This is a genomic window from Cellulomonas sp. P2_F12 (genome assembly GCF_056403775.1).
In genome coordinates this window covers 1-109,456 of the sequence record NZ_JBFUEV010000012.1, presented here as the reverse complement: position 1 = coordinate 109,456, position 109,456 = coordinate 1, and the positions used below count along the sequence as shown (strand labels likewise).

The 109,456-nt window shown below is 72.8% G+C and carries 117 protein-coding genes, 2 tRNA genes, 2 pseudogenes and 2 riboswitches; of the genes and pseudogenes, 76 read left to right on the top strand and 45 right to left on the bottom strand.

Translation table 11 applies throughout. The annotated features are described in order from the left end of the window. Nucleotides 1–133 precede the first annotated feature (133 nt). The 21 genes from rplN (at nt 134) to AC1DWH_RS19355 (ending at nt 13,006) form a co-directional block, all read left to right on the top strand. Nucleotides 134–502: a 50S ribosomal protein L14 gene (gene rplN / locus AC1DWH_RS19455; protein WP_034625870.1), complete on the top strand. Its 369-nt coding sequence runs from the start codon at nt 134–136 to the stop codon at nt 500–502. Nucleotides 503–504: 2 nt separating this feature from the next. Further along, entirely contained in the window at nt 505–846 is a 342-nt protein-coding gene (gene rplX, locus AC1DWH_RS19450) for a 50S ribosomal protein L24 (protein ID WP_055912166.1), read from the top strand. After that, complete coding sequence (gene rplE, locus AC1DWH_RS19445; protein WP_456826469.1) at nt 846–1,418, top strand: 50S ribosomal protein L5; 573 nt, start codon at nt 846–848, stop codon at nt 1,416–1,418. Before rplX ends, rplE begins: the two co-directional genes overlap by 1 nt. Nucleotides 1,419–1,420: 2 nt before the next feature. After that, on the top strand, nt 1,421–1,606 hold the full coding sequence (locus tag AC1DWH_RS19440) for a type Z 30S ribosomal protein S14 (protein ID WP_028045055.1): 186 nt from the start codon (nt 1,421–1,423) through the stop codon (nt 1,604–1,606). A 75-nt stretch (nt 1,607–1,681) separates the two neighbouring features. Continuing rightward, nucleotides 1,682–2,080, top strand: coding sequence for a 30S ribosomal protein S8 (rpsH, locus tag AC1DWH_RS19435; RefSeq protein WP_208212220.1), 399 nt, complete (start codon nt 1,682–1,684; stop codon nt 2,078–2,080). Nucleotides 2,081–2,104: 24 nt separating this feature from the next. Further along, the gene (gene rplF / locus AC1DWH_RS19430; protein ID WP_456844734.1) at nt 2,105–2,644 is read left to right on the top strand and encodes a 50S ribosomal protein L6; all 540 of its coding nucleotides are present in this window, start codon (nt 2,105–2,107) and stop codon (nt 2,642–2,644) included. Nucleotides 2,645–2,646: 2 nt separating this feature from the next. Then, a complete protein-coding gene (rplR, locus tag AC1DWH_RS19425) occupies nt 2,647–3,018 on the top strand; it encodes a 50S ribosomal protein L18 (protein ID WP_146927928.1) in 372 nt (123 codons plus the stop codon). Between the two features lie 37 nt (nt 3,019–3,055). Beyond that, the gene (gene rpsE, locus AC1DWH_RS19420; RefSeq protein ID WP_456826467.1) at nt 3,056–3,727 is read left to right on the top strand and encodes a 30S ribosomal protein S5; all 672 of its coding nucleotides are present in this window, start codon (nt 3,056–3,058) and stop codon (nt 3,725–3,727) included. Beyond that, entirely contained in the window at nt 3,727–3,909 is a 183-nt protein-coding gene (rpmD, locus tag AC1DWH_RS19415) for a 50S ribosomal protein L30 (RefSeq protein ID WP_028045050.1), read from the top strand. Before rpsE ends, rpmD begins: the two co-directional genes overlap by 1 nt. Before the next feature lie 2 nt (nt 3,910–3,911). Next, nucleotides 3,912–4,643, top strand: coding sequence for a 50S ribosomal protein L15 (rplO, locus tag AC1DWH_RS19410; protein WP_456844733.1), 732 nt, complete (start codon nt 3,912–3,914; stop codon nt 4,641–4,643). 161 nt (nt 4,644–4,804) lie between these two features. Beyond that, nucleotides 4,805–6,100: a preprotein translocase subunit SecY gene (secY, locus tag AC1DWH_RS19405; RefSeq protein WP_456844732.1), complete on the top strand. Its 1,296-nt coding sequence runs from the start codon at nt 4,805–4,807 to the stop codon at nt 6,098–6,100. Beyond that, nucleotides 6,097–6,678 (top strand): adenylate kinase, encoded by a 582-nt coding sequence (locus AC1DWH_RS19400; protein ID WP_456844731.1) that lies wholly within the window; start codon nt 6,097–6,099, stop codon nt 6,676–6,678. The genes secY and AC1DWH_RS19400 overlap by 4 nt, the downstream gene beginning before the upstream one ends. Nucleotides 6,679–6,680: 2 nt before the next feature. Further along, a complete protein-coding gene (gene map, locus AC1DWH_RS19395; RefSeq protein WP_477095054.1) occupies nt 6,681–7,523 on the top strand; it encodes a type I methionyl aminopeptidase in 843 nt (280 codons plus the stop codon). 248 nt (nt 7,524–7,771) lie between these two features. Continuing rightward, complete coding sequence (locus tag AC1DWH_RS19390) at nt 7,772–8,692, top strand: LPXTG cell wall anchor domain-containing protein (protein WP_477095053.1); 921 nt, start codon at nt 7,772–7,774, stop codon at nt 8,690–8,692. Nucleotides 8,693–8,955: 263 nt separating this feature from the next. Further along, nucleotides 8,956–9,177, top strand: a complete 222-nt coding sequence (gene infA, locus AC1DWH_RS19385) for a translation initiation factor IF-1 (RefSeq protein ID WP_013770189.1) — start codon at nt 8,956–8,958, stop codon at nt 9,175–9,177. A gap of 58 nt (nt 9,178–9,235) precedes the next feature. Beyond that, nucleotides 9,236–9,349 (top strand): 50S ribosomal protein L36, encoded by a 114-nt coding sequence (gene rpmJ, locus AC1DWH_RS19380; protein WP_013117849.1) that lies wholly within the window; start codon nt 9,236–9,238, stop codon nt 9,347–9,349. Nucleotides 9,350–9,534: 185 nt separating this feature from the next. Beyond that, nucleotides 9,535–9,915 carry a 30S ribosomal protein S13 gene (gene rpsM, locus AC1DWH_RS19375; RefSeq protein ID WP_456826461.1) on the top strand — a complete coding sequence of 127 codons (381 nt, stop codon included), beginning with the start codon at nt 9,535–9,537 and terminating at the stop codon, nt 9,913–9,915. A 60-nt stretch (nt 9,916–9,975) separates the two neighbouring features. Further along, nucleotides 9,976–10,377: a 30S ribosomal protein S11 gene (rpsK, locus tag AC1DWH_RS19370; RefSeq protein WP_055912186.1), complete on the top strand. Its 402-nt coding sequence runs from the start codon at nt 9,976–9,978 to the stop codon at nt 10,375–10,377. A gap of 146 nt (nt 10,378–10,523) precedes the next feature. Continuing rightward, nucleotides 10,524–11,537 carry a DNA-directed RNA polymerase subunit alpha gene (locus AC1DWH_RS19365; RefSeq protein ID WP_456844728.1) on the top strand — a complete coding sequence of 338 codons (1,014 nt, stop codon included), beginning with the start codon at nt 10,524–10,526 and terminating at the stop codon, nt 11,535–11,537. Nucleotides 11,538–11,611: 74 nt separating this feature from the next. After that, a complete protein-coding gene (gene rplQ, locus AC1DWH_RS19360) occupies nt 11,612–12,157 on the top strand; it encodes a 50S ribosomal protein L17 (RefSeq protein WP_456844727.1) in 546 nt (181 codons plus the stop codon). A 117-nt stretch (nt 12,158–12,274) separates the two neighbouring features. Beyond that, nucleotides 12,275–13,006, top strand: coding sequence for an alpha/beta fold hydrolase (locus AC1DWH_RS19355; protein ID WP_477095052.1), 732 nt, complete (start codon nt 12,275–12,277; stop codon nt 13,004–13,006). An 18-nt stretch (nt 13,007–13,024) separates the two neighbouring features. Here the strand turns inward: AC1DWH_RS19355 and AC1DWH_RS19350 are convergent, their stop codons facing one another. After that, complete coding sequence (locus tag AC1DWH_RS19350; RefSeq protein ID WP_477095051.1) at nt 13,025–13,792, bottom strand: ROK family protein; 768 nt, start codon at nt 13,790–13,792, stop codon at nt 13,025–13,027. Between the two features lie 74 nt (nt 13,793–13,866). On the opposite strand from AC1DWH_RS19350, the gene AC1DWH_RS19345 reads away from it, so the two are divergent. Further along, nucleotides 13,867–14,772 (top strand): tRNA pseudouridine synthase A, encoded by a 906-nt coding sequence (locus AC1DWH_RS19345; protein WP_477095050.1) that lies wholly within the window; start codon nt 13,867–13,869, stop codon nt 14,770–14,772. A 51-nt stretch (nt 14,773–14,823) separates the two neighbouring features. On the opposite strand, the gene AC1DWH_RS19340 is transcribed toward AC1DWH_RS19345, so the two are convergent. After that, nucleotides 14,824–15,267: a DUF5709 domain-containing protein gene (locus AC1DWH_RS19340; protein ID WP_456844723.1), complete on the bottom strand. Its 444-nt coding sequence runs from the start codon at nt 15,265–15,267 to the stop codon at nt 14,824–14,826. Nucleotides 15,268–15,366: 99 nt separating this feature from the next. Between AC1DWH_RS19340 and AC1DWH_RS19335 the strand changes: the two genes are divergently transcribed. Next, nucleotides 15,367–17,049 (top strand): ABC-F family ATP-binding cassette domain-containing protein, encoded by a 1,683-nt coding sequence (locus tag AC1DWH_RS19335; RefSeq protein ID WP_456844722.1) that lies wholly within the window; start codon nt 15,367–15,369, stop codon nt 17,047–17,049. Here the strand turns inward: AC1DWH_RS19335 and AC1DWH_RS19330 are convergent. After that, complete coding sequence (locus AC1DWH_RS19330; RefSeq protein WP_456844721.1) at nt 17,046–17,642, bottom strand: LysE/ArgO family amino acid transporter; 597 nt, start codon at nt 17,640–17,642, stop codon at nt 17,046–17,048. The genes AC1DWH_RS19335 and AC1DWH_RS19330 overlap by 4 nt on opposite strands. 71 nt (nt 17,643–17,713) lie before the next feature. On the opposite strand from AC1DWH_RS19330, the gene AC1DWH_RS19325 reads away from it, so the two are divergent. The 7 genes from AC1DWH_RS19325 to AC1DWH_RS19295 all read left to right on the top strand — a co-directional run bounded on the left by AC1DWH_RS19325 (nt 17,714) and on the right by AC1DWH_RS19295 (nt 23,597). Continuing rightward, the gene (locus AC1DWH_RS19325; protein ID WP_477095049.1) at nt 17,714–18,655 is read left to right on the top strand and encodes a LysR family transcriptional regulator ArgP; all 942 of its coding nucleotides are present in this window, start codon (nt 17,714–17,716) and stop codon (nt 18,653–18,655) included. 235 nt (nt 18,656–18,890) lie between these two features. Continuing rightward, complete coding sequence (rplM, locus tag AC1DWH_RS19320) at nt 18,891–19,340, top strand: 50S ribosomal protein L13 (protein WP_370504642.1); 450 nt, start codon at nt 18,891–18,893, stop codon at nt 19,338–19,340. Nucleotides 19,341–19,378: 38 nt separating this feature from the next. Further along, nucleotides 19,379–19,867 carry a 30S ribosomal protein S9 gene (gene rpsI, locus AC1DWH_RS19315; protein WP_477095048.1) on the top strand — a complete coding sequence of 163 codons (489 nt, stop codon included), beginning with the start codon at nt 19,379–19,381 and terminating at the stop codon, nt 19,865–19,867. Nucleotides 19,868–19,991: 124 nt separating this feature from the next. Further along, nucleotides 19,992–21,341 (top strand): phosphoglucosamine mutase, encoded by a 1,350-nt coding sequence (glmM, locus tag AC1DWH_RS19310; RefSeq protein ID WP_477095047.1) that lies wholly within the window; start codon nt 19,992–19,994, stop codon nt 21,339–21,341. 29 nt (nt 21,342–21,370) lie between these two features. Further along, nucleotides 21,371–22,006, top strand: coding sequence for a peptide deformylase (locus tag AC1DWH_RS19305; protein ID WP_477095064.1), 636 nt, complete (start codon nt 21,371–21,373; stop codon nt 22,004–22,006). 158 nt (nt 22,007–22,164) lie between these two features. Further along, nucleotides 22,165–22,863: a DedA family protein gene (locus AC1DWH_RS19300; RefSeq protein WP_477095046.1), complete on the top strand. Its 699-nt coding sequence runs from the start codon at nt 22,165–22,167 to the stop codon at nt 22,861–22,863. 137 nt (nt 22,864–23,000) lie between these two features. Then, entirely contained in the window at nt 23,001–23,597 is a 597-nt protein-coding gene (locus tag AC1DWH_RS19295; protein WP_477095045.1) for a hypothetical protein, read from the top strand. A 20-nt stretch (nt 23,598–23,617) separates the two neighbouring features. Here AC1DWH_RS19295 and coaA read toward each other — a convergent pair whose 3' ends face one another. Then, nucleotides 23,618–24,568 (bottom strand): type I pantothenate kinase, encoded by a 951-nt coding sequence (coaA, locus tag AC1DWH_RS19290; RefSeq protein ID WP_456847257.1) that lies wholly within the window; start codon nt 24,566–24,568, stop codon nt 23,618–23,620. Nucleotides 24,569–24,631: 63 nt separating this feature from the next. Between coaA and glmS the strand changes: the two genes are divergently transcribed. After that, the gene (gene glmS / locus AC1DWH_RS19285) at nt 24,632–26,488 is read left to right on the top strand and encodes a glutamine--fructose-6-phosphate transaminase (isomerizing) (RefSeq protein ID WP_477095044.1); all 1,857 of its coding nucleotides are present in this window, start codon (nt 24,632–24,634) and stop codon (nt 26,486–26,488) included. Then, the gene (locus AC1DWH_RS19280) at nt 26,485–26,838 is read left to right on the top strand and encodes a holo-ACP synthase (RefSeq protein ID WP_456847255.1); all 354 of its coding nucleotides are present in this window, start codon (nt 26,485–26,487) and stop codon (nt 26,836–26,838) included. The genes glmS and AC1DWH_RS19280 overlap by 4 nt, the downstream gene beginning before the upstream one ends. 4 nt (nt 26,839–26,842) lie before the next feature. On the opposite strand, the gene AC1DWH_RS19275 is transcribed toward AC1DWH_RS19280, so the two are convergent. Continuing rightward, entirely contained in the window at nt 26,843–27,829 is a 987-nt protein-coding gene (locus AC1DWH_RS19275; RefSeq protein WP_456847254.1) for an LLM class F420-dependent oxidoreductase, read from the bottom strand. A 98-nt stretch (nt 27,830–27,927) separates the two neighbouring features. Between AC1DWH_RS19275 and AC1DWH_RS19270 the strand changes: the two genes are divergently transcribed. The 7 genes from AC1DWH_RS19270 to AC1DWH_RS19240 are packed head-to-tail and all read left to right on the top strand — an operon-like array spanning nt 27,928 to nt 33,773. Next, nucleotides 27,928–29,406, top strand: a complete 1,479-nt coding sequence (locus AC1DWH_RS19270; RefSeq protein ID WP_477095043.1) for an NAD(P)H-hydrate epimerase — start codon at nt 27,928–27,930, stop codon at nt 29,404–29,406. Then, nucleotides 29,403–30,014 carry a nucleoside/nucleotide kinase family protein gene (locus AC1DWH_RS19265; protein WP_456845892.1) on the top strand — a complete coding sequence of 204 codons (612 nt, stop codon included), beginning with the start codon at nt 29,403–29,405 and terminating at the stop codon, nt 30,012–30,014. Before AC1DWH_RS19270 ends, AC1DWH_RS19265 begins: the two co-directional genes overlap by 4 nt. A 23-nt stretch (nt 30,015–30,037) precedes the next feature. Then, nucleotides 30,038–31,201: an alanine racemase gene (gene alr, locus AC1DWH_RS19260; RefSeq protein ID WP_477095042.1), complete on the top strand. Its 1,164-nt coding sequence runs from the start codon at nt 30,038–30,040 to the stop codon at nt 31,199–31,201. Next, nucleotides 31,198–31,728, top strand: a complete 531-nt coding sequence (gene tsaE / locus AC1DWH_RS19255; RefSeq protein WP_477095041.1) for a tRNA (adenosine(37)-N6)-threonylcarbamoyltransferase complex ATPase subunit type 1 TsaE — start codon at nt 31,198–31,200, stop codon at nt 31,726–31,728. Before alr ends, tsaE begins: the two co-directional genes overlap by 4 nt. 4 nt (nt 31,729–31,732) lie before the next feature. Next, nucleotides 31,733–32,485 carry a tRNA (adenosine(37)-N6)-threonylcarbamoyltransferase complex dimerization subunit type 1 TsaB gene (gene tsaB / locus AC1DWH_RS19250; RefSeq protein ID WP_477095040.1) on the top strand — a complete coding sequence of 251 codons (753 nt, stop codon included), beginning with the start codon at nt 31,733–31,735 and terminating at the stop codon, nt 32,483–32,485. Beyond that, nucleotides 32,482–32,955 (top strand): ribosomal protein S18-alanine N-acetyltransferase, encoded by a 474-nt coding sequence (rimI, locus tag AC1DWH_RS19245; protein WP_477095039.1) that lies wholly within the window; start codon nt 32,482–32,484, stop codon nt 32,953–32,955. The genes tsaB and rimI overlap by 4 nt, the downstream gene beginning before the upstream one ends. Then, nucleotides 32,952–33,773 carry a sulfurtransferase gene (locus AC1DWH_RS19240; protein ID WP_477095038.1) on the top strand — a complete coding sequence of 274 codons (822 nt, stop codon included), beginning with the start codon at nt 32,952–32,954 and terminating at the stop codon, nt 33,771–33,773. The genes rimI and AC1DWH_RS19240 overlap by 4 nt, the downstream gene beginning before the upstream one ends. 54 nt (nt 33,774–33,827) lie before the next feature. Here the strand turns inward: AC1DWH_RS19240 and AC1DWH_RS19235 are convergent, their stop codons facing one another. Continuing rightward, nucleotides 33,828–34,469, bottom strand: coding sequence for a malonic semialdehyde reductase (locus tag AC1DWH_RS19235; RefSeq protein ID WP_477095037.1), 642 nt, complete (start codon nt 34,467–34,469; stop codon nt 33,828–33,830). A gap of 87 nt (nt 34,470–34,556) precedes the next feature. Between AC1DWH_RS19235 and tsaD the strand changes: the two genes are divergently transcribed. Continuing rightward, on the top strand, nt 34,557–35,597 hold the full coding sequence (gene tsaD / locus AC1DWH_RS19230; protein ID WP_477095036.1) for a tRNA (adenosine(37)-N6)-threonylcarbamoyltransferase complex transferase subunit TsaD: 1,041 nt from the start codon (nt 34,557–34,559) through the stop codon (nt 35,595–35,597). 56 nt (nt 35,598–35,653) lie between these two features. Here tsaD and AC1DWH_RS19225 read toward each other — a convergent pair whose 3' ends face one another. Further along, nucleotides 35,654–36,802: a glutamate--cysteine ligase gene (locus AC1DWH_RS19225; RefSeq protein ID WP_477095035.1), complete on the bottom strand. Its 1,149-nt coding sequence runs from the start codon at nt 36,800–36,802 to the stop codon at nt 35,654–35,656. Further along, nucleotides 36,802–37,983 (bottom strand): class I SAM-dependent methyltransferase, encoded by a 1,182-nt coding sequence (locus AC1DWH_RS19220; RefSeq protein WP_477095034.1) that lies wholly within the window; start codon nt 37,981–37,983, stop codon nt 36,802–36,804. The genes AC1DWH_RS19225 and AC1DWH_RS19220 overlap by 1 nt, the downstream gene beginning before the upstream one ends. Nucleotides 37,984–38,201: 218 nt before the next feature. Between AC1DWH_RS19220 and groES the strand changes: the two genes are divergently transcribed. Continuing rightward, nucleotides 38,202–38,498: a co-chaperone GroES gene (gene groES, locus AC1DWH_RS19215; protein WP_456845902.1), complete on the top strand. Its 297-nt coding sequence runs from the start codon at nt 38,202–38,204 to the stop codon at nt 38,496–38,498. A 102-nt stretch (nt 38,499–38,600) separates the two neighbouring features. Here the strand turns inward: groES and AC1DWH_RS19210 are convergent, their stop codons facing one another. Both AC1DWH_RS19210 and AC1DWH_RS19205 read right to left on the bottom strand, forming a co-directional pair. After that, complete coding sequence (locus tag AC1DWH_RS19210; protein WP_477095033.1) at nt 38,601–38,993, bottom strand: hypothetical protein; 393 nt, start codon at nt 38,991–38,993, stop codon at nt 38,601–38,603. Between the two features lie 114 nt (nt 38,994–39,107). Beyond that, nucleotides 39,108–39,404 (bottom strand): WhiB family transcriptional regulator, encoded by a 297-nt coding sequence (locus AC1DWH_RS19205; protein ID WP_456845904.1) that lies wholly within the window; start codon nt 39,402–39,404, stop codon nt 39,108–39,110. A gap of 248 nt (nt 39,405–39,652) precedes the next feature. Between AC1DWH_RS19205 and AC1DWH_RS19200 the strand changes: the two genes are divergently transcribed. From AC1DWH_RS19200 to AC1DWH_RS19165, 8 genes and pseudogenes are all read left to right on the top strand, one after another. Continuing rightward, entirely contained in the window at nt 39,653–40,567 is a 915-nt protein-coding gene (locus AC1DWH_RS19200) for a MerR family transcriptional regulator (RefSeq protein ID WP_477095032.1), read from the top strand. Between the two features lie 221 nt (nt 40,568–40,788). After that, nucleotides 40,789–41,460 carry a helix-turn-helix transcriptional regulator gene (locus tag AC1DWH_RS19195; protein ID WP_456845906.1) on the top strand — a complete coding sequence of 224 codons (672 nt, stop codon included), beginning with the start codon at nt 40,789–40,791 and terminating at the stop codon, nt 41,458–41,460. 23 nt (nt 41,461–41,483) lie between these two features. Further along, entirely contained in the window at nt 41,484–42,995 is a 1,512-nt protein-coding gene (gene guaB / locus AC1DWH_RS19190) for an IMP dehydrogenase (protein ID WP_456845907.1), read from the top strand. A 6-nt stretch (nt 42,996–43,001) separates the two neighbouring features. After that, nucleotides 43,002–43,730, top strand: coding sequence for a class I SAM-dependent methyltransferase (locus AC1DWH_RS19185; protein WP_477095031.1), 729 nt, complete (start codon nt 43,002–43,004; stop codon nt 43,728–43,730). 393 nt (nt 43,731–44,123) lie between these two features. Continuing rightward, the gene (locus AC1DWH_RS19180; protein WP_477095030.1) at nt 44,124–45,551 is read left to right on the top strand and encodes an HNH endonuclease signature motif containing protein; all 1,428 of its coding nucleotides are present in this window, start codon (nt 44,124–44,126) and stop codon (nt 45,549–45,551) included. A gap of 86 nt (nt 45,552–45,637) precedes the next feature. Next, nucleotides 45,638–47,101: a Si-specific NAD(P)(+) transhydrogenase gene (sthA, locus tag AC1DWH_RS19175; RefSeq protein WP_456846300.1), complete on the top strand. Its 1,464-nt coding sequence runs from the start codon at nt 45,638–45,640 to the stop codon at nt 47,099–47,101. Nucleotides 47,102–47,118: 17 nt separating this feature from the next. After that, nucleotides 47,119–47,268 (top strand): annotated as a pseudogene (locus AC1DWH_RS19170) (DUF2510 domain-containing protein); the annotation flags it as partial. A 252-nt stretch (nt 47,269–47,520) separates the two neighbouring features. Beyond that, nucleotides 47,521–47,994 carry a hypothetical protein gene (locus tag AC1DWH_RS19165; RefSeq protein WP_477095065.1) on the top strand — a complete coding sequence of 158 codons (474 nt, stop codon included), beginning with the start codon at nt 47,521–47,523 and terminating at the stop codon, nt 47,992–47,994. A gap of 17 nt (nt 47,995–48,011) precedes the next feature. On the opposite strand, the gene AC1DWH_RS19160 is transcribed toward AC1DWH_RS19165, so the two are convergent. Further along, nucleotides 48,012–48,839 (bottom strand): inositol monophosphatase family protein, encoded by an 828-nt coding sequence (locus tag AC1DWH_RS19160; RefSeq protein WP_477095029.1) that lies wholly within the window; start codon nt 48,837–48,839, stop codon nt 48,012–48,014. A gap of 48 nt (nt 48,840–48,887) precedes the next feature. Continuing rightward, entirely contained in the window at nt 48,888–49,253 is a 366-nt protein-coding gene (locus AC1DWH_RS19155) for a VOC family protein (protein ID WP_456846298.1), read from the bottom strand. A 168-nt stretch (nt 49,254–49,421) separates the two neighbouring features. On the opposite strand from AC1DWH_RS19155, the gene AC1DWH_RS19150 reads away from it, so the two are divergent. Further along, a tRNA-Ser gene (locus AC1DWH_RS19150) sits at nt 49,422–49,506 on the top strand. Nucleotides 49,507–49,853: 347 nt separating this feature from the next. Here the strand turns inward: AC1DWH_RS19150 and AC1DWH_RS19145 are convergent. Next, complete coding sequence (locus AC1DWH_RS19145; RefSeq protein ID WP_477095028.1) at nt 49,854–50,108, bottom strand: hypothetical protein; 255 nt, start codon at nt 50,106–50,108, stop codon at nt 49,854–49,856. Nucleotides 50,109–50,333: 225 nt separating this feature from the next. Between AC1DWH_RS19145 and AC1DWH_RS19140 the strand changes: the two genes are divergently transcribed. Beyond that, the gene (locus AC1DWH_RS19140; RefSeq protein ID WP_477095027.1) at nt 50,334–50,762 is read left to right on the top strand and encodes a ScoMcrA-related endonuclease; all 429 of its coding nucleotides are present in this window, start codon (nt 50,334–50,336) and stop codon (nt 50,760–50,762) included. Between the two features lie 18 nt (nt 50,763–50,780). Here AC1DWH_RS19140 and AC1DWH_RS19135 read toward each other — a convergent pair whose 3' ends face one another. Together AC1DWH_RS19135 and AC1DWH_RS19130 are read right to left on the bottom strand one after the other, a co-directional pair. Further along, entirely contained in the window at nt 50,781–51,986 is a 1,206-nt protein-coding gene (locus AC1DWH_RS19135; protein ID WP_477095026.1) for a BaiN/RdsA family NAD(P)/FAD-dependent oxidoreductase, read from the bottom strand. A 31-nt stretch (nt 51,987–52,017) separates the two neighbouring features. Beyond that, nucleotides 52,018–53,433 (bottom strand): DUF2252 domain-containing protein, encoded by a 1,416-nt coding sequence (locus AC1DWH_RS19130; RefSeq protein ID WP_477095025.1) that lies wholly within the window; start codon nt 53,431–53,433, stop codon nt 52,018–52,020. Nucleotides 53,434–53,555: 122 nt separating this feature from the next. On the opposite strand from AC1DWH_RS19130, the gene AC1DWH_RS19125 reads away from it, so the two are divergent. Beyond that, nucleotides 53,556–53,771, top strand: coding sequence for a hypothetical protein (locus AC1DWH_RS19125; protein WP_477095024.1), 216 nt, complete (start codon nt 53,556–53,558; stop codon nt 53,769–53,771). Between the two features lie 111 nt (nt 53,772–53,882). On the opposite strand, the gene AC1DWH_RS19120 is transcribed toward AC1DWH_RS19125, so the two are convergent. Both AC1DWH_RS19120 and AC1DWH_RS19115 read right to left on the bottom strand, forming a co-directional pair. Next, nucleotides 53,883–54,740: a lysostaphin resistance A-like protein gene (locus tag AC1DWH_RS19120; RefSeq protein ID WP_477095023.1), complete on the bottom strand. Its 858-nt coding sequence runs from the start codon at nt 54,738–54,740 to the stop codon at nt 53,883–53,885. A gap of 118 nt (nt 54,741–54,858) precedes the next feature. Further along, nucleotides 54,859–55,875 (bottom strand): AraC family transcriptional regulator, encoded by a 1,017-nt coding sequence (locus AC1DWH_RS19115; protein WP_477095022.1) that lies wholly within the window; start codon nt 55,873–55,875, stop codon nt 54,859–54,861. Between the two features lie 45 nt (nt 55,876–55,920). Here AC1DWH_RS19115 and AC1DWH_RS19110 point away from each other — a divergent pair, with 45 nt between their 5' ends. Together AC1DWH_RS19110 and AC1DWH_RS19105 are read left to right on the top strand one after the other, a co-directional pair. Next, nucleotides 55,921–56,172, top strand: a complete 252-nt coding sequence (locus AC1DWH_RS19110; protein WP_456846288.1) for a DUF4242 domain-containing protein — start codon at nt 55,921–55,923, stop codon at nt 56,170–56,172. A 112-nt stretch (nt 56,173–56,284) separates the two neighbouring features. After that, nucleotides 56,285–56,917 (top strand): hypothetical protein, encoded by a 633-nt coding sequence (locus AC1DWH_RS19105; protein WP_477095021.1) that lies wholly within the window; start codon nt 56,285–56,287, stop codon nt 56,915–56,917. A gap of 19 nt (nt 56,918–56,936) precedes the next feature. Here the strand turns inward: AC1DWH_RS19105 and AC1DWH_RS19100 are convergent, their stop codons facing one another. The 4 genes from AC1DWH_RS19100 to AC1DWH_RS19085 all read right to left on the bottom strand — a co-directional run bounded on the left by AC1DWH_RS19100 (nt 56,937) and on the right by AC1DWH_RS19085 (nt 61,211). Then, the gene (locus AC1DWH_RS19100; protein ID WP_477095020.1) at nt 56,937–58,058 is read right to left on the bottom strand and encodes a hypothetical protein; all 1,122 of its coding nucleotides are present in this window, start codon (nt 58,056–58,058) and stop codon (nt 56,937–56,939) included. A 91-nt stretch (nt 58,059–58,149) separates the two neighbouring features. After that, a complete protein-coding gene (locus AC1DWH_RS19095) occupies nt 58,150–59,184 on the bottom strand; it encodes a hypothetical protein (RefSeq protein WP_477095019.1) in 1,035 nt (344 codons plus the stop codon). Nucleotides 59,185–59,255: 71 nt separating this feature from the next. Continuing rightward, nucleotides 59,256–59,564, bottom strand: coding sequence for a hypothetical protein (locus AC1DWH_RS19090; protein ID WP_477095018.1), 309 nt, complete (start codon nt 59,562–59,564; stop codon nt 59,256–59,258). A 126-nt stretch (nt 59,565–59,690) separates the two neighbouring features. After that, nucleotides 59,691–61,211 carry an ATP-dependent DNA ligase gene (locus AC1DWH_RS19085; RefSeq protein WP_477095017.1) on the bottom strand — a complete coding sequence of 507 codons (1,521 nt, stop codon included), beginning with the start codon at nt 61,209–61,211 and terminating at the stop codon, nt 59,691–59,693. Nucleotides 61,212–61,259: 48 nt separating this feature from the next. Here AC1DWH_RS19085 and AC1DWH_RS19080 point away from each other — a divergent pair, with 48 nt between their 5' ends. The 3 genes from AC1DWH_RS19080 to AC1DWH_RS19070 all read left to right on the top strand — a co-directional run bounded on the left by AC1DWH_RS19080 (nt 61,260) and on the right by AC1DWH_RS19070 (nt 63,682). After that, a complete protein-coding gene (locus tag AC1DWH_RS19080) occupies nt 61,260–61,697 on the top strand; it encodes a hypothetical protein (protein ID WP_477095016.1) in 438 nt (145 codons plus the stop codon). Nucleotides 61,698–61,871: 174 nt separating this feature from the next. After that, nucleotides 61,872–63,101, top strand: coding sequence for an MFS transporter (locus tag AC1DWH_RS19075; protein ID WP_477095015.1), 1,230 nt, complete (start codon nt 61,872–61,874; stop codon nt 63,099–63,101). A 14-nt stretch (nt 63,102–63,115) separates the two neighbouring features. Further along, nucleotides 63,116–63,682 (top strand): TetR/AcrR family transcriptional regulator, encoded by a 567-nt coding sequence (locus AC1DWH_RS19070; RefSeq protein WP_477095014.1) that lies wholly within the window; start codon nt 63,116–63,118, stop codon nt 63,680–63,682. 9 nt (nt 63,683–63,691) lie between these two features. Here AC1DWH_RS19070 and AC1DWH_RS19065 read toward each other — a convergent pair whose 3' ends face one another. Further along, the gene (locus tag AC1DWH_RS19065) at nt 63,692–64,099 is read right to left on the bottom strand and encodes a YchJ family protein (RefSeq protein WP_456845111.1); all 408 of its coding nucleotides are present in this window, start codon (nt 64,097–64,099) and stop codon (nt 63,692–63,694) included. A gap of 301 nt (nt 64,100–64,400) precedes the next feature. Between AC1DWH_RS19065 and AC1DWH_RS19060 the strand changes: the two genes are divergently transcribed. After that, nucleotides 64,401–64,604, top strand: a complete 204-nt coding sequence (locus tag AC1DWH_RS19060; RefSeq protein ID WP_028049733.1) for a cold-shock protein — start codon at nt 64,401–64,403, stop codon at nt 64,602–64,604. 136 nt (nt 64,605–64,740) lie between these two features. Then, on the top strand, nt 64,741–65,820 hold the full coding sequence (locus AC1DWH_RS19055; protein ID WP_477095013.1) for a fatty acid desaturase family protein: 1,080 nt from the start codon (nt 64,741–64,743) through the stop codon (nt 65,818–65,820). Between the two features lie 74 nt (nt 65,821–65,894). On the opposite strand, the gene AC1DWH_RS19050 is transcribed toward AC1DWH_RS19055, so the two are convergent. The 6 genes from AC1DWH_RS19050 to kdpA form a co-directional block, all read right to left on the bottom strand. Beyond that, entirely contained in the window at nt 65,895–68,549 is a 2,655-nt protein-coding gene (locus tag AC1DWH_RS19050) for a rhamnogalacturonan lyase (RefSeq protein ID WP_477095012.1), read from the bottom strand. A 536-nt stretch (nt 68,550–69,085) separates the two neighbouring features. Next, entirely contained in the window at nt 69,086–69,775 is a 690-nt protein-coding gene (locus AC1DWH_RS19045; protein ID WP_456845114.1) for a response regulator, read from the bottom strand. Then, entirely contained in the window at nt 69,772–72,501 is a 2,730-nt protein-coding gene (locus AC1DWH_RS19040) for a DUF4118 domain-containing protein (protein WP_477095011.1), read from the bottom strand. Before AC1DWH_RS19040 ends, AC1DWH_RS19045 begins: the two co-directional genes overlap by 4 nt. Next, the gene (kdpC, locus tag AC1DWH_RS19035; protein WP_477095010.1) at nt 72,498–73,154 is read right to left on the bottom strand and encodes a potassium-transporting ATPase subunit KdpC; all 657 of its coding nucleotides are present in this window, start codon (nt 73,152–73,154) and stop codon (nt 72,498–72,500) included. The genes AC1DWH_RS19040 and kdpC overlap by 4 nt, the downstream gene beginning before the upstream one ends. Then, complete coding sequence (gene kdpB, locus AC1DWH_RS19030) at nt 73,154–75,250, bottom strand: potassium-transporting ATPase subunit KdpB (RefSeq protein WP_477095009.1); 2,097 nt, start codon at nt 75,248–75,250, stop codon at nt 73,154–73,156. The genes kdpC and kdpB overlap by 1 nt, the downstream gene beginning before the upstream one ends. Then, nucleotides 75,247–76,911: a potassium-transporting ATPase subunit KdpA gene (gene kdpA, locus AC1DWH_RS19025; protein WP_477095008.1), complete on the bottom strand. Its 1,665-nt coding sequence runs from the start codon at nt 76,909–76,911 to the stop codon at nt 75,247–75,249. The genes kdpB and kdpA overlap by 4 nt, the downstream gene beginning before the upstream one ends. Before the next feature lie 340 nt (nt 76,912–77,251). Between kdpA and AC1DWH_RS19020 the strand changes: the two genes are divergently transcribed. The 3 genes from AC1DWH_RS19020 (at nt 77,252) to AC1DWH_RS19010 (ending at nt 79,596) form a co-directional block, all read left to right on the top strand. Beyond that, nucleotides 77,252–77,548, top strand: a complete 297-nt coding sequence (locus tag AC1DWH_RS19020; RefSeq protein WP_456845119.1) for a type II toxin-antitoxin system VapB family antitoxin — start codon at nt 77,252–77,254, stop codon at nt 77,546–77,548. After that, nucleotides 77,545–78,186, top strand: a complete 642-nt coding sequence (locus tag AC1DWH_RS19015) for a LytR C-terminal domain-containing protein (protein WP_456845120.1) — start codon at nt 77,545–77,547, stop codon at nt 78,184–78,186. Before AC1DWH_RS19020 ends, AC1DWH_RS19015 begins: the two co-directional genes overlap by 4 nt. Nucleotides 78,187–78,345: 159 nt before the next feature. After that, nucleotides 78,346–79,596, top strand: coding sequence for a glycosyltransferase 87 family protein (locus AC1DWH_RS19010; RefSeq protein ID WP_477095007.1), 1,251 nt, complete (start codon nt 78,346–78,348; stop codon nt 79,594–79,596). On the opposite strand, the gene AC1DWH_RS19005 is transcribed toward AC1DWH_RS19010, so the two are convergent. Then, nucleotides 79,593–80,540, bottom strand: coding sequence for an LLM class F420-dependent oxidoreductase (locus AC1DWH_RS19005; RefSeq protein WP_477095006.1), 948 nt, complete (start codon nt 80,538–80,540; stop codon nt 79,593–79,595). The two genes, AC1DWH_RS19010 and AC1DWH_RS19005, sit on opposite strands and share 4 nt — an antisense overlap. Before the next feature lie 146 nt (nt 80,541–80,686). Here AC1DWH_RS19005 and AC1DWH_RS19000 point away from each other — a divergent pair, with 146 nt between their 5' ends. Together AC1DWH_RS19000 and AC1DWH_RS18995 are read left to right on the top strand one after the other, a co-directional pair. After that, nucleotides 80,687–81,238, top strand: coding sequence for a DUF1684 domain-containing protein (locus AC1DWH_RS19000; RefSeq protein WP_477095063.1), 552 nt, complete (start codon nt 80,687–80,689; stop codon nt 81,236–81,238). Continuing rightward, nucleotides 81,235–82,056 (top strand): hypothetical protein, encoded by an 822-nt coding sequence (locus AC1DWH_RS18995; protein WP_477095005.1) that lies wholly within the window; start codon nt 81,235–81,237, stop codon nt 82,054–82,056. The genes AC1DWH_RS19000 and AC1DWH_RS18995 overlap by 4 nt, the downstream gene beginning before the upstream one ends. A gap of 3 nt (nt 82,057–82,059) precedes the next feature. Here AC1DWH_RS18995 and AC1DWH_RS18990 read toward each other — a convergent pair whose 3' ends face one another. The 5 genes from AC1DWH_RS18990 to AC1DWH_RS18970 all read right to left on the bottom strand — a co-directional run bounded on the left by AC1DWH_RS18990 (nt 82,060) and on the right by AC1DWH_RS18970 (nt 87,422). Next, nucleotides 82,060–82,992 carry an Fpg/Nei family DNA glycosylase gene (locus AC1DWH_RS18990; RefSeq protein WP_477095004.1) on the bottom strand — a complete coding sequence of 311 codons (933 nt, stop codon included), beginning with the start codon at nt 82,990–82,992 and terminating at the stop codon, nt 82,060–82,062. A 10-nt stretch (nt 82,993–83,002) separates the two neighbouring features. Then, complete coding sequence (locus AC1DWH_RS18985; protein ID WP_477095003.1) at nt 83,003–84,889, bottom strand: AAA family ATPase; 1,887 nt, start codon at nt 84,887–84,889, stop codon at nt 83,003–83,005. Nucleotides 84,890–85,014: 125 nt separating this feature from the next. Continuing rightward, the gene (locus AC1DWH_RS18980) at nt 85,015–85,812 is read right to left on the bottom strand and encodes a tyrosine-protein phosphatase (RefSeq protein ID WP_477095002.1); all 798 of its coding nucleotides are present in this window, start codon (nt 85,810–85,812) and stop codon (nt 85,015–85,017) included. Between the two features lie 13 nt (nt 85,813–85,825). Then, nucleotides 85,826–87,007 carry an RNA polymerase sigma factor gene (locus AC1DWH_RS18975; protein ID WP_477095062.1) on the bottom strand — a complete coding sequence of 394 codons (1,182 nt, stop codon included), beginning with the start codon at nt 87,005–87,007 and terminating at the stop codon, nt 85,826–85,828. Between the two features lie 28 nt (nt 87,008–87,035). Next, nucleotides 87,036–87,422 carry a YciI family protein gene (locus AC1DWH_RS18970; RefSeq protein ID WP_456847013.1) on the bottom strand — a complete coding sequence of 129 codons (387 nt, stop codon included), beginning with the start codon at nt 87,420–87,422 and terminating at the stop codon, nt 87,036–87,038. 164 nt (nt 87,423–87,586) lie between these two features. Then, nucleotides 87,587–87,695, top strand: a riboswitch (SAM riboswitch). A gap of 16 nt (nt 87,696–87,711) precedes the next feature. Here AC1DWH_RS18970 and AC1DWH_RS18965 point away from each other — a divergent pair. Then, on the top strand, nt 87,712–88,239 hold the full coding sequence (locus AC1DWH_RS18965; RefSeq protein ID WP_477095001.1) for an NADPH-dependent FMN reductase: 528 nt from the start codon (nt 87,712–87,714) through the stop codon (nt 88,237–88,239). Continuing rightward, on the top strand, nt 88,236–88,781 hold the full coding sequence (locus AC1DWH_RS18960; protein WP_456847007.1) for a flavin reductase family protein: 546 nt from the start codon (nt 88,236–88,238) through the stop codon (nt 88,779–88,781). Before AC1DWH_RS18965 ends, AC1DWH_RS18960 begins: the two co-directional genes overlap by 4 nt. A 338-nt stretch (nt 88,782–89,119) precedes the next feature. Here AC1DWH_RS18960 and AC1DWH_RS18955 read toward each other — a convergent pair whose 3' ends face one another. From AC1DWH_RS18955 to AC1DWH_RS18925, 7 genes are all read right to left on the bottom strand, one after another. Beyond that, on the bottom strand, nt 89,120–90,316 hold the full coding sequence (locus AC1DWH_RS18955) for an LLM class flavin-dependent oxidoreductase (protein WP_477095000.1): 1,197 nt from the start codon (nt 90,314–90,316) through the stop codon (nt 89,120–89,122). After that, the gene (locus AC1DWH_RS18950; protein ID WP_477094999.1) at nt 90,313–91,422 is read right to left on the bottom strand and encodes an FAD-dependent oxidoreductase; all 1,110 of its coding nucleotides are present in this window, start codon (nt 91,420–91,422) and stop codon (nt 90,313–90,315) included. Before AC1DWH_RS18950 ends, AC1DWH_RS18955 begins: the two co-directional genes overlap by 4 nt. A 111-nt stretch (nt 91,423–91,533) precedes the next feature. Further along, nucleotides 91,534–92,502, bottom strand: coding sequence for an ABC transporter substrate-binding protein (locus AC1DWH_RS18945; protein ID WP_477094998.1), 969 nt, complete (start codon nt 92,500–92,502; stop codon nt 91,534–91,536). Nucleotides 92,503–92,610: 108 nt separating this feature from the next. Then, entirely contained in the window at nt 92,611–93,378 is a 768-nt protein-coding gene (locus AC1DWH_RS18940) for an amino acid ABC transporter ATP-binding protein (RefSeq protein ID WP_456847292.1), read from the bottom strand. Next, nucleotides 93,378–94,430, bottom strand: a complete 1,053-nt coding sequence (locus tag AC1DWH_RS18935; protein ID WP_477094997.1) for an amino acid ABC transporter permease — start codon at nt 94,428–94,430, stop codon at nt 93,378–93,380. Before AC1DWH_RS18935 ends, AC1DWH_RS18940 begins: the two co-directional genes overlap by 1 nt. A gap of 2 nt (nt 94,431–94,432) precedes the next feature. Then, entirely contained in the window at nt 94,433–95,038 is a 606-nt protein-coding gene (locus tag AC1DWH_RS18930) for a GNAT family N-acetyltransferase (protein ID WP_477094996.1), read from the bottom strand. Between the two features lies 1 nt (nt 95,039). After that, entirely contained in the window at nt 95,040–96,137 is a 1,098-nt protein-coding gene (locus tag AC1DWH_RS18925) for an LLM class flavin-dependent oxidoreductase (RefSeq protein ID WP_477094995.1), read from the bottom strand. Between the two features lie 210 nt (nt 96,138–96,347). Then, nucleotides 96,348–96,465, bottom strand: a riboswitch (SAM riboswitch). A gap of 151 nt (nt 96,466–96,616) precedes the next feature. Between AC1DWH_RS18925 and AC1DWH_RS18920 the strand changes: the two genes are divergently transcribed. The 6 genes from AC1DWH_RS18920 to AC1DWH_RS18895 all read left to right on the top strand — a co-directional run bounded on the left by AC1DWH_RS18920 (nt 96,617) and on the right by AC1DWH_RS18895 (nt 102,567). Then, nucleotides 96,617–97,501 (top strand): L,D-transpeptidase, encoded by an 885-nt coding sequence (locus tag AC1DWH_RS18920; RefSeq protein WP_477094994.1) that lies wholly within the window; start codon nt 96,617–96,619, stop codon nt 97,499–97,501. A gap of 45 nt (nt 97,502–97,546) precedes the next feature. After that, a complete protein-coding gene (locus AC1DWH_RS18915; RefSeq protein ID WP_456845381.1) occupies nt 97,547–98,221 on the top strand; it encodes a phosphatase PAP2 family protein in 675 nt (224 codons plus the stop codon). After that, nucleotides 98,221–98,952: a phosphatase PAP2 family protein gene (locus AC1DWH_RS18910; protein WP_477094993.1), complete on the top strand. Its 732-nt coding sequence runs from the start codon at nt 98,221–98,223 to the stop codon at nt 98,950–98,952. The genes AC1DWH_RS18915 and AC1DWH_RS18910 overlap by 1 nt, the downstream gene beginning before the upstream one ends. A gap of 23 nt (nt 98,953–98,975) precedes the next feature. Continuing rightward, entirely contained in the window at nt 98,976–99,593 is a 618-nt protein-coding gene (locus AC1DWH_RS18905; RefSeq protein WP_477094992.1) for an FMN-binding negative transcriptional regulator, read from the top strand. A gap of 164 nt (nt 99,594–99,757) precedes the next feature. Then, complete coding sequence (locus tag AC1DWH_RS18900) at nt 99,758–101,596, top strand: zinc dependent phospholipase C family protein (RefSeq protein WP_477094991.1); 1,839 nt, start codon at nt 99,758–99,760, stop codon at nt 101,594–101,596. A gap of 29 nt (nt 101,597–101,625) precedes the next feature. Then, on the top strand, nt 101,626–102,567 hold the full coding sequence (locus AC1DWH_RS18895) for a hypothetical protein (RefSeq protein ID WP_477094990.1): 942 nt from the start codon (nt 101,626–101,628) through the stop codon (nt 102,565–102,567). Between the two features lie 105 nt (nt 102,568–102,672). Here the strand turns inward: AC1DWH_RS18895 and AC1DWH_RS18890 are convergent, their stop codons facing one another. Both AC1DWH_RS18890 and AC1DWH_RS18885 read right to left on the bottom strand, forming a co-directional pair. Then, a complete protein-coding gene (locus AC1DWH_RS18890) occupies nt 102,673–102,906 on the bottom strand; it encodes a hypothetical protein (protein ID WP_477094989.1) in 234 nt (77 codons plus the stop codon). Between the two features lie 123 nt (nt 102,907–103,029). Continuing rightward, a tRNA-Ser gene (locus AC1DWH_RS18885) sits at nt 103,030–103,119 on the bottom strand. Nucleotides 103,120–103,207: 88 nt separating this feature from the next. Here AC1DWH_RS18885 and AC1DWH_RS18880 point away from each other — a divergent pair. Then, complete coding sequence (locus tag AC1DWH_RS18880) at nt 103,208–104,035, top strand: NAD-dependent protein deacetylase (protein WP_477095061.1); 828 nt, start codon at nt 103,208–103,210, stop codon at nt 104,033–104,035. A gap of 1 nt (nt 104,036) precedes the next feature. On the opposite strand, the gene tadA is transcribed toward AC1DWH_RS18880, so the two are convergent. After that, nucleotides 104,037–104,516 carry a tRNA adenosine(34) deaminase TadA gene (tadA, locus tag AC1DWH_RS18875; protein ID WP_456845366.1) on the bottom strand — a complete coding sequence of 160 codons (480 nt, stop codon included), beginning with the start codon at nt 104,514–104,516 and terminating at the stop codon, nt 104,037–104,039. 41 nt (nt 104,517–104,557) lie between these two features. Between tadA and upp the strand changes: the two genes are divergently transcribed. The 3 genes from upp to AC1DWH_RS18860 all read left to right on the top strand — a co-directional run bounded on the left by upp (nt 104,558) and on the right by AC1DWH_RS18860 (nt 106,408). Then, the gene (upp, locus tag AC1DWH_RS18870) at nt 104,558–105,193 is read left to right on the top strand and encodes a uracil phosphoribosyltransferase (RefSeq protein ID WP_456845365.1); all 636 of its coding nucleotides are present in this window, start codon (nt 104,558–104,560) and stop codon (nt 105,191–105,193) included. A 203-nt stretch (nt 105,194–105,396) separates the two neighbouring features. Further along, nucleotides 105,397–105,663, top strand: coding sequence for a hypothetical protein (locus AC1DWH_RS18865; protein ID WP_456845364.1), 267 nt, complete (start codon nt 105,397–105,399; stop codon nt 105,661–105,663). 94 nt (nt 105,664–105,757) lie between these two features. Beyond that, nucleotides 105,758–106,408 (top strand): NAD(P)-binding oxidoreductase, encoded by a 651-nt coding sequence (locus AC1DWH_RS18860; RefSeq protein ID WP_477094988.1) that lies wholly within the window; start codon nt 105,758–105,760, stop codon nt 106,406–106,408. A gap of 13 nt (nt 106,409–106,421) precedes the next feature. Here AC1DWH_RS18860 and AC1DWH_RS18855 read toward each other — a convergent pair. Continuing rightward, nucleotides 106,422–109,456, bottom strand: a pseudogene (locus tag AC1DWH_RS18855) (hypothetical protein); the annotation flags it as partial.

The following is a 109,456-nucleotide window of genomic DNA, read 5'->3' as shown; positions in this document are numbered from 1 at the left end:
CCCAGTTGCCCACGGGCGCCGGGTGCCGCTCGCAAGACGACACCCGGCGCAACGTGTGCATCACGGCAACTACCCGTTCGGCCAGGCTCGGCTCGACCCGAACCGAGAACCCGCCAGACGACAGGAGCAGGTAATGATCCAGCAGGAGTCGCGACTTCGTGTCGCCGACAACACTGGTGCGAAGGAGATCCTTTGCATCCGTGTGCTCGGCGGCTCCGGCCGTCGCTACGCAGGCATCGGTGACGTCATCGTCGCCACCGTCAAGGACGCCATCCCCGGCGGCAACGTCAAGAAGGGCGACGTCGTCAAGGCTGTCATCGTGCGCACCCGCAAGGAGCGCCGCCGTCCGGACGGTTCTTACATCAAGTTCGACGAGAACGCCGCAGTGATCCTCAAGAACGACGGGGAGCCCCGTGGCACGCGCATCTTCGGCCCGGTGGGCCGCGAGCTGCGCGACAAGAAGTTCATGAAGATCATCTCGCTGGCGCCGGAGGTGCTCTGACCATGGCCAAGATCAAGAAGGGCGACCTCGTCGTCGTCATCTCCGGCCGCGACAAGGGACAGCAGGGCCGTGTGCTCGAGGTCCTCGTCGAGTCGCAGCGTCTCGTCGTCGAGGGTGTCCAGCGCGTCACCAAGCACGTCAAGGCCGGCCAGACCCAGCGCGGCACGCGCACCGGCGGCATCGAGACCATCGAGGCGCCCATCCACATCAGCAACGTGATGCTCGTGGACCCGGAGACCAAGAAGGGCACCCGGGTCGGCTACCGCACCGAGCAGGTCGAGCGCGACGGCCGTACCCGCACCGTTCGGGTCCGCGTCGCCAAGCGCTCCGGTAAGGACATCTGATGACCGAGACGACTCTCACGGCTCCGGCGCTCCCGCGCCTGAAGTCCAAGTACAACGACGAGATCCGCACCGCTCTGTTCGAGCAGTTCGGTCACGAGAACATCAACCAGGTCGCGCGCCTGGTGAAGGTCGTCGTGAACATGGGCGTCGGCGAGGCCGCCAAGGACTCCAAGCTCATCGAGGGCGCGATCCGCGACCTGACCCAGATCACGGGCCAGAAGCCGCAGGTCACCAAGGCTCGCAAGTCGATCGCCCAGTTCAAGCTGCGCGAGGGTATGCCCATCGGCGCCCACGTCACGCTGCGTGGCGACCGTGCCTGGGAGTTCCTGGACCGCCTGCTCTCCACGGCGCTGCCGCGCATCCGTGACTTCCGTGGCCTCTCGCCGCAGCAGTTCGACGGTCACGGCAACTACACCTTCGGCCTCGTGGAGCAGTCCGTGTTCCACGAGATCGACCAGGACAAGATCGACCGGGTCCGCGGGATGGACATCACGGTCGTCACGACGGCCGACACCGACGACGAGGGTCGCGCTTTCCTCAAGCTCCTCGGCTTCCCGTTCAAGGAGATCTGACCATGGCGAAGACTGCCCTCAAGAACAAGGCTGCTGCCAAGCCGAAGTTCGCGGTGCGTGGCTACACGCGCTGCCAGCGTTGCGGCCGGCCCCACTCGGTGTACCGCAAGTTCGGCCTGTGCCGGATCTGCGTGCGCGAGATGGCCCACCGTGGCGAGCTCCCCGGCGTCACCAAGAGCAGCTGGTAACCCAAGCAACACGAACGTCGGTAGGTCCAGCCCCCACAAGGGCGGGATACCCCGGCGAGGAAGGGCTCAAGCCCCATGACCATGACCGACCCCATCGCAGACCTGCTCACGCGGCTGCGTAACGCGAACTCGGCTCACCACGACACCGTGCTGATCCCGTTCTCGAAGCTGAAGTCGCACATCGCGGAGATCCTCCAGGCGGAGGGCTACATCGCGGGCTGGAAGGTTGAGGACGCCGTCGTCGGCAAGAACCTCATCATCGAGCTCAAGTACGGCCCCAACCGCGAGCGTGCGCTCGCCGGCGTCAAGCGCGTGTCCAAGCCGGGCCTGCGCGTCTACGCCAAGTCCACCAACCTGCCCAAGGTGCTCGGCGGCCTCGGCGTGGCGATCCTGTCCACGTCCTCCGGTCTCCTCACCGACAAGCAGGCCGCCAAGAAGGGCGTGGGTGGGGAAGTCCTCGCCTACGTCTGGTAAGTCCGAGACGGAAAGGAGCTAGCCATGTCCCGAATCGGCAGAGTCCCCGTCCCGGTCCCCACCGGCGTGGATGTCGACATCAACGGTGCCGTCGTGACGGTCAAGGGCCCCAAGGGCACCCTGACGCACACGGTCGCCGCCCCCATCGAGGTTGCGCGCGACGAGGCAGGTGCCCTCGTGGTCACCCGCCCCGACGACGAGCGTGCCTCGCGTTCGCTGCACGGCCTCACCCGCACGCTCCTGGCGAACCTCGTCATCGGTGTGACGGACGGCTACGTCAAGAAGCTCGAGATCGTCGGTACCGGTTACCGCGTGACGGCGAAGGGCGAGGACCTCGAGTTCGCGCTCGGCTTCAGCCACCCCGTCACGGTGAACCCGCCGGCAGGCATCACGTTCGTCGTCGAGGCACCCACGCGCTTCTCGGTGCAGGGCATCGACAAGCAGCAGGTCGGCGAGGTCGCCGCGAACATCCGCAAGATCCGCAAGCCCGAGCCGTACAAGGGCAAGGGCGTCCGGTACGCGGGCGAGAACGTGCGCCGCAAGGTCGGAAAGGCCGGTAAGTAACCATGGCTCTCAAGATCCTCGGCAAGGGCAAGCGTGTTGCCCGCCAGCGTCGTCACCTGCGCCTTCGCAAGAAGGTCGCCGGCTCGGCCGCGCGTCCCCGTCTCGTCGTGACCCGGTCCGCCCGGCACATCACGGCGCAGGTCGTGGACGACGGCATCGGCCAGACCCTCGTGTCCGCGTCGACCCTCGAGGCCGACCTGCGTGGCTCGAACGACGACAAGACTGCCAAGGCCCGCAAGGTCGGCGAGCTCATCGCCGAGCGTGCGAAGGCTGCCGGCCTGGACGCCGTGGTCTTCGACCGCGGCGGCAACAAGTACCACGGCCGTGTCGCCGCGGTGGCTGACGGCGCCCGCGAGGGTGGGCTGAAGCTGTGACGACCACGACCTTCCAGACGAAGAAGAGGACAATCTGATGGCTGCTCCTCAGCGCAGCAACACCGGCGCGCCTGCGGGCGGCGCCGGGGCCGGCGGCGGCGGTGACCGTCGCGACGGCGGTCGTGGCCGTGACGGCGGTGGCGGTCGCGGACGCGACGCCGCAGAGAAGAGCGCGTTCCTCGAGCGCGTCGTGACGATCAACCGCGTGGCCAAGGTCGTCAAGGGCGGCCGCCGCTTCAGCTTCACCGCGCTCGTCGTGGTCGGCGACGGCGACGGCACCGTGGGTGTCGGCTACGGGAAGGCCAAGGAGGTGCCCGCGGCGATCGCCAAGGGCGTCGAGGAGGCCAAGAAGAACTTCTTCAAGGTCCCGCGCATCCAGGGCACCATCCCGCACCCCATCCAGGGTGAGGCCGCTGCCGGTGTCGTCTTCCTGCGTCCGGCCTCGCCGGGTACCGGCGTGATCGCCGGTGGCCCGGTGCGCGCCGTGCTCGAGTGCGCCGGCATCCACGACGTCCTGAGCAAGTCGCTCGGCTCGTCGAACGCGATCAACATCGTGCACGCCACGGTCGCGGCCCTCAAGGGTCTCGAGCGTCCCGAGGCCGTGGCCGCGCGCCGCGGGCTCCCGGTCGAGCACGTCGTCCCGGCCGCCCTCCTCCGTGCCCAGGCCGCCGGCCTGGCCGCAGCGGCGGGCTCGAAGGCAGGTGCGTGATGGCTCGACTCAAGGTGACCCAGACGCGTTCTGGCATCGGCGGTAAGCAGAACCAGCGCGACACCCTGCGCACCCTGGGCCTCAAGCGGATCGGCGACGTCGTCGTCAAGGAGGACCGTCCTGAGATCCGCGGCATGGTCAAGACGGTGACGCACCTTGTCGCGGTCGAAGAGGTGGAGTGACCATGGCTGACGAGAACGAGAAGGGCACCGACGAGGTGACGGCCCCCAAGAAGGCCGCCGCCAAGAAGGCTCCCGCGAAGAAGGCCGCCGACACGGAGTCCGCTCCGAAGGCGACCAAGGCGAAGGCTGCGTCGGCGAAGGCCGACAAGGCTGAGGCGACGACCGAGGCTGCACCGAAGGCGAAGGCCCCCAAGGCCGAGCCGAAGGCCGCGCCCAAGGCTGCTGCGCCGAAGAAGACGGTCTCCGCCGCGGCGGCGAAGGCGGCCGAGGCCGCTGCGCAGCCCGGCAACGGCGGCACGCTCAAGGTGCACCACCTCCGTCCGGCCCCGGGCGCCAAGACCGCCAAGACCCGCGTGGGTCGTGGCGAGGCGTCCAAGGGCAAGACGGCCGGTCGTGGCACCAAGGGCACCAAGGCCCGCTACCAGGTGCCGACGCGCTTCGAGGGTGGGCAGATGCCTCTGCACATGCGCCTCCCGAAGCTGCGCGGCTTCAAGAACCCGTTCCGCGTCGAGTACCAGGTGGTCAACCTGGACAAGCTCTCGGCGCTGTACCCGAACGGTGGCGACGTGACGGTCGCCGACCTCGTGGCGAAGGGCGCGGTCCGCAAGGGCCAGCCCGTCAAGGTGCTCGGCACCGGCGAGCTCACGGTCAAGGTCTCCGTCGCGGTCGACGCCTACTCGGCGTCCGCGAAGGACGCGATCGTGGCTGCCGGCGGAAGCGTCGCGCAGGACTGATCGAAGGTCGGGACCGGTGGGGTCAGAGTTCCCCACCGGTCCCGTTCCCATATGTTCTTCAGCATCAGTTAGGGTGCCCCGGTGCTTGCGACGTAACGCAGGCGGCACGGCCGGAATGACCCGGTCGTACGAGACGCGGCTCCGGCCGCTCAGGAGGACAGGTGCTCAGCGCATTCGTGCGGGCGTTCCGAACGCCCGACCTGCGGCGCAAGCTGCTCTTCACCATCGGGATCATGGTGATCTTCCGCATCGGCTCTTTCCTGCCGACGCCGGGGGTGTCCTACCCGAACGTGCAGACGTGTATCGAGCAGTCGCAGGGGAATGACCTGCTCGGGCTCGTGAACCTGTTCAGCGGCGGCGCACTGCTCAAGCTGTCGGTGTTCTCGCTCGGGATCATGCCGTACATCACGGCGAGCATCATCATCCAGCTGCTCCGTGTGGTCATCCCTCGTTTCGAGGAGCTGCACAAGGAGGGCCAGTCCGGCACCGCGAAGCTCACGCAGTACACGCGGTACCTGACGATCGCCCTCGCGGTCCTCCAGTCGACGACGATCATCACGGTCGCGCGCAGCGGTCAGCTGTTCAGCGGCTGCACCGTCGACGTCATCCCGAACGACACCTGGTCGACCCTCCTGATCATGGTCATCACCATGACGGCGGGCACCGGCCTGATCATGTGGCTCGGCGAGCTCATCACCGAGCGCGGCGTCGGCAACGGCATGTCGCTCCTCATCTTCACGTCGATCGCCGCGAGCTTCCCGACCGCCCTGTGGTCGATCGCCGGTGGCGACAACGGCGTCACCAAGTTCGTCATCGTCCTGGCCGTCATCGTCCTGGTCGTCGCGCTGGTCGTGTTCGTCGAGCAGTCGCAGCGACGGGTACCCGTGCAGTACGCCAAGCGGATGGTCGGTCGCCGCATGTACGGCGGGTCGAGCACCTACATCCCGATCAAGATCAACATGGCCGGCGTCATCCCGATCATCTTCGCGTCGTCGCTGCTCGCCGTCCCAGGGCTCCTGGCCCAGTTCGGCGACCCGGCCGCCGGGTGGGTGCAGTGGGTCAGCCGGTACCTGGCCTCGCCCAGCGCGCCGCTGCACCTGCTGCTGTACGTCGCCATGATCATCTTCTTCTGCTACTTCTACACGGCGATCACGTTCAACCCGGACGAGGTCGCGGACAACATGAAGAAGTACGGCGGCTTCATCCCGGGCATCCGCGCCGGACGTCCGACGGCCGAGTACCTCGACTACGTGATCTCCCGCATCACGGCGCCGGGCTCGCTGTACCTGGCGTTCGTCGCGCTCATCCCGACCGTCGCGTTCATCCTGCTCGGCGTCGGCACGAACATCCCGTTCGGTGGCTCGTCGATCCTCATCGTGGTCGGCGTCGGCCTCGAGACGGTCAAGCAGATCGAGTCGCAGCTGCAGCAGCGGCACTACGAGGGGTTCCTGCGATGAGCGCCCGTCTCGTGCTGCTCGGTCCTCCCGGGGCCGGCAAGGGGACCCAGGCCGCCCGGCTGGCCGAGCGGCTCGGCGTGCCGGCCATCTCGACCGGCGACATCTTCCGCGCCAACATCAAGGGCGGCACGCCGCTCGGCAAGACGGTGCAGGAGTACACGTCGCGCGGTGCGCTGGTGCCGGACTCCGTCACCAACGACATGGTGCGCGACCGCCTCGCCCAGGACGACGTCGTCGAGGGGTTCCTTCTCGACGGGTACCCCCGCAACGTCGCCCAGGTCGCCGAGCTCGACGCGATCCTCGCGGACGCCGGGCTGACGATCGACCTCGCGGTCGAGATCACCGCGGACCCCGAGGTCGTCGTGGCCCGTCTGCTCAAGCGCGCCGAGATCGAGGGCCGCGAGGACGACACCGAGGATGTGGTCCGTCACCGGCTCGACGTCTACGCGCAGGAGACCGCGCCGATCTCGCACGTGTACGCGGACCGTGGCCTGCTCGCGCAGGTGGACGGCATCGGCGGCGTCGACGAGGTCACCGACCGCCTCGTCGCGGCGATCGGCGCCCTGAGCGCCGGCTGACCGTGTTCGGTCGCGAGCGGATCGAGTACAAGACGCCCGAGCAGGTGCTGCTCATGCGGCGTGCGGGCCTCGTCGTCGCCGACGCCCTGGCGGCCGTGCGCGCGCGGACGGTCGTCGGGGTCAGCACGGCCGAGCTGGACGGCGTCGCCGCAGCGGTCATCGCCGAGGCCGGCGCGCTGCCGTCGTTCCTCGGGTACGAGGGGTACCCCGCGCGGATCTGCGTCTCCGTTAACGACGAGGTCGTGCACGGCATCCCCGGCCCGCGCGTGCTCGAGCCCGGCGACGTGGTGTCGATCGACTGCGGCGCGATCGTCGACGGCTGGCACGGCGACTCCGCGATCACCGTCGTCCTCGACGGCGCGGACCCCCAGGACGTGGAGCTCGCCGCGACGACGGAGCGCGCCATGTGGGCCGGGATCGCTGCTCTCGCCGGCGCCGAGCGGCTCGGAGCCGTGGGCGAGGCGGTCGAGGACGTCGTGGACGCCGCGGAGGCTGCCGGGCTCAACGGCGGCGTGCGGTACGGCCTGGTCGAGGACTACGTGGGGCACGGCATCGGCACCGCGATGCACCAGCCTCCCGACGTGCCGAACTTCCGGCGACGCGACCGTGGGCCGCGGGTCCGCCCGGGTCTGTGCGTGGCCGTCGAGCCGATGGTGGTCCGCGGGGAGCGGTCCACCCAGGTGCTCGAGGACGACTGGACCGTCGTGACGGACGACGGCTCCCGGGCGTCCCACTGGGAGCACACGGTGGCGATCCTCGAGGACGGCATCTGGGTGCTCACCGCCGTCGACGGCGGTGCCGCGAAGCTCGCGGAGCTCGGCGTGACTGTCTCGCCGCTCGCCTGACCCTGCGCAGTTACTCACCAGTACGTCCATCCAGGTGAACCTGCGTCCAGTTGTCCACAAATCGGCCCTGAACTGCCGAAACGGACACGCGATGACCGGTTTGTCGGATACGGTCCTGCCCGGCGGTGAACGATCCGCCACGGGCGCCCCGGGGCCCGCGCGGGACGATCCGCGCGGTGGAGGGCGGGTGCCCACCTCCGGCAGGCACGTGGTCAGCGCGCGCCTGCACCCGACGTGATGGGTGGCTCATGCAGCGCAGTGTTCGTCCCTCCCTGTTCTCCTCCCTCGGCCGCCGCCCCGCGCGGCTGGTGGGTGCCGCCGGCCTCGCGGCCGTGCTCCTCGCGCTCGGCGCGGGCCCGGCGCACGCGCAGGACGGCCGCGGCCCGCACCGCCCGCATACGGACCGGTCGACCACCGGCGCGTACGTGTACCTCAAGAAGGACGCGGCCGCGCCGGCGTCGTGGGAGAACTCGACCCAGCAGTACCTGGTGGCGACGTGGCCCGGAGCCTCGTACCGGGACCTGACCCTCGACGAGATCCGCGCGGCGCTCCCCGCGAGCTCGACGCTCTGCGGCGCCGGCTGGGCCGTCCAGGAGGACCAGGCGCACGGCGACGCGACGGTGTTCACCGGGAACCCGGCGCCGTCCTACCCCCAGGACTACATCGGCTGGGGCCCGATCTTCGACGCGCGGCACTGGGAGCTGGCCGACATGGTGACCGTGCCGGCGTGCGGCGCGGTGGCACCGACCGCCCCGGCGACGCCGGCACCCAAGCCGACCGCCAAGCCGACGCCGAAGCCGACCGCCACGCCGACGCCGAAGCCCACGCCGTCGGCGTCCGTGCCGTGCCCGCCGACGGCCACCCCCACCCCGACGGGGACCCCGACTCCCGCCCCGACGGTCACCGCCGAACCGGTCCCGGCACCCAGCGCGACGCCCACCGCCGAGGTCGGCGCGGCCCCCGCCCCGAGCCCGGTGCGGACGGTCGAGGTGGAGTCGACGCCGACCCCCAGCGAGTCGTTCTACTCCCAGGTGCTCGCCGCAGGGGAGGAGCCTCAGGCCGCGCTGGCGTCGACCGGCTCGTCCGCGGGTCCCGCGCTGCTGGCGGGGGCGATCCTGGTGCTGGCCGGGTCCGCGCTCGTCCTGCTGCGCCGGCACCGCGCGAGCTGACGTCGGGGTCGGTCGGCACCGGGAACGGCGTCCCCGGTGCCGACCGGGGCCGCCGGGTGCGGCGGTGTGGCACACGGCACTCGGTCCGAGGCCGGGGCGGTTTCGTCCCTTGGCCCCGATGGCGTAAGATCGTCCGTTGGGTGTGCGCCCGGTTCTCGTGGCGCGCTGTTCCCACGCAGTCCCCACCACGCTGATGTCGCCCTCTCCTGGGCGGGGTCGGCCGATGTGGGCTGATCCAACAGGACCGACAGTTAGCGGAGGATATGGCGAAGAAGGACGGTGTCATCGAGATCGAGGGCAGCGTCGTGGAGGCTCTGCCGAACGCGATGTTCCGCGTGGAGCTCACCAACGGCCACAAGGTGCTCGCCCACATCTCGGGCAAGATGCGACAGCACTACATCCGGATCCTCCCCGAGGACCGGGTCGTTGTTGAGTTGAGCCCGTACGACCTGTCCCGTGGCCGGATCGTCTACCGCTACAAGTAACAGCCACTCGAACACGCCGTCAGCCCATGAGGGCGCAACGGCGGCGGAGGAACACGCGATGAAGGTCAAGCCCAGCGTCAAGAAGATCTGCGACAAGTGCAAGGTGATCCGCCGGCACGGTCGCGTCCAGGTGATCTGCGAGAACCTGCGCCACAAGCAGCGCCAGGGCTGATGCCCTGACGCCGGTCCGCTCGGACCAGCAGCTCGACCAGCACCATCGGTCCCCCCGGGGACCAGCAAGCGCACAGCCACTCCGGCGATCACTCGCCGGTGCACCCTCGGTCGGAGGCCGAGGCCCGCAGCACGCGGGAGGGCAGTGCGGCAGACCTCCGATGCAGTTCAGGAGCCACCAGGCACATGGCACGTCTTATCGGCGTCGACCTCCCCCGCGAGAAGCGGCTCGAGATCGCGCTCACCTACATCTACGGGGTCGGCCGCACCCGCGCCCAGGCAACTCTGGCCGCGACCGGCATCAGCCCGGACATCCGCGTGAAGGACCTCGGCGACGCCGAGCTCGTCGCGCTCCGTGACTACCTCGAGGGCAGCTACAAGCTCGAGGGTGACCTTCGCCGTGAGGTCGCTGCGGACATCCGCCGCAAGGTCGAGATCGGCTGCTACGAGGGCCTGCGTCACCGCCGTGGCCTTCCGGTGCGCGGACAGCGCACCAAGACCAACGCGCGTACCCGCAAGGGCCCCAAGCGCACCGTGGCCGGCAAGAAGAAGGCCGGGCGCAAGTAGCCCTCCGCCCCGGGCGCCGCGCGCCAGGGCAAGCCGATCAGACCTCGAGAGAAGAAGAGAATGCCTCCCAAGACCCGTTCCGCCGTGCGCAAGCCGCGCCGCAAGGAGAAGAAGAACGTCTCCCACGGCCAGGCGCACATCAAGAGCACGTTCAACAACACGATCATCTCCATCACCGACCCGACCGGCGCCGTCATCGCGTCGGCCTCGTCGGGCCAGGTGGGCTTCAAGGGCTCGCGCAAGTCGACCCCCTTCGCGGCGCAGCTCGCCGCCGAGGCGGCCGCTCGTCGCGCCCAGGAGCACGGCATGAAGAAGGTCGACGTCTTCGTCAAGGGCCCCGGCTCCGGCCGTGAGACCGCGATCCGCTCGCTCCAGGCGACCGGCCTCGAGGTCGGCTCGATCCAGGACGTGACGCCCCAGGCGCACAACGGCTGCCGTCCGCCGAAGCGCCGCCGCGTCTGACCGTCGGTTCCACCGGGTCGGTGCGTCGTCGCGAGGCGCGCACCGACCCGGACAGACTTGACGCCGACCAGGTGGACCGAGACCAGGCCGGCCAGTAGTACTGCGCAGCGTCATATGGCGGACGCCCGCTGAGAGGAAACAACACCGTGCTGATTGCACAGCGCCCCACCCTGACCGAAGAGGTCATCTCGGAGAACCGGTCGCGGTTCTCCATCGAGCCGCTGGAGCCGGGCTTCGGCTACACGCTCGGCAACTCGCTCCGCCGGACGCTGCTGTCCTCCATCCCCGGTGCCGCCGTCACGTCCATCCGGATCGACGGCGTGCTGCACGAGTTCTCCACCGTGCCGGGCGTCAAGGAGGACGTCACCGAGATCATCCTCAACATCAAGCAGCTGGTCGTCTCCTCGGAGAACGACGAGCCCGTCGTGATGTACCTGCGCAAGCAGGGTGCGGGTGAGGTCAGCGCCGCGGACATCGTGCCGCCCGCCGGCGTCGAGGTCCACAACCCCGACCTGCACCTGGCCACGCTGAACGACAAGGGCAAGCTCGAGATCGAGCTGACCGTCGAGCGCGGCCGTGGGTACGTGTCGGCGAACCAGAACAAGTCGTTCGACGCCGAGATCGGCCGCATCCCGGTCGACTCGATCTACTCGCCCGTCCTCAAGGTGACCTACAAGGTCGAGGCGACGCGTGTCGAGCAGCGCACGGACTTCGACAAGCTGGTCGTCGACGTCGAGACCAAGTCGGCGATCGGCCCGCGCGACGCGCTGGCCTCCGCCGGCAAGACGCTGGTCGAGCTCTTCGGGCTCGCCCGTGAGCTCAACGTCGAGGCCGAGGGCATCGAGATCGGCCCGTCGCCGACCGACGCTGCGCTCGCCGCGGACCTCGCTCTGCCGATCGAGGACCTGCAGCTCACGATCCGCTCCTACAACTGCCTCAAGCGTGAGGGCATCCACTCCGTGGGTGAGCTCGTCGCACGCTCCGAGGCCGACCTCCTGGACATCCGCAACTTCGGTGCGAAGTCCATCACGGAGGTCAAGGAGAAGCTCGCGGAGCTGGGCCTGACGCTCAAGGACAGCCCGCTCGACTTCGACCCGTCCGCCGCCGGCGCCTACTACGGCGACGACGAGGGCGACTTCGTCGAGGACGAGCAGTACTGACGCCGGGGAAGTAGACGGGCCGCTGCACAGCGGCCCGTCCGCAGCCCATCACTGGAACTCAAGGAGTAAAAACCATGCCTACGCCCACCAAGGGTCCCCGGCTCGGTGGCGGACCGGCGCACGAGCGGCTGATCCTCGCGAACCTCGCGACGGCGCTGTTCGAGCACAAGCGGATCACGACGACCGAGACCAAGGCCAAGCGCCTGCGTCCGCTCGCCGAGCGCCTCATCACGTTCGCCAAGCGCGGTGACCTGCACGCCCGCCGCCGCGTGATGACCGTCGTCAAGGACAAGTCCGTCGTGCACGTGCTGTTCACCGAGATCGCTCCGGCCGTCGCCGACCGTCAGGGTGGCTACACGCGCATCACCAAGATCGGCCCCCGCAAGGGCGACAACGCCCCGATGGCCGTCATCGAGCTCGTGCTCGAGCCGCTCTCCCCGAAGCAGGCCGTCGTGAAGGAGGCCACCAAGGCCGCCGCGAAGGCTGCGCCGAAGGCGAAGAAGGCCGACAAGGTCGAGGACAAGCCCGTCGAGGACGCTCCCGTCGAGGAGACCGTCGTCGAGGACGCGCCTGTCGAGGACGCCCCTGTCGAGACCGAGGGCGACGCCGACAAGGCGTGACCTGACAGCTGCACCGAGAAGGCCCGGGACCGGATGGTCCCGGGCCTTCTTGCGTCTCCGGCCGGGTCGTACCGGCCGCTGCGGCGGGGTGATCGTGCCGCACCTAGAGTCGGACGCATGACCCTTCCCGTCGTGCTCGTGCACGGGCTGCGGACGTCCCGCACGATGTGGCGGGCGCAGCTCGAGGCGCTGGAGCGCGTGGGGCGGCGCGCGGTCGCCGTGGACCTGCCGGGGCACGGCACCCGGATCGCGGAGCCGTTCACGCTGGACGCGGCGGTGGACACGGTCGCCGAGGCGATCGACGGGGTCGGCGGGGAGGCGTTCGTCGTCGGGCTCTCGCTCGGCGGGTACGTCGGGATCCGGCACGCGTCCAGGTGGCCGGGGCAGGTCGCCGGGCTGCTGGCTGCCTCGTGCTCCACCCGGCCGCACCGGCTCCTCCTCGGCGGCTGGTCCGTCGGCGCCCACGGGATCGCCCGGCTGCCGGACCGGGGCGCGCGCCTGAACCAGTTCTTCGTCGACCTCGCCCTGCCGCCCGAGGGCGCGCGCGACGTCGGGGCCGGCGGGTTCGCGCTGGACGCCACCCACCAGGTCCTGCGGGAGATGACCGTCGCGACCCCGCTGGCGGACCTCGCGCGGATCGAGGCGCCGGTGTGGCTGGTCAACGGCGCGTTCGACCACTTCCGCGGCGAGGAGCGACGCTTCCTGGCGGCGTGCCGTGACGGGCGGCTGGTCGTCGTGCCCCGAGCCACCCACCTGGTCAGCCTGGTGCAGCCGGCGCGGTTCTCCCGGGTGATGCTGGAGGCGCTCGACGAGGTCGACGCCCGGTCGGCGGTGCCGCAGCCACGCTGACGGGCACGGAGCGGGCCGTCAGACCCCGAGCGACCACGCGCGGACGCCGCCGACGATGCCCGCCTGGTTGGGGACCACGACGACGTCGTCGCCGAGCCGGGCCAGCGTGGCCGGGGTGACCTGCCGGGCGTTCCCGCCGCCGAGGTAGAGCCGGTCCCAGAGGAACACGGGCCGGAAGCCCTCGACCACGCGCCGCACGCGTCGGGACCACAGCCCGTCGCCGAGCCGGGCGCGCTCGACCTGCCCGATGTACGCGTCGTAGGTCGTTCCCCAGCGGACGGGTGCTTGGGACAGCTCGAGGTGCGGCGCGAGCACCCCGCCGTCGAACAGGGCGGTGCCGAGCCCGGTGCCGAGGGTGAGCACCAGCTCGATGCCGGTCCCCGAGATCACGCCGGCGCCGTGCACCTCGGCGTCGTTGAGCACGAGGGTCGGCAGGCCCAGCCTCGCCTCGACGGCGGCCCGGATGTCGCACCCGGACCAGGCGGCGAGCAGCTCGGGATCGACCGATGACCGCGGGCCGGAGCGGGTGACGTAGTGGGGGGTCGCGACGACGACGCCGTGCCGGAGCATCCCGGGCATGCCGACCGTGGCGCGCTGGGCCGGGGGCAGGCCCGCGGCGATGTCCGCGATGGTCGCGACGAGGCGCTCGGGCGGGAGCGGGTACGGCGTCGGCACCCGGACCGCGGGGGCGTGCAGGGTGCCGGCCGCGTCGAGCACGGACGCCTTGATGCCGCCCCCACCGCAGTCGACGGCGAGCGTGAACGGGTCGGAGCCGGTGCTGGGCACGGGCCCACGCTAGCGAGCGGCACGGGGGACGGCGTGCGGAACGGGCGCGCCGGGGCCGACTACCGTGTGGACCCGTGAGCGAGAGCGTGGAGGAGCCCGCCGTCCGGCTGCGGCTCGACCTGGCGTACGACGGCACCGACTTCGCCGGCTGGGCCCTCCAGCCGGGCCTCAGGACCGTCCAGGGGGTGCTGGAGGGGGCGCTGGGCACGGTGCTGCGGACCGTCGGGCCGCCGAGGGTCACGGTGGCGGGTCGCACCGACTCGGGCGTGCACGCGCGGGGCCAGGTGGCCCACGTGGACGTCCCAGCGCGGTTGCTGGCGGCGTCGCGCGGCCGGACCGAGCGCCCGGTCGAGGAGGCCCTGCTCGGACGGCTCGGGGGCCTGCTGCCGACCGACCTGGTGCTGCACGCGGTCACGCGCGCGCCCGACGGGTTCGACGCGCGGTTCTCGGCCCTGCGCCGGCGGTACACGTACCGCATCTGCGACGACGCGGCCCGCCGCGACCCGCTCTCGCGCGCGCACGTCCTGTGGCACCGCCGCGAGCTCGACGTGGACGCGATGGCCGCCGCGGCCCGCCCGTTGGTCGGCCGCCACGACTTCGCCTCGTACTGCAAGCCGCGCGAGGGTGCCACGACGATCCGGACGCTCGAGGCGTTCGCGTGGTCGAGGCCCGTTGACGGCCCGGACGCGGGTCTGGTGGTCGCGACCGTCCAGGCGGACGCGTTCTGCCACTCGATGGTGCGCTCGCTCGTGGGCGCGAGCCTGGCCGTCGGAGAGGGCCGGGCCGGATCGGGCTGGCCGGCGGAGCTGCTGGCGCGGCGTCGTCGCGACGCCGGGGTGCACGTCGTGGCCGCGCGCGGGCTCACCCTGGAGGAGGTGGGCTACCCGTCGGACGACCAGCTGGCCGCCCGGGCGGCGCAGACGCGCGCACGCAGGGCGGCCGAGGACCTGCAGCACGCCGGCGGCGGCTGCTGCGGCTGACGCTCGGTCCTCGAGTTCGTCGGACGGACTGACCTTCCGCTGCGCTCCAGGTCAGTCCTCGTCGACGTCGTCGCGGTAGCGGCGGTCGTCGACGTACTCCTCCTCGATGAGGTGCACGGCGGCCTCCTCGGCGCTCGCGGCGCCCCCCGAGATCCCGGCGTCGATGGCGAAACCGTCGGTCCCGCCCGCCTCGACGGCGTCGTCGTCCTCGATCAGCCGACCGGCGCGGAACTCCTCGCGCTCGGGTCGGGGCCGGGCCTCCCAGACCTCGGGCTCCTCCTGGCCGATCCGCTGGTCGATTGTCTCGCGGTGCGCCTCTTCCCACGCGGTCTCGCCGTAGTGGTTCGAGCGGGGCCGGGTGGGCACCGTGTAGCCCTCGTCGAGCAGGTCCTCGACGCCGCGGTCGAGCAGCGTGTCCGCGCTGGACAGCTGGTCGGTGTCGCCCTCGCTGTCGAGCTCGGGGTCGGGGCTGGTGCCGGTGGTGTCGTCCGTCATGCCTCCGACCTTCGCACCGAGCGCGCGCCGACGCCAGGGGTGGGCGGCCCCACACGCAATGCGATGGGCCACACGTGTGGCACCAGGGAGGATGGGGGCATGGGTCATCTCGACATCGGCGGCATCGGGTACGTGCTCTCGGACGGGCGACCCCTCCTCGACGACATCACGTTCCGCGTCGGTGACGGCGCCCGCGTCGCGCTCGTCGGCCCCAACGGCGCCGGCAAGACCACGCTGCTGCGGATCGTGGCCGGCGACGAGCAGCCGCACTCCGGCTCGGTCGGCCGCAGCGGCGGGCTCGGGATCATGCGGCAGGACATCGGGCGGATCAACGACGACCGGTCGATCCGGGACCTGCTGGCATCGCTGGCCTCGCCGGCCGTGCGGGACGCCGCCGTGGAGCTCGCGGCGGCCGAGCTGGCGATCATGGAGGTCGACGACGAGCCCGCGCAGATGCGGTACGCGCAGGCGCTCGTCGACTGGGCCGACGTGGGGGGCTACGAGGCCGAGGCGGGCTGGGACCGGGTCACCGACGCCGTCCTGTCCATCCCGTTCGAGCAGGCTCAGCACCGCGAGGTGCGCACGCTGTCCGGCGGCGAGCAGAAGCGGCTGGTGCTCGAGGCGCTGCTGCGCGGGCCGGACGAGGTCCTGCTGCTGGACGAGCCCGACAACGCCCTCGACGTGCCGACCAAGCGCTGGCTCGAGGACAAGCTGCGGGCGTCGAACAAGACCGTCCTCTTCGTCAGCCACGACCGAGAGATGCTCGCCCGGGTGGCGACGCAGGTGGCGACGCTGGAGCCGGGCGTCATGGGCGCGGCGGTGTGGGTGCACGGCGGCGGGTTCGCCACGTACCACCAGGCGCGCGAGGACCGGCGCTCGCGGCTGGAGGAGCTGCTGCGTCGCTGGGACGAGGAGCACGCGAAGCTCAAGGAGCTGGTGCTCACGCTCAAGACGAAGGCGGCGTTCAACGACGGCCTGGCGTCGCGCTACTCGGCGGCACAGACCCGTCTGCGCAAGTTCGAGGAGGCCGGTCCGCCGACACTGCTGGCGCGCGAGCAGAACGTCCGCGTCCGGCTGCGCGGCGGCCGCACGGCCAAGCGGGCTGTCGTCGCGACGGGCCTGGAGCTCACCGGGCTGATGAAGCCGTTCGACCTCGAGGTCTGGTTCGGCGAGCGCGTCGCGGTGCTCGGCTCGAACGGCTCAGGCAAGTCGCACTTCCTGCGGCTGCTGGCGGCAGGCGGGAGCGACCCCGGTCCCGAGCACCTGCCCGCCGACGACCTTCCCGTCGCGCCCGTGAAGCACACCGGCAGGGTCGTGCTCGGCCCCCGCGTGCGGCCGGGCTGGTTCGCGCAGAACCACGGGCACCCCGAGCTGGTCGGGCGGACGCTGCTCGAGATCCTGCACCGGGGGGAGGGCCACCGCGCCGGGCTCGGTCGCGAGCAGGCCAGCAAGGCGCTGGACCGGTACGAGCTGGTCGCCGCCGCGGAGCAGCGGTACGAGACGCTCTCGGGCGGTCAGCAGGCGCGCCTGCAGATCCTTCTGCTCGAGCTCGGGGGAGCGACCCTGCTGCTGCTGGACGAGCCGACCGACAATCTGGACCTGCACTCGGCCGAGGCGCTGGAGACGGGCCTGGCCGCGTTCGAGGGGACGGTCCTCGCGGTGACGCACGACCGCTGGTTCACGCGGACCTTCGACCGGTTCCTCGTGTTCGGCGCGGACGGCGAGGTGGTGGAGACGCCCGAGCCCGTGTGGGACGCCGCCCGCGTCGACCGGGCCCGCTAGAGCACCAGCGCCACGGCGAGCGTCGCCATCACCACGGCGATGACCAGGTCGAGGACCTGCCAGGCGCGCGGCCTGGCGAACACGGGCCGCAGGTAGGCCGCGCCGAAGCCCAGCGCGGTGAACCAGGTGATGCTCGCGGCGACCGCGCCCGCGCCGAACACCCATGCCCCGGGGTCGTGCTGGTGGGCCAGCGAGCCCAGCAGCACGACCGTGTCCAGGTAGACGTGCGGGTTGAGGAACGTCAGGGCCAGGCACGTGGACAGGACGGCGCCGAGCGCCGCCGGCCCCTCGGTCGCGGGGTCGAGGCGGGACGGGTGCCGCGCGCGCAGCGCCGCCCCGACGGCGAGCACCAGCAGGAACGCTGCGCCGGCGTACTTGGTGACCGTCAGGACCGCGGGGTGCGACGTGACGAGCGCGCCCAGGCCCGCGATGCCCGCGGCGACGAGCAGCGCGTCCGCCGCGGCGCAGATGGCCACGACCGGCAGCACGTGCTCGCGCCGGATCCCCTGCCGCAGCACGAAGGCGTTCTGCGCGCCGATGGCGACGATCAGCGACAGGGCGGTGAGAAAGCCCGAGAGGGCGACGGCAGGCACGGGGACGACCGTAGGCGGACGGCATCCTGAAGACCAGTTCATGCTTCTGATGAACCATTAGGATCCTTCATGTGGCATTCGACGCGGACCAGCTGAGCGCCCTCGCGGCCGTGGTGCACGAGGGCAGCTTCGACGCGGCCGCCCAGCGCCTGCACGTGACGCCGTCGGCCGTGAGCCAGCGGATCAAGGCGCTCGAGCAGCAGGTCGGGCGGGTCCTGGTGCTGCGCACGCGCCCGTGCCGGCCGACCGAGGACGGCGAGGTCCTGGTCCGGCTGGCGGGCCAGGTGGAGCTGCTCGGGCGGGACGCGCTGGGGCAGCTGGTCCCGGCGCCCGGGGGCGCGCGGAACGCCCGCGCGGCGGGTGCGACGAGGCGGCTGCCCGTCGCCGTGAACGACGACTCGATGTCCACGTGGTTCCCCGCGGCCGTGGCCGACCTGCCTACGGACGTGCTGCTCGACCTGCGGCGCGAGGACCAGGATCTGTCCGCTGACCTGCTGCGGGACGGCACCGTGATGGCGGCGGTGACGGCCGACCCGCGCGCCGTGCAGGGGTGCCGGGTCCGTCGGCTCGGTGCCATGCGCTACCTGGCCGTGGCGGCTCCAGCCCAACGCGACCGCTGGTTCGCCGACGGGCTCGGCGCCGAGGCGTTCGCCGCCGCGCCCCTGCTCGCGTTCAACCGCGAGGACGGCCTGCAGGAACGGTTCGTCGCCTCGGTCGTCGGCCGCCGGACCGTGACCCCCCTGGTCCACTTCGTGCCGTCGCAGGCGGCGTTCGTGGGACTCGTCGAGGCGGGGCTCGGGTGGGGGATGGTGCCCGAGGCGGCCGCCGCGGAGCGCATCGCCGCGGGGGCGCTGGTCGAGGTCCGGGCCGGGAAGCACCTCGACGTGCCGCTCTACTGGCAGCACTGGGCGCTGCGCACGCCCACGCTCGACGACCTCACCGAGCGGGTCGTGCGTGCGGCGTCGGCGGCCCTGCGACCGGTCGCCAGGCACGGGCCGCCCGGATCCGCCTGACCCCGGAGTTCCGCGTTTTGACCCCTCGGCAAGGCGGCGGCTACTCTGGTGAGTCGTTGTGCGTCCCCGTTCCGGCGGCTGCTAGTGCCCTCTCAGCACTCAGCACCGAGCCAGAACGGCAGGGCTGGTGCGTTCCCGCTCGCCGCCCGGAAGCCGACGAAAGCATTCATCGGCGGACCCGCACCCTGCGAGGTCTGCCGCGACAAGATTCGCAACGAAACGAAGGCTGACGACCGTGCGTACGTACACCCCGAAGCCCGGCGACGTCGAGCGGAACTGGTACGTCATCGACGCGACCGATGTCGTCCTGGGCCGCTTGGCCACTCATGTGGCCACGTTGCTGCGCGGCAAGCACAAGGCGACCTTTGCTCCCCACGTCGACGGCGGTGACTTCGTCATCGTCATCAACGCGGAGAAGATCGCTCTGACCGGCAACAAGCGCGAGAACAAGCTCGCGTACCGTCACTCGGGTTACCCGGGTGGCCTGCGCGCCGTGGCCTACTCCGATCTTCTGGAGAAGCACCCCGAGCGCGCGATCGAGAAGGCAGTGCGCGGCATGCTCCCCAAGAGCTCGCTCGCGCGCCAGCAGCTCACCAAGCTCAAGGTCTACGCCGGTGCCGAGCACCCGCACGCGGCGCAGCAGCCGAAGCCCTTCGAGATCACCCAGGTCTCTCAGCAGGCGTGAGCCGGCTGAGCGCAGAGAACAAGGACGCGAGGACACCAGTGGCAGAGACCACGGTCGACATCGACCTCGAGGGCGATGACACCCCCACCAGCTACACCTCCGAGACGGTTGCCCCCACCGGGCGCGGTCTGAGCAACGTGGCCCCGGCCAACGCGCTCGGTCGCCGCAAGGAGGCCATCGCGCGCGTGCGCCTGGTCCCCGGCTCCGGGCAGTGGAAGGTCAACGGGCGCACGCTCGAGGACTACTTCCCCAACAAGGTGCACCAGCAGCTCGTCAACTCCCCGTTCAAGCTGGTCGACGTCGAGGGTCGCTTCGACGTCGTCGCCCGCATCACCGGTGGTGGCGTGAGCGGCCAGGCCGGCGCGCTGCGCCTGGGCATCGCCCGTGCGCTGAACGCGATCGACGAGGAGCACAACCGCCCGGCCCTGAAGAAGGCCGGCTTCCTGACCCGCGACGCCCGCGTCGTGGAGCGCAAGAAGGCCGGTCTCAAGAAGGCCCGCAAGGCTCCGCAGTACTCGAAGCGCTGATCTTCGCGCCTCGGCCCGATGGCCCCGCCGGTCTCACGACCAGCGGGGCCATCGGCATGTCTGCGACCATCAGCAAGGACGTGCGAGGGCTCTGCGGGGCGCCTCAGGACGAAGGAGTCTGACCATGGGCCGACTGTTCGGGACCGACGGCGTGCGTGGGCTCGCCAACCGGGACGTGACCGCCGAGCTGGCGCTCGACCTCTCCGTCGCGGCGGCGCACGTGCTGGGCTCGCTCGGCCAGTTCGAGGGGCACCGTCCGCGCGCGATCGTCGGCCGTGACTCGCGGGCGTCGGGGGAGTTCCTCGCCGCCGCCGTGTCCGCGGGGCTCGCGTCGGCCGGCGTCGACGTCAACAACGTCGGCGTGCTGCCCACGCCCGCGGTCGCCTTCCTGACCGCCGAGCTCGGCGTCGACATCGGCGTCGTGCTCTCCGCGTCGCACAACCCGATGCCGGACAACGGCATCAAGTTCCTGGCCCGGGGCGGCCACAAGCTCGACGACGAGCTCGAGGCGGCCATCGAGGCGCGCATGGGCGAGCACTGGGAGCGACCGCTGGGCGGGGCCGTCGGCCGCATCCGCGTGGACACGGGCCGCGCCGGTGAGCAGTACATCGAGCACCTGATCAGCACGATCGACGTCCCGCTGACCGGCCTGCGCATCGCGGTCGACTGCGCGAACGGCGCGGCCAGCGAGGTCGGTCCCGCCGCGCTGCGGGCCGCGGGTGCCGACGTCGTCGTCATCAACGCCTCGCCCGACGGGCGCAACATCAACGAGAAGTGCGGGTCGACGCACCCCGAGCAGCTGCAGGCCGCGGTCGTCGCCTCGGAGGCGGACCTCGGCGTCGCGTTCGACGGGGACGCGGACCGCTGCCTCGCCGTCGACGCGACCGGTGCGCTGGTGGACGGCGACCAGATCATGGGCGTCCTCGCCATCGCGATGCGCGAGCAGGGCGACCTGGTCGACGACACCCTGGTGACCACCGTGATGAGCAACCTCGGCCTGAAGATCGCCATGACAGAGGCTGGGATCGCAACGATCGACACGGCCGTGGGTGACCGGTACGTGCTCGAGGCCATGCGCGCCGGGGGCTACTCGCTGGGAGGCGAGCAGTCGGGCCACATCATCATGGCCGCGCACGCGACCACGGGCGACGGGGTCCTGACGGCCCTGCAGCTCGCAGCGCGCGTGGCGGCGACGGGCACGTCGATCGCCACGCTGGCCGGCGTGGTCAAGCGGCTGCCGCAGACGCTGCTCAACGTGCCCGGCGTGGACCGGCTCCGGACCGGCACCGACGGGCCCCTGCTCGACGCCGTCCGCGTCGCCGAGGCCGCGCTGGGCGACACCGGTCGCGTGCTGCTGCGGCCGTCCGGCACCGAGGACCTGGTCCGCGTCATGGTCGAGGCGGGCACGCAGACCGAGGCGGACCGCGTGGCCAAGCAGCTGGCCGACGTCGTCTCCGAGCGGCTGGCCCTCTAGTGCCGTCGGGGCCGCAGTGGGACCAGGCGCTGCGCGACGTCGCGCTGTGGATCATCGAGGCCGGGACGCGGTCGCCCGAGGGCGTCGCGCCCATCGTCCAGGCCGGGCACCCGGCGCTGCGCGCGGTGGCCACGCCGTACGAGGCGCAGCTCTCGGACGAGGAGCTGGCCGCGCTGCTCGAGGTGATGCACCGGACCATGCGTGCCGCGCCCGGCGTGGGGCTCGCCGCGCCGCAGCTCGGGCTCCCGGTGGCGCTCGCCGTGCTCGAGGATCCCGGCTCGGTGTCCGAGGACCACGCCGACGTGCGGGAGCGGGAGCCGCTGCCGTTCCGGGTGCTGGTCAACCCGACGTACACGGCGGTGGACGCGGAGCACGTCTCGTTCTACGAGGGCTGCCTGAGCGTCGTCGGCTACCAGGCGGTGGTGGCCCGCGCGCGGCGGGTGCACCTGGTGGCGCAGGACGAGCACGGCGCCGCGGTCGACGAGGTGGTCGGCGGCTGGGCCGCCCGGATCGTCCAGCACGAGACGGACCACCTCGGCGGGACGCTGTACCTCGATCGGGCGGAGCTGCGCTCGCTGGCGGCCTCCGACGAGTTCGGCGCCCGGTGGGCGGCGGAGCCCAGCCCGACCGCAGCGGCCCGGGCGCTGGGCTTCCCGCTCGGCTGAGCGAGGGAACCGGGGTCCGACCCCGGGATGATTCGGGGCTGCCCCAGGGATGAACCGGGGGTCACCCCTATGTCGCCGTGTGGGCACCGCGACTTACCTTGGGACACGACAGCGGGCCGAACTGCGGCCGGCACAGGACGAGAGCTGGAGGACGACCCGTGGTGGAGCACTGGGCGCTCGCCCTCGCAGGTTCCCCGTGGATCTTCGTCGTCCTCTACGTCTTCGCCACCGTCGACGGCTTCTTCCCGCCGATCCCCAGCGAGTCGGTCGTCATCGCCCTCTCGGCCCTCGCGATGTCGACGGGCGCGCCCAACCTCGCGCTGATCGTCCTCGTGGCCGCCGCGGGCGCGTGGACCGGCGACCAGATCGCGTACCAGATCGGCACCAAGGTGAAGGTGCGCCAGCTGCGGCTGCTCAGGTCCGCGCGGGGTCAGGCCGCCATCGACTGGGCCGAGAACGCGCTCGCGAACCGTGGTGCCGCGTTCATCATCGCCGCGCGCTACATCCCGATCGGCCGCGTGGCCGTGAACATGACCGCCGGCGCGGTCCACTACAGCCGCCGGCGCTTCATGGGACTGACGGCGATCGCGGCGATCACCTGGGGCTGCTACTCGACGCTCATCGGCGTCGGCGCCGGTGCCTGGCTCGGCTCGCACACGATCGCGGCCGTCGCGGTCGGCGTCGTGGGCGGCCTCGCGATCGGCGTGTGCGTCGACTGGATCCTGCGCCACCTCACGCGTCGACGCACCGCGCAGCCGCCCGCGCAGCCGCTGCGGCTGGCCGACGGGACGGACGCCCCTCGCCCCGAGACGGTCCCCCCGGTCACAGGACGCTCACGATCCGACCCCGCTGCCTAACGATCCGGTCTCACCCGGTCATTTCCCCCATGACTGTGCTTACTCTCTGATTGCGCCGACGTCGCGGTCGGCGCTCCCGTGCTCGTCCACACCCCCGGGGGTGTCCGTCGGCATGGGCGGATGCGACAGGGGGCGAGATGGGCAGGCGTGCGCGGTGGGCCGCCGGCCTCGTGCTGCCCGTCGCCCTGCTGGTCGGCCTCGCGGCCTGCAGCACCCCCGAGCCCGCGCAGGACGCGGCGCCCACCGCCGTCCTCGCCGCCACCGCCGACTGCCTCTCGCAGCAGGTGCTCGCCGACCTGGACCTGGTCTCGGCCGACGAGTCACAGTCGCCCGGCACCCCGCACGCCGACGCCCCCGAGGCCGGGCGCGTGCCCGACGACTTCCTGCCCGTCAGCGTCGTGGTGTGCACGCCCGGCGGCACGCTGCACGACTCGTCGGGCACGTGGGTCGCGCTGACCGCCAGCCGGCGCGAGGGCGACCTGGATCCGCTGGTCGCCGCCCTGCGCCGGCCGTCCGCGCAGCGGGGTGGCACGTGCAGCAGCGCGTCGGTCGTCGCGCCGGCGCTGTGGCTCGTCGACGCACTCGGCCGCGCGATCCGGCCCGTGTGGCCCACCGACCGGTGCGGAGGCCCGCAGGAGTCCGTCTCGACCGCCCTCGACGCGCTCGAGGAGACCGACAGCGAGCAGTACCCGGTCCGCCTGCTGGCGCCCGCGGAAGCGACCGCAACGCCCTGAGCGCTGGCCGGCCCTGAGCCCTACAGCTTGCGGAGCCGGACCCGTTCGACGGAGTGGTCCCGGCCCTTGGTGAGCACGAGGGTGGCCCGGCTGCGCGTCGGCAGGATGTTCTGCACGAGGTTCGGCTCGTTGATCGAGTCCCAGATCCGTTCCGCGCGCTCCACGGCCTCGTCGTCGGTGAGCGCCGCGAAGCGGTGGAAGAACGACTCCGGGCGCGCGAAGGCCGTCTCGCGCAGCGCGAGGAAGCGGTCGACGTACCACCGGCGCACGTCGCTGGTCCGCGCGTCGACGTAGATGGAGAAGTCGAAGAAGTCGCTGACGGCGAGGTTCGACGTCCCCTCGGCCGTCGGGCGGGCCGGCTGGAGCACGTTGAGGCCCTCGACGATGAGGACGTCCGGTCGGTTCACCACGACCTCGCGGCCCGGCAGGATGTCGTAGGTCAGGTGGTCGTACACCGGGACGCGGACCTCGGGGCGACCGGCCTTGACCTTGGACACGAAGCGCAGCAGCGCGCGCCGGTCGTAGGACTCGGGGAAGCCCTTGCGCTCCATCAGCCCGCGGCGCTCGAGCTCGGCGTTGGGGTAGAGGAAGCCGTCGGTGGTGACCAGCTGGACGCGCGGCGTGGCGGGCCAGCGGGCGAGCAGCTCGCGCAGCAGGCGGGCGGTGGTGGACTTGCCGACCGCCACGGAGCCGGCCACCCCGATGACGAACGGGGTGCCGCCGACGTCCTCGCGCAGGAACGTGCTCGACGCCGCGTGCAGCCCCCGGGTGGCCTCGATGTGGAGGTCGAGCAGCCGGGAGATCGGGCGGTAGATGGCGTCGACCTCCGCGAGGTCGATCGGGTCCCCGAGGCCGGCCAAGCGCTCGACGTCGGCGTCGGTGAGCGGGAGCGGGGTGGAGGCGGAGAGCCGCGTCCAGGCGTCGCGATCCAGGTCGACGTAGGGCGTGGCCGGGGTCAGCGACGGTGGCACGTGGTCGATTGTGCCCGAGGTCGGGCGCAGGGGCCGTCCACGCCCCCCGGTAGACTCCCCGCCATGTGTGGAATCGTCGGTTACGTCGGTAGCCAGGTAGCCAGCGATCGCCCCCTGGACGTGGTGCTGGAGGGCCTGCGGCGGCTGGAGTACCGCGGTTACGACTCGGCGGGCGTCGCGCTGGTCAGCCCGGAGGGCCGGCTGGCCACCGCCAAGAAGGCCGGCAAGCTGGCCAACCTGGTCGAGGAGCTGGACCTGCGCCCGCTGCCGGAGTCGACGGCGGCGATCGGGCACACCCGCTGGGCCACCCACGGCGGACCCACCGACGTCAACGCCCACCCGCACGTCGCCGGAAAGCTCGCGGTGATCCACAACGGCATCGTCGAGAACTTCGCCGGTCTCAAGTCCGAGCTGGTGTCCGAGGGTGTCGAGTTCCTCTCGGAGACCGACACCGAGGTGGCCGCCCAGCTCATCGCGCGGGCGTACGAGGGCACGGGCGACCTGACGGCGGCGATGACCGCGGTGGCGCGCACGCTGCACGGGACCTTCACGCTGCTGGCCGTGCACGAGGACGCCCCCGACACGGTCGTCGGCGCCCGGCACGACTCGCCGCTGGTCGTCGGCATCGGCGAGGGCGAGAACTTCCTGGGGTCGGACGTCGCGGCGTTCATCTCGCACACGCGCGAGGCGCTCGAGCTCGGCCAGGACCAGGTGGTGACCATCACGCCGGACGCCGTCACGGTCACGGACTTCGACGGGCAGCCCGCCCAGGCGCGCCGGTACACGGTCGACTGGGACGCCGCCGCCGCCGAGAAGGGCGGGTTCGCGTCGTTCATGGACAAGGAGATCCACGACCAGCCGCAGGCCGTCGCGGACACCCTGCTGGGCCGGACCGACGCCCGCGGGCGCCTCGTGCTCGACGAGGTCCGGATCGACGAGTCGGTGCTGCGGGCCGTCGACAAGATCGTCGTCGTCGCCTGCGGGACCGCCGCCTACGCGGGGCACGTGGCCAAGTACGCGATCGAGCACTGGTGCCGCATCCCCGTCGAGGTCGAGCTGGCGCACGAGTTCCGGTACCGCGACCCGGTGGTGAACGAGCGGACCCTGGTGGTCGCGGTGTCCCAGTCCGGCGAGACGATGGACACGCTCATGGCGGTCCGGCACGCGCGCGAGCAGGGCGCCAAGGTGCTGGCCCTGGTGAACACGCACGGCTCGACCATCCCGCGCGAGGCCGACGCCGTGCTCTACACGCACGCCGGCCCGGAGATCGCCGTCGCGTCCACCAAGGCGTTCCTGGCGCAGATCACCGCCGCCTACCTGCTCGGGCTCTACCTGGCGCAGCTGCGCGGCAACAAGTACGCCGACGAGGTCGCCGCGATCCTCACGGAGCTGCGGGCCATGCCCGACAAGATCCAGCAGGTGCTCGACCGGTCCGACCGGGTGCGCGAGACCGCGCGGTCGATGGTGGACACGAAGTCCGTCCTGTTCCTGGGACGGCACGTCGGGTTCCCGGTGGCGATGGAGGGTGCGCTCAAGCTCAAGGAGCTCGCCTACATCCACGCCGAGGGGTTCGCCGCCGGTGAGCTCAAGCACGGCCCGATCGCGCTGATCGAGGAGGGGCAGCCGGTGTTCGTCGTCGTCCCCTCGCCGCGCGGGCGGGACTCGCTGCACTCGAAGGTGGTCTCGAACATCCAGGAGATCCGCGCCCGTGGCGCCCGGACCCTCGTGATCGCGGAGGACGGCGACGTCGACGTGCTGCCGTACGCCGACGAGGTGTTCTACGTGCCCCGGTCGCCCACGCTGCTGGCCCCGCTGCTGGCCGTGGTGCCCCTGCAGGTGTTCGCGTGCGAGCTGGCCACCGCGAAGGGGCTCGACGTGGACCAGCCGCGCAACCTGGCCAAGTCCGTCACGGTCGAGTGATCGTCGGGGTGGGCATCGACGTCGTCGACGTCGCCCGGTTCGTCGAGACGCTGCACCGGGTACCCGCGCTGCGCGAGCGGCTGTTCACCCCGGAGGAGCGGGCGATGCCGGAGACGTCGCTGGCGGCCCGGTTCGCCGCCAAGGAGGCCATCGCCAAGGCGCTGGGGGCTCCGGGTGGCATGAGCTGGCAGGACGCGACGGTCCGCCGGGTGCTCGGGGCGCAGCCGGTCGTGGAGGTCGTCGGGACCGTCGCCGCCGTGGCCGAGGCGCTCGGCGTGGACCGGTTCCACCTGTCGATATCCCACGACGCCGGCATCGCGTCGGCCGTGGTGATCGCCGAGCGCGACTGACGCCTCAGCGCAGCGCGGGGACCACCTCGTTCTCGAAGAGCTCGATGCCCGAGCGGTCGTAGGCGGCCTCGGCGAAGTACGTGATCGCGTAGGTCATGCCCAGCTTCTCGAGAGCCTGCAGCTTCTCGACGATCTGCTCCGGCGTGCCGACGAGCGGGCCGTTGCGGAAGTTCTCCGCCTCCTGGGCGGCCTTGGCGGGCACCGTGTTGCTGTAGTGCTCCTCGATCCAGGCGATCCGGTCGTCGACCTCGGCCTCGGTCGACCCGATGACCACGTTGTAGTTCGACGACCGGGTGATCTCCTCGAACGGCCGGCCGATGGCGTCGCAGTGGCCGCGCAGGATCTGCGACTTGTGCGCGAAGCCCTCCGGGGAGCCGTCGAAGTTGGTGTACGACGCGTGCTCGGCCGCGATGCGCAGGGTCTTCTTCTCGCCGCCTCCGGCGATCCACAGCGGCGGCCCGTCGACCTGCAGGGGGAGCGGGGACAGCTGCGCGCCCGAGACCTTGTAGTGCTCGCCGTCGAGGGTCGCGGTGCCGTTGGTCCACATCTGCTTGAAGATCTGCACGCCCTCGTCGAGCATCGCGATCCGGGTGCCGGCCGACGGGAAGCCGTACCCGTAGGCGAGCCACTCGTGCTCGTACCAGCCGGCGCCGATGCCCATCTCGACGCGGCCGCCCGAGATGATGTCCGCCGTCGTCGCGACCTTGGCCAGGTAGGCGGGGTTGCGGTAGGCCATGCAGGTGCACATCTGGCCGAGGCGGACGCGGCTGGTCGACGCCGCGAACGCGCTGATCAGGCTCCATGCCTCGTGGGTGGCCTCGCCGTTGGGCTCGGGCACCGCGTGGAAGTGGTCGTAGACCCAGATGGAGTCGTAGGCGTCGCCCTCGTCGGCGTGCGTGGCCAGCCCGTTCATGGTCTGCCAGTGCTCGCGCGGGTCGATGCCGGTGAGGTCCTGCCGCCAGCCCTGAGGGATGAAGAGTCCGAAGCGCATGACCGGCACGTTACCTGCGCCGCGGCCGTGCTGCCGGACGTCGGTCGAATCGATCCGGCCGGTTCGAGGGTGGGCATGCGCCCCGGCGACCCACCAGGATGGGACGCGTGCAGCAGACCTGGACCTCAGCGCAGGTGAGAGCTGCCGAGCAGCCGTTGCTGGCCGCCGGTGAGCCGCTCATGGACCGTGCGGCGTTCGCGCTGCACGTGCACGTGGCCGCCTCTCTCGTCGGCCTGCGCGGTCGGGTGGCCGGGGCGCGCGTCGTGGTGCTGGCCGGCTCGGGCAACAACGGGGGCGACGCCCTGTACGCCGGCGCGCTGCTGGCCCGCCGCGGGGTGCAGGTGCTCGCCGTCCTGACGTCGGCACGGGCGCACGAGGGGGGCCTGGCCGCGCTGCGGGCCTCCGGCGGCCGGGCGGAGCCCGTGGGTGGCGGCTCGGCGGCGCTCGCGGCCGGCGCGGACCTGGTGCTCGACGGGCTGCTGGGCATCGGCGCCGACGGGTCGGGTCTGCGTGGTCCGGCGGCGGAGCTGGTCGCGGGGCTGCTCGCGCTCGGACGGCCGTACGTCGTGGCGGTCGATGTCCCCTCGGGGCTCGGCGTCGACGACGGCCGGGTCGACGGGGTGGTGCTCGACGCCGACCTCACGGTGACGTTCGGAGCGCTCAAGCCCGGCCTGCTGCTGGCGCCGCGGACCGCCGGCCGGGTCGAGCTGGTCGAGCTCGGGCTCGAGCCGGACGGAGCGCCCGGCGTCGTCCGCCTCGAGCCGTCCGACGTCCGCGACCTGTGGCCGGTGCCCGCTCCGGACGCGCACAAGTACACCCGGGGCGTCGTCGGTGTGGTCGCCGGGTCGCGGGCCTATCAAGGGGCGGCCGTGCTGACCACCAGCGCCGCCGTGCGGGCCGGCGTCGGCATGGTCCGGTACCTCGGGGACGTCGGCGACGTGGTCGCGGCGGCGCACCCGGAGGTCGTCGTCGGCAACGGCCGGGTGCAGGCGTGGGTGTTCGGGCCGGGGGTCTCGCCGGACGACGCGGGGCAGCGGCGGCGCATCGGGTACGCGTTCGAGCATGTGCTGTCGCGCGGGGAGGCCGCCGTGGTCGATGCCGGCGCGCTCGAGCTGCTGCCCCCGCACATCGGCCCGCACGCGGTGATCACCCCGCACGCGGGCGAGCTCGCCCGGCTGCTGAGTGCGCGCGGCGACCAGGTCGAGCGGCCGCAGGTCGAGGCGGAGCCGCTGCGCTGGGCCCGGCGCGCGCACGAGCTCACCGGGGCGACCGTGCTGCTCAAGGGGCCGGTGACGGTGGTCGCGGGCGCGCAGGGCGCCGCGTACGCACAGTCCGACGCCCCCGCCTGGCTGTCGACGGCGGGGGCCGGGGACGTGCTCGCCGGCCTGCTCGGGGCGCTGCTGGCGGGCCGTGTCGACGCCGTCCACGACGACCCGTCGCTGGCGGCCGCGCTCGCGGCCACCGCGGCGCTCGTGCACGGTCGCGCCGCGCACCGGGCAAACCCAGGAGGTCCGATCGGCGCGCGCGACGTCGCCGACGCGCTGCCCGGCGCGATCGCGGAGCTGCTCGACGCATGACGCTGCCGCCCGACCTCGTCGCGCGGGTCGAGGCCCTCGCGCGCGGCCCCCGCCGGATCCTCGGGATCGCCGGTGCCCCCGGGGCCGGCAAGTCGACCGTCGCCGCGCAGGTCGTCGCCGTCGCCGGGCCGCGGGCCGTCGTCGTGCCGATGGACGGGTTCCATCTCGCGCAGACCGAGCTGGAGCGGATCGGGCGCGCGGACCGCAAGGGTGCCCCCGACACGTTCGACGCCGACGGGTTCGTCGCGCTGCTGACCCGCCTCCGGCAGCCCGAGCGGACCGTGTACGCCCCCGAGTACCGCCGCGACCTGCGCAATCCTGTGGCCGGAGCGATCGCCGTGCCGCCCGAGGTGACGCTCGTCGTGGTCGAGGGGAACTACCTGCTGCTCGACGACGACGGCTTCGGCCCGGTGGCCGGCCTGCTCGACGAGTCGTGGTTCCTCGCGCCCGACGACGGTGTGCGCCTGGACCGGCTGGTCGCGCGGCACGAGGCGTTCGGCAAGTCGCCGGAGGCCGCCCGCGCGTGGTCGCACGGTCCCGACGAGAACAACGCCCGGCTCGTCGCCGCGACCGCCGACCGGGCCGACGTCGTCGTGCGGATCGGGTGACCGACGGTGCGAGACTTGGCGCCGTGAGCTCGTACCCCGCGCGTGCCGTCGTCGACCTCGCGGCCGTCCGCGCCAACGTCCGGTCGCTCGCCGCGCACGCCCCGACCGCGCAGGTGCTCGCCGTGGTGAAGGCCGACGGCTACGGGCACGGGCTGGTGCCGACGGCGTCGGCCGCGGTCGCCGGCGGTGCCACCTGGCTCGGCACGGCGCAGGTCGAGGAGGCCCTGGCGCTGCGGCGCGCCGGGATCGTCGGACCCCGCGTCCTGACGTGGCTCTACGCGCCCGGCGCGCCCCTGCGCGAGGCGGTCGACGCCGACATCGACGTCTCGGTGTCGGCGCCGTGGGCACTCGAGGAGCTCGCCGCGGCAGCGCGCGCCACCGGCCGGCCCGCCCGGGCCCACCTCAAGGTCGACACGGGTCTGGGGCGCAACGGGCTGACGCCCGACGACCTCGCGTCGATCCTGCCGGAGGTCCTGCGCCTGCACGCCGAGGGCGCCGTGCAGGTGGTCGGGCTGTGGAGCCACCTGGCCTTCGCCGACGAGCCGGAGCACCCCACCGTGAAGCTCCAGGCCGAGGTGTTCGCCGACGCGCTGCGCACGGTCGAGGGCGCCGGGATCTCGCTCGAGGTCCGGCACCTGGCCAACTCCGCGGCCACGCTGACCGCCCCCGCCATGCACTACGACCTGGTGCGGCCCGGGATCGCCGTCTACGGGTTGTCCCCGGTGCCGCAGCTCGGGGGGCCGGGCGACTTCGGGCTGGTGCCGGCCATGACGCTCGAGGCGTCGCTGGCGAACGTCAAGGCGGTGCCCGGCGGGCACGGCGTCTCCTACGCGCACCAGTACGTCACGCCGCACGACACCGTGCTCGGCCTGGTGCCGCTCGGGTACTCCGACGGGATCCCGCGCCACGCGTCCGGCACCCAGGAACGCCCCGGCGGGCCCGTGCGCGTGGGCGGTCGCACGCTCGGCGTGGCCGGCCGCGTGTGCATGGACCAGGTCGTCCTGGACCTCGGGCCCGGCGCGCTCGAGCAGGCCGGCGACCGGGTCGAGCTGTTCGGCACCGGGCTCGACGGCGGACCGACCGCGCAGGACTGGGCGGACGTCGCCGGGACCATCTCCTACGAGATCGTCACGCGCATCGGGTCGCGGGTGCCTCGGGTGCACGTGGACACGGAGGTCGACCGATGATCGTCACCGTCACGCTCCCCGACGCCGACGCCACGCGCGCGTACGGCCGGGCGCTCGCGGACGTCCTGCGGGCCGGCGACCTCGTGGTGCTCACGGGCGACCTCGGGGCGGGCAAGACGACCCTCACGCAGGGGATCGGCGCGGGACTCCGCGTCCGGGGGCAGGTGGCGTCGCCGACGTTCATCATCGCGCGCGAGCACCCGCCCCTCGTGCGCGAGGACGGCCGCCGCGGACCCACGCTCGTGCACGTGGACGCCTATCGGCTGGGTTCGCTCGACGAGGTCGACGCGCTCGACCTCGACGCGAGCCTCGACGAGTCCGTCACCGTGGTCGAGTGGGGCGAGGGCTGGGTCGAGTCGCTGGCGCAGGACCGCCTCGAGGTCACGCTGCAGCGGCCGCGCGGGGGAGCCCTCGGCGACGACGACCTGGACGACGCCGCCGCGGGCGAGCGTGTGGTCACCGTGCGGGCCGTGGGCGCACGCTGGGCGGACGTCGCGTTGCCCGATGCCGACCCGGTGGCAGGCTGAGACCGTGCCCGTCCTCGCCCTCGACACCTCCGCCGCCGTCGCCGTGGCCCTCACCGACGACGCCGGCGTGATCCTCGCGCAGCGCTCGGACGAGCAGCAGCGCCACCACGCGGAGCTGCTCACGCCGATGATCGCCGCCGTCCTGGCCGACGCCGGCGTCGACCGCCGGGACCTGTCGTCCGTGGTCGTCGGCACCGGTCCCGCACCGTTCACCGGGCTGCGCGTCGGGCTGGTCACCGCGCGGACGCTGGCCCTGGCGCTCGGCATCCCCGTGCTGGGCGTGCCCAGCCTCGATGCCGTCGCGGCGCGTGCGTCGCGCGTGCTGCCCGCCGGCACCGACGTCCTCGTCGCCACCGATGCGCGGCGCCGGGAGGTGTACTGGGCCCTGTACCGTCTGGTCGACGAGGGGCGGATCGAGGTGCTGGCCGGACCCGAGGTCGCCGCGGCGGCCGACGTCGCCGCGGATCCGCGCAGCTCGGGGGCACCCGTGATCGGCCGCGGCGGGCTGTTGTACGCCGACGTGCTCGCCCCACGTACAGAGGTGCAGGACCCCGGCGCCGGGTTCCTGGTCGTGCCGCCGGCCACGGAGGTCGCCCCCGACCTGGCAGCGGCCGGCCTGCTCGACCCCGACCCCGCCGAGCTCGCCCGGCTCGCGCTGACCCGCTCCGCGGCGGGCGCCGTGCTGGACACCGAGCCGCTCTACCTGCGCCGGCCCGACGCGGTCCCCCAGGCCGCGCGCAAGCGCGTGCTCGGATGACCCAGCAGCCCGACGACGTGCTCGTCCGTGCCCTGGGCCCGGCGGACCTGCCCGACCTCGAGCGTATGGAGATCGAGCTGTTCGGGGCGGCCGCCTGGTCGCCGGAGAGCCTCGCCTCGGAGATCAGCGGCGACGGGCGCTGGTACGTCGGCGTGGTGGTCGGCGGCACGCTGGCGGGGTACGCGGGCCTGTGGTTCGACGGGTTCGACGCCCAGGTGATGACCATCGGCACCGACGAGCGGTTCCAGGGCCGCGGGCTCGGGCGCCGGATGCTCGAGAACCTGCTCGACCGCGCCCGCACGCTGGGCGCCGCCGTGGTGCTGCTCGAGGTGCGGGTGGACAACGACCCGGCCATCCACCTGTACGAGAGCGTGGGGTTCGAGAAGCTGGGCATGCGCCGGGCGTACTACCAGCCGGGCAACATCGACGCGTGGACCATGCGACTGGACCTGCGAGGGGGCAACGGGTGACCAGAGAGACCGTGATAGTCGACGCCGAGGCGCTGGCGGCCGCGCTGGCGAGCGGTGAGCCGCCCGTCCTCCTCGACGTCCGCTGGGCGCTGGGACAGGCGGACGGGCACGAGCGGTACCTCGCCGGGCACCTGCCCGGGGCCGTGTTCGTCGACCTCGACACCGAGCTCGCCGCGCCCGCGACGCCGCAGGACGGCCGGCACCCGCTGCCGGACCTGGCGGAGCTCGAGGCGTCGGCCCGCCGCTGGGGCGTGTCGGGGGACCGGCCGGTGGTCGCGTACGACGCCGTCGGCGGCATGTCCGCGGCGCGGGTCTGGTGGCTGCTGCGGTGGGCCGGGCTCACCGACGTCCGGCTCCTCGACGGCGGCCTGGCGGCGTGGGAGGCGGCCGGGTTCCCCCTCGAGGCCGGGTCGGTGACGCCGGAACCGGGCGACGTGGTGCTGGTGCCGGGGGCGCTGCCGACGATCGACACGGACGAGGCGGCCGGCTGGACCGGGGCGTTGCTCGACGCCCGCGCGGCCGAGCGGTTCACCGGCGACGTCGAACCCGTCGACCCGCGCGCAGGGCACATCCCGGGCGCGCTCTCGGTTCCCACGGCAGGGAACGTCGGCGCCGACGGCACCTTCCTGGCGGACGAGGAGCTTCGGGCGCGGTTCGCGGGGATCGAGCGGCCGGTCGCCGTGTACTGCGGGTCCGGGGTGACCGCCGCGCACGAGATCGCGGCGCTCGCGTCGGTCGGCATCGAGGCGGCGCTGTACCCGGGCTCGTGGTCGCAGTGGTCGAACGACCCGTCGCGCCCGGCGGCCGTCGGCCGGTAGCGGGCACGCGAACGGCCGTGCCCCTCGAGGGGCACGGCCGTCGGCAGTGGTGCGTCAGACGCTGAGCGATGCCTGCGTGTAGTTCAGGCGCTCGGCGCGGGCGCGGTGCGTGCCGGTGCCCTCGACGTGCCCGATGTTGACGACGAAGAGCGACTTCCAGCCGTTCCCGGCGAAGAACTCCTGGTCGATGCCCTCGGCGTCCATGCCGCCCATCGGGGCGGCGGCCAGGCCCGCGGCGCGCAGGCCGACGATGAGGTAGCCGGCCTGGATCAGGGCGTTGGTGCGGGCCATGGTCTCGCGCTGCTCGGGCTGGCCCTCGAGCGCGCCGGCCAGGGCGGTCATGTGCGGCGCGAGCGTCGGGATGTGGGCGTGGAAGCCGGTGTCGGCCGCGAGCACGAGCGACACGGGGGCGGCCAGGACGCGGTCGCGGTTGCCCTCGGCCATGTGCGCGGCGAGGCGCTGGCGGGCCTCCGGCGTGCGCACGACGAGCAGGCGCAGCGGGATGATGTTGAGGGCCGTCGGGCCCCACTTGACCAGGTCGTAGACGGCGGCGATCTGCTCGTCGCTGACCTCGTCGGGGGTGAACGCGGCGGCGGTGCGCGCCTCGCGGAACAGAAGGTCGGCGACGTCGTCGGCAACAGCCAGGCCGGGCGTCGGGAAGTCGAGGCCATCCAGGACGGTCGTGTCAGTGGTCATGTCTTGTTGAAGCGTCAACTATCCAGGGTTGTTCCGGGCAGCGGGGTGGCGGTGGTCACAGTCCGCGGCCCACCTATCCTGGTGGGCATGGCAGACCCTCTCGTGCTCGGGATCGAGACCTCTTGCGACGAGACGGGCGTCGCCCTCGTGCGCGGCTTCGACCTGCTGGTCGACACGGTCGCCAGCTCGGTCGACGAGCACGCGCGGTTCGGCGGGATCATCCCGGAGATCGCGTCGCGGGCGCACCTCGAGGCCATGGTGCCGACGATCGAGCGGGCGCTGGCCACCGCCGACGTCTCGCTCGGCGAGGTCGACGCGATCGCGGTCACCGCCGGCCCGGGGCTCGTCGGCCCCCTGACGGTGGGCGCGTCGGCGGCGAAGGCCCTCGCCCTCGCGCTCGACAAGCCGCTCTACGGCGTCAACCACGTGATCGGCCACGCGGTCGTCGACGAGCTGGTCGACGGCGCGTTCCCCGAGCGGGTCATGGCGCTGGTGGTCTCGGGCGGCCACTCGTCCCTGCTGCTCATCGACGACACGGTGAACATCACCGAGCTCGGCTCGACGCTGGACGACGCGGCGGGCGAGGCGTTCGACAAGGTCGGCCGGCTGCTCGGGCTCCCGTACCCCGGCGGCCCGCACATCGATCGGCTCGCGCGCGAGGGCGACCCCACCGCGATCCGCTTCCCGCGGGGCCTGACCGCAGCCAAGGACCAGGCCGCGCACGCCGCCGACTTCTCGTTCTCCGGCCTCAAGACGGCCGTCGCCCGGTGGGTCGAGGCCCGGCAGGACGCCGGCCTGGAGGTGCCGCTGCCCGACGTCGCCGCATCGTTCGCGGAGGCCGTGGCCGACGTGCTGACCGCGAAGACGATCGCCGCCTGCCGCGCCCACGGCGTCGAGACCCTGGTGGTCGGCGGCGGCTTCTCCGCGAACTCGCAGCTGCGGGACATGGCCGCGAAGCGCTGCGCCGAGGCCGGGATCGAGCTCCGCATCCCCCCGATCCGCTACTGCACCGACAACGGGGCCATGATCGCGGCTCTCGGCTCCGCGGTCGTGCGCCGCGGCCTCCCGCCGTCGTCGCTCGACCTGCCGGTCGACTCGTCGATGCCGCTGACGACCGTGCTGGTCTGAGGACTGCTCGGTCGGGCGGGGCGACCACGACGGTCTAGCGGGGCGACCACGACGGTCTAGAGGGGTCGCCCGGCCTTCATCTCGGCGACGAGCGAGCGGACGACGGCGTCGAGCTCGCCCGCATGCCGCCGGGCGACCGCGCGCTGGCGCTGGTAGGACGCGCCCCGGCGCAGGATCACGCGCACCTGCTCGAGCTCGGCGGCGCAGCCCAGCCGCTCGGCGACCGGGGCCAGGTCGACCAGCCAGCGGCCGACGGCGTCGGTGACCAGCTCCTCGTCGCCGGCCGCGTTCGTGATGATGATCGCGTCCATGCCGTAGCGGGCCGAGCGCCACTTGTTCTCCTGCGCGAACCACGGCGGCAGCGTGGGCAGCGTCTCGCCGCGGTCGAGCATGGTCGAGAAGTGCTCGACGAAGCAGTGCGTGAGCGCCGAGATCGCCGCGACCTCGAGAAGGTTGGAGGCGCCGTCGGCGATCCGCATCTCCAGGGTGCCGAACCGGGGAGACGGACGGACGTCCCAGCGGACCTCGTCGAACTGGTCGATCACGCCGGTGTGCAGCATGTCGCCCACGTACTGCTCGAGCTGCGACCACTCCTCGAAGCCGAACGGCAGCCCGGCGGTCGGCAGCTGCTGGAAGAGGAGCGCGCGGTTGGACGCGTAGCCCGTGTCCTTGCCGCCCCAGAACGGGGACGACGCCGACAACGACTGGATGTGCGCGAACACCGTGAGCATCGCCCTCGAGATCGGCAGGACCTTGTCGCGGTCCTCGATGCCGACGTGCACGTGCACGCCGTAGATGAGCATCTGCCGGCCCCACCACTGCGTGCGGTCGATGAGGGTGGCATACCGCTGCTTGTCGGTGACCTTCTGCTGCGCCCAGTGCGCGAACGGGTGCGTGGCGCCGCCCATGAGCTCGATGCGCAGGGGAGAGGCGACCGCGCTCACCTCGTCGAGGGCGCGCTGGAGGTCGGCGGTCGCCTCGGCGATGGTCCGGCTCTTGTTCGACCGGATCTCCACGGTGTTGAGCAGCAGCTCCTGGGTGATCAGCGGGTGCTCGGACCCGTCCGCGGGTCGGACCGCCGCCAGCACCGCCTCGGCGGCCTGGCGCAGGTCGCCGGAGTCGGCGTCGACCAGCCCGACCTCCCACTCGATCCCGACGGTCGAGCGCTCGGACTGCGCGAACGGCAGCGGCACCGGGGCGGCCATCAGGCGGGCTCCACCACGAGCACCTGCTGGCTGCCGGCGACGCGCGTGAGGATGATCGTGCCCGTCGCGGTGCCCCGCAGGTCGAGCTGGCGGCGCAGCTGCTCGGGCACCACGGCGGTGCCGCGCTTCTTGATGGTGAGCTTTCCCACGTCGCGACCTCGCAGGTAGGTCCGGAGCCGCTTGAGGCCGAACGGCATGGTGTCGAGCACCCGGTACGCGGTCGCGGCCGGCACCGGCACCAGCGCGTCCGACGTCACGTACGCGATGGTGGGGTCGACGAGCCGGCCGCGCACCTGGGCCGCGATCTCGCCGACCAGCCCCGCGCGGATCACGGCGCCGTCGGGCTCGTAGAGGTAGCCGCCCACGGGCCCGGTCGGCGGCCGCTCGTCGGAGGTCTGCTCCACCACGTGCGCCTCGCCCGCGCGCAGGACCAGCGCGGAGCGGCCCGGCCCCTCCGGGGCGAGCGGACCGAACCAGAGCCCGACCTCGACCACGTCGCCGTCGACCGAGACCCACTGCGCGTGGGCGTCGCCGGGCAGAGCCGTGTGGGGGATGCCCGGGCCGAGCTTGAGCCCGAGCGCGGGCACCCGCTCGCGGACGGCGAGGACCGCGTCGAGCGACGGCTCGTACGCGGCCGGGTCGAACACCCGGCTGCCCGAGGAGGTCCGGCGTGCGGGGTCCGCGTAGACCCCGTCGACACCCTCGGCCTCGAGGTCCAGCGCGAGCCCGTCGCCGTGCCGCACGTGCGCGTCGGGGAAGTGCCGCAGGTTCACGGTCGCGATCGCGGCGGTCGCCTCGTCCACGTCGGTGGCCAGCACGCTCAGACCGATGCCGGCGAAGGCCATGGCGTCCGCGCCGATGCCGCTGGTGAGGTCCGCGACCAGGGTGCTGCCCGCGTCCCGGTACCGGCGGGCGTGGTGGGCGGCGACGGAGAGGCGCGTGGCCTGCTCGAGGCCGGCCGCGGTGAAGAGCATGCCGTCCGCGAACGTGCCGAACTTGGCGGCGGCCTTGGCGCGCAGGCGCGACTGGGTGAGAGCGGCGGCGACGAGCGCGGGGTCGATGCCCTCGTCGCGCAGGCGCTCGGACAGGGCCATCGTGCGGGACTCGTCGTACGGCGGCAGCGCCGACAGCAGGGCCCAGCCCGCGGGGCTGAGCAGCTGGGCGATGCCGTCGCGGTCCATGCCCGCGATCCTCGCACGCAGCGACCCTCCCGGGGGGTGATCCGGACGGCTTGCTGGCACTCGCCTTGACCGAGTGCTAACCGGTTCCTAGAGTGAGTGGCTGGCACTCTCCCGGTGAGTGTGCCAGCTGTGCTCCAGGCCGCGGCACCCGCGACGACGTGGCCCGACAGCGCGCACGAACCTCAGAGAACTACTCACATGCGAAGGGGAGGTCCGCTGTGTCGGTCTCCATCAAGCCCCTCGAGGACCGGATCGTCGTCAAGACGCTCGAGGCAGAGACGACGACCGCTTCCGGTCTCGTCATCCCGGACAGCGCCAAGGAGAAGCCCCAGGAGGGCGAGGTCCTGGCGGTCGGTCCCGGCCGTGTCGACGACAACGGCAACCGGATCCCGCTCGACGTCGCCGTCGGCGACAAGGTCATCTACTCGAAGTACGGCGGCACCGAGGTCAAGTACTCGGGCGAGGAGTTCCTCATCCTCTCGGCCCGCGACATCCTCGCGATCGTCGTCAAGTGATCGCCGGGGCGCACTAGCCGCCCCGCACGCAGCAGGGCCCTCACGGCGACGCCGTGGGGGCCCTGCTCGTTCATGGGCGTCCGCTTCCTGGACGTCCGCCTTCTAGACGTCCGCGCAGCCCAGCGGCTCCGCCGCCGTGACGGTGTCCGGGCAGACCTGGTGGATCCAGCCCTGCACGCCCCACTCGTCCTGGGTGCTGTCGACGAACAGCTCGAGGCCGTCGATGCCCGGACCCACGCGGTAGTAGGTGGTGAGGGGGTCGCCCTCCGTGCTCAGGGCGGTCACGACGAGCTCGGCGCCGTCAGCCGTCGCCGCGTCGTCGAGGCAGGCCCACGCGTCGTCGCCGACCGTCCTGCCCTGGTCGACCTGGACCGTGCCGCAGGAGGGCAGCTCGGTGCGCTCGGTGAACGATGCCGGCGCACTCCCGCCCTGGCACGCCGAGAGGGCGAGCGCCACCCCGAGCGCGATCGCCGCCGTCCGTCGGCCTCGGTCCATACCCGGACTGTGTCCCCGACGGGGCAGATCTTGCGCGGCACACGGAAGAGCCCTCCCCTCGTCGTGCCGAGGGGAGGGCTCTGCTCGTGGGAGCTGTGATCGTGGGTGCTGGAGTCAGCCGACCCGGCTGGCGCGGCCGCGCTGGGCGAGGATCGCGGCGCGCTCGTCCTCGGACAGCCCGCCCCACACGCCGTAGGGCTCCCGGACGGCCAGCGACTGCTCGCGGCACTCCTTGATGACCGGGCACGTGGCGCAGATCGCCTTGGCGGCCTCGGCGCGGCGACGGCGTGCGGAGCCCCGCTCGCCCTCGGGGTGGAAGAAGAGGTCCTGGTCCTCGTCGCGGCAGGCTCCGTCGAACTGCCACTCCCACAGGTCCATCACCGGTCCGGGAAGGCGCGAGATCTCGGCCATGAGTTCCTCCTCAGTCGATCCGTCGCGTGGCCGCGATGGCGGCTGCGCCGGGAAGTCGTGAACACGGGAAGCCCGCGATGTCTACGGGGTGACGCGTTGGAGAGGACGTTACAACCGCGCCAGAAGTTGTTCAAGACCGTGTCACACATTCGTGTGATGACGCGATTGCGGGTGAAGCCGCAGGTCGGCGTGTCGTCGTGCGACACGCCAGGGCGGGCCGATTCGACGTGGCCTGGCAGAATCGCGCCATGGTGACGCGCGAGGACGACGAACCGGCGGGACCGCCGACGCCCGCCCTCGCCGTCGCCGCGGTGGCCCGACGGCTGGGCGTCGCCCCCGCCACGCTGCGCACCTGGGACCGTCGGTACGGGCTCGGTCCGTCGGAGCACTCCGCGGGCGCGCACCGCCGGTACTCGGCCGTCGACGTGGAACGTCTGCTGGTGATGCGCCGGCTCACGCTCGACGGCGTCGCGCCCGCCGAGTCCGCCCGCATCGCGCTCGCGACCGACGTCGCCGCCGGCCCGGCCGCGGATGCCCTGGACGGCGAGTCGACGCCGACCGCCGTCGTGGACGCCGCGCTCGCGGGGGACGTGGACCGGTGCCACCGCCTGCTCGCTCTCGACGGCCGGGGTGACGTCGTGCAGTGGTGGACTGCCCTGGTCGAGCCCGTGCTCGCCGCTCTGGCCCGCCGGACCGTGGTGGACCCGCCCGGGGTCGACGCGGTCGCCGCGGTGCACGCCGGCGTGCTCGCGGCCCTGCGGCAGCGCCTCGCGCCCCTGGCAGGTGCCCGGCGGCCCGTGGTCCTCGTGCTCGTCGCCCCGCGCGAACCCCGGCCGCTCGTCGCGCACGCCCTGGCCGGCGCGCTCGCGGCGGAGGGGGTGGATGCCCGGATCGTCGGCGGTCCCGTCGGCGCCCACCACGCCGTCGAGCTCGCGGCCATGACCCGGGCGAAGGCCGTCGTGACGCTGGGGGAGCGGGTCGACGCGGACCTCGAGGTGGTGGAGCGGCTCGCCGGCGAGCAGCCCCACCTGCCGCAGTTCGTGATGGTCCCCGACGCCGCTGCGCACGCCGTCCCGCTGGACCGCTCGGTGCACCGGGCGCGCACCTTCACCGGCCTGCTGCACGAGGTGCTCGCAGTTGCGACCGCGGCTGTCGAGCGCTGAACGGACGAATCGCCGCCGCCGAGTGGGGGAGACATTCCGCTCAGGAGGCGCACAGCCGGACGAAGCCCCGTCCGGAGTGGGTGGGGTTCGCCACTGCGGCTAACTTCTGCCTGATCGTCGGCCGATAGGAACCAAGTGCCCCGACGGGGCCCGAGAGGGGATACAACATGGCGGGAGTCGTGGTCTGTCACGGCTCGGCGGTCGTTCGTGAGCGGCTCGTCGTGACCTCCATCGGCGTGCCCGCCCTCGGCCCGGTACGCGCGGCGTCGTCGGTCGACGAGCTGCTGAGCCTGGCGCGGCGCATGCCGCCGACGGTCGTGCTGCTCGATGCGCACCTGGCGGCACCGGGGGCGATCGAGGCGATCCGTCGTCTGCGTGCCGTCGCGCCCGCCGCCGCCATCGTGCTGCTCGCGCTGCCGGACGACACCGTGGCGCTCGACCGTGCGCTCGCGCTCGGTGCCCGTGGCTTCCTGGCGCCCGACGTCGGCCGCGCCGAGCTCTCCGCCGTCGCCGCGCACGTGCTGGCCAGCCCCGTGCTGCCCGCGCCCGCCGGGCCGCGCACGCCGCCCGTCGACGTGCCCAGCCAGGGTGGCTTCCGGGGCGACGCGCGGACCCCCTCCGAGGGTGTGCCGGTCGTCTCCGCGCCGGACGCGAACGGCGCTCCGGTCGGCGTCCCCACCACGGGGGCCATCCCCGGCGTGCCGCTGACCAAGCGCGAGATCGAGGTGCTCACCGGCATGAGCCACGGCCGGTCGAACGCGCAGATCGGCGCCGAGCTCTACCTGTCCGAGGACACCGTCAAGACCCACGCCCGCCGGCTGTTCCGCAAGCTCGGCGCCAACGACCGGGCCCAGGCCGTCGCGATCGGTCTACGGCGAGGGCTGATCCGGTAGTTCCGAGCACGTATCCTTGCCAGATGACGGAGCACTCGCCTGCCGACCCGTTCGCGCGCATCGGGCTGACCTACGACGACGTGCTCCTCCTGCCGGGGGAGACGGACGTCATCCCGAGCGAGGTGGACACCACCTCGCGCCTGACGCGCGAGATCTCCGTGCGCGTGCCGCTGCTGTCGGCCGCCATGGACACCGTCACCGAGTCGCGCATGGCCATCGCCATGGCGCGCCAGGGCGGCATCGGGATCCTGCACCGCAACCTGTCCATCGAGGACCAGGCGCACCAGGTCGACCTGGTGAAGCGCTCCGAGTCCGGCATGATCACGGACCCCGTCACCGTCGGCCCGGACGCGACGCTCGCGGAGCTCGACCACCTGTGCGGCATCTACCGCGTGTCCGGGCTGCCGGTCATCGCCGAGAACGGGCTGCTGCTCGGCATCATCACCAACCGTGACCTGCGGTTCGTGCCCGGCGGCGAGTTCGAGACCCGCCGCGTGCGGGAGATCATGACGCCGATGCCGCTGGTCACCGCGCCGGTCGGGATCGCGCGCGACGACGCCGCGGCGCTGCTGGCCAAGCACAAGATCGAGAAGCTGCCGCTCGTCGACGACGCCGGGATCCTGCGCGGGCTCATCACCGTCAAGGACTTCGTGAAGACCGAGCAGTACCCGGACGCGACGAAGGACGGCGAGGGTCGGCTGGTCGTCGGTGCCGCCATCGGCTTCTTCGGGGATGCCTGGGAGCGGGCCTCCGCCCTGGTCGAGGCGGGGGTGGACGCGCTCGTCGTCGACACCGCCAACGGCCACGCCCGGCTCATGCTCGACATGGTCCGCCGGCTGAAGTCCGACCCCGCGACCCGCCACGTCCAGGTCATCGGCGGCAACGTCGCGACGACCCCGGGTGCGCAGGCGCTGGTCGACGCGGGGGTCGACGCCGTGAAGGTCGGCGTCGGGCCCGGCTCCATCTGCACCACCCGCGTGGTCGCCGGCGTCGGCGTCCCGCAGGTCACCGCCATCTACGACGCCGCCCGCGCCTGCAAGCCGGCCGGCGTGCCGGTCATCGGCGACGGCGGCCTGCAGTACTCCGGGGACATCGCCAAGGCCCTCGTCGCCGGCGCGGACACCGTCATGCTCGGGTCGCTGCTGGCCGGCTGCGACGAGTCGCCGGGCGAGCTCGTGTTCGTCAACGGCAAGCAGTACAAGCACTACCGCGGCATGGGGTCGCTAGGCGCCATGGCGTCGCGCGGCCGGATCTCCTACTCCAAGGACCGGTACTTCCAGGCCGACGTGTCGTCCGACGAGAAGATCGTCCCCGAGGGCATCGAGGGTCAGGTGCCGTACCGCGGCCCGCTGTCGGCCGTCGCGCACCAGCTGATCGGTGGCCTGCACCAGTCGATGTTCTACGTCGGCGCGCACACGATCCCGCAGCTGCAGGACCGGGGGAAGTTCATCCGGATCACGGCAGCCGGGCTCAAGGAGTCCCACCCGCACGACATCCAGATGACCGTCGAGGCGCCGAACTACACCGGCCGCTGAGCACTCTTGTCTGACCCGGCGGACTTCTACACCGGGCTGGTCGCCGAGCTGTACGGGCCGCTGCGGTCCTTCACGTCCGACCCCGCGCCGTACGCCTCGTTCATCCGCGCGTCCGGCGAGCCCGCCCTCGAGCTCGGGTGCGGCGACGGCGACCCGCTCCTCGACCTGCGTGCGCTCGGGCTCGACGTGGACGGTGTGGACTCGTCGGCCGACATGCTCGACCGACTGCGGCGCGCGGCTGCTGCGCGGGAGCTGGCGGTCACCGTCTTTCGGCAACGCATGGAGGAGCTCGACCTGCCGCGCCGGTACCGGTCGATCTTCCTGGCCGGGGCCACCTTCAACCTCCTTCCTTCCGACGACGTCGCCCTCCGGGCCCTCCGCGCGATCCGCGCGCACCTGACCGACGACGGGTCCGCGCTGGTGCCGTTGTTCGTGCCGGGTCCGACGCCCGCCGTGCAGATCGGGGTGTTCCGCGAGGCGTTCATCGGTGGCGCGGTGCTGCGGGTCGCTGTCGTGCACGAGTCGCTCGATCACTCGGCGCGCGTCCGACGGACGACGCTGCGGTACGAGCGGGTGGCGGACGGGGTCGTCGAGGTGGCGGAGCGTGAGTGGCTCCTGCACTGGTACACGCGGGCCGGGTTCGAGGCGCTCGCCGTCGCGGCCGGGCTCGAGCCGACGACTGTCGCTGATCCCGAGGACGCGGCCGCGGTGACGGTGACGCTGCGGGTTCGGTGAAGCGGGGACGCGTCCGATCGCGCGGCGGGCTCGGTGATCTCCGGCCGCGGGAGGGTGGCGCCGGTGGTACCAGCGCAACACGGCCTCGGCGTCCGGTTCAACGGGCGAGCGGGGGCCGCGCACCGACCGAAGCGGAGAATTGTTTCCAGCGACGGAACCGCATTTCGGGCCGTCGATTGTTGTGTGGATAACCGCCCGATCTTCCGGGGCTGTGGGCGGCTCGATGCACCTTTGCTAGGTCGCTGACCTGCGGTCATACTAATTCCTCCGTTTGTCTCACGATGCGAACAAATGCGCCGCTAAATGTCAGTGGTCGCTGGGAGACTTCTTTGTGGCGGGATTGTGGGACCCGGTTCGCGGGTTCGTCCCGGTGGCGCGAGGAGGTGGGCGGCGGTGTCGATCGAGGAGATCTCGCGGGGTGCCGATCCCGCGCCCGCGGTTGAGTCCCGGTCCGCTTCGGCCGCCTTGGTGGCGTTGACCGCGGCGGTGGATGCGCTGGCCGTGGCGTCCGACCCGGCCTGCCCCACGGGTCGCCTGGAGGGGGAGGCGGGGGTCGAGGTGGTCCGGGAGGCCCTCGCGGTGGCGGGGCGGTTGTCGGCGATCGCGGCGCGGGTGGTGCCGGTGGTGGAGGCGGACGGGTGGTGGGCACTGGATGGTGCCCGGTCGATCACGACGTGGGTCGCGGCGCAGGGTCGGCTGCCGCACGGGGAGGCCAAGCGGCTGGTCACGTTGGGGCGGGCGTTCCGCGACGCGGCCCCGCGCACCGCGGCCGACGCGGTCGCCGGCACCGTGCCGGTCGACGCGGCCCACGCGATCGCGGCCGCGGCGAACACCCAGGACCGGCGCACGGCCCTGGCCGCCCCCAGCGAGGAGTGCGGGGAGGAGTTCCTGCTSGAGCTGGCCCGGGTGCTGCCGGCCGCCCAGTTCCGGGTGCTGACCCGCCGCTGGGCCGCGCACGCCGACCCCGGCGCCGACGAACGCGGCTACGTCGAAGCCTCCGACCGGGAGTTCTTGACCCTGGCCCAGACGATGGACGGGTGCCACCTGCGCGGGTTCCTGACCACCGAGCACGGGCACGCCCTGCAAGCCGCCCTGGACGCCATGACGACGAAGTCCGCCGACCAGGCCGGGCACCCCGCGAGCCGGCGCCGCGCGGGGGCGTTGCTGAACCTGACCCGCCTGGTCCTGGACCGCGACCTGACCGGCACCACCGGCACCCACCGCCCCCACATCACCGCCGTGGTCGACCTGGACACCCTGCACCGCGCCCTGAACCGCGCCCCCGGCACCCGGGCGGGCGACGACCAGTCGCCAACCGGATCGCCACCAGCGGGAGACATCGGGTCACCGCCGCCACCACCAGCCGGCGACGTCGCGCCACCGCGCCCGCCGGGCTCGGGCGGGGACCTGGAACGGTTCGCGGTCGCGGAGCTGGTCGGCACCGGACCCATCCCGGACACCGTGCTCGCCCGGCTCGCGTGCGACTCCGCGATCACCCGGGTCGTGTTCGGACCGGCCTCCCAGGTCCTGAACGTCGGACGCACCGAACGCACCTACACCGGGCCCAAACGCCGCGCCATCATCGCCCGCGACCGCCACTGCCAATACCCCGGCTGCGACGCCCCACCCGCCATGTCCGAGATCCACCACACCCAGCACTGGCACCGCGACAACGGCACCACCGACGTCCACACCGGCTGCCTGCTGTGCTGGCACCACCACGAGATCGTCCACGACCGCGGCATCGAGATCACCCACCACCCCACCGGCCGATGGCACTTCACCGACCGCCACGGCCAACCACTCCACCAAGCCACCTAAGACCGGCCGAGCACACACGCCGATCGTTCACGCGCTGGTGATTCGCCGGACTCACGCGGCGACCGCTTTGGTTGCAGACTGCCCTCATGGCGACTGATGGGGTTCCCGGCGAGGCCGCGGTGGCGCAGGAGCCGGCCGACGCCCACTACGACTACGACCTGGTGGTGATCGGATCGGGCCCCGGCGGGCAGAAGGCGGCGATCGCGTCGGCGAAGCTCGGCCACAAGGTCGCGATCATCGAGCGTCGACACATGATGGGCGGCGTCTCCACCAACACGGGCACCATCCCGAGCAAGACCCTGCGCGAGGCGGTCATGTACCTCACCGGCATGGCGCAGCGTGAGGTCTACGGCGCGAGCTACCGCGTGAAGTCCGACATCACGATGGAGGATCTCTTCGCCCGCACGCAGCACGTCATCGGCCGCGAGCACGAGGTGATCCGCGCGCAGCTGCTGCGCAACCACATCGACATCCTCAACGGCACCGGCTCGTTCCTGGACGCCCACACGGTCGGGGTCCTCGACGACGACGGCGTTCGCCGCACCCAGTTCAGCGCGCGCTTCGTCGTGATCGCCACCGGCAGCAAGCCGCACCGGCCGAACACGGTGCAGTTCGACGGGAAGACGGTCCTGGACTCCGACGGGGTCCTCGCGCTCGAGTCCGTGCCCAACTCGATGGTGGTGGTCGGCGCCGGGATCATCGGGATCGAGTACGCATCGATGTTCGCGGCGCTGGGCACCCGCGTCACGGTCATCGACAAGCGGCCCGCGATGCTCGAGATGTGCGACCCCGAGGTGGCCGAGTCGCTGAAGTTCCACCTGCGGGACCTGTCGGTGTCGTTCCGGTTCGGCGAGGAGGTCGCGGGCGTCGACAGCAACACCCACGGCACCGTGACCCGGCTGGTCTCCGGCAAGCGGATCGCGGCCGACGCCGTCATGTACTCCGCCGGCCGGCAGGGGCAGACCAACGCTCTCGACCTCGAGGCGGCCGGGCTGTCCGCGGACTCGCGCGGGCGGATCGCGGTCGACGACCAGTACCGGACCGCGGTGCCGAACATCTTCGCGGTCGGCGACGTCATCGGGTTCCCCGCACTGGCCGCGACGAGCATGGACCAGGGCCGGCTCGCGGCGTACCACGCGTTCGGGGAGCCGGCTCGCGAGCTGCAGTCGGTGCAGCCCATCGGCATCTACACGATCCCCGAGATCTCCTACTGCGGCCGCACCGAGGAGGAGCTCACCTCCGAGGCCGTGCCGTACGAGGTCGGTGTGGCCCGCTACCGCGAGCTCGCGCGCGGGCAGATCGTCGGCGACTCCTACGGGATGCTCAAGCTGCTCGTCCACATCGAGACACGCGAGCTGCTGGGCGTCCACATCTTCGGGACCTCCGCCACCGACCTCGTGCACATCGGGCAGGCGATCATGGCGTGCGGCGGGACCGTCGACTACCTCGTCGACACCGTCCTGAACTACCCGACCCTCTCCGAGGCGTACAAGGTGGCCGCCCTCGACGCGACCAACAAGATCCGCCAGGTGGACCGCTTCAGCAGCTGACCCTTCAGCCGGGCGCGATGCGTGCCGATGTGGGTGGCAACACCCCTGACGCAGGAGCACCGATGACCACCGCCCAGCCCGGCTGGTACCCCGACCCCGAGGACCCCTCGGCGGCCCGCTGGTACGACGGCAGAGGCTGGACGGACCACCGCGCGCCCGCCCCGACACCGGAACCGGCTCCGGCACCCGTTCAGGCTCCGGCCCCCGTTCAGGCTCCGGCCCCTGATCAGGTTGCAGCGCCCGTTCAGGCTCCGGCCCCTGTTCATGTTGCGGCACCCGTTCAGGCTCCGGCCCCTGTTCAGGTTGCACCGCCCGTCAAGGCACAGGCGCCTGTTCAGGCACCTGCTGCGGCGGCCTGGGCTCAGCAGCCCGCGCCGTCGACCGCCGCCGCCTGGTCGCAGCAGCCCGCGCCGACGCCGGTGCTCACCGCGACCCAGCAGTCGCCCACGAACTTTGCGGCCTGGCCCCCGGAACCCGCCAACCAGGGGCGCGGCGGCGGCAGGACAGCGCTGATCATCGTCATCTCGGTCATCGGCGGGATCTTCGTGATCGGCCTCCTCGCCGCGATCGCCATCCCCGTGTTCCTCAACCAGCGCGCGAAGGCCGAGCTGTCGGGCCTCTCGTCGGTGACCTGCGAGTCCATCGGCGCCGAGGCCGTCGCGACCTCGCAGGCCGGGGTGACCGGTGACCAGATCCCGCTCACGTCGGTCAGCGGGCTCACGATGACGGACGACCGCCGGCCCACCATGCACCGTCCCTCGCCGGGCAGCTCCGAGCTCGTGATGAGCTGCTCCGGGACCGCCCTGTGGGAGGACGGGGTCACGACGCCGCTGGACGTCGAGCTCTACGTCGACTCGGCCATGACGCACACGGTGTCGTTCACCTGGGAGTGACCGCCCGGTCCGGCTGATCAGCCGTGGGCGGCGGCCGCCCCGCGCGCCACGGCCGCGACCATCGCCTCGGCGATCTCGGGCGTCGCGGCCGCGAGGATCGAGTCGGACTCCAGCGACCACGGCTCCCCTCGAACGTCGAGGACGACCCCGCCGGCCTCCCGGACCAGCACCACGCCCGCGACCACGTCCCAGGTCGCGTTGCCGAACAAGATCGAGGCCGACGTGCGGCCCGTGGCGACCCACGCCAGCTCGGTGGCCGAGGTTCCGACGACCCGCACCTTGCCGACGGTCGCCGCCACCTCCCGCAGCGCGTTGGCCCGCACGTCGAGCGGCCAGGGCGCCACGGAGGTCCACGACAGGTCCCCGACCGTCACGGTCAACGAGTCGAGCGGACCGTCGAGGGTCGACACGCGGACGTCCCCCTCGCCCGTCCGGACCCACGTCCCGGCGCCACGCGCCGCCCAGACGATCTCGCCGGTGGTCACGTCCGCCGTCACACCGACCACCGGGTCACCCTCCGCGAGCCGGGCCAGCGTGCACGCGACCAGCGGCAGGCCGGCGACGAAGTTCGCGGTCCCGTCGATCGGGTCGACCACCCAGCGGTCCGGCGCCGACTCCCGCGGCGACCTCTCCTCGCCCTGGACCGGCAGCGACGACCCGGCCCGCAGCGTGCCGACGACCGCGTCCTCCGTCGCCAGGTCGACCGCGGTGACCAGGTCGTTGGGGCCCTTGAGCCGCAGGACTGCGCGGTCGTCGGTCCCCCGCACCACCGCCAGGCCCGCCTCGACGGCGCGGAGGGCGAGGTCGACATCGGGCTGGAGGTCCTGGGCGATGAGCGTCGTCATGGGCGCATCATCGCCCCTGCGTGCGACGCCTAGGTGAACGGGCGTCCGTCAGTCGGTCGCCGTGGTGCCCTCGTACAGGCCGAGCTGGTTGCCCTCGGAGTCCTCGAACGCGGCCCACCAGCTGGTCGGCGAGATCTCCTGCTTCTCCAGGACGGTGCGGCCCCCGAGCTCGTTCGCCCGCTTGAGCGCGTCGTCGATCGAGTCCACCTCGACGTAGCTGCGCGGCACCTGCAGGTTTCCCGCCCGCGCAGAGAACCCGCCGCCGCTGATGCCGTTCGGGGCGGCCCACATCGGGTACCCCTCGTAACCGGGCGACTCCTTGATGTCCCAGCCGAACAGCTCCGCGTAGAACGCCGTCGCCCGCTGGAGGTCGTCCGCCGGGATGTCGATGTGCGTGATGTCGCCGTGCGCCATGGCCTCGCTCCTCGCACTCCTGGAGGGCCCCCCGGGGTGGCAGGCCCGGAACCGGACAAGCGTAGGACCGGGAACGACGAGGACGACAGCCCGCGCGGGTTCACGCATCGACGGCCGTCGCAGGCGGATTCGGCGCACCCGCCGACCTCGGCTATCCTCAGTCGGCCGGGAGGATTCGCCTAGTGGCCTATGGCGCACGCTTGGAAAGCGTGTTGGGTGAAAGCCCTCGGGGGTTCGAATCCCCCATCCTCCGCGCACCGAAGGGCCCGTGAGCAGCTGCTCGCGGGCCCTTCGACTTGCCGCCACGACAGTGGCCGCGAGGTCAGCTGTCGGTGGGCGATCCTGTCGCAGGGCCCCACCGCCACGTGCGTCACTCGCTGACCAGGTGCACGACCGGGCGGGAGGGTGTCCCGACGCCGAGCGCCCCGTCAGGCACACCGCGCACGACGAACCTCGGCAGCACGAGCGCGATCATCACGATCAAGAACGCCAGCGCGATGGCGACGACCAGGCACCCGCACCCGAGACCTCGCCCAGCCGTCCAGGACCGCGACTCTCGGGCTGGTCGTGTCATTCGGTCGACGCCTGTCCGTGGGGTAGCTAGCTCGCCGCGAACGCGGCCGAGGCGAAGATGACCGCACCGAGCACGGCGACCGCGTACGCGACGGGGACCAGCCAGCGGCCGATAAGAGGAAAGCGTTGCTCGATGAGCCGTCGCCGCTTCCTGCGCTCTGCTTGATCGAGAGACCAACCGGTGAACGGCGCCCGTCCGCCGGTGGCCCACTGCGCCAGGCCGGCGCCGGCAAGCGCCATCACGGCGCCCACGACAAGGGCTGTCCGCTCCCAGCTCGACACGGCTCACCCCTTCCCGACGACGCTCGATCCGTTCGTCGTGGCGACACATGCTCGCAGACGAGCGGGTCCGCAAGGCGTCGGTTCGCCGGTCGATGTTCTTGCCCCCGGACACCGGAAACCCGACGTCGCGGGCCGCCTCGCGGGAGGCCAAACGGACGTCCACGACGGTCGGACCGGCACGGGCTATGGACCGATCACCCCCGGTCCGACGTACGCTCCTTCGTCGTGGCCACCTTCTCCTCCGTCTCGCGCCAGCACGTCCTCCAGGCGATCGCCGAGTACGACGAGCGCGGCGGCAGCGAGTTCCTCGACCTCTACGGGTTCACGCCGGCCGTGGGCTACCCGCTGGTCCACGAGGGCCGCAGCTACGACTCGAGGGCCGTCCTCGGCGTCGCGCACCGGTACGCGACCGGGCGTCTGGCGACGTCCGAGGAGTTCCACGGCGGCATGCAGAGCGCCGTCACGATCCTGCGCAAGCGCGGATTCGAGGTCACGGAGCCGGCCTCGGCCGTGCGCGCCGCCCCGGTCCGCGCCCCGCGTGCCACTCGCACGCCGGTCGTCCGGGCCACCCCGACCCGTGAGGCCGCACCGGCGATCTGCCCGACGTGCCTGATGACGCTCCCGGCGACGGGCATCTGCGACGACTGCGGCTGACCGTCGTCGCTCGACCGACTACCCCTCCAGCCAGGCCAGCGCCCCGCGCGCCGCGACCACGCCGGTGCTGAACGAGGCCTGCAGCAGGTAGCCGCCCGTCGGCGCCTCCCAGTCGAGCATCTCGCCGGCGACGAACGTGCCGGGCAGCCGGTGCAGCATTAGCGACTCGTCGACCTCCGACCACGCGATGCCGCCCGCCGTCGAGATCGCCCGCTCGATCGGCATCGTCGCGGTGACCACCACCGGCACCGCCTTGACCAGCGACGCCATGGCAGACACGTCGCTCGGCAGCGCCCCCGCCAGCCCCTCCCGCAGCAGCCCGATCGCGACCGGGTCCAGGGCGAGCGTCCGGCGCAGCCAGTTCGAGCCGGAGTCCTTCGGCCGACGACGCTCCAGCCGCTCGGCGACCTGCTCGTGGGACAGAGACGGACGCAGGTCGACCTCGATCACGCTGCGACCGTCGGTCTCGAGGTCATCGCGGATCGCGGCGCCGATCGCGTAGACCGGGCCGCCCTCGATGCCGGTCCGCGTGACCATCGCATCGCCGCGGGACCGGTGCCCACGCACCGACAGCCCGACGTGCTTGAGCGGCTCCCCCTCGAACCGGTCGGCGAACGTCCCGGTCCACTCGACGCGCATCCCGACGTTCGCGGGTCTCAGCGGCGTCGTCGTGACCCCTTGCTCGGAGAACGGGCCGACCCATCCGCCGTCCGCGCCGAGCCGCGGCCACGACGCGCCCCCGAGCGCGAAGACGGTCACGTCGCTGACGACCTCGCGCGTCACCTCGTCGGCACCCGTGAGCTGCAGCCCGCCGTCCGTCCACCCGGTCCAGCGCTGCCGCCGCTCGATCACGACCCCGAGATCGGCCAGGCGCGCCAGCCACGCGCGGACCAGCGGCGTCGCCCGGAACGATCGCGGGAACACCCGCCCGCTCGACCCGACGAACGTCTGCTCACCCAGGCCGGCGCACCAGGCCCGGAGGTCCTGCGGGCCGAAGCTCTCGAGCATCGGCGCGAGCCGGTCGGCGGAGGCGCCGTACCGCGCCAGGAACGGCTCGAGGTCCTCGGAGTGCGTGATGTTCAGCCCGCCGTGCCCCGCGAGGAGGAACTTGCGGGCGGGCGACGGCATCCGGTCGTAGACCGTCACCGCGACGCCGGCCCGGGCCAGCACCTCCGCGGCGATCAGTCCCGCCGGCCCGCCGCCGACCACGCTCGCCCTGCTCATCGGGCGAACGTATCCGACGTCGGCCAGGTCCTCAGACCCCGCGCTCGATCGGGAGCCGTCCCGCCGCCACGGCCCGGACCAGCGCGGCGTGGTCGGCCTCGGTCTGGTCGGCGTACGCGAGCGCGAACCTGGCCATCGCGGTGTCGAGCTTGTCCGACCGCCCCCCGTAGCCGGCGATCATCGACGCGCCGCTGGTCCGCGCGTGACCCTTGGCCAGCAGGCGCCCGACGATCCCCGCGTAGTCCCCCAGCGCGGCGGCGTCGATCGCGTCCAGGGCGACCGTGCCCTTCATGTTGCGGAACTGGCGCACGTAGAACTGCAGGCCGCCCACCGTCGTCCAGCCGAGCAGCGGGTCGCTCACGGTCTGCAGCGCCTGCTGGTACTCGACGACCCGCTGGCCCTGGTGCGCGTGCCAGGCGCTGTCTCCGTGGACGTGCTGGGCCAGCACCGACCGCCGCGCCTGCTTGAGCTGGAGGAAGACGACGTCGTCGGGACTCGATCCCTCGAGCAGCGCGATGTAGGCGCGCAGGCCGACCGAGCCGACGCCGACGACCTTCTGGGCGACGTCGACGAGGGTGTAGCCGCCGAGCGCCCGGCGCCAGTGCGGGGCGAGCGTGGCGAGGTAGTCGTCGAGACCTTCCGCGACGAGGTCCGCCTCACGGTCGGACAGTCGCGTGATGAGCGGCGGCTGCTCGACGATCCGGCGCTGGCCGCCCTCCGACGCGGTGAACTTCGGCAGCGCACGGTCGCTCGTGCGGGTCCGGGCGCGCTTCACGGCCCGGTCGATCTCGGCGGCCAGCGTGCCGTGCGGCGCCCGCTCGTGGATGCGGTCGACATCGAGCCGCTCGAACGAGCGCGCGAGCAGCGGCCGGTCGGCCAGGCGTCGGATCTCGTCGCGGTAGGCGGCGCTGCAGGAGACCGCGGCCGACTCGCACGCGTGCTCGGGCGCACCGTTCTGCCGTCCTGCCACCCAGATGCTGGCGACGAGCCGGCGCAGGTCCCACTCCCACGCGCCGGGATGGGCCTCGTCGAAGTCGTTCAGGTCGATGACCAGGTCGCGCTCGGGCGACGCGTAGAAGCCGAAGTTGCCCAGGTGCGCGTCGCCGCAGACCACGGGCGTGATGCCGGTGGCGGGCAGGGTCGCCAGGTCGTTGGCCATGACGACGGCCGACCCGCGCAGGAACCCGTACGGCGAGGCCGACATGCGTCCGACGCGGAGGGGGATCAGCGACTCCAGCCGCCCCTCGTGGCTCTCGATGATCTGCGCGACGGGGTCACGGTCCGTCGGAGACCAGTCCCCCAGCGACGAGCGCGGCACGGCCTCGCGCAGGGCGTGCCCGGTCCGGTAGCGCTCCTCGCGGGTGGCGGGCCGGCGCCGCAACGACGCGTAGTCGCTGCTGTCGGCGCTCTGGAGGACCACGTGGCCGGCGACAGGCCGTCCGTCCATCGATGCCCACCTCGGAGTCGGATGCCCTGACCTCCGGAGTCTCCCGCGCCTGTCAACCCGACGGGGATGGCGCCCCACTCCGCACCGGACCACACTGGACGCGCACGACACCCCTGCCACCGATGCCTGAGGGAGACGACGCCACCATGCGCAAGCCGCTCGCCGTCGTCCTGGGGGTCGTGCTGCTGGTCATCGGCACGATCTTCGCGCTCCAGGGGCTCGGCTACCTCGGCGGGAGCGCGATGACGGGGGTCACCCTGTGGGCGGTCGTCGGCCCGATCATCGCCGTCGTCGGGCTGGTCCTGATCGTCACGTCGGCCCGGCGTCCACGCAGCTGACCTGTCGGACCGCCGTGCTGGCCCGGCTCGCACGAGCGACGACGGGTTCTCCGACCAGCGCGCCAGCCGCGGCAGCCCTGGGCCGACGACGTCGACTGACGATGGAGCCCGTCAGGCGGTCGCTGCCTCGACGGTCGCGGCCGGCTTCTGGACCCGCCCCCGGACGAAGATCAGCGCCACGATCGCGAGGAGGATGAAGACGATGTTCGCCGGTCCGGCCAGGGTCAGCAGGACGCTCTGCGGCGCGGTCGCCGCCTCGTCGATGCCGCCCGTGGCCAGGAAGAGCGTCGGGTCGTACAGGCCGTGGATGAGCATCGGCCAGATGAGGTTGCCGGTCACGCGGAGCGTCAGGTACATGCAGATGCCGAACCCGAACGTGAACCCGACCGTCGCCAGCACGGTGCCGACGGCCTGCCCGCCGAGGATGTTGCTCGCGTGCAGCAGCGCGAAGATCAGCGACGACAGCACCATGACGACCCACTCGGACTTGCCCGAGTCCCGCAGCATCTTCACGGCGATGCCCCGGGTCAGGATCTCCTCGACGAACCCGACGAAGAGTCCGGCCACGAAGGTCACGGCGACCACACCGGCGGCATACGAGGCGTAGTCGATGCCGAGCAGCCGCAGCACGATCGCCGCGACCACGAAGACGGGCGCGAGCCACATCCACCACGAGCCACGGATCGGCTGTCGCGCGAACAGCAGCGGGAACCACCCGACCGACGCGACGAACGCGACGAGCACGACCGCTCCGAGAACCAGGGGCACGAGCAACCCGAAGAACACGCTCTGCGGCGTCGCGAAGATGTCGTCGGCGTTCACCTGGTCGCCGAACAGAGCCCCGACCAGCTGCCCGGCCCCGATGTAGAGCGCGAGGTACACGACGGCCACCAGGACCGCTCGCCACCAGCCCCCGCGGTCCCAGAAGGCCTTCCAGCGAGAGGGGGAGGTCGGGTCGAGCGAGGTCACGGGCGGCTCCTGTCGTAGCGGGTCGTCACGCGAGCAGCAACGTCTGCCTGCTCGCTGGACTCACACCATCGCTGACAAATCGCCCACAAACAAGCCGACCCCGGCGGGGGCCTCCCGGTCAGGAGAGCGTCGAGTGTCCCGCCCGCCAGACGCTCGGCGCGTCTCCGCGACTGCGCTTGAAGGCGCGGCTGAACGCCTCCTCCGAGTCGTAGCCCACGTGGTGCGCCACCGCGACCACCCCCAGGTCGGTCGTCGCCAGCAGGTCCTGCGCCACGTGCATGCGCCACTCGGTGAGGTAGCGGATCGGCGAGCGGCCGAGCACCTCACGGAACCGGGTGTCCAGCTGCGACCGGGACACCAGCGACTCCCGCGCCAGCAGCTCGACGGTCCACTTGCGCTCGGGCCGCCGGTGGATCGACGCCAGCGCGGGGGCCAGCACCGGATCCCGCAGAGCCGCGGTCCAGCCCCGGTCCACAGCCGGGGCGGTCGCCAGGTGCAGGCGCAGGACCTCCACCAGCAGCACCTCGGGCAGGCGGGTCGGGATGCCGAGGGTGCCCGCCGACGTCTGCTCGAGGGCGTACTCGATGTTGGCCTGCACCCACTGCGACGCCGGGCCGGTCGGATGGACGACGAACACGGGTGGCAATGCCCTCAGCTCCGGGTCGAACAGCGGGTCGAGGCTGTGCAGGTAGCCGCAGACGACGTCGGTCTCGGAGCCGTCCCGGCCGTACCGGAGCACCGGCATCTGCGCCCACGGGGCCGGCGGCATGAACGTCGTGATGGGCACGACGTCGGCGTCCTGCAGGCCGCCCATCCGGTGCTGGTCGCCGTACGGCAGCACGATGACGTCCCCCGGGCCTGCCCAGTGCTTCGCGCCATCACCGACCGCCACCCAGCACGACCCGGACGCGACGACGTGGAACAGCACCACCCGATCCGTGCCCGGTCGCAGCATGGCGGCGGTCACGGGGCCGGACATCGACTCGTACGTCCACGGCTCGCGGTACTCGGCCCGCAGGAAGACGGCGCCCTCGAGCCGGAGCCGTTCCAGCGCGGTCTGCAGCAGGACCGGGTACGTGGGGTCCCGATCAGGAAGGCCGGTGACGCGGTCATGGTCCGCGGACGTGCTCACCACGAGGCTGATCGTGTCATACCGACACATCACGCAAGGAGTACGACAATGCCGCTGTTCATGGACATCCACCACATCGACGGACCGGTCGGGATGGGCGATGTCGCCCAGGCTCACCAGGCCGACCTGCACACCCAGGGTTCCTACGACGTGAACTACCTGAAGTACTGGGTCGACGAGACGCAGGGCAAGATCTTCTGTCTGGTCGACGCCCCCGACGCCGAGACGGCCGCGACCGTCCACCGGCAGGCGCACGGCCTCGTCGCGGACGAGATCTACCGCGTGGACGAGGGCGTCTGAGCTCTCCACCGAAGGCTCGTGACCTGCAGCGATGCGAGGTCACGGGCCTTTCGCCTTTCCGTCCCGGTGCGGGGCGCCCTAGCGTGGCCAGGAGCGCCGGAAGGAGACACCGATGTCCGCACCCGAGACGCCCCCGACCCCGTCGCCGGCGGTCCGCGCCCAGATCCTCGCCACGGAGCACTGGAGCCTGCTCGCCACCCGCAGCACGCTCTGGTCCGAGGTGATGAGCCGCATCACCATCCACCTGACCGTCGTGTCGGCCTCGCTCGTGGTGCTGGCGCTCGTCGCCCAGGCGTCGGGCTTCGGCAGCCCGTTCACCGTCCTCTCGATCGGGCTCGCGTCCGCGGCCCTGATCCTGGGCACGCTGACCGGGGTGCGCGTGATGAACGCGAGCCACGACGACAGCGCCCTGATCCTCGGGATGAACCGGCTCCGCGCGGGCTACATCGCTCTCGACCCGGAGGTCGCCGACTACCTCATGACGTCGTGGCAGGAGGATCGCGCCGGCCTGATGCGCACCTACACGATGGGGCTGCCGCGCTCGACGTTCAGCCACGTGGCCGGCAGCACGGCCATGTTCGTCAACGTCGTGAACGCCCTCGTCGCGGGCACGCTCGGCGCGCTCGTCGCCGAGGCCGCGGGCGGGAATCCGGCGGTGACCGCCGTGGTGGGCGTGCTCACCGGGCTGGTCTACCTCGTCGTCTGGCTCGAGTACGGCCGCCGCTCGTTCGGGACCGTCGACTAGCGGCCGCCGCCCCGTCCCACTACCGGGTCGACGAGGGCGTCGGAGCCGTCCGGGCCGACGTCGTCGACCCTGCGGCGATGACCCCGTCTCGCAGGCCGCTCAGCAGGCCGCCGGGGAACAGCTGGATCGGCAGGATCGTGTAGCTGCCGCCCCGTCGGGCCCGCAGGAACACGAACTCGCCGCGCACCGAGACCGCGCGGTACGCGAACAGCCTCGTCTCGGCCGTCCCGCCGGGGCCGTCGAGCCACAGCGTGTGCGGACCGAGCGCGGCGCGATAGACGAATCCGACCGGGATCTGCCGCGTCAGCTGGCGGGTGACCGTGACGTGCCGTCTCCACGTGCTCCACACCATGAGCAACGAGAGGAGTCCGGCAACGACGAGGCCGCCGACGACGCTCTCCGCCTCGCCACCGGTGATGACCACGACCAGCACGGACGCCCCGCCGACGATCGCGGCGAGCATGCCGATGCGAGCCGGCGAGACGGTCACCTCACCGAAGTAGGCGGTCGCCATCCGAGCGACGAAGCCCGGGTCCGTCCGGAACCACGTCGTCCCGGTCGGCGGCGCGAGCGCAACGGCGTCCGGCGTCGCGTCGGCGGGCTCGTCCGCGGCGACCGGTGTCGCGACCTGGATCCGCTCCACCAGCTCGTCGAGGAAGGCCTCAGGGAACAGCTCCCGCGGGTACACGGTGAGGACCTTCGTCTTCCGGTTCTCCAGCGCGACGAGGTGTCGGCGCACGCTCACCCGGCGGTACGTCCCGAGCCGGACGGAGGCCCTCCCCAGCGGCCCCTCGGTGACGAGGCTGTCCGGACCGAGGGCCGCACTGATCCGCGTGCCCGGTGGGAACGACCGGGCGGCGCTCACCCGCCCGTAGACGTAGGCGGCCAGCATGAGCAGGACGAACACCGCGGGGAAGCCCACCACGAGCACGACGAACGGCGCGATGACCAGGGGATCGGCACCGCTGTCGCCGCCGACGACACCCGCCACCACCATCGCGACGAGGACGAGCTCGATCACGATCACGAAGGGCCGGCTGAGCATGCATCGCCACTGCGCGTTGACCACTCGCGGCACGTACGTCGCGTCGGTCGTGCACGTCAGCCAGACGAGGGGTTCGGGTGGCGCAGCGGGTTCCACGGGCCGAGGGTAGGGCCGAGCCGACCGCCCGGTCGGCCCGTCGGCACAGGTTCAGCCGGACGCGCGGGCTTCACGCCGTCGCGGACGAGAGCTACCGGGCCGAGGTAGCCGACCCGACCCTCTGCCTGAGCAGGTCGAGGTTCGCCCCGGGGAAGATCTGCGCGGGGTAGATCCAGTACAGGGGCGTGTCGCGGGCCCGCAGGAACACCAGCTCGTCGCGGACGGAGATCGACCGGTACGCCCCGTAGCTCGTCTCCCCCGTCACGGCCGGGCCCTCGACCCAGACGCCGTCCGGCAGGAGGGCAGCCCGGAAGGTCGACCCCACCGGGACCTGGCCCGCCAGCACGCGGGCGAACCGGTTGCGCTGACGCCGCATCGACCACGCCACCGCGGACGCGCCGAGACCGACGTAGACGAGGCCGGCGACCACACCGCCCGTCCCGCCGCCGGCGACCACGACGCCGGCCACGAACAGCCCGACGGCCATCACCACCTGGACGGTGACGCGCCGGGGCGCGAACGCGACCTCGCTCACATAGGCCCGCACCACCCGGTCGACGTAGCCGGGACCCGTGGTGTACGTCGCCACAGCACTCGGACGCGGGAGCCCCACCGGTGCCGAGGGCGCCGCCTGCGGAGCCCCGTCGATGCGCCTGCGGAGATCCTCGAGCACGTCGTCCGGGAAGAGCTCGCGCGGATACGCGACGAGGTAGGCGTTGGTGCGGTTCTCCAGCAGCACCACGTGCCGACCCGCGATCACGCGTCGAAAGGCCGCGAGCCGGACCGACGAGGTCCCGCGCGCCCCCTCGGCGACGAGCCGGTCCCCGTCGAGCGCGACCTTGAGCTGCGTGCCCGGCGGGACGCGGCGCCGCGAGCGGACCAACGCGCCGACGTACGCCAGCACCACCCCGCCGACGAGAACCGCCGCGACCACGAACGCGGTGCTGCGGACCTCGGGAGCGACCAGCGCGAGCACCAGCAGCAGCCCGACGAACACCTCCGCCGCGACCATCCGCGGGCGGACCAGCAGGCGACGCCACTGCGCGTCGACGGCCCGGCGCACGTACGACGGCCCGGTGGTGCACGTCAGCCAGACGAGCGACTCGGGCGGGGCGGCAGGTTCCACGGCCCGAGGCTAGGGGCGGCCTGCCGCGTTGGGGGAGCGGGTGGCGACAGGTTCAGCCGGACGCCACGCCGTCAGGCGTCCCGACGGCCGATCGCGACGACGTGCCGCCGCTCCAGCACGACCGGGTCCCCCGCGTGCAGCCCCCGCAGCTCGACCGGCTCGCTGTGCAGCAGACCCTCGAGCTCCACCTCCCCGACCTGCTCGAGCACCACCCACATCCGCTCCTCGAGACCCTGCTGCGGCACCACGACCACCTTGACCCGGTCGCCCACCTGCACGGCTGCCAAGGCCTCGTCGGTGGGGACCCGGAAGGTGTCGGGCGCGGCCGCGCGGCGCTCGGCGACGTCGGCAAGGCTCCAGCCGACCCGGCGACGGAACACGTCAGCCCGCGACCGTCGTCGGCGCTTGCGCGGCGGCGCACCCGGTGTCCGTGGGCACGCTGAGCTGCTCAGGGGTCAGTTCCACGCGCCGATCGTAGGTCCGGGCCGTCCCGCCTCTGCGCCCGGTCACTCGGCCAACGCCCGCACGGTGTCGATCGTGTCCGCCTCGGCTGCGGTCTTGTCCTCGCGGTACCGCACCACCCGCGCGAACCGCAGCGCCAGACCGCCCGGGTACCGCGTGGACCGCTGCAGCCCGTCGAACGCGATCTCCACCACCTGCTCCGGGCGCAGCTCGACCACCCAGCCGTCGAGCGGCGAGGTCGCGAGCGCCGTGAACCGTTCGGTCTGCCAGCGCAGCATCTCGTCGGTCATCCCCTTGAACGTCTTGCCGAGCATGACGAACCCGTCCCCGTCGCGGGCGCCGAGGTGGATGTTGGACAGCAGCCCCTTGCGCCGGCCCGACCCCCACTCCACGGCCAGGACGACGAGGTCGAGGGTGTTCCGCGGTTTCACCTTGATCCATCCCGCGCCACGGCGACCGGCCTCGTAGGGCGCGTCGGCGGCCTTGACGACGACGCCCTCCTGGCCGGCGCGGACCACCTCCGCGAAGTAGTCGCGGGCGGCCCCGGGATCGGACGTGACCAGCCTGTCCACCACGGACGACCCGGCGACCGCGTCGAGCGCCTCGAGCCGGCGCAGCAGCGACGCATCGAGCAGGTCGACACCGTCGACGTGCAGACAGTCGAAGAAGAACGGGGTCAGCGTGACCGCCGCAGCGACATCGGCGTCGCGGGTCGCCGAGCGCGACGCCGTCTCCTGGAACGGACGCGGCCGCCCGTCGGGACCGACCGCCAACGCCTCGCCGTCGAGCACCAGGTCGGTCGAGGGCATCGCCAGGACCGTCGCGACGATCTCCGGCACGCGGGACGTGATGTCGTCGAGGCTCCGCGTGAACACCCGCACCTCCGGTCCCTGCCGGTGCACCTGGATCCGGATGCCGTCGAGCTTCGAGTCCACGACGACCGGTCCGGGCGCGAGGCTTGCCCACGCGCTGTCGACGTCCGGAGCGGACTGCGCCAGCATCGGACGCACGGGCCGACCGACCACCAGCGTGAACTCGGCGAGTGCCCGTTCCGGGTCCGCCGACGTCAGCGCCGCGACCGCGACCGGCTCGGTGTCGCCCGCGAGCATCGCCGCCCGGCGCACCGCATCGGGCGGCACCCCGGCCGCCTCCGCGACGGCATCCAGCAGCAGCGCGTCCAACGACCCCTGGCGCAGCTCGCCGGTGACCAGACCCCGCAGGAGCCGCTGCTCGTCGGCGGTCGCCGCAGCGAACAGCCCGGCGGCGGCCGTGGTCCGTGCCGTCCCGGAACCGGGCCCGGCCAGCCGGGACATCGCTTCGAACGTGGCGTCGACCCCCGCGACCGTCAGCGTGGGCTCCTCCGCGGGCTCCGGCAGCGCCGTCATCGACCGCCAGCCGAGCCCCGTCCGCCGCTGGCGCAGCTGCCCGCCGAGGTATCGGGACACGACCGCGACGTCCCCGGGCGGCGTCCTGCGCAGCACGTCGACCAGCAGAGCCCGCTTGGCCAACCGCGACCGGGTGGTCGCGAGAGCCATGGAGGTCGCGGCGATCTCGGCGAGGCGCATGTCCGCATCTTGCCGCTCCGCTCCGACACCCGCCCGTAGCCTGCGTCCATGACCAGCTGGCGCGACACCACACCGGCCGACGTCCAGGACGATCTCGACGGCGTCGTGGGGGCCGCGCTGGATGCCGCCCAGGACCTCCTCGCCAAGAACGGGGAGTTCTTTCCCTTCGTCATCACCCTCGACAACGACGGCGCCCTCGCCCTGGCGGCCGGCGATCCTGGGCTGGGCGAGCGGCCCGAGTCACTGGCTGTCCTGGCTCACCTCTACGCCGGAGCGGCGCAGGAGCGTGCGGACCATCGGGCCTTCGGCTTCGTCGCCGACATCCTGTCGGACGGGGCGGACGCCGTCCGCGTCGAGGTCGAGCACCGCGACGGCGGACCCGCCCTCGCTGTTGTTGCCCCGTACGTGCGCAAGGGCCTCATCCGCAAGATCGTCACCTACACGGGCATGGGCCTCGAGCCGGGCGAGCGACGCATCTGGTCCTGACGGCCTACAGGAGCCGTTCGCCGGTTCAGCCCGCGCACGTCGACGCCCGACGCGACGTCGTCGACGCGACCATCGCTGCACGGCACGAGCCTCCGCAACGGTTGACGCCAGCAGACAGATCTGTCTACTCTTCCCGAGGCATTAGACAGACCGGTCTACCCAACGGAGTCCCTCGTGACCCAGCTCGCCGAACGGCCGACCACGATCACCCGCACCCGCACCCGGACCTGGCGCCTGTCGCCGCGGGTGTCCTTTGCCCTCCTGGCATCGATCGTCCTCGCGTTCCTCGGCGCCTCGAGCGCCCCGACCCCGCTCTACGCGATCTACCAGGCGGAGTGGGGCTTCTCCGCCACGACGACGACCATCGTCTTCGGCACGTACGCGATCGCGGTGCTGACCTCGCTCCTGGTCCTCGGGCGGTTGTCCGACCATGTCGGCCGCCGGCCCGTGCTGCTCGGCGCGCTCGCGCTGCAGGCGGTCGCGCTGGTGATCTTCACGACGGCCGACGGCGTCCCGATGCTGCTGCTGGCGCGCGTGGTCCAGGGGTTGTCGACCGGCGCGGCCGTCGCGGCGATCGGTGCCGGCATGCTGGACATCGACCGCGTCCGCGGCACCCTGGCCAACGCGGCCGTGCCGGCGATGGGGACCGCTCTCGGCGCGCTCGTCGCGTCGTTCGTCGTCGCCCTGCTGCCCGCACCGACCCACCTGATCTTCCTGGCGCTGCTGGGGGTCCTCGCGCTGCAGTCGGTCGGCGTCCTGCTGATGCCCGAGACCGTGACGCCGGAACCGGGTGCCGTCGCCAGCCTCCGGCCGACCGTCGCGCTCCCCCGCAGCGTCCGTCGACCGGCGGCCGTCGCGCTCCCGGTGCTGTTCGCCGTCTGGGCGCTCCCGGGCTTCTACGGCTCCCTCGGCCCCGCGCTGGTCGCGACGCTCGTCGGGTCGAGCTCGGCGATGTTCGCGGGGCTGGGGCTGTTCGTGCTCGCCGGCACCGCGGCCGTCACGGTCGTCGTGCTGCGCGACAAGCCCGCCCGGGACGTGCTGCTCGTCGGCATCGCGACACTCGTCGTCGGCCTGGCCGTCGTCCTCGTCGCGATCGGTCTGCTGGCCCCCGTCCTGTTCTTCGTCGGCACCGCGATCGCCGGCGTCGGCTTCGGCAGCGGGTTCCAGGGGGCGATCCGCCTGGTCGTGCCGCAGACGCTGCCCCACGAGCGGGCAGGCGTGCTGTCGCTGCTGTACGTCGTGTCGTACCTCGGCATGGGGTTGCCGGCCGTGATCGCCGGGATCGCTGTCGTCCACGACGGCGGGCTGCAGGTGACCGCGCAGGGCTACGGCGTCGCCGTGATCGCGTTCGCGCTGGTGGCCCTCGCGGGGCTGCTGCGACGTACAGTAGACAGACCTGTCTGACGAGGGAGAGAGCGATGACCAGGACCAGTGCGCGCGAGCGACTTCTGGACGCCGCGAACGAGCTGTTCTACGCCGAGGGCGTGCAGACGGTCGGCATCGACCGCGTCATCGAGCAGGCCGGCGTCGCCAAGGCGTCGCTGTACAACACCTTCGGCAGCAAGGACGAGCTGGTCACGGCGTACCTCGAGTCCCGGCACACCCGCATCGCCACCCGGATCGCGCGCCACGTCGAGGGCTGCACCGACCCGACCGACCGGCTCCTCGCGGTGTTCGAGGCCCTGGACGAGATGGTCCACGAGCCCACCTACCGCGGGTGCGCGTTCGCGGCGGCCAGCACCGAGGCCCGCCCGGACGGCGCCGTCGTCCACGCGGCGGAGGCGTACCGGCGCTGGGTCCGCGAGCTGCTGACGGACCTCGCCTCGAAGGTCGACGGGGTGCCCGATCCCGACCTCCTGGCGCGGCGCCTGCACCTGCTCTACGACGGCGTCGGCATCTCCGCCCGCATGGACCACGACCGCGAGGCAGCCCAGGCAGCCCGCGCCACCGCCGTGGTGCTGATCGCGGCCGCGACGCAGCGCTGACCTGCGCACCTACGCGCCGATGCCCCCGTCGACGTACAGCCAGCGGCCGCCCTCGCGCACGAACCGGCTGGTCTCGTGCAGGCGTCCGCGCTGCCCGATCGCGGAGCCGTCGTCGAGCCGGTAGTGCGCCACGAACTCGACCGTGCCGGCGTCGTCCCAGGGCCCGCCGGCGTCCGTCTGCAGCACGTCCAGCCGCCGCCAGACCATGTCCTCGTCCAGGTCGAGCTCGTCGGGACGCGTGCTGGGGTGCCACGTGGCGAGCAGGTAGTGGACCGCGTTCGTCGCGAATCCCGTGTAGCGCGAGCGCATGAGCGCCTCGGCCGTCGGAGCGATGCGCCCCTCGGCCAGGTAGCGCCCGCAGCAGTCGGCGAACGAGTCGCCGGACCCGCACGGACAGCGGTCGTCGTTGTCGTCCATCGGCTTCTCCCACCCTGTCGTCCGCGTGAACCTAGCAAGAGTTCCGGGGGCTCGCAGGGGCAGCCCGGACCCTCCGCGCCGCGGGTTCCGAGCAGACCGATTCGCTTCGTACGTTCCGGTCCAGCCCATAGTGCCGTACGGTTGTCCCTGTAGTCGCAGTGCATCGCTTGTCATGACGGCCACGGGGAGACCCTGGCAGGACGTTCTCGAGGACCACCTCGGAGACGGACGACGAACACCGTGAATACCGGTCCCGGTCATCCGGGAGTTGTCCATACCGCACGTGAGAGAAGAGAACATCATGCCTGTTGGCACCGTGAAGTGGTTCAACGCCGAGAAGGGCTTCGGCTTCATCGCCCCCGAGGACGGCGGCCCGGACGTGTTCGCGCACTACAGCGCCATCACGACGAGCGGCTACCGCACGCTCGAGGAGAACCAGAAGGTCCAGTTCGAGGTCACGCAGGGCCCCAAGGGCCCGCAGGCGTCGAACATCACGCCCCTCTGAGCTTCTTAGCTCCAGAGCACGAGACCCCGGCCGACTACCGGCCGGGGTCTCGTCGCATCCTCGACCAGGCGCCTCCGCTCCCGCTCATACCGACCGCACTCGCGCCGCGCACTGCACGACCGACAGGACGGACGCCATGAGCTCCCCGACGCTTACCGACACACCCACGCGACCTCGCGACCGAGCAGTCAGCGACTTCACCGAGCTGACCCGCACCGTCCAGGCCGCCGGCCTGATGAAGCGCCGCCCCGCGCACTACGCCGTGCGGCTCTCCGCCGCCGTGCTCGCCGTGCTGGGCCTGATCGCCACGATCATCCTGGTCGGCGACTCCTGGTGGCAGATCGCGGTCGCCTTCGCCGCCGCCGTGATCCTCACGCAGGTCGCCTTCCTCGGCCACGACGCCGCGCACCGGCAGATCTTCGCCGACGGACGCGCGAACAACTGGACCTCCCTCGTGCTCGCCGACCTCTTCGTCGGCCTGAGCCACGGCTGGTGGCAGCGCAAGCACACGCGCCACCACGCCAACCCGAACAAGATCGACGCCGACCCCGACATCGACCTCGAGGTCCTCTCCTTCACGCCCGAGCAGGCCGCGACGCGCACCTCGAAGCTGTCGATCTGGTTCCTGAACCACCAGGGCTGGTTCTTCTTCCCGCTCCTGCTGCTCGAAGGCGTCGCGCTGCACGTCGCCGCCGTCAAGCGCCTGTCGTCGCGGGAGAAGCTGGACCACCGTGCCGCCGAGATCGTCATGATGTCGATCCGCCTCGTGGGTGGCGCCGCCCTGGTCTTCCTCGTGATGTCCTGGCCGATCGCGCTCGTGTTCCTCGCCGTGCAGATGGGCGTCTTCGGGTTCTACATGGGCGCCTCGTTCGCCCCGAACCACAAGGGCATGCCGCTGATCCCCAAGGACTCGCGCCTCGACTTCCTACGCCGCCAGGTGCTGACCAGCCGGAACATCGGCGGCGGCAAGTGGGTCGACGTGCTCATGGGCGGGCTCAACCACCAGGTCGAGCACCACCTGTTCCCGTCGATGCCCCGCCCGTCCCTGCGTCGCGCCAAGCCGATCGTCGAGGCGTACTGCCGGGAGCACAACATCCCCTACGTCCAGGTCTCGCTGCCGCGCTCGTACGCGATCATCGTCACGTACCTGAACACGGTCGGGAAGCCCGACCGCGACCCGTTCAACTGCCCGATGACGGCGCTCTACCGCGTCTGACCCTCGGCACAGCGAAAGCCCCCGTCGTCCTTCTCAGGACGGCGGGGGCTTTTGCTGTGCTCAGGTCGTCAGGCTCAGCTGAGCATCGAGATCACCTGCTGCGCCTGGTACCCCAGAGCCGCCCGGGCGGCCGGCGAGACGGTCGAGAACCGCGTCTTCGGCGTGAGCAGCTCGACGTACGCGGTGAGCGACTTCGCCGCGACCTTCTCGTTCCCGCGGTCGGCCGCCTTGTCGGCCACCTCGATCGCCGCGAGCAGCCGCACGACCGCTACGCCCGTGATCGCGCCGGACGCGATCTGCGCCTTGGTCGCGTCCCGCAGGGCGTCGATGCTGCCCGGCGCGTAGTACGACGGCACCGGCACCTGCGTGAAGTCCGTGTCCGAGGCCAGGTAGAAGCCCACGTCCGACGGCTGGTTGTAGGTCGTCTGCTGCCGGGCGACCTCGACGCGGTACTGCGGGTCCTGCATGAGCGTGTACATCTTCTTGTGGCTCAGGGCCGTGCTCGTGAACACGCGGATCGCCGACGAGTCCGTGGTGCGGACCAGCAGCTCCTCGCGCGAGTCACCGAGGATGTCCGCCACCAGCGACGCGTTGCCCTTGGTGCCGTTGTTGGCCCGGGTGCCGGTCGCCGTGAGCTGGCGGCCGCGGGTCCAGTCGTCGATGGTGACGTCCTGGTCGCCCGAGCCGTTCACGATCTGCGTCGTGCCGTCCGGCAGCCACTTGATGCTTCCGTTGGTCCCGGGGATGGCGCCCGGCGTGAACTGCCCGGTCGCCGTGTAGAGGCCCAGCGAGCCGGAGCCGCCGGGCAGGCTGGCCCAGACCTCGAGCCCGCGCACGTCCGGCAGCACGTCGCCGATCATCGAGCGACCGGTGTCGGCGCCGGAGTACTTGCCGAACAGGACCTCGCCGGTCTTGGCGTCGCGCAGGGCCATGCCGTACGGCGCGCCCGTCGCGCCCTCGTGGCACGTGTAGATCTCCAGGCCCGGGCGGTCCGGGTCGATGTCGGTCACGTGGATCGCGTCGCCGTGGCCCAGTCGGGCCTCAGTGCCGGGGGCCGACGAACCCGCGGGGAGCGTGTCGAACGACGAGTACAGGACGGACCCGTCGTCGTCGATCGTCGCGCCGCCGTAGACGATCTCCTGCTTGCCGTCCCCGTCGACGTCCGCCGCCGACAGCGAGTGGAAGCCCTGCGTGGTGATCTTCCCGTAGACCGGGTCGGTGCCGTCACGGCCGTGCGGGCTGTCGTTGAACGGGTTCGTCATCGGCACGTGCCCCGAGTCGACGTACCACCGCTCCTTGAGCGCGGTCCCGTCCCAGTCGTAGGCCACGATCGTCGTGCGCGTGTAGTAGCCGCGGGCGAAGATCGCCGACGGCGTCGCCCCGTCGAGGTACGCGACGCCGGCCAGGAAGCGGTCGACGCGGTTGGCCGGCTCGATGCGGGCCATCGCGTAGTCGCCCCACATCAGACCGTCATCGCCACGGCCCGGCTTGTAGTCGACGGTCTGGAGCTCCTTGCCCGTCGCTCCCTCGAAGACCGTGAGGTACTCCGGCCCGTCGACGATGAAGCCCTCGAAGTTCCGCAGCTGGTTGCGGGTGCTGCGGCTGGGCGCGTAGACGTCGACGAAGTAGTTGGCCAGTGCCGTCGCGTCCTCGTGGCTCAGCGGGTAGGTGTACTGCTTCGCGATGCCGAGCGCTTCCTCGACCGTCGACGGCCAGTGGCCCGCGACGACCTCGGGGTGGCTGCTCCAGCCCTCGAGCATGCTGACCAGGTGCTCGAAGTAGCCGGTCTTGCTGAGCCGGTAGTCGGTCGTGTCGGTGACGCCGGCGTCGCGGTCGCGCTGGGGCAGGGTGACGTACTCCTGGCCGGTCACCGAGCCGTCCGCGGCGTAGTGCGTGATCGAGGTGCCGGGGGCCGTCTTGATCATCAGCTCGGCCTTGCCGTCGCCGTCGTAGTCGTAGACGGGGAACTGCGTGTAGTGCGCGCCGGCCCGGATGTTCACACCCAGGTCGATACGCCAGAGCTGAGTGCCGTCCTGCTCGTACGCGTCGAGGTAGACGTTGCCGGTATACCCGACCTGGCTCACGTCCTTCGAGTTCGACGGGTCCCACTTGACGAGGTACTCGTACTGCCCGTCGCCGTCGACGTCGCCGACCGACATGTCGTTGGCCGAGTACGTGTACGCCTCACCCACGGGCGTGACCCCGTCGGCGGGCTTGTGCAGCGGGATGTCGAGGCTCGGCTGCGCCCACGGCGTCGCGTCGGTGCCGTCGACCTCGACCCCGTCGACCACCGCCGAGACCCGGTACCGAGAGGTCGCCGTGCCGGCCGGGTCGACGAAGTTCGTCGAGTCGGTGATCGTGCCGAGCTTGGTGCCGTCGCGGTAGACCGCGAAGTCGGGGCCCGTCATGCCCGTCGCGGTGGCGCCGGTGACCTCGCTGGCGAGGAGGCGCCAGGAGAGGAAGACGCCCTCGTCCGTGACGGCCGCGACGAGCCCGCGGTCGAGGCGCTCGAGCGTGAGACCGTCGGGCCCTTGGGTCGCTCCCCGCGTGCCGGCGGTCGTCGTGCTGGCGGTGGAACCCGTGGGCGCCGAGCCCGGCTGGGCAGCGGTCGCCGGCGTCGCCGTCAGGGTGCCGACGAGCACCACCGACCCGGCGATCGCGGTGAGCGTGCGGCCCCGGGTCAGAGCCTGGCGCCCGTGCAACGGTCCTCGTGGGTGAATCAGACTCATCCTTGAATCCTTTCAATCGGTGAGGCTTCTCCCATGCCTGATCCAGGTGCCCGACATGAGGAAAGCCGGGGGCGCCATTGACCCCGACCACCTCGAACGTATCGCGTGGTTCACCCGAGTCAACCCGTCCTGCGACATTCGCCGGATTCCGTCGAGGGGAGCGCTCCCGCCAACGGAAACCGCTATCCGGTGATGCTCGGAGCCCCGGGCCGGCGACGGCCGCCCGCCGCGCGATCTCGTGAGTTTCGGCCGAGATCGGTCGTTGCAACTGCCGAACTCGTCGGAAACTCACGACCGGACGGCGCGATCCCCCGCGCGACGGAGCCGGTGTCTCCGGGCGCGGGTGCGGACGAGTTCGACGCGGATCGCCGGACACTGGCACCGACCGCTCGTCGAGAACGTCACTTTGCCGCGAGAACGTCACTTTGAACTGCCGTCCTCGTGACGAAGTGACGTTCTCAGGATCCCGACCCGGGGCACGGGGCCTCGCGGGCCAGTCGGGGCCGCGCGGCGAGCGGTCGGCGGGCCGGGCGGGCTCAGACCTCGAAGACGTAGCCCATGCCCGGTTGCGTGAGGATGTGCCGCGGGTGGGCCGGGTCGGCCTCGAGCTTGCGGCGGAGCTGGGCGGAGTAGACGCGCAGGTAGTGGGTCTCGTCGGAGTAGCCGGGGCCCCAGACGTCCTGCAGCAGCTGGCGACGACTCACGAGCCGGCCCCGGTTGCGGACCAGGACCTCGAGCATCGACCACTCGGTGGGGGTCAGCCGCACCTCGGCGCCGTCGCGCAGCACGCGGGAGCGCGCCAGGTCGATGGTGAGAGAGCCGGCGACGACGACGGCCTCCTCGGAGGGGTCGCCGGCCACCGACGAGCGCCGGACGGCGGCCCGCAGCCGCGCGAGCAGCTCGTTCATGGCGAACGGCTTGGTCACGTAGTCGTCGGCCCCCGCGTCCAGGGCGTCGACCTTGTCCTCGCCGTGCTGCCGGGCGGACAGTACGACGATCGGGACCCGGCTCCAGCCCCGGATCGCGGTGATGACGTCCAAGCCGCTCATGTCCGGCAGACCGAGGTCGAGCAGGACGACGTCGGGGGTCCGGGAGGCGGCGGCCGTGATGGCGGACGCGCCGTCGGCAGCCGTGGCGACGTCCCAGCCCGAGGCGCGCAGGGTGATCGCGAGGGCGTGGGCGAGGCCCGGTTCGTCGTCGACGACCAGGACGCGGTTGCCGGTCATGGCACGAGCCCGGGATCGGACGTGGTCGGAGCGTCGACGGCCGGAGCGTGGTCCGCATCGGCGACCGGACCAGGGGCGGCGTCGGCGGTCGGGGCGGGGGCCGCGGCGGCGACCGGAGCGTGGGCCGCGTCGGCGTCCCGAGCAGGGGGCGCGTCGGCCGCCGGAGCGGGGGCTGCGTCGGCCGCCGCGCCGCCGTCGAGGGCCGGAGCCGAGGACGGCGCGGTCGTCCCCGAACTGTCAGCCAACGGAACGGTGACCAGCATCGTCAGCCCACCTCCGGGCGTGTCCTCGGCCGTGAGCTCCGCGCCGACCGCCGTCGCCAAGCCGTCCGCGACCGCCAGACCCAGGCCGAGACCGGTTCCGGAGGTGTCGCCGAGGCGCTGGAACGGCGCGAACAGCCGACCCTTGAGCTCGTCCGGCACCCCCGGTCCCGCGTCCGCCACGCGCAGCACCATCCCACGCCCGACGACCGCCGCACTCACCCGGACCGGCCCACCGGCCGAGGCGTACCGGACCGCGTTGGACACCAGGTTCGCGACGACCCGTTCGAGCAGACCCGGGTCGGTGAGGACGTACGGCAGCTCCTCGGGCACGTCGAGCACCACGGCGCCGGGCGCGAAGCCCTCGACGGCGAGTGGCACGATCTCGTCGAGGCTGGTCTCGCGGAGCGCAGGGCGGACGCTGCCCGTCTGCAGCCGGGACAGGTCGAGCAGGTTGTCGATGAGCCGCTCGAGCCGGGCGGTGGACTCGGCCAGCGTGAGGACGAGGGCGGCACGGTCGGCCGGGTCGAGCTGGAGGGAGAGCCCGTCGACCGAGGCGCGGATGGTGGCCAGCGGGGTGCGCAGGTCGTGGGAGACGGCGGCGAGCAGGGCGGTCCGGGTGGCGTCGGCCTGCTCGAGCACCCGCGCCTGCTCGGCCTGGGCCTGCAGCCGCTCGTGCTCCAGCACGATGCCGACCTGCGACGCGAACGCCTCGAGCACGCGGCGGTCGCTGGCCGGCAGCACGCGGCCGGTGAGGGCGAGCACGCGGCGGTCGTCGACGGTCAGCACGGCGTCGGCGTCCTCGGGCCGCAGCGCCGGGTCCGTGCCGTCGGCCGCGAGCACGTCCCAGCCCGCGCCGTGGGCCGACAGGAGCGCGACGGCCGACAGCGTGAACGTCTCGCGCAGGCGGGCGACGAGGGCCGCCGCCGTGTCCTCGCCGGTGAGCACCGACCGGGAGACGGCCGCGAGCGCGGACGCCTCGGCCCGCGCGCGGAAGGCCTCCGCGGTGCGGCGGGCGGCGAGGTCGACGACGGACGCGACCCCCGCGGCGACCAGCACGAACACGCCCAGGGCCAGCGCGTTCTCCGGCTGATCGATGGTCAGGTGACCGGTCGGCACGGTGAAGAACCAGTTGAGCAGGAGGAAGCCGACCACCGCACTGACGATCGCGGGCCAGAGGCCGCCGACGAGCGCGACGAGCACGGTCAGCGCGAGGAACAGCATCAGCTCGGTCGGCAGGCTGACCACGTCCCGCAGGGCGCTGAGCAGCACGGTGAGGAGCACGGGGCCGAGCAGCGCGGTGGCCCACCCGGCGATCCTGCGCGTCCGCGACAGGGCGGAGCGGCGCGGTCGTCGTCGGCCCCCGCGCGCCTTCTCGTGCGTGACCAGGTGGACGTCGATGGTCCCCGCCAGCCGCGCGATCTCGGTGCCGTTGCCCTCGGCCAGCGCCTCGCGCCAGCGGCTCCGCCGGGACACCCCGACGACGATCATCGTGGCGTTCACGCCGCGGGCGAAGTCGACCACCGCGCTGCCCACGTCCTCGCCGACGACCGTGTGGAACGTGCCACCCAGCGACTCCACCAACCGTCGCTGCTCAGCGATCGCCCCCGGCGGCGCGCTCGGCAACCCGTCCGTGGCGAGCACGTGCACGGCGAGCAGCTCGGACCCCGCGGCCCGCTGGGCGATCCGGGCGCCGCGTCGCAGCAGGGTGTCCGCCTCGGGTCCGCCGGTGACCGCGACGACCACCCGCTCGCGGGCCGGCCAGGGCGCCTCGATGCGGTGGTCCCGGCGGTAGGTGGCCAGTGCGTCGTCCACGCGGTCCGCCAGCCAGAGCAGGGCGAGCTCGCGCAGGGCGGTGAGGTTGCCGACGCGGAAGTACTGCGAGAGGGACGCGTCGATCTGCTCGGCCCGGTACACGTTGCCGTGCGCGAGCCGCCGCCGCAGGGCCTCCGGCGCCAGGTCGACCAGCTGGATCTGCTCGGCGTCGCGCACCACGTGGTCCGGCACCGTCTCGCGCTGCCGGATGCCCGTGATGGCCTCGACGTCGTCGTTCAGCGACTCCAGGTGCTGCACGTTGACGGTCGTGACCACGTCGATGCCCGCGTCCAGCACGTCGCGCACGTCCTGCCACCGCTTGGCATGCACGCTGCCGGGCACGTTGGTGTGCGCGAGCTCGTCGATCATCACGACCTGCGGCGCCCGGGCCAGCACGGCATCGACGTCGAGCTCGGTGAACGTGACGTCGCGGTGCACCAGCGCCCGCCGCGGCAGCACCTCGAGCCCCACCAGCTGGGCGGCCGTGGCGGCGCGGCCGTGGTCCTCGACCAGCCCGACCACCACGTCCGTGCCGCGGGCGAGGCGACGGTGCGCCTCGTCGAGCATCGCGTACGTCTTCCCGACGCCTGGCGCCGCCCCGAGGTAGACGGTGAGGCGACCGCGCTTGGGACGTCCCTCGTCGCTGGTCACGAGCCCATTGTCTGCAGCCCGAGGTTGAGCCGCAGCACGTCGACCCGCGGCTCGCCGAGGAACCCCAGGTCACGGCCGACGATGGTCTCGTCGACCAGTCGCTGGACGGCGTCCGCGGACAGCCCGTTCTCGCGCGCCACGCGGGCCACCTGCAGGCGCGCGTAGGCCGGCGAGATGTCGGGGTCGAGGCCCGAGGCCGACGCGGTGATGGCGTCCACCGGCACGTCGGCGGGGTCGACGCCCTCGAGCGACGCGACGGCCGCGCGGCGCTCCTCGACAGTGGCCAGCAGGTCCGGGTTGAGGGGGCCGAGGTTGGACCCGGCCGAGGCGAGGGTGTCGTACCCGTCGCCGGCCGCCGAGGGCCGCGGGTGGAACCACTGCGGCCCGTCGAACGCCTGCCCGATCAGCAGCGAGCCGACGGCGTCGTCCCGCGCGGTGACCCGCTCGCCCGTGGCCGAGACCAACGACCCGTCGGCCTGCCAGCGCATCAGCAGCTGCGAGACCCCGGTGACGGCCAACGGGTAGGCGAACCCGAGCAGGACGGTGAGCACGACGAGCACCCGGAGCCCGGCCCAGGTCTGCCGCGCGAACGCGAGCGTGTCGGAGCCCGTGGAGGAGCCCGCGGAGTACGGCGGGCGTGCGGCGGTGGTCATCAGGACATCCCTAGGGCAGTGACGAGCAGGTCGATGAGCTTGATCCCGACGAACGGGGCGATGACGCCGCCGAGGCCGTAGACCAGCAGGTTGCGGCGCAGCAGGGCCGACGCCGACGACGGGGTGTACCGGACGCCGCGCAGGGCCAGGGGCAGCAGCGCGACGATGATCAGCGCGTTGAAGATGACGGCCGACAGGATGGCCGACTGCGGGCTGCTCAGGTGCATGACGTTGAGCACGCCGAGCTGCGGGAACGCGACGACGAACATGGCCGGCAGGATCGCGAAGTACTTGGCGACGTCGTTGGCCACGGAGAACGTGGTCAGGGCCCCGCGCGTGATCAGCAGCTGCTTGCCGATCTCCACGATCTCGAGCAGCTTGGTCGGGTTGGAGTCGAGGTCGACCATGTTGCCGGCCTCCTTCGCGGCGGTCGTACCCGTGTTCATGGCGACCCCGACGTCCGCCTGCGCGAGCGCGGGGGCGTCGTTGGTGCCGTCGCCGCACATCGCGACCAGCCGCCCGCCCTCCTGCTCGCGCCGGATGAGGGCGAGCTTGTCCTCCGGGGTTGCCTCGGCCAGGACGTCGTCCACCCCCGCCTCGGCGCCGATGGCCTTGGCCGTGAGCGGGTTGTCGCCGGTGACCATCACGGTCCGGATGCCCATGGCGCGCAGGGCGTCGAACCGCTCGCGCATGCCCTCCTTGACGACGTCCTTGAGGTGGATCACCCCGAGGACGCGGGCGGGCTGGTCACCCAGCTGCTCGGCGACCACCAGCGGCGTGCCGCCCGAGGCGGAGATCGCGTCGACGGTCGCGGCGACGTCGGGACCCGCGTGCCCCCCGGTCGTCCGCACCCAGTGCGTGACGGCGGCCGCGGCGCCCTTGCGCACCTGCCGCGACGGCCGGTCGACGGCGACGGGCAGGTCGACGCCGCTCATGCGGGTCCGGGCGGCGAACGGGACCAGCTCGGCGCCGACGAGGTCGCCCTCGGGTCGCTCGCGCAGCCCGAACCGCTCCTTGACCAGTACGAGGACCGAGCGTCCCTCCGGGGTCTCGTCGGCCATCGAGGAGAGCTGCGCGGCGTCGGCGAGCAGCGCGGCGTCGATGCCCGCGGCGGGCAGCAGGTCCGCCGCCTGCCGGTTGCCCAGCGTGATGGTCCCGGTCTTGTCCAGCAGCAGCACGTCGACGTCGCCGGCGGCCTCGACCGCACGGCCGGACATCGCGAGCACGTTGCGCCTGACCAGCCGGTCCATGCCGGCGATGCCGATGGCCGACAGGAGGGCGCCGATGGTCGTCGGGATGAGACAGACGAGCAGCGCGACGAGCACGATGAGCGTCTGCGGGGCGTCCGAGTAGACGGCGAACGGCTGCAGGGTCACCACGGCCAGCAGGAAGATGATCGTCAGCGTCGTGAGCAGGACGTTGAGAGCGACCTCGTTCGGCGTCTTCTGCCGCTCCGAGCCCTCCACCAGCGCGATCATCCGGTCGACGAAGGTGTGGCCCGCCGGCGCGGTGATGCGCACGACGATCCGGTCCGACAGCACGACGGTGCCGCCGGTGACGGCCGACCGGTCGCCGCCGGACTCGCGGATGACCGGGGCGGACTCGCCCGTGATCGCGGACTCGTCGACGCTCGCGACGCCCTCGATGACATCGCCGTCGCCGGGGATGGTCTCGCCGGCCACGACGATCACGACGTCACCGACCGTGAGGGAGGACGACGCGACCTGCACGGTGCCGTCGCCGGAGACCACCTTGCGGGCGGTGGTCTCGCGCTGCGTGGCCCGCAGGCTCGCCGCCTGCGCCTTGCCGCGGCCCTCGGCCACCGACTCGGCGAGCGTCGCGAACAGCGCGGTCAGCCACAACCACACGGCGATCGACCACGCGAACGCGCTGGGCTCGGCGATCGCGAGGACGGTCGAGAACGCGGCGCCCACCTCGACGACGAACATCACCGGCGAGTCCCACATCCGGCGCGGGTCCAGCCCGCGCAGGGCGCCGGGCAACGCGGCGAGGAGCTGCCGTCCGGACAGCGTCGAGGCGGCGGCGGGCACCTTGTGAGGCGTGGCCGTCGACTTCTCGAGAAGGGTGGTGCTCATGACAGGGACTCCACGACGGGACCGAGGGACAGGACGGGGACGAAGGTGAGGCCGACCACGACGAGGGTCACGGTCACCAGCAGGCCGACGAACAGGGGTGTGTGCGTCGGCAGGGTGCCGGCGCCCTCGGGCGTCTTGCGCTGCCGCGCGAGCCGCCCCGCCAGGGCCAGGACCAGCGCGATCGGCACGAACCGGCCGATCAGCATCGCCAGCCCGAGCAGCGTGTTGTAGAACGGCGTGCCGCTGGTCAGCCCGCCGAACGCGGAGCCGTTGTTGTTCCCGGCGGACGCGAACGCGTAGACGATCTCGGACAGCCCGTGCGGGCCGCCCTGCAGCTGACCCGCCAGGCCGGCCGGGGTGGAGATGGCGATCGCCGACCCGATCAGGACCACGGCGGGCATGGCCAGCACGTAGAGGGCGACGAGCGTGATCTCCCGCTGGCCGATCTTCTTGCCCAGGTACTCGGGCGTGCGCCCGACCATCAGGCCGGCCAGGAACACCGAGACGATGATCAGCACGACCATCCCGTACAGGCCGCTGCCGACGCCGCCGGGCGACACCTCGCCGAGCAGCATCCCGACGAGCGCGACGCCACCGCCTTGGGCGGTCAGCGAGTCGTGCAGGGAGTTGACCGCCCCGGTCGAGGTCATGGTCGTCGACGCGGCGAAGAGCGCCGAGGCCGCCTCACCGAACCGGAGCTCCTTGCCCTCCATGGCACCGCCCGCGGCTGCCGGGACCAGGCCCGGACCGGCCATCTCGGCCCAGGTCAGCAGGCCCACGGCCGCGATCCAGAGGGTCGACATGGCCGCGAGGATCGCCCAACCCTGCCGGCGGTCCCCCACCATCCGGCCGAACATGCGCGGCATGCTGAACGGGATGAGGAGCAGGAGCACCACCTCGAGGGCGTTGGTCCACGGAGTGGGGTTCTCGAACGGGTGGGCCGAGTTGGCGTTGAAGAAGCCGCCGCCGTTGGTGCCCAGCTCCTTGATCGCCTCCTGCGAGGCCACCGGGCCGCCGAGCACCGACTGCGTGCCGCCGGCGAGCGTGCTGATCGACGTGTGGGCGTCCAGGTTCTGGATCACGCCGGCCGCCACCAGCGCCAGCGCCGCGACGAACGCGAGCGGGAGCAGGACCCGCACCGTGGCGCGCACGAGGTCGGCCCAGAAGTTGCCGACCCGCCCGTCGGTGCCGGCCCGCGAGAAGCCCCGGGCCAGGGCCGCGACGACGGCGATGCCGACGGCCGCGGACAGGAAGTTCTGCACGGCGAACCCGGCCATCTGCAGCAGGTGGCCCGCGGCCGCCTCACCGGAGAACCACTGCCAGTTGGTGTTGGTGACGAACGAGACGGCCGCGTTCCACGCCCCCGCGGGGTCCATCGGAGCCATGCCGATGTCGAGGGGCAGCCGGTCCTGCAGCCGCGCCAGCCCGAACAGGACGAGCACCGAGGCGAGCGAGAAGCCGAGCAGCGAGAGCAGGTAGGTGCTCCAGCGCTGGTCCGCGTCGGGGTCCACGCGCATGAGCCGGTACCCGGCGCGCTCCACCGCGAGGTGCCGGGTCGAGGACATGGTCCGGTACAGGTAGTCACCGAGAGGCCTGTGCGCGGCGGCCAGGACCAGGACCACGATCCCGATCTGGGCGATCGCGATCCACGTGTCGCTCATCGGACCTTGTCCGATCGCAGCAGCTGGACCACCAGGTACACCAGCAGGGCGCCGGCGACGACGAGGCCGGCGACGTCGAACCCGCTCATGAGCGGTCCGTCCGACGGGCGAGGAGCGCGACGGCGGCGAAGAAGCCGACGGTGAGCGCGAGGAAGGCCAGATCGGCCATGGCGGTGACTTTCTTTCCGACGAGAAGGAAGGACATCCGCTGGTCTACGCCGCCCGCGGAGCCCCATCGCCGGTCTTGACGGAACCCTGACGCCCGCAGGCCCACTCCTGACGCGATGAGTCCACCCGCAGGATGAGCACGGGCGGACTGCCGGTCACCTAGACTCCGTCCGTGATCTTCAAGGCGGTGGGCGAGGGCAGGCCCTACCCGGACCACGGCTTGGAGACGACCAAGCAGTGGGCCGAGGTCCCGCCGCGCCAGGTCCGGCTCGACGAGCTGGTCACCACGAAGCGCACTCTCGACCTCGATGCCCTGCTGGCCGAGGACTCCACGTTCTACGGCGACCTGTTCGCGCACGTGGTGCAGTACCGCGGCGTCATGTACCTCGAGGACGGCCTGCACCGGGCCGTCCGGGCCGCCCTGCACCAGCGCGCACTGCTGCACGCCCGGGTGCTGGTGATCAAGTGACCGACGCCGACCGCGGTCGTCAGCTCCGTCGACGGCACATGCACGAGCGGCAGGCCGTGATCTTCGGCGTGCTCCTCGCCGTGCTGGCGCTGGCCGGGCTCGGCGCCGCGGCCGTGTTCACCGGCAGCCTGAACCTCCCGGTCTTCGCGCGCGAGTTCGCCAGCGAGCCCAGCCCGACGGCCTCGCAGGACCCGTACCCGTGCCCCCCGGCCGGCCAGCTGCCCGTGCCGTACGCCCAGGTCACCGTCAAGGTCTACAACGCGACCAACCGGGTCGGGCTCGCGGGCGCGACCGCGGCGGCGCTCAAGGACCGCGGGTTCGTCATCGGCGCCACCGAGAACTTCTCCGTCACGTACGACGGCATCGCGCGCATCGTCTTCGGCACCGCCGGCGTGGCCCAGGCGTACACGCTCGCGGCCCAGATGGACGGCGCCGTGCTGTTCCTCGACCCCCGCGCCGACCCGAGCGTCGATCTGGTCCTCGGCGGCCAGTTCCCGGAGCTCAAGCCCGTCGAGGCCGTCGTCCTCGACCCCGCCGCGCCCCTGGTCGCCCCGCCCGGTTGCACGCCGTTCGACCAGGTCGTCGCGCCGACCGCACCGGCCGCGCCCGCCCCGACTGACACCCCCGCCGCCGGCTGACCGATCTCACAGGGACCGGACGCGTGCGCCGACAGGCTCGCGGGCTAGCCTGAGGCCCTGCCTGTTCGTCGGCCTCGTCACGGGCCCCGCTCCCCGGAGGTCCAGCTGCTCCGCCGACTGCTGCACTCCACGACGGCCGTCTGGGTCGCCTTCGCGCTCGTGCACGGCTGGCTCGCCCTCGTCGGGCTGGTGCTGATCCCGCAACAGGCGTTCTGGGACCTGGACCTCTACCGGTACTGGATGTGGCTCGGCATCTACCGGGACCAGTGGCCCGTGCTCTCGGGCTCGTGGGTCTACCCCGCCGGGGCGATCGTGCCCATGCTCGTCGCGGCGGTCGGCGGGACCGGCGGCGTGTCCGGGTACGCGCCCGCGTGGTCGCTGATGATCACCCTCCTCGACGGGATCGCGCTCGCGGTCCTGCTCCGGGTGCGTCGGCCCGACCGGCCCGACGACGCGCCGACCACCTACGGCGCCTGGTGGTGGCTCGCCTTCCTGGTGCTGCTGGGGCCGGTCGCGATGGGTCGGCTCGACGCCGTCGTCGCCCCCGTGGTCGTCGTCGCCCTCGCGATCGCGCTGCGGCACCCCCGCATCACGTCAGCCCTGCTCACGGCCGCCGCCTGGATCAAGGTGGCGCCCGGCGCCCTCCTGATCGCCCTGTTCTTCGCCGTGAAGCGGCCCTGGCGCAGCGTCGTCGTGCCGGCGGCGATAGTCAGCACCGTGGTCGTCGGGACCGTCGCCGCGCTGGGGGGCTTCACGCACGTGGCGTCGTTCCTCACCGAGCAGGACCAGCGCGGGCTCCAGATCGAGGCGCCCGGCGCGACGCCGTGGCTGGTCGCGGGCCTGTGGGTGCCGTCGATCACGCGGGTGCTCAACCAGGCGATCGTCAGCTGGGAGATCCACGGGCCCGGGACGCAAGGCGTCGCCGACGTGCTGGGTGCCCTGTTCTTCCTGGCGATCGGCGCGTCGGCGCTCCTGCTCTGGTGGCGCCGGGAGCACCTGGGCTCGCGGATGTGGTCCGGCGGCATCGCGCGCACCGAGCTGCTGGTCCGCGGCGCGATGCTGCTCACGCTCGCCATGCTCGTCTTCAACAAGGTGGGCTCGCCGCAGTACATGGGGTGGCTGGCGCCGCCCGTCGCCGTCGCGCTCGCGCTGCGGCTGCCGGGCTGGCGCTTCACCGCGTGGCTGGTGGCGGGCATCGCCGGCGCCACGCAGGTGGTGTTCCCCTGGCTGTACAGCGAGGTGATCTACGGCGGCCCGGGCGTCACGTTCACGCTGGCCGCCCGGAACGTCGCCCTCGTCGTCCTGCTGGTGCACACGGTGGTCGCGCTGGTCAGGCCCGTGCCGCCGGAGGATCTCCCGGAGACGGTGTCGCGCGAAGAGCGCGTGACCAGCGCGACCCCCGCTGTCTAGCCCAGCTGCGAGGCGACCTCGGACGCCACGAGCTCCAGGTGGTCCAGGTCGTGCAGGTCGAGCACCTGCAGGTACACGCGCGTGATGCCGAGCTCGCGGTAGGAGCCGATCCGGTCGACCACGGCGCTCGGCGTCCCCGCGAAGCCGACGGCCCGCACCTCGGACACGTCACGACCGATCGCCGCCGCCCGCCGGTCCACCTCGGCGTCGTCGCGGCCGGCGCACAGCACCTGTGCCACGGAGAACGTGAGGGTCGACGGGTCCCGGCCGGCCTCGTCGCACGCCGCCCGGACCGTGGCCACCCGGCCCTCGACGTCGGCGGGGGCGGGGAACGACATGTTGAACTCGGCCGCGTACTTGGCGGCGAGCGCCGGCGTCCGCCTCGGGCCGCTGCCGCCGACGATCACCGGGACCCCCGGCCTGGTCGGGTCCAGGGGCGAGAACTGCACGGGCTTCGGCAGCGCCGGCGAATTGGTCAGCGTGTAGTGCGAGCCCTCGAACCCGTAGTGCGAGCCGACCGGCGTCCCCCACAGGCCCGTGATCAGCTCGAGCTGCTCGGTCAGCAGGTCGAACCGCTTCTCCGGGAACGGGATCCCGTAGGCGGCATGCTCCCGCGCGAACCAGCCGGCGCCCAGCCCGAGCTCGACCCGGCCGCCGGACATCTGGTCGACCTGCGCCACCTGGATCGCGAGCACGCCCGGGTGCCGGAAGGTGGCCGACGAGACCAACGTGCCCAGCCGGATCCGGCTGGTCTCCCGCGCCAGCCCCGCGAGCGTGGTCCAGGCGTCCGTCGGGCCGGGCAGACCGTCGCCGTCGCCCATGCTGAGGTAGTGGTCGGACCGGAAGAAGGCGTCGAAGCCGAGGTCCTCGGCGGCTTTGGCCACCGCGAGCAGGTCGTCGTAGGAAGCCCCCTGCTGGGGCTCGGTGAAGATGCGCAGGTCCATGCGGACAACCCTCACACAGGGTGCCGCCGGACTGCACGGCGTGCGACGGTGGACCGGTGACCCCTGGATTCCCCGTGATCGTGCCCGGCCGACATCCCGCCGAGGAGCCGTTCGCCGTCGCGGACTGGCGCCGCCGCGTGGCCCAGATGTACGCCGACGTCCGCCGGCTGGCGAAGTCCGACCCCGCCACGGCGCACGCGGTCTGGGTGCAGCGGCGCGACGAGCTGCTCGCGGACCACCCGGCCTCGCCGCTCGACGTCGTCGCCAAGGCCTCGTTCGAGGGGCTCGACATCCCCCACTACGACCCGGCGTACCGGTTCGAGTGCGAGGTGCTCCCGGCCACGCACCAGCGGCTCGACGTCAGCACCGGCACGGACGGCGTCGTGCCGTTCGAGCGCATCGGGACCGTGCAGGTGGGCGACCTCGGCAGCCTCGCGGTCTGGGTCCTGCGCGGCTACGCGGGCGGGCTGTTCGTGCCCGTCAAGGACGCGGCGGCCGACACGTACGGCGGCGGCCGCTACCTGCTGGACACCATCAAGGGCGCGGACCTCGGCATGGTCGGCGACCGCCTGGTGGTCGACCTCAACTTCGCCTACAACCCGTCGTGCGCCTACGACCCGGCGTGGGTGTGCCCCCTGGCCACCCGCGCCAACACCCTCTCCGTCGAGATCCCCGTCGGCGAGCGCGTGTTCGCGTGAGCGCCCTGACGTCGATGTGGGCGTGGGACAACCCCGTCCCGTCCTCCGTCGACGCCCGCGGCCGCGGCTACGCCCCCGCCGAGCCCGCCGCGCTGGTCGCGTTCTGCGGGGAGCGGGGGCTGCGCCGGGTGTTCCTGGCCGCTCCCTGGGCTGCCGACGAGGGCCCGGTGGGCGACTGGTTCCGCGCGGCGACCTCCGCCCTGCAGGCCGCGGGCGTGGCCGTCGGCCCGCTCGGCGGCGACCCCGGCTGGCTCGGTCAGCCGTCGCTCGCGGTGACGTGGGCGCTCGCGGCGTTGCGGTCCGGCCCCAGCGACAGCGTGCAGCTCGACGTCGAGCCGTGGGCGACACCGGGCTGGGCCACCCGGCGCGACAGCCTCTGCACCCAGTGGTTCGCGCTGCTCGACGCCGTGGTCGCGGCGCTGCCCGACGGCGTCGCGCTGGGCGTCGACGCCCCGTGGTGGCTCGCGCACGAGCCCTGGGGCGAGGGCTCGCTGCTCGACGCGGTGCTCGCCCGGGCCGACCGCGTCGGGGTCGTCGCGTTCAGCGACCACGCCCGCGGGTCCGACGGGATCATCGCGCTCGCCGCGCCCGCGGCCGTCGCGGCGTCGGCGGCGGGCCGGCCGTTCACCGTCGGCGTCGAGACCGACACGGCCGAGGTGGCCGGCGGCGCGCAGTACACGTTCGTCGACGAGGGGCCCGCGGTCCTCGAGCAGGAGACGGCGCGGGTCGAGGCGGCGTTCGGGGGACTGCCCGGCTACGAGGGCGTCACGGTCGAGCACCACCGCGCGTGGCGGTCGCTCCTCGGCCTGGACTCCTGACGCTCAGACCTGGCACGTCGGGCACCAGTAGAGCTTGCGGGCGGCCATCTCCTCGACCACCACCGGGTTCCCGGTGACCAGGCACGGCTCGCCGGTGCGGTGGTAGACCCAGTGACGCTCCGCGGGGTCCGCCAGGGCGCGCTCCCGGGCGGCGGGAGACAGGTCCTCGCGCGTGATCATCACGCCCGTGCGGATCCCGTCGGCCAGTAGCACGGCCCAGTCCTCCCAGATCGCCCTGGCCACCTCGCGCGGCACCCGGCGGCCCGGCGTGTGCGGGTCGAGGCGGGCGCGGAACAGCAGCTCCGCCCGGTAGATGTTGCCGATGCCGGCGACCACCGACTGGTCCATGAGCAGCTGGCCGACGGCGACGTTCCGCGCGGTCAACCGCGCGACCATGACGTCCCCGGCGCGGTCGAGGTCGTCGGTCGACGCCGGGTCGGGGCCCAGCCGGTCGATCGCCGCGGCCGCACCGACCGGGTCGAGCACCTCGCACGCCGACGGCCCACGCAGGTCGGCGACCGTCTCGGCCGACGCCAGCCGCACGCGCACCTGGCCCACCGGCTCGGGCGGGAACGCGGCCACCAGCCCGCCCTCGTCGGCGGGGCTCTCGCGCTCGTCCTCCCCCATCCGCACCGACCGCCGCAGCCGCGGCGCGCCCATGCTGCCGACCGCGAAGGCACCCTCGGTGACGGGGGTCAGCGCGCCGTAGAAGTCCCACGCGCCGTACAGCCCGAGGTGCACGCGCAGCACGTCGCCGCCCTCGAAGGTGCAGAACAGCTGCTTGCCGACGGCGTCGGCCGACACCATGACCTGACCGTCGAGCCGGGCGGCGCCGGCGCCGAACCGGCCCTGCGGCGAGCTCACCGCGAGGCGGCGACCGACCAGGTCCAGCGTGAGCTGACGGGCGATGCGGTGGACGGTATGACCCTCGGGCACGCCCCGAAGGCTAGGCCACCCGCAACCGCTCCGCCGCCGCGACCGCCTGGGCCGCCGCACCGGCGGCCACCGCCGCGGACTTCTCGTACTCCTCGCGCTCCAGCATCTGCTGCTGCGCGAGCGTCGCGGCCTCGAGGACGTCCGTGATCTCGGTGCCCAGGAGCTCGTACCGCTCGAGCAGGGCGTCGCGCAGCGCCTCGACGAGGTGGCGGTGCCGCGACAGCAGCCGGCGGACAGTGCTGCGGGCGTCGTCCAGGACGGCCTCCAGCTGGGCCCGCGCCTGGGCGTCGCTGAGCACGGCCGACACCAGGTCGTGCGGCGTCGCCGCGAACGAGATGAGCGAGCCGGTCATGCCCGCCGCGCCGACCATCTGCGCGGCGGTGCGGGTGGCCGACGCGAGGTCGCTGGCAGGGCCGGTGCTGGTCTGCCCGAAGAAGAGCTCCTCGGCCACCCAGCCGCCCATCGCGATCTGCACGAGCGCCCGCAGGTCGTAGTGCGAGTGGGTCCAGACCTCCTCGCAGTCGTCGTGCGCGAGCAGGCCGAGGGCGTCGCCGCGACGCACGATCGTGAGGACCTCGAGCGTGCGGTTCGGCGCCGCGAGCCAGGCCGTCACCGCGTGGCCGGCCTCGTGCGTGGCGATGAGCCGCTGCTCGGCCTCCGTGTAGCGGACCGGCTGGCCGATGCCGACCATCTCCGTGATCCGGGCGTGCTCGATGTCGGCGAACGACATGGCCAGCGACCCGCGACGCAGCGCGTTGACCAGCGCCTCGTCCAGCAGGTGCTCGATCATCACCGGCGTCCAGCCGTTGGTCGCGGCCGCGATCCGGTCCCGCAGCACCGGGTCGTCCAGCTCGTCCTGCGTCGAGCGGCGGGCCAGGAAGTGGTCCACCAGCGCCCGCCGGCCGATCGCGTCGGGGGTCGCGAACGTCAGGCGGCGGTCGAAGCGACCCGGGCGCAGCAGCGCGGGGTCCAGCGAGTCGGCGCGGTTGGTGGCGGCGATCAGCAGGATCGGGGCCTTGACCGGCTTGCGCTGCTGCAGCTGGCGGTTCGCCGGCAGCAGCAGGTTGATCCGGGCGAGGAAGAAGTTGACGAACTTGTCGGTCGTCGTCGGCTCGTCGAACGACTGCATCTGCACCAGCAGCTCGTTGACCACGCCGCCGGTGCCCTCGCTGACGACCGCGTTCTTGATGACGCCCGGCGTCCGGAACGCGTCGAACGGGCTCGCGGTCATCGACGACATGCCTCCGCGGGCCGTCGCGATGGCGTCGATCTCCTCGATGAAGCCGATCGCGCCGCCCTCCGTGCGGGCCGCCTTGCGCAGCGCCTTGAAGTACGCGCGGATCTTCTTCGCGGTGGCGCCGTAGTACATCGACTGGAACGACGTCGCGGACACGAAGAGGAACGGCACGCCCGCCTCGGCCGCCATCGCCTTGGCCGTCATCGTCTTGCCGGTGCCGGGCAGCCCCTCGAACAGCAGGCCGCGCCGGGGGGTGCCGCCCATCTGCTCGGCGAACTGCTTGTGCGTCTGGAACAGGTCGATCGACCGGCGCACGTCCTCCTTGACCGGGTCGATGCCGATGACGTCGTCGAGGTGCACGTCCACCTGCTCGGGCCGGTAGACCACGTGCGGCGACCGGGAGGTGCCCACCTGCGTGACCAGCAGCAGCGCCAGCAGCGAGACGAAGAACAGCACCGGGACCAGCACCAGCGGGTCGACCCGCGGCATCGGCGGCATAAGGTCGCGGCCCAGCAGCGAGCTGGCGATGACGTAGGTCTCGACGGCGAGGAGCACGAACGCGACGCGGTAGACGCGCTTGCGCCGGACCCGGTCCCGCTCGCGGGCGATGTCGTGCGCGCCTCGTCGGATGGGGGAGACGATCTCGTCGGCCACAGGCATGCCTTTCCCTCGGCGCCTGGGATCAGACGACGCTGCGTCGCGGGAGGTGCGATCAGCCCATCGTGGGTCCGACCGGGTGAGTCGGCAAGATCGGACATATCGGACCACCCGAACGGTCCAACGGGTCACCCGTCCGTGCGTAGCGTCCTGCGGAGCTCCTCGACCTCCTGGGGAGCGAGCCCGAGCCCGTCCCGGAGGTAACCGTCGAACGTGCCGAACTGCTCGCGCACGAGGTCCAGGGCCTCCCGGAGGTACTCGGGCCGGACCTCCAGCAGCGGGCGCAGGGTCTCGGGGTCACCGCCGGTGTCGGCGAACTGCTGGAGCAGCGGGGCGAACGTCTCGCGCACCGCCGGGTTGACCGCGAGAAACTCCTCCGTCACGCCCTGCTCGTCGACGCCCGCGGCGAGCAGCAGGATCGTCGCCGCCCAGCCGGTCCGGTCCTTGCCGGCCGTGCAGTGGAACAGGAGCGGTCGGCGCGCGGGGTCGATGACGGCCCGCACCAGCGCGGCGTACGCCGCCCGGGCACCCTCGCCGACGACGAACCGGCGGTAGACCACGAGCATCGACTCGACGGGGTCGGGGTCGGGGTCGGGCGTGGTCCGGCTCGTCCCGAGGGCCGCCACCTGCGCCGCGGCACCGCCGGGGAGATCCGCGAGCACGTCGAGGTCGAGCAGCGTCGCCCCGGCCGGCACGTGGTCCGGCCGTGCCGTCCGCTCGCCCTCGGTGCGCAGGTCGACCACGGTCCGGATGCCCAGACCGGCGAGGACCTCGTCGGTGGCGACCGCGTCGCCCGTCATCTCCGCTGAGCGGTACACGACCCCGGACGCGACGACGCCCCCGTCGGCCGTGCGCCGACCACCGAGATCGCGCAGGTTGGTCACGGCGGGCGAGAACAGGATGTGGGGATCGGGATCGGCCGGCACGGTGCTCAGCGTGTCAACCGTGCCGCAGGCGTGCCACCTGGAGCCGCAGGTAGTCGCGCTCCGCCAGGCTCGTGGTCTGCCGGGACGCCAGCAGCAGCTGCTCGGCCGCCTCCTCGGGCCGGCCTGCCCGCTCGAGCAGGTGACCCCGGACGGCGGCGAGCCGGTGATGGCCGGCGAGCGGCTGGTCCAGCGTGGCCAGCAGGGCGAGCCCGGCGTCGGGGCCGTGCACCATCGCGAGAGCGACCCCGCGGTTCAGCGTGACCATCGGGTTGCCGGTCATCCGCTCGAGCAGCCCGTACAGGGCGAGCAGCTGGGGCCAGTCCGTCTCGTCGGCCGTCGGCGCCTCGTCGTGCAGGGCCGCGATCGCCGCCTGCAGCTGGTACTCGCCGACCGCTCCGCGCACGAGCGCGTGCTCGACCAAGGCGACGCCCTCCGCGATCATCGCGGAGTCCCAGCGCTCACGGTCCTGCTCGTCCAGCGGGATCAGCTCGCCGCGCGGTCCCGTGCGCGCGGGACGCCGGGCATCGGTGAGCAGGATCAGCGCGAGCAGGCCGGCGACCTCGGGATCGTCGGGGAGGCTCAGTGACAGCGCGCGGGTGAGCCGGAGCGCCTCGGCCGCCAGGTCCGCCCGGGCCACCGACGCGCCCGAGGTGCTGGCGTAGCCCTCGTTGAAGATCAGGTACAGCACCCGCAGCACGGCGCGGAGCCGCTCGCCGTAGTCCGCCGCCGACGGCATCCGGAACGGGCCGTCCAGGTCGCGCAGGGTCCGGCGTGCCCGGCTGAGCCGCTGCGCCATCGTCGGCTCCGGCACCAGGAACGCCCGGGCGATCTCCGCGGTGGTCAGGCCACCGACCGACCGCAGGGTCAGCGAGATCGCCGACGCCGGGCTCAGCGCCGGGTGGCAGCAGCCGAAGAGCAGCAGCAGGGAGTCGTCGGACTGGAGCGCCTCGGCTCCCGGGTCCATCGTCGCGACGAGCTCTTCGCGCCGGCGTCGCGCGTCCTCGCTGCGGTACCGGTCCACCAGCTTGTTCTGGCCGACGACGACCAGCCACGCGTGCGGGTTGCCGGGCACGCCCGTCGACGGCCACTGCGTCGCCGCAGCCAGGAGCGCCTCCTGCAGGGCGTCCTCGGCGTCGGCGAGGTCCCCCGACCGCCGCACCAGCACGCCCAGGACCTGCGGCGCGAGGGTGCGCAGCAGGTCCTCGACGGGCGGGTCTGCCCGGTCAGTCGACAGGGGAGGGTGCCTCCATCAGCGCACGGACCTCGAACACCTGCTGGACCGGCACGCCGTCCGGCCCGGGTGCCGCCGACGCCTTCGCGGCGATGGCGATCGCCCGCGCCTCGTCCTCGACGTCGACCGTCCAGTAGCCGGCCAGGAACTCCTTCGACTCGGCGAACGGCCCGTCGACGACGACCGGGGCGGACACCCCGTCGCTGCGCACCAGCTTCGCCGTGTCCGGCCACGCGAGACCCTGGCCGTCGACGAACTCGCCGCTGGCCACCAGCTCCGCGCCGAGGTCGTGCTGGAACTGGATGTGCCGGCGCACGTCCTCGGGCGCCCAGGTGTCGATCGGGGGCACCCCCTCGATGTGGTAGTTCATCAGCAGCATGTACTTCACGGTGCGCTCCCGGTGTCTCGCGGTCCCCCAGCGGACCCTCTCACCCCGTGGTCGGTGCCGCTCGCGCGTTCTCGACACCGGCGTGTGTGTCCGTCATTCGGGATTCTCCAGCGAAGCCCTTGCCGGACGACACCCCCTTGCTACAACTCCGCCCAGGTCACGAGTGCCAGCGCGAAGCCCCGGCTCGCTGGTCAGCAACCCCTCCACGACGGGGTGCTCCGGGAGATGACCTGGCCGCACCGACCGGTGCGGCAAGCGTGCAGCGAGAAGGAGCTCCACCGTGGTCCAGCAGTCCGTGCCCGACGTCGTCGCCCTCGTCGGCAACCCGAAGCCCGGGTCCCGCACCTTGTCCGCGGCCGTGCAGGTCGCCGACCGGCTCGCCGACGGGGCCGACATCGCGACCGTCGACCTGGCGACGATCGGCCACCAGCTGTTCACCGCCGACCGCTCGCTCCTCGACCCCGCGCTCGCGACCGTGGCGGGCGCGCGGCTGCTCGTCGTCGCGACGCCCGTCTACAAGGCCACCTACACGGGCCTGCTCAAGTCGTTCCTCGACCTCTACGGCCCCGACGGTCTCGCCGGCGTGGTCGCGGTCCCTCTCGTCGTGTCCGGCGGCCCGGCCCACCTGCTCGCCGGCGAGGTGCACCTGCGGCCCCTGCTCGTCGAGCTCGGCGCCACCGTCCCCAGCCGCGCGCTGGCCGTCACGGAAGCGGACCTGGTGGACCTCGGCCCGGTGATCGACCGGTGGCTCGAGCGCGCCTTCGCTCCCCTGCACGCCGCCCTCGACGTCGCGGCGCTCTCCGCATGACCGCCGAGATCCTGCGCTCGCTGGACGCCGACCTCGTGGAGCAGGACGAGCCGCAGCTGAGCCCGCAGGCCTACAAGGAGGTGTTCCGCCGGCACCCCGCCGGGGTCGCGGTGGTGACACTCCTCGACGACGAGGGCCGGCCCGTCGGGTTCACGGCGACCTCCGTCATCTCCGTGTCCGCCGACCCGCCGCTGCTCGCGTTCTCGCTGGCGTCGACCTCGTCGTCGTGGCCCGCCCTGTCCCGGGCGCGCACGCTCGCGATCAGCTTCCTGTCCTCGGCGCAGGACGACGTGTCCGCCCGGTTCGCGACGAGCGGCATCGACCGGTTCGCGGCCGGCGGCTGGACGCCGCTGGAGACCGGCGAGCCGGTGATCGACGAGGCCGTGTCCTGGCTGCGCGGCCGGGTCGTGCAGCGGGTGCCGGTCGGCGGCTCGTACCTGGTGTCGGTCCGCGCCCTCGCGCACTCCGTCGACGACGACGCCCTCCCGCTCGTCTACCACGACCGCACCTACCACCGGATCGGCGACCACACGGCCGTCTGACCCGTCCGTCGCAGAAGGCCCCCGGCATCTCGACGCCGGGGGCCTTCCGCCGCGTGCACCCCCCGCAACGTCCGCGCTTGTGCGGGTCAGAACCCGTGTAAGCGCGGACGTCCGCCGTGTGAATCCACAACGTCCGCGCTTGTGCGGGTCGGAACCCGACTGAGCGCGGACGTCCCGCTGCCTGCATGCACAACGTCCGCACTCGTGGGGGTCGGAGGCCCATCGAGTGCGGACGTTGTGGGGCCGGCCGGAGGGCGCGGCGGCGGCGGGGCCGGCGAGAGGGCGCGGCGGGAGGGCGCGGCGGCGGTGGGGCCAGCGCGAGGGCGCGACCGCGCGGGCTAGCGGGTCGTCGCGGCCGTGCCTGCGCCGACCAGCTCGTCGTCGGCGAGGCCCCACGCGCGGGCGAGCAGCTCGTACGAGCGGGCCGTGTCCGCCGGGTCGTGCGTGATCGTGGTGATCAGCAGCTCGTCGGCGCCGGTCGCGCGCACCAGGGCGTCCAGACCGCGGGCCACCGACTCCGGGTCGCCGACGAGCCGCGTGTCGACCCGGTCCCGCAGCAGCGCACGCTCGGCGTCGTCGCGCAGCTCCCACGGCGTCGTCGTGCCCGGCCGTGGGTACTGGATCGCGCTCGCGCCGCTGCGGATCGAGAGCACCCACTCCGCGAACGGGTCGGCCAGCTCGGCCGCCCGGGACGACGTCTCCGCGACGAGCACGTCGGCCGACACGACGACGTACGGCTCGTCCAGCACCCCGGGGACGAAGGCGTCCCGGTACGCCGCGACCGTCTCCAGGACGGTCGCCGGGCTCACGTGGTAGTTCGCGGCCAGCGGCAGGCCCAGCTCGCCGGCCACGCGCGCGCTCTCCCCCGCGCTCGACGCGAGCACCCACAGGGCGATGTCCGAGCCCTCCACGGCGGGGCTGGTGACACCGCGCTCGCCGGCCCGGGCGGTCCCGGCCTGCAGCGCGAGGACCCTGGACAGCTCGTCCCGGAACGGCGCCGGCGTCCGGGACGCGCTGAGGAAGTCGAGGTGGGCGAGGAACCGCGAGCGCAGGTCGGGGTCGGCGAAGGTGAAGGGCGGCGCCGCGGGCACGAGCAGGCCGTCGACCACGCGGGCCTCGGTCGCCGTCGACGGGACCCGCCCGGCGGTCGGGGCGGACGCGTCGGGCGCAGCGGACTTGCTCGGCGGCGGGAACGACGCCCGGCCGAGCCCGAGGTCCACGCGCCCGGGGTGCAGGGCGGCGACGGTCCCGAACTGCTCGGCGGCAACGACGGGGCTGGTGGAACCGAGCAGCACGGCGGCGGACCCGACGCGGATGGTCGAGGTGGCGCTCGCGGTCAGGGCGGCGAGCACGCCGGGCGTGGACGACGCGACGCCCGGCGCCAGGTGGTGCTCGGCGTACCACACCCGGCGGTACCCGAGCCGCTCGACCAGCTGCGCGCGCTCGACGGCCGTCCGCAGGGCATCGGCGCCGCTGCTCCCCTCCGGGACGGGCGCGAGGTCGAGCACGGACAGGGGCACGGCACGGCGGGTCATCGGATCTCCTGCAGGGCGGGTCGGGACAGGTGGAAGGCGGGGTGCGACGCAGAGACGGGGTCGTCGGCGGACTCCCCGGCGAGGTCGGCCAGGACCCGCCCGATCGCGGGGGCGAACTTGAAGCCGTGGCCGGAGAAGCCCGCGGCGACCACCAGCGGCCCGCGGCGGTCGAGGACGAAGTCGTGGTCGGGGGTCGTCGTGTAGGTGCACGAGATCGGCGCGGGGACAGAGGCGTCGACGCCGGGCAGCCACTGCGCCGCGTACTCCTGCAACAGAGCGAGCTGCGCGGGCTCGGCGGTGAACGTGCGCCGGTCGGGGTCGGTCACGGGGCCGACGGCGTGGAACCCGACCTTGATCCCCTCCCCGGGCGTGCCCAGGCCGTAGGTGCCGCTGGGCCACGGGTGGTCCCCGAGCGGGCGGTGCGTGAAGCTCGGCCAGTCGTCGGGCGTCCCGGTGCGCAGCGAGAAGTGCGCGGGCTGCTCCTGCGTGACGACCAGCGGCGGCGCCCCGGCCCCGAGCAACGTCGAGGTCCACGCGCCGACGGCCAGGACGACGCTGCGAGCGCGGAACGGACCGACGGAGGTCTCGACGAGCACGCCGTCGGCACCGGCGGTCACGGACAGGGCCTGAACGCCGTGCCGCACGTCGGCACTGAGCGCGGCGGCGGCGGACTGGAACGCGGCGACCGCGCGGTCGGCGTGGATGCGGCCGGCGGTCCGGGTCTCGTGCAGCACGGGCCCCTCGAACCGCAGCCCCGGCCAGCGCTCGTGCGCGGCCTCGGGCGGGAGAATCTCGTGCGGGACGCCGCGGGCGACGAAGGCGTCGACCACGCCGGGCGCCGGCTCGCCGTGGCTCACGCCGCCGGTGAGGGTGAGCACCCCGTCGAACGACTGCCACAGCTCGAGCGCCTCTGCCGCGAGGTCGAGGTACTCGGGCCGGTCGTAGGTCTGCCGGTAGATCCGCGAGGCACCGTGGGAGGCGCCGCGCACGTGCCCTGGCTCGAACCGCTCGAGGAGCACGACGTCACGGCCGCGCCGCGCGAGCTGCCACGCGGCGGCGGAGCCCATCACGCCGCCTCCGACGACGAGGTGGTCGACGACCTGCACAGGTACCTCCAGAGATGGGGGACGAAAAACTGGTGGCCGGCCGGGCGTCCCCCGACCCCGACCGGCCACCGCGGACGCCCGTGCGAGAAGCACAGCATCCGGTCTGAGGGGTCAGCTCGTCTTGGGCAGACCCGGCGGGTTGGTCTCGGGCTTCTCGATGGCCTCGGCGGACAGGCCCCAGCGCGCGAGCACCTGGGCGTAGGTGCCGTCGTCGAACGCGTGCTGGAGCGCGGCCGTCACGGCCGGAGCGAGCTCGGAGCCCTTGAGCGTGGCCACGGCGATCTGCGCCGTCAGTGGCCAGCCGCCGTTGAGGGTGCCGACGACCTTGAACTGGTCGGGCGCGGTCGCCGCGCTGTAGGCGAGGCTCGCGTTCGGGCCGACGTAGGCGTCGACCCTGCCGGACTGCACGGCCAGCAGCACGTCCGAGTAGTTCTCGTAGTACTCCGGCTCGCCGCCCTTGATCGGCTCCAGGCCCTTGTCGATGTTCTCCTGGTTCCAGGCCAGCAGGATCTTCTCCTGGTTGGTGCCGGAGCCGACGCCGACCGTGAGGCCCGCGATGTCCTTGGGCTCCGTGATCTCCTTGACCTTGCTGGAGGCGCTGGTCAGCCAGCCGAGCTGGTCGTTGCGGTACGACGAGAAGTCGTAGAGCTCCTTGCGCTCCTCGGTCACCGTCACGTTCGAGATCACGGCGTTGACGTCGCCCGACTGCAGGGCGAGCGGCCAGTCGGCCCACGCCTTCTGCTCGAGCTCGAGCTTGAGCCCGAGGGCGTCGGCGACGAGGCTGGCGATGTCGGTCTCGTTGCCGATCGGCGTCTTCTCGTCGTCGGCGAGGAAGCCCAGCGGTGGCGCGGCACCGGCCGTCGTGGCGACCTTGAGGACACCTGACTCCTTGACGTCCGCCGGCAGCAGCGCGATGGCGTCCTCGGACTTCGTCGTGTGGATCCGGTCCTGGTCGGGACTCGTGCTGATGGTCAGACCGGCGGCGGTGGCCTCGGGGGTCGCCGCACCGTCGGTCTCGGCGGAGGCCGATCCGGCGCACGCGGCGAGCGCCAGCAGGGGCACGAAGGCCAGTGCGCTCACAGCACGTCGGAAGGTCGTAGTCACGGGAGGTCTCTCTCTCGGTCGGGAGCGCGACGGGGCGCGCTCGTCACGCCGTCCGCGGGGTGCGGGCGACGAAGAACTGGGGGGTCAGAGCACCTTGTCGAGGAAGGCGCGGGTGCGGGGGTGCTGCGGGTTGTCGAGCACCTGCGCGGGCGTGCCCTGCTCGAGGATCTGGCCGCCGTCGATGAAGACGACGCTCGTGGCCACCTCGCGGGCGAACCCGATCTCGTGCGTGACGACGATGAGCGTCGTGCCCGTCGCCGCGAGGTCCCGGATGACGTCGAGCACCTCGCCGACCAGCTCGGGGTCGAGCGCGGAGGTGGGCTCGTCGAAGAGCACGACCGCCGGCTTGACCGCGAGCGCCCGGGCGATCGCCACGCGCTGCTGCTGCCCGCCGGACAGCTGCCGGGGGTAGGCGTCGGCCTTGTCGGACAGCCCGACCCGGGCGAGCAGCTCGCGCGCCTCGGCCTCGACCTCGGCCCGCGGCCGCTTCTGCGCCGAGATGGGCGCCTCCACGACGTTCTCGAGCGCGGTGAGGTGCGGGAACAGGTTGAAGTTCTGGAACACGAACCCGATACGGGTCCGCTGCGCCAGGACGTCCTTCTCCTTGAGCTCCTGCAGCGCGCCGTCGGACCGGCGCCGGTAGCCGATGAGGTCGCCGTCCACGGAGATGGATCCGCGGTCGACCTTCTCGAGGTGATTGATGGCCCGCAGCAGGGTCGACTTGCCCGACCCCGACGGCCCGAGGATGACGGTGACCTCGCCCGGCTGGACCGTGAGGTCCACGCCGTCGAGCACCTCGAGCGTGCCGTAGGCCTTGTGCACGCCCCGCACCTCGACCAGTCCGGCGGCCATCAGAGGGCCCCGTCCGGCGCGGCGGTGGTGGTCCGGACCAGGACGCCACGAGATCGCCCGTAGCCGGGTGGGAGGTCGCCCGGCAGCGGTCGTCCGCTCACACGCGACCACCCGATCCCCACGCCCCAACGCGCCCGCTGCAGGGGCGTCGGCGGCAGCTGCCGCAGCGCACCCTTCGCGTAGTGCCGCTCCACGTAGTACTGGATGACGGTGATCACGGTGGTGACGACGAGATACCAGATGCCCGCGACGATGAGCAGCGGGACCACCCGCTGGTTGCGGCCGTAGATGACCCCGACGATGTAGAACAGCTCGCCGTACGCCAGCACATAGACCACGGACGTGCCCTTGACCAGGCCGATGATCTCGTTCACGGCCGTAGGCACGATAGTCCGCATGGCCTGCGGCAGGATGATCCGGCGCTGCTGACGCGACCGCGGGAGCCCGAGCGCGGCGGCCGCCTCGTGCTGACCCTGGTCGACGCCGAGGATTCCGCCGCGGACGATCTCGGCCGCGTACGCCGCCTGGGACAGCCCGAGCCCGAGCACCGCGGCGCCGAACTTGTCGATGACGTCGAGGGTGTCGAAGCCGACGAACGAGGGACCGAACGGCACCCCGAGCGTGAGGGTCGGGTACAGGTACGCGAGGTTGTACCAGAGCAGCAGCTGCAAGATCAGCGGCACGGACCTGAACACCCAGATGTAGGCCCACGACACCGACCGCAGCAGCGGCGAGCGGGAAAGCCGCATGAGCGCGAGCACGGCGCCCAGCCCGAAGCCGACGACGGCCGAGGCGGCGGTCAGCCGCAGGGTGCCCCACAGCCCGTCGAGCACGGACGGCCAGGTGAGGTACTGCCAGACGACGGACCACTCCCAGCGGGGGTTGGTCAGCAGCGAGCTCACGACCATCGCGAGCAGCACCGCGACCACGGCCGTGGCGATCCAACGGCCGGGGTGGCGGGCGGCGTACACGCGGGGCTCGTCGGCCGGCGGGCGGACGGGCGGCGGGGACAGGACGAGGGACTCGTCCTGGTGCAGGAAGGCGGTGGACACGGTCACTCCGGGGTGGTGAGGGACGGACGGGACGGGGGCGCGTCCGTACAGAGCCACTTCTCGAACGCCAGCGGCCCGATCTCCTCCGGGTCCGCGGCCGTGTCGAACAGGGGCGTGAAGCCGGTCGCCAGGTAGAGCGCGGCGGCTTCGGGCTGCCGCGGCCCGGTGGTCAGGTAGAGCCGCTGGTACCCGGCCGCGACGGCGCGGGTCTCCAGCTCGGCGAGCACCCGGCGCGAGAGCCCCTGCCGGCGGTGCGCCGTGCTGGTCCAGATCCGCTTGTACTCGGCGGTCCGCACGGTGGGCAGCCCGTCCGCGTCGCGCGTCCCGGGCCGGGTCAGCCGCGCGGCGTCCCCCAGCTCGGGCTCGGCGCGCAGCCGGAAGGCCCCGCCGGCCACGGCCACGCCGTCGTCGAGCAGCAGGATCAGGTCCCCGTCGGGGGCCGCGAACTGGTGGGCCGGGTAGCGCTCGAGCTCCTGGCGCAGGGCGTCGACGCCGAAGTGGTCGCCGTAGCGCGACGAGTACTCGTGCGCGAGCTCGTCCAGCAGCGGCCGGACCTCCTCGTCGAGCAGGCCGAACGAGCGGACGGTCAGCGTGGTGGTCGTCGTCATGTCAGGCCGTCGCGGCGTAGCTCGTGGTGGACAGCGGCAGGCCGAGCGTGTCGCGCAGCGTGCTGCCGGGGTAGCCCGCGCGGAACCGACCGGACGCGCGCAGCAGAGGCACGACGCCGTCGACCAGGGCGGGCAGGTCGGTGTGCACCGACGACGGCCGCACGACGAACCCGTCGGCGATCTCGTCGTCCACCCAGGTGGAGACCAGCTCGGCGAAGCCCGCGGTGGTGCCGACGAACGAGAGGGTGCCGGTGTCGACGCCCTCGAGCTCCGCGAGCATCTCGTGCCGGGCCTGCGCGCTCGCCCGGTCCGGGCCGATGACGAGGTGGGTGTCGACCAGCACGCGGACGTCGCGGGGGTCCCGGCCGGCGGCGGCGACGGCCGCGAGCACCCGGAGCCGGGCCTCCGCGGCCTCGTCGGGCCCGGTCGCCCGCACCCGCACGACGTCGGCGTGCCGACCCGCCAGGTCGAGGGCGGCGTGGCTGCCGAGCCGCACCACGACCGGCGGACGACCTTGCGGCGGGCGGGGCGCGGCCGTCGAGGGCTTCGAGGCGAAGTGCACGCCGTCGTGCGCGACGAACCGGGGCCGGTCCGGCGCCGTCTCGTCCCAGCGGTCCCAGTGCCGACCGACCACCGCGGCCGCGTCGGCCGCTGCCGCGACGGCGGAGGACTCGACGGTCGACGAGCGCGGCCCGGCGGTCGGCACCTCGTCGATCCGGGTGTCCCAGCCGACCTGCCACGCCGCGCGGCCGTGGCTCGCGTGGTCGATCGTGGCGATGGCCTTGGCCACGTGCGCCGGTGCGGTGTGCGTGGTGCCGACGGTCGAGACCAGGCCGATGCCGGCGGTGCGGGGCGCCAGCCGGGCGGCGACGAGCGCGGCGTCGAGCCGGCCCTGCAGGGTCGTGTTGCGGCTCGGGTGCAGGGCGAAGTCGTCGTCGAAGACCACGAAGTCGAGGGCTCCCCGCTGGGCGACGGCCACCAGCTCGAGCAGGCGGGCGGCGTCGAACAGCCGTTGCCCCTGCGAACCGTGGTCGCGCCACGCGGCGGCGTGGGCGCCGGTGTCGCTGAGATCGATGCCGAGATGGGCGTGGCGAGACATGGGTGTTCCGTTCTGGTGCTGGTTCAGGGCGCGCCTCACCGAGCGTCGAGCGCTTCGGGGTGCGCGTCGCGCGCCCCGGTCGCGGGGCGTGCGGAGGGTGGGTCAGCCGGTCAGCGGCGACAGAGGGCCGGACAGGAACGCGTCAGCATCGAACGGGTGGAGACCCCGGTCGCGTTCATGGTCTGTCCTCTCGTCCCGGCGGTTGCCGGGGCTCGCATGTTGTCGACGGCGGCGGTGCACTGCCGTGACCAGGTCCTCACCCGGGGCACCCCGCCATGCGGAGGGTTGCCATCCAGCTAGCCGGGGCTTCGCACTGGAAATCTTGACCTTATTGGTAGGGAATTTAGACAGGGACCGCGGGAGCGTCAAACACCCGACCACATCGTGAGATCAGGTGTCCGACAGCCGATCGCTTTGCCGGATCGCGCGCGGCAGGCGCACGATGACCTCTCACGACATCGGGACGGGGGTGGGGACGCGTGGCACGCACGAAGGTCGCGACCCTGCTCGCGACGTCGGTGCTCCTCCTGGTCGGGGCGTGCGCGGGCGACCCCAGCGCGGTCGAGGCGCACCCGGCGCCCGTCGTGAAGGTCGCCGCCCCGATCACCGTCTCGAAGGTGGCCGCGCCGGCCGTCGCCGCCGCGCCGGCCGCCGATCTCGCCGCGCTTCCCGTCACCGACCCCGTGCACGTCGTCGCCGGACTGCCCAGCACGGACGGGCTCACGCAGCGCGCGAGCGACGACCCGTCGCTCGGCCGCTGGCAGACCGCCGTCATCGTCCGGGACACGGCCGCCCGCGTCGCACCCGGCGGCGCGGCCGTCGGCGTCGTCCCCGCCCTGACGCTGCAGGTCCGCACCACCCTGCCCGTGATCGACCAGCGCGGACGCTGGCTCCGCGTCATGCTCGCCACCCGCGGCGCGCTGCCCAGCCAGGACGTCACGCAGGTCAACGACCGCAGCGCCTGGATCGACTCCGCCGACACCGAGACGGCTGGCACCAGCTGGTCGGTCCGGGTGGACACCGCCGCGCAGACCATCACCGTCGACGACGGGACCACGACGCACGTCATGCCGGTCAAGGCCACCGGCAGCCCCACCAAGCCGACTCCGCACGTGCCGGCCTTCATCGTGGGGACGCACTGGCTGGAACCCGGCACCACCACGCCGCGCGTGCTCCTGCTGTCGTCGCAGAGCGAGGTCATGGACGACTACGACAAGAAGTCGGGGACGTCGACGACGGCCATCCACACGACCACGCTGAGCGGTCGGGGTGAGGTCTCGAACGGCTGCGTGCGGGTCGCCGACGACGTGCTCGACCTCCTGTGGCAGGCGCCTGCCGGCACGGTCGTGACCACCGTCGGCTGACTCGTTCGACGCGCGAGCCGGCGGTCCTGCACCTAGCCTCCGGGGATGCGTCCGCTCCCGCTCCGCCGCCGAGCCCTGCTCCGCGCTGCGGTGTTCGGGGTCGCGCTGACCGTGCCGGTCGCCGTGCTCGCGTACGTCGTGCGCGCCCAGGTGGACGACGTCCTGCGCCTCGACCGACAGGCGATCCAGGGGGCGACGGACTTCACGCGTGCGCACCCCGCGCTCGAGCAGGCGCTCGTGCTCTGGCAGCAGGCCTTCCAGGCGAAGTGGGTCAACCTCGCGGCGACGCTGGTCTGCCTGTGGGTCTGGCGGCGCCACGGCCTGACCACCCGGGCGCTGTGGGCGTTCCTCACGATCATGGCCGCGTGGGCCGTGCAGCTGGGTGCCAAGGGGCTGGTGCAGCGGGCGCGGCCAGTGGTCGACGACGCCCTGGAGCATGCGCCCGGCTCGAGCTTCCCGTCCGGGCACGCGACGAACATCGCCGCGGTGGCCCTCACGCTGACCCTCCTGGTCTGGCCGCTGCTCGGGCGGCGCGGGCGGGTCGTCGTCCCCGTCGTCGCCGCGACGACCGTCCTGCTCACCGGCCTCGACCGAGTCCTGCTCGGCGTGCACTACCCCTCCGACGTCGTCGCAGGGTTCGCGCTCGGGACGGCCCTCGCGGGCGCGTCCTACCTGGGCTACAGCGGCTGGTCCGCGACGGCTCCCGATCCGGAGATCTGATGCACACCTTCCTGCACCGGTACGAGCTCGACACGTCCGCGCCCACGCGCAAGGAGGCCCTGCGGGACTTCGCGGTGCGCGTGCTGCTGCCGGCGGTCGGGCTGTGGGTCGTCGTCGTCGGCATCGGGTTCCTGATCACCGGCCCGCTGAACAGCCTGCCGAGCGAGACCGCGGTGAACCGGTGGTTCGTGTCGATCCGGACGCCGGCGCTCAACTCGCTCACCGCGATCCTCTCGGGGATCGGCACGACCGAGTTCATCATCGGCGCGTGCGTGCTGTTCACGGCGCTGTTCTGGTGGCGCACGAAGCAGTGGTGGCTGGCCATCGTCCCGGCGCAGGCGATCGCCGTGCAGGCGGCCGTCTTCATGACCGCCGCGCTGGTGGTGGGCCGCGAGCGCCCGGACGTCGAGCACCTCGACGACTCCCCGCCCACGTCCGCGTACCCGAGCGGCCACACCGGCGCCTCGACCGCCTTCTACGTCACCCTCGCGATGGTGGCCCAGCGCATCGGCAACCCGGTCCTGCGCGGCGTCGTGACCGTGCTGTGCCTGCTGGTCCCGATCTCCGTGGGCACCTCCCGGCTCTACCGCGGGATGCACAGCCCCACCGACGTGCTCATGGGGTGCCTCAACGGGCTGGTGTGCGCGTTCCTCGCGTGGAACTACCTGCGCCGCGACGTCTCCGGGTCGACCACGGGCACGGAGCCCCAGGAGCGCCTCAGCGCCCGCTGATCGCCGGGTGGCATCATCGCCACGTGCTCCAGAACCCCAAGTTCGCCACCGACGACCCCCGCGCGCTCCGGGCGCTGGTCGAGGGCTACCCGTGGGCCACGCTGGTGTCCTCGACCGACGGCGGCCTGGTCGCCAGCCACTACCCGATGCTCTGGGAGGAGACCACGGACGACTCGATGTCCCTGGTCACCCACCTCGGCCGCCCCGACGAGCTGAACCACCGCCTCGACGGCTCGGACGTGCTCGTCATCGTGCAGGGCCCCCACGCCTACATCTCGACCCGGTGGTACCCCGAGGGCCAGTTCGCCCCGACGTGGAACCACGTGACCGCCCACCTCACCTGCCGGCCCGAGGTGCTGTCCGCCGACGAGAACTTCGCCGTGCTCAGCCGGCTGGTCGAGCACTTCGAGGGGACCGGCGAGGGCGCGCGCCTCCTCCCGTCCTACGACGGACCGGCCCGGGCGATGGCCCGGGGCACCGTCGGCCTGCGCCTGCACGTCCGGAGCTTCCGCATGCTCGAGAAGCTGAGCCAGAACAAGCCGCCCGAGGTCGTCGCCACGGTGGCGGCCGAGCTGGAGCGCCGGCCGTTCGACCTGCACGCCGCGCTGGCGGCCGAGATGCGCCGGGTCAACCCCGCCTGAAGTCACCCGTTCGAGTGATGTTCACCCCGCGCCTCTCTTGTTCCCGATTCGGACATATGGGGCAATAGAGACACAGGTTCGACTGCCGACGAGGTCAGTGACCGGCATCGGACACCATCGGGAGCCCGCGACGGAGCGGGCCCGGTCAGCGGGGGGCTGCTGCCATGCCAGGTCCGATCGTCCATCTCCAGAACATCCAGAAGGTCCCGGGCTATCTGCGCGAGCTCGGGGGAGCGCGAGGCATCGAGCTCGCCGATCTCCTCGACAAGCAACCGTGCAGCCCGTACGCCAACTTCGGCGCCCAGGGGCCTGACTTCCTCGTCTTCTCGCTCAAGGAGTACGGGACCCCGCTCGACGAGTTCGCGAACTTCCTGTTCGGCGTCTTCGACGCGCTGAAGCCGTTCATCGACTTCTACGAGTCCGTGGTCGAGCCGGTCGAGGACGCGATCGACGACGCCGTCACGGCCGTCGACCAGGCGCTGTTCCAGGGCCTGCTCACCCAGGTCGGCGACACGTCCGCCCTGATCACGAGCGCGCTGCAGACGCAGCTGGCGGCGATCGTCACCAAGAACGTGGACCTGTTCTATGGGTTCTACCCCAAGCTCCAGCAGGGCAAGCCGGAGGACGAGTGGTACTGGTTCGACACGTGGCACTACCGCCGCACGGGCACCTTCGCGTCGACCATGTGGAAGCTCGCCCAGGGCGACGACGACCTCATGCGCTACGCGGTCGGCTACGGCAGCCACATCGGCGCCGACGTCGCGGGCCACCCCTTCGTCAACTCGATCGTCGGCGGCCCCTACCGGTCGCACTGGCACCGCCACCACCTGGTGGAGAACTGGATCGACGCGTACGCCCGCAAGGGCTACCCCGACAGCCGCCGGACCAAGCGCTGCCTCAACCTGACGTCCAAGGACACCTACGTCGCGGACGCGATCTCGGGCAGCTACTACTCGCGCCTGTGCGAGTTCCCCGGCGGGATGCTGCCCTCCAAGCTCGCGGACATGCTGGTCAAGGCCGTCGACCTGACGTACGACGCCGCGCCGGGCCGGCCGGTCCCGCCCAAGCTGACGGCGACCGACTACGACACCACGTACCGGCTCTGGCTGATGTGGTTCGAGCGCGCGACGTCCATCGGCAACGCCAAGAAGCCCACGCCCGTGCCGCCTCCCGGCTCGAGCACCGCGGCCCTCTTCACCGACTACGTCAGCGGCTTCCCCAGCCCGCCCAGCGCCGGCGGCGGGGGCGGCGGCTTCAGCGTCCTCGACATCTTCGCGGCGGTGCTGGCCTTCCTGAAGTGGGTCGCCGACTCGATCGCCTACACGGTCGACTGGACCCTCAACCACATCGCCGACATCTTCCTGCTGCCCGTCACCGAGGCGCTCGGCCTGGTCAAGTGGCTGCTCTACCAGATCCAGAAGGGCGTCTGGCAGATCTACGACGAGGGCCGGTTCGCCCTCGTCCTCGGCGGCTACCTCTCCCCGGAGCCGGGCGACTTCTCCCGCACCCCGTGGGGCACGGCGTTCATCAACACCGCCTCGGCGCACCTGACCGGCGGCCCGAGCCCGTCCGCCCACTCCTCCTACCCGCTGAAGCAGGAGTCCCACGGGATGTTCGGCCCGATGGAGCACCACCTGGTGTACCCGGGCACCCCGCCGGAGCTCCCCGCGTCGGAACCGGCGCCCGAGCCGTTCTTCGGGGCCAACCCCGACGTCGTCCTGACGGGCTTCCACCCGTACGGGTCGCAGATCGAGGACCTCTACACGGCGAAGGACCCGTACGGGCCGGGCTCGGCGTTCACCGACACGACCGACCAGGCGACCGTCTCCGGGTTCCAGTTCGGCAGCATCCCGGCGTTCACCGCCCGCCTGCTCTCCGGCCACATCGACGACCTGCCCAACTTCAACCTCGATGCGGACCGCGGCTACGGCTGGAAGGCATGGGAGCCGAAGCAGCCGGACATCGACGTGGTGAACCCGGTCGACACCAGCTACATCCCGTAGACGCGCACCACCTCAGGGGGACTGACGAGATGCCTGACGACCACGACAACGACAAGCCGTTCGACGCGATCACGCGGCTCTACATCCGCACCAACCCGGCCGACGACGGCACCGAGCCGCTGCCCGCCGCACTGCCCTTCTGGGTCAGCCCGGACATCTGGATCGTCAAGCCGGGCGGCGCGGTCGGTGGCGAGGCCGTCCCGCTGCAGCAGAACCAGGTGAAGGTCACCGTGACCAACGGCGGCGGCATCCCCGCGGTCGACGCCTACGTCGAGGCGTTCGTCGCGGACCCGTCGACCGTCATCACGCCGGCCACGGCGTTCCTGATCGGCGGCGCGTTCGTCACCGTCAACGGCTACTCGACCACGGACGTGCTGCTGCCGTGGACGCCGCAGGCGACCGACAGCGGGCACCGCTGCATCGTGGCCCGGGTCGCGTTGACGCTCCCGCTCGACACCTACGTCAACCCGTCGATCTTCGACGTGGTCGGCGACCGGCACGTGGCCCAGCGCAACATCCAGGTGCTGGAGGTCGCGCAGGGCAAGTCGATGACGTTCCGGTTCCTCATCGGCGCTCCGGCCGAGGGCCAGGCGGCCGCCACGGTCCGGGCCCTCGAGACGACGTTCGACATGGACGCCAGGGCGCTCACGAAGATGGGTGGCTGCGCGGGCGGCCTGCCGGCGACGCAACCTCTCGCCGAGCTGGGCGTCCGGGTGCTGAGCACGCGCGAGACCCGGCCGCTCGTCGACGACATCCGCCGACCGCTGGGGATCGCCGTCAAGCCCGAGGCCGTCCCCGAGCTGCGTGAGGTGGGTGCCCGGTTCGAGGGGACCAAGTCGCGGCACGCCGCGGTGACCTTCGCCGTCGCCGCCGACGAGGAGGTCGGGCGGCTGCACGCGTTCGACGTCGTCCAGCTCGACGACGCCGGCGTGGTGGTCGGCGGCCTCTCGTTCGTCGTCCGGGTGGTCTAGGCACGCTCGCCGACGACCGGCGCCCGGGTCCCCGCGAGGGGGTCCGGGCGCCGGCGAGCGTCATCGACCAGTTGATCGAGCACGCGGCTGTCGCTGAGATCCCGACTACGCGGGCTCGCCCAGCGCGCGGCGAAGGCGTTGATTGACCATTGTCAGCAGCTCATCGAGGGATGCGGAGGCGGCGACGCCGAGGTCGGCAGCCAGACGTCGTCGCAGGTGCGCCATCGCTTCTGGAGTCAGATCGCCGGCGGCCGCATGCCCAGCGATGTTCGCCAAGACTCCGATCAGCGCGGCGGCATCGGCCCGATCGATCGTGACGGTCGCTTCCTCAGCACTCACAGCACGATCATCGTGCCGCGCTCCCCCGCCGCGCCGGCTCTTCGGCGTATCCGGTGAGTTTCTGGTGACCTTGGAACGACAAAGGGCCCCACTCGCAGAATCCTGCGGGTGGGGCCCTTCGACTGGCGGTAGCGGTGGGATTTGAACCCACGGTGGACTTTCACCCACACACGCTTTCGAGGCGTGCTCCTTAGGCCGCTCGGACACGCTACCTCGGCGAGAAGGGTACCTGGTCGGGAGCCCGTCCTCCGAATCGGCGTCGTACCGTGGTCCGGTGAGCACGCCGAACGACGCCGTCCCGATGACCGCCGGCTCCCTGGCCGACGTGGTCGAGGTGCTCGCCGGCCACCGGATCGCGGCGCTCACGGGCGCCGGGGTCTCGACGGACTCCGGCATCCCCGACTACCGCGGCCCCGACTCCCCGCCGCGCACGCCGATGACGTTCCAGCAGTTCACGGGCGACGAGGGGTTCCGCCGGCACTACTGGGCGCGCAACCACGTCGGCTGGCGGCACGTGCACCGGACCATGCCGAACGCGGGGCACCGGGCGCTGGCGGCGCTCGAGCACCGCGGGGTCGTCACCGGGCTGATCACGCAGAACGTCGACCTGCTGCACGAGGCCGCGGGGTCGCGGCGCGTCATCGACCTGCACGGCCGCTACGACCGGGTCCGCTGCCTGTCCTGCGGCACGGTGATCTCGCGGGCCGAGCTGGCCACCCGGCTGGACACCCTCAACCCCGGGTTCGCCGCGGCGGTCGCGGACATCGAGATCGCCCCCGACGCCGACGCTGTCATCGAGCAGACCAGCGGCTTCGTCGTCGCCGCCTGCAGCGCGTGCGGCGGGATGCTCAAGCCCGACATCGTCTACTTCGGCGAGACGGTGCCGCGGGAGCGGGTCGAGCGGGCGTACGCGATGGTCGACGACGCCGACGCGCTGCTGGTGGCCGGGTCGTCGCTCACGGTGCAGTCGGGTCTGCGGTTCGTGCGGCACGCGGCACAGACCGGCAAGCCCGTCGTCGTGGTGAACCGGGGCGCCACGCGCGGGGACAAGTACGCGGCGGTGACGCTCGACGCGGGGACGTCCGAGACCCTGACGGACCTGGCCGAGACGCTGCCGACGCCGCGCTGAGTCAGTCCCGGTGGGCCTCGAAGAACCGCTGCAGCAGGAGGCCGCACTCGTCGGCACGCACGCCGCCCACCACCTCGACCCGGTGGTTGAGCCGCCGGTCGCGCACCACGTCCCACTGCGAGCCGCAGGCGCCCGCCTTCGGGTCCCACGCGCCCAGCACCAGCCGCGGGATCCGCGCGAGGACCGTCGCGCCCGCGCACATGAGGCAGGGCTCCAGGGTCACGACGAGGGTGCAGTCGTCCAGCCGCCACCGCCCGAGGTTCTCGGCAGCCGACCGCAGCGCCAGGATCTCCGCGTGCCCGGTCGGGTCGGCGTGGGCCTCCCGCGTGTTGCGGCCGCGCCCGACGACCTCACCGTGGGGTCCGACGACGACCGCGCCGACCGGGACGTCGTCCGTCTGCACCGCGCGGCGGGCCTCGTCGAGCGCCAGCCCCATCGCCCACGCGTCGGCCGCCTGCAGCGGGCGGAGGACCTCGGTCATGGGGGCATCATCGCGCACCGCGCGCCCGGTAGGTTGAGGCCATGCGCCTGCACGTCGCGGACCACCCCCTGGTCGCCCACAAGCTCACCGTCCTGCGCGACGAGAACACCGCGTCGCCCACCTTCCGCCTCCTGGTCGACGAGCTGGTCACCCTGCTCGCCTACGAGGCGACGCGCGAGGTGCACGTCGAGGCCGTCGACATCGTCACGCCGGTCACCGCGACCACGGGCGTGAAGCTGGCCGACCCCCGCCCGCTCGTCGTGCCCATCCTGCGCGCCGGCCTCGGCATGCTGGACGGGATGACCCGCCTGCTGCCGACCGCCGAGGTCGGGTTCCTGGGGATGCAGCGCGACGAGGAGACGCTGGAGGCCATCACCTACGCCAACCGGCTCCCCGACGACCTGTCGGGCCGCCAGTGCTTCCTGCTGGACCCCATGCTCGCCACGGGCGGCACGCTCGTCGCCGCCATCGACTTCCTGCTGGCGCGCGGCGCCCGCGACGTCACGGCCGTCTGCCTCCTGGCGGCGCCCGAGGGCCTCGCGGTGGTCGAGAAGGCCGTGGGTGACCGGGCCGACGTGTCCATCGTGGTCGCGGCCGTCGACGAGCGGCTCAACGACAAGGCGTACATCGTCCCCGGCCTCGGGGACGCGGGAGACCGGCTCTACGGCGTCGTCTGACCCGTCCCAGCACCTGGGACACGGACGAATCTCCCTTGGTGCCGACGAGCCGGCGTGCGACAGTCGCTCCATGACCACGTCTGCGCTGCGCCTCGTCGCCGCGTATCCGTGCGCGTGTCATCGGTCCTGATCCACCCCCAGGCCCCTCGACCAGACCGCCGCCCGTCCCTCGGGCACGGCGGACCGCGCACCCGGAGACGTCCATGGCAATCGCTGCCCCTCTGCCCCGCCCGCAACCCGGGCTGATCGTGTACGTGAGCCTGCCCGAGGGCTCCACCCGCGCACCGGGCGACCTCGCGGAGGTCGCCGAGGTGCTGCGCGAGTTCGCCTCCGAGTTGCTCCCCGGCGCCGACACGTACACCGCGCTCTCGCTGGCACCGGCGGGTTCCGACGACGTGCACCGCCTGGGCGACCGGCTGAGCCACCTGCGGCTCCTCGACGTCCTCGCCGACCCGGGGGATGTCGGCTGAGGACCAGCGCTGCCGGGCCCCACGCTCTGGGGGCTCAGGGCCCGGCAGCGTCCCCGGCTCGCCGGTCGTCGCGGCCGTGCCTACCGTGGGTGTCATGCGCATCGCCATCGCGGGCGGTCACGGGCAGATCGCGCGCCACCTCTCCCGCGCCCTCACCGCACGAGGGGACGTCGCCGTCGCCCTGATCCGGCAGCTCGGCCAGGTCGATGACGTCATCGCGGACGGCGCCGAGGCCGTCGTGCTGGACCTGGAACGGGCCAACGCCCGCGACGTCGCCGAGGCGATCGCGGGCGCCGACGCCGTGGTGTTCGCCGCCGGGGCGGGGCCCGGCAGCGGCGCGGCGCGCAAGGACACCGTCGACCGCGCGGCCGCCGGCCTGCTGGCCGAGGGCGCCGCGCAGGCAGGGGTGCGCCGCTACGTGCTGATCTCGTCGATGGGCGCCGGCGCGCCCCCGCCGGCGGGCGCGGACGAGGTGTTCGCCGCCTACCTCGTCGCCAAGCGCGCCGCCGAGCTCGACCTGCGCGCCCGCGACCTGGACTGGACGATCCTGCGCCCGGGCGGCCTCACCGACGCCGAGGCCCTCGGCACCGTCCGCCTCGAGAGCGCCGTGCCGCGCGGTTCGGTCCCGCGGGCCGACGTCGCGGCCGTGCTCGTCGCGCTGCTCCACGACCCGCGGACGGCCGGGCGGGTGCTCGAGCTCGTCGCCGGGGACGTGCCGGTGGCCGACGCGGTCGCCGCCGTCTGACCGGGCGGTCCGATCAGCGCGTCGCCGCGCTCCCGCCGCCGTCCGCGGGCGTCGACCGCAGCGTGATCGCCCCGATCAGGTACTGGTCGCCGGCGGTGGTCGCCGTCAGCGAGCTCACGTCGCACGCGAGCTTGACCGTCTGGAACGCCTTGGCGTCCGTGCCCAGCGAGTTGCCGGCCCGCCAGCCGGTCGCCGTGGAGTCGAACGCGTTGGTGTCGGAGCCGCTGCTGCCGTCCCAGCGCGTGGGCACCAGGGCGCGCTTCACGCTGGCGCCCGAGCTGGTGCCGCCCAGGCAGGTGTCGCCGAGCAGCAGCCGGTCGCCCGTGCCGGTCCGGTCGCCCTCCCACGCGACGACGCCGATCCGGGCGGTCGTGCCGGCGGTCGAGGCGAACTCGAACGCCAGCGGTGTCGCCGAGGTGCCGATCCACTGCCCGCCGTCGTACACGGTGACGGACGCGGCCGAACCCGGGTCCGAGTACACGACGACCAGCGACCAGCCCGCGTAGTACGTCCGGTCCTTGTCCTTGGCGGAGGCGCTCACGGCGACGTCGGCCACCGACCAATCCCCCGACCCGCCGGCCGCGACCTGCGCGGTGACGTCCGCGAACGACTGGTAGTACTTCCGGCCCGAGCTGTCGGTCGGCTGCGCGATCGGCTCACCCGTGACGTCCGTGTACGTGCCGCCGGGTCCCCGCAGGTGTGCCGACGTCAGCGGTCCGCTCCAGGCGTCGCCCGGACCGATGTTCGCGGACCAGTAGAGCCCCGCGAAGACGATCGAGCGGCCGGCCGGGACGTCGAGCCGCGCGGTCGACGAGACCGGCACGGAGGCACGAGGCGTCTTGGGAGCCGGTGGCGCCTCGTCCAGCGCCACCATGGCGAACGAGTTGTTGTCCCGGTCACCGGCCGCCAGCGCCGACGCGCACTCGGGCAGCGCGGAGTCGCAGGACAGCAGCGGTGCGCCGATCTCGGTCACGTCGGCATGCTCGAAGCTGTCGCGCGCGTTCAGCCCGGCCGACGAGGTCTGCACCGACCGCTGCGAGCTCACGGTCGCCCCGGGGGCGTCGACCACCACCGTCGCCGTGCCCTTCGCGCTGCCGGCCCAGCGGACGTTGACGAGCACCTGCTGGGAGCCCCCGGCGGGGATCGTCGCGAGCGCGCAGGTCACCGTGCGGCGGTCGTCGGACGCCGTGCAGCCGGGCGTCTGCGGGCCCGGACCCTCGGGATCGGCGCGCAGGTTCACGGGCAGCGTCAGGGTCGCCGTCGGCGTGACGGCGTCGGCGACGCTGGCGCTCACGGTGAACCGAGCCGTCCCCGTACCGTCGGAGTTGAGCAGGATGTACGGGTCGTAGCCGTCGAGGCCGAGCACCGGCGCCAGCGCCTCGACCTCGACCGGGAACGCCCCGGCGGGGTCGGCGTCGGGCGCCTCGGCGGACACCACGACCGCTCCCACGTCACCGATGGCTCCCGGGACCGCGCGCAGGTCCAGCGGCAGGTCGACGGTGCTGCCCGGATCGATCTGCGCCGCCGTGCACACGATGGTCGACCCGTCCGAGCAGGTCCACGTCTCGTCGGTCACCGCGGGGGACCCGAAGGCGAGGCTGTCCGGCCGCTGCACGGTGACCCGGACCCCGACGGCCGGCAGGTCGCCCGTGTTCGCGATGCTCAGCGGGACCGCGGTCGGGGTGCCGAGCGCGACGATCGCCGTGCTCGGCCCGTTGAGCGCGAGCGCGGCCGGGCTCTGCAGCGTGAACGGCACGGTGAGCGAATCCGCGGCCTGGCGCCCGCTCGGCGACAGCTGGATCGCGAGCGAGCGGTCCGTGACGACGTCGGCGGACCCGGCGGTGAGGAGCAGGGAGAGCGGGGCGTCGGCGCGGGCCCCGACGGCACCCGGGCGGCAGACCATCGGCTGCGTCCCGGCGCAGGTCCACGCGGATCCCGGAGCCGCGGCACCCGTGACCCCGGCCGGCAGAGCGACGGAGACCAGGCCCGCGCCCGCGGGGATCGCCGTGCCGCCGACGTTCGCGACCGCGAGATCGAGCTGGCGGGTCCGACCGCTGACCAGCGCGAGCGTCCCCGGCAGGCTGCGCAGCGTCAGGCGGGCCGGCGCAGCGGCGATGACGACGCGGATGGGCGGGGCGACGTAGTCGATGCCCGCGCCATGGACCCGCAGGCCCACCTCGCCGTCGGAGCGGTCGTAGGACTCGTCGATGGAGACCCGCAGCACGAGGGTCGACGTGGTCATGCCGGGGAGCTCGTCGAGCGTGCACCGCGCGACGCCGGTCCCGTCGCCGACGACGCACACCCAGCCGGCCGCGCCCATCACGGCGAACCGCCCGGCGCTGATCCCCGCGAACGCGGCCGCGGAGACGCCGTCGAGCGTCACGCCGTCGGGCAGCGTCACCTCGGCGACCAGGTTGGTCGCGGTCGTCTCGCCGCTGTTGCGCACGCCGACCGCCAGCTCCTGGGACGCCAGCCCCGCCTCGAGCGTCAGCCCGCCGGGCGGCAGGTCGATCGAGACGTCCGCGGGGGTGGGCTCGGGCGGCACCTCCGGCTCGGCCGGCACCTCCGGCTCGGCCGGCACCTCGGGCTCGGGCTCCGCGGCGAACGGCGCGTCGGCGGTCACGTCGCCCTCGGCGGAGAACGCCGAGGTCGTGGTGTCCAGCGGGGTGTCTTGCGGTGCCAGCTCGGTGGGCTCCGGCGTGGGGATGTCGGTGGGCTGCGGCGTGACCACAGCGCCGGCAGTCGAGGTGGGGGCAGGAGCGTCCGTGCTGGGGGCCACGCTCGAGGTGGGTTCGGCGCCGACGAGCGTGGAGTCGTCCGGCGAGCTGAGCAGGTTGACGATGCTGATCGCGGCCACCGCCGCGAGCGCGACGCTGCCCACCGCGATCGCCGCGGCACCGAGCGGGATCGACGCGAGGAACGCGGCAACACCGCCTGCCGCGGCCGCGCCGCCGGCGGCTCCGGCACCGACGACCCCGAGCGCGCTGGTCGCAGCCGCGGCCCCCGCCGCGGCAACCCCGCTGCCGCCGGCCGCGGCGACGCCGCCGC

What these genes read in the sequence shown, in the direction of transcription:
- rpmJ (WP_013117849.1), top strand. Translation starts at nt 9,236, where the DNA reads ATGAAGGTCAAGCCCAGCGTCAAGAAGATCTGCGACAAGTGCAAGGTG.
- AC1DWH_RS19085 (WP_477095017.1), bottom strand. Translation starts at nt 61,211, where the DNA reads ATGCGCCTCGCCGAGATCGCCGCGACCTCCATGGCTCTCGCGACCACC.
- AC1DWH_RS19265 (WP_456845892.1), top strand. Translation starts at nt 29,403, where the DNA reads ATGACGCTGCCGCCCGACCTCGTCGCGCGGGTCGAGGCCCTCGCGCGC.
- AC1DWH_RS18915 (WP_456845381.1), top strand. Translation starts at nt 97,547, where the DNA reads ATGCGTCCGCTCCCGCTCCGCCGCCGAGCCCTGCTCCGCGCTGCGGTG.
- kdpA (WP_477095008.1), bottom strand. Translation starts at nt 76,911, where the DNA reads ATGAGCGACACGTGGATCGCGATCGCCCAGATCGGGATCGTGGTCCTG.
- AC1DWH_RS19295 (WP_477095045.1), top strand. Translation starts at nt 23,001, where the DNA reads ATGGGCAGGCGTGCGCGGTGGGCCGCCGGCCTCGTGCTGCCCGTCGCC.
- AC1DWH_RS19355 (WP_477095052.1), top strand. Translation starts at nt 12,275, where the DNA reads ATGACCCTTCCCGTCGTGCTCGTGCACGGGCTGCGGACGTCCCGCACG.
- kdpC (WP_477095010.1), bottom strand. Translation starts at nt 73,154, where the DNA reads ATGACCACCGCCGCACGCCCGCCGTACTCCGCGGGCTCCTCCACGGGC.
- kdpB (WP_477095009.1), bottom strand. Translation starts at nt 75,250, where the DNA reads ATGAGCACCACCCTTCTCGAGAAGTCGACGGCCACGCCTCACAAGGTG.
- AC1DWH_RS19105 (WP_477095021.1), top strand. Translation starts at nt 56,285, where the DNA reads ATGTCCGCACCCGAGACGCCCCCGACCCCGTCGCCGGCGGTCCGCGCC.
- rimI (WP_477095039.1), top strand. Translation starts at nt 32,482, where the DNA reads ATGACCCAGCAGCCCGACGACGTGCTCGTCCGTGCCCTGGGCCCGGCG.
- guaB (WP_456845907.1), top strand. Translation starts at nt 41,484, where the DNA reads ATGACGGAGCACTCGCCTGCCGACCCGTTCGCGCGCATCGGGCTGACC.
- AC1DWH_RS19050 (WP_477095012.1), bottom strand. Translation starts at nt 68,549, where the DNA reads ATGAGTCTGATTCACCCACGAGGACCGTTGCACGGGCGCCAGGCTCTG.
- AC1DWH_RS18955 (WP_477095000.1), bottom strand. Translation starts at nt 90,316, where the DNA reads ATGACCCGCCGTGCCGTGCCCCTGTCCGTGCTCGACCTCGCGCCCGTC.
- AC1DWH_RS18925 (WP_477094995.1), bottom strand. Translation starts at nt 96,137, where the DNA reads ATGTCTCGCCACGCCCATCTCGGCATCGATCTCAGCGACACCGGCGCC.
- upp (WP_456845365.1), top strand. Translation starts at nt 104,558, where the DNA reads ATGCGCCTGCACGTCGCGGACCACCCCCTGGTCGCCCACAAGCTCACC.
- AC1DWH_RS19220 (WP_477095034.1), bottom strand. Translation starts at nt 37,983, where the DNA reads ATGGACCGCGACGGCATCGCCCAGCTGCTCAGCCCCGCGGGCTGGGCC.
- AC1DWH_RS19055 (WP_477095013.1), top strand. Translation starts at nt 64,741, where the DNA reads ATGAGCTCCCCGACGCTTACCGACACACCCACGCGACCTCGCGACCGA.
- rplN (WP_034625870.1), top strand. Translation starts at nt 134, where the DNA reads ATGATCCAGCAGGAGTCGCGACTTCGTGTCGCCGACAACACTGGTGCG.
- AC1DWH_RS18865 (WP_456845364.1), top strand. Translation starts at nt 105,397, where the DNA reads ATGGCAATCGCTGCCCCTCTGCCCCGCCCGCAACCCGGGCTGATCGTG.
- sthA (WP_456846300.1), top strand. Translation starts at nt 45,638, where the DNA reads ATGGCGACTGATGGGGTTCCCGGCGAGGCCGCGGTGGCGCAGGAGCCG.
- AC1DWH_RS19210 (WP_477095033.1), bottom strand. Translation starts at nt 38,993, where the DNA reads ATGGACCGAGGCCGACGGACGGCGGCGATCGCGCTCGGGGTGGCGCTC.
- rpmD (WP_028045050.1), top strand. Translation starts at nt 3,727, where the DNA reads ATGGCTCGACTCAAGGTGACCCAGACGCGTTCTGGCATCGGCGGTAAG.
- AC1DWH_RS19160 (WP_477095029.1), bottom strand. Translation starts at nt 48,839, where the DNA reads ATGACGACGCTCATCGCCCAGGACCTCCAGCCCGATGTCGACCTCGCC.
- AC1DWH_RS18970 (WP_456847013.1), bottom strand. Translation starts at nt 87,422, where the DNA reads ATGCTGCTGATGAACTACCACATCGAGGGGGTGCCCCCGATCGACACC.
- AC1DWH_RS19335 (WP_456844722.1), top strand. Translation starts at nt 15,367, where the DNA reads ATGGGTCATCTCGACATCGGCGGCATCGGGTACGTGCTCTCGGACGGG.
- AC1DWH_RS18960 (WP_456847007.1), top strand. Translation starts at nt 88,236, where the DNA reads ATGACCGCCGAGATCCTGCGCTCGCTGGACGCCGACCTCGTGGAGCAG.
- AC1DWH_RS19390 (WP_477095053.1), top strand. Translation starts at nt 7,772, where the DNA reads ATGCAGCGCAGTGTTCGTCCCTCCCTGTTCTCCTCCCTCGGCCGCCGC.
- AC1DWH_RS18900 (WP_477094991.1), top strand. Translation starts at nt 99,758, where the DNA reads ATGCCAGGTCCGATCGTCCATCTCCAGAACATCCAGAAGGTCCCGGGC.
- rplQ (WP_456844727.1), top strand. Translation starts at nt 11,612, where the DNA reads ATGCCTACGCCCACCAAGGGTCCCCGGCTCGGTGGCGGACCGGCGCAC.
- AC1DWH_RS19400 (WP_456844731.1), top strand. Translation starts at nt 6,097, where the DNA reads ATGAGCGCCCGTCTCGTGCTGCTCGGTCCTCCCGGGGCCGGCAAGGGG.
- rplO (WP_456844733.1), top strand. Translation starts at nt 3,912, where the DNA reads ATGGCTGACGAGAACGAGAAGGGCACCGACGAGGTGACGGCCCCCAAG.
- AC1DWH_RS19270 (WP_477095043.1), top strand. Translation starts at nt 27,928, where the DNA reads ATGGGACGCGTGCAGCAGACCTGGACCTCAGCGCAGGTGAGAGCTGCC.
- AC1DWH_RS19135 (WP_477095026.1), bottom strand. Translation starts at nt 51,986, where the DNA reads ATGAGCAGGGCGAGCGTGGTCGGCGGCGGGCCGGCGGGACTGATCGCC.
- AC1DWH_RS18880 (WP_477095061.1), top strand. Translation starts at nt 103,208, where the DNA reads ATGACCGCCGGCTCCCTGGCCGACGTGGTCGAGGTGCTCGCCGGCCAC.
- AC1DWH_RS19045 (WP_456845114.1), bottom strand. Translation starts at nt 69,775, where the DNA reads ATGACCGGCAACCGCGTCCTGGTCGTCGACGACGAACCGGGCCTCGCC.
- rpsM (WP_456826461.1), top strand. Translation starts at nt 9,535, where the DNA reads ATGGCACGTCTTATCGGCGTCGACCTCCCCCGCGAGAAGCGGCTCGAG.
- AC1DWH_RS19125 (WP_477095024.1), top strand. Translation starts at nt 53,556, where the DNA reads ATGCCTGAGGGAGACGACGCCACCATGCGCAAGCCGCTCGCCGTCGTC.
- AC1DWH_RS18860 (WP_477094988.1), top strand. Translation starts at nt 105,758, where the DNA reads ATGCGCATCGCCATCGCGGGCGGTCACGGGCAGATCGCGCGCCACCTC.
- glmS (WP_477095044.1), top strand. Translation starts at nt 24,632, where the DNA reads ATGTGTGGAATCGTCGGTTACGTCGGTAGCCAGGTAGCCAGCGATCGC.
- AC1DWH_RS18910 (WP_477094993.1), top strand. Translation starts at nt 98,221, where the DNA reads ATGCACACCTTCCTGCACCGGTACGAGCTCGACACGTCCGCGCCCACG.
- tsaE (WP_477095041.1), top strand. Translation starts at nt 31,198, where the DNA reads ATGATCGTCACCGTCACGCTCCCCGACGCCGACGCCACGCGCGCGTAC.
- AC1DWH_RS19110 (WP_456846288.1), top strand. Translation starts at nt 55,921, where the DNA reads ATGCCGCTGTTCATGGACATCCACCACATCGACGGACCGGTCGGGATG.
- AC1DWH_RS18895 (WP_477094990.1), top strand. Translation starts at nt 101,626, where the DNA reads ATGCCTGACGACCACGACAACGACAAGCCGTTCGACGCGATCACGCGG.
- rpsH (WP_208212220.1), top strand. Translation starts at nt 1,682, where the DNA reads ATGACCATGACCGACCCCATCGCAGACCTGCTCACGCGGCTGCGTAAC.
- AC1DWH_RS19130 (WP_477095025.1), bottom strand. Translation starts at nt 53,433, where the DNA reads ATGGACGGACGGCCTGTCGCCGGCCACGTGGTCCTCCAGAGCGCCGAC.
- AC1DWH_RS19340 (WP_456844723.1), bottom strand. Translation starts at nt 15,267, where the DNA reads ATGACGGACGACACCACCGGCACCAGCCCCGACCCCGAGCTCGACAGC.
- rplR (WP_146927928.1), top strand. Translation starts at nt 2,647, where the DNA reads ATGGCTCTCAAGATCCTCGGCAAGGGCAAGCGTGTTGCCCGCCAGCGT.
- AC1DWH_RS19065 (WP_456845111.1), bottom strand. Translation starts at nt 64,099, where the DNA reads ATGGACGACAACGACGACCGCTGTCCGTGCGGGTCCGGCGACTCGTTC.
- AC1DWH_RS19235 (WP_477095037.1), bottom strand. Translation starts at nt 34,469, where the DNA reads ATGACCACTGACACGACCGTCCTGGATGGCCTCGACTTCCCGACGCCC.
- AC1DWH_RS19225 (WP_477095035.1), bottom strand. Translation starts at nt 36,802, where the DNA reads ATGGCCGCCCCGGTGCCGCTGCCGTTCGCGCAGTCCGAGCGCTCGACC.
- AC1DWH_RS18985 (WP_477095003.1), bottom strand. Translation starts at nt 84,889, where the DNA reads ATGCCTGTGGCCGACGAGATCGTCTCCCCCATCCGACGAGGCGCGCAC.
- glmM (WP_477095047.1), top strand. Translation starts at nt 19,992, where the DNA reads ATGGGCCGACTGTTCGGGACCGACGGCGTGCGTGGGCTCGCCAACCGG.
- rpsE (WP_456826467.1), top strand. Translation starts at nt 3,056, where the DNA reads ATGGCTGCTCCTCAGCGCAGCAACACCGGCGCGCCTGCGGGCGGCGCC.
- AC1DWH_RS19005 (WP_477095006.1), bottom strand. Translation starts at nt 80,540, where the DNA reads ATGGACCTGCGCATCTTCACCGAGCCCCAGCAGGGGGCTTCCTACGAC.
- AC1DWH_RS19070 (WP_477095014.1), top strand. Translation starts at nt 63,116, where the DNA reads ATGACCAGGACCAGTGCGCGCGAGCGACTTCTGGACGCCGCGAACGAG.
- tsaD (WP_477095036.1), top strand. Translation starts at nt 34,557, where the DNA reads ATGGCAGACCCTCTCGTGCTCGGGATCGAGACCTCTTGCGACGAGACG.
- tadA (WP_456845366.1), bottom strand. Translation starts at nt 104,516, where the DNA reads ATGACCGAGGTCCTCCGCCCGCTGCAGGCGGCCGACGCGTGGGCGATG.
- AC1DWH_RS18930 (WP_477094996.1), bottom strand. Translation starts at nt 95,038, where the DNA reads ATGACGACGACCACCACGCTGACCGTCCGCTCGTTCGGCCTGCTCGAC.
- AC1DWH_RS18940 (WP_456847292.1), bottom strand. Translation starts at nt 93,378, where the DNA reads ATGGCCGCCGGACTGGTCGAGGTGCGGGGCGTGCACAAGGCCTACGGC.
- AC1DWH_RS19080 (WP_477095016.1), top strand. Translation starts at nt 61,260, where the DNA reads ATGACCAGCTGGCGCGACACCACACCGGCCGACGTCCAGGACGATCTC.
- AC1DWH_RS19200 (WP_477095032.1), top strand. Translation starts at nt 39,653, where the DNA reads ATGGTGACGCGCGAGGACGACGAACCGGCGGGACCGCCGACGCCCGCC.
- rplF (WP_456844734.1), top strand. Translation starts at nt 2,105, where the DNA reads ATGTCCCGAATCGGCAGAGTCCCCGTCCCGGTCCCCACCGGCGTGGAT.
- infA (WP_013770189.1), top strand. Translation starts at nt 8,956, where the DNA reads ATGGCGAAGAAGGACGGTGTCATCGAGATCGAGGGCAGCGTCGTGGAG.
- AC1DWH_RS19275 (WP_456847254.1), bottom strand. Translation starts at nt 27,829, where the DNA reads ATGCGCTTCGGACTCTTCATCCCTCAGGGCTGGCGGCAGGACCTCACC.
- AC1DWH_RS19060 (WP_028049733.1), top strand. Translation starts at nt 64,401, where the DNA reads ATGCCTGTTGGCACCGTGAAGTGGTTCAACGCCGAGAAGGGCTTCGGC.
- AC1DWH_RS19205 (WP_456845904.1), bottom strand. Translation starts at nt 39,404, where the DNA reads ATGGCCGAGATCTCGCGCCTTCCCGGACCGGTGATGGACCTGTGGGAG.
- rpsK (WP_055912186.1), top strand. Translation starts at nt 9,976, where the DNA reads ATGCCTCCCAAGACCCGTTCCGCCGTGCGCAAGCCGCGCCGCAAGGAG.
- AC1DWH_RS19155 (WP_456846298.1), bottom strand. Translation starts at nt 49,253, where the DNA reads ATGGCGCACGGCGACATCACGCACATCGACATCCCGGCGGACGACCTC.
- AC1DWH_RS19000 (WP_477095063.1), top strand. Translation starts at nt 80,687, where the DNA reads ATGTACGCCGACGTCCGCCGGCTGGCGAAGTCCGACCCCGCCACGGCG.
- rplE (WP_456826469.1), top strand. Translation starts at nt 846, where the DNA reads ATGACCGAGACGACTCTCACGGCTCCGGCGCTCCCGCGCCTGAAGTCC.
- rplX (WP_055912166.1), top strand. Translation starts at nt 505, where the DNA reads ATGGCCAAGATCAAGAAGGGCGACCTCGTCGTCGTCATCTCCGGCCGC.
- AC1DWH_RS19440 (WP_028045055.1), top strand. Translation starts at nt 1,421, where the DNA reads ATGGCGAAGACTGCCCTCAAGAACAAGGCTGCTGCCAAGCCGAAGTTC.